Origin of the sequence: Rhizorhabdus dicambivorans, assembly GCF_002355275.1 — a bacterium.
Classification (GTDB): Bacteria; Pseudomonadota; Alphaproteobacteria; order Sphingomonadales; family Sphingomonadaceae; genus Rhizorhabdus; species Rhizorhabdus dicambivorans.
The window spans coordinates 2,384,124-2,493,345 of record NZ_CP023449.1; the positions used below are offsets into that span (position 1 = coordinate 2,384,124).

Genomic DNA, 109,222 nt, shown 5'->3' on the forward strand with positions numbered 1-109,222 from the left:
GACCTGGCTCAGTTCCTCGAGCGTCTTGGGCTCGTCGACCAGCCGCCGTTCGACCAGGATATGCTTCTCGCGGTCGTTGAGCGCGGCGAGCGCCTCGTTGAGCATGTTGTGACGGACCGACTTTTCCTCCGCATCCGCCAGGCGCTCATCCTGCAGCGGGCCGTTGTCGACCAGCATGTCCTGCCACTGGCCCTCGCCGTCCTCATGCATCGACACATTGAGCGAGGCGTCGCCGCCCATGCTCATGCGACGGTTCATGTTGGTCACTTCCTCCTCGGACACGCCGAGGTCGGTTGCGATCTTCTTCAGGTCCTCGGGCTTGAGGTCGCCATCCTCGAACGCTTCGAGCTGCGACTTCATCCGGCGCAGGTTGAAGAACAGCTTCTTCTGCGCGGCGGTCGTGCCCATCTTCACCAAGCTCCACGACCGCAGGATATATTCCTGGATCGAAGCCTTGATCCACCACATCGCATAGGTGGCGAGGCGGAAGCCGCGATCGGGCTCGAACTTCTTCACGCCCTGCATCAGGCCGATATTTCCTTCCGAGATCAGCTCGCTCGCTGGCAGACCATAACCGCGATAGCCCATCGCGATCTTGGCGACGAGGCGCAGGTGCGAGGTGACGAGCCGGGTGGCCGCCTCGGGATCGCCATGCTCCTGGAAGCGCTTAGCGAGCATATATTCCTCTTCCGGCTTCAGAAGAGGAAATTTCCGGATCTCGGCCAGATAGCGGTTGAGGCTTTGCTCCCCGCTCAGTGCGGGAATCGTGGCTGGCACGTTCTTTCCGCTTGCCATGATCAATCTTACTCCCATCGCGGCGCAGGAAGGCGCACCGCATACCCTTTACTTCCGGCTCGGGGAGAATCGCCCCGTACCGATTGGTAACATATATAGCAGCTAATTTTTCAGTTCGCTGAACAAATCCTGCATATCCTGTGGAATTTCGCTATCGAAACATAAAGCCGCGCTTGTCACCGGATGGATGAACCCCAATCGAGCGGCGTGAAGCGCCTGGCGCTTGAAATTCAAACGGTTGAGCATATCGCGATGTTCCGGCCGGGGCCGGCCATAGACCGGGTCGCCGAGCAGCGGATGGCCCAGCGACGCCATATGCACACGCACCTGATGGGTTCGCCCGGTTTCCAGCCGGCATTCGACCAGCGCTGCATTCCGGAAGCGCTGGAGAACGCTGTAATGGGTCACCGCGCGCTTGCCGCGCCCGTCCTTCACGATGGCGATCTTCTTGCGATCGCTGGCCGAACGGGCGAGCGGCGCGTCGACCGTGCCCTCGGCAAGCCGTGGGGAGCCCGCGACGAATGCCCGGTAGCGACGGTCGATGCTGTGCTTGGCGAACTGCGCGGCGAGGCCGACATGCGCGGGATCGGTCTTGGCGGCGACCATCAGCCCCGACGTGTCCTTGTCGATGCGATGGACGATGCCGGGGCGCTCGACCCCGCCGATCCCCGACAGGCTGCCCCGGCAATGATGGAGCAGGGCGTTGACCAGCGTTCCGTCAAGATTGCCGGCGGCGGGGTGGACGACCAGCCCGGCGGGCTTGTCGATCACGATCAGGTGCTCGTCTTCGAACACGACGTTCAGCGGGATGTCCTGGGCCTCGTTATGAGCCGGGGCAGGATCAGGCACGACCACCGCGAAATGGGCGCCCGGCGCCACCTTCATCGCCGGATCGCGGGCCAGCGCGCCTTCGGCATTGCTCACCTGGCCGGAGGAGATCAGCGACTTCAGCCGCTCGCGCGAGAGGGTGGGAAGCGCGGCGGCGAGGGCGCGATCGAGGCGCCATCCTTCGGCTTCCAGTGGCACGACGGCGTGCAAGGTCGATTTCCCCCCGGTCATCTTGTACCGATGTGGAGATGGTGCTGACGATATCAAGAGCGGCGATCGACGAAATATTGCGGGCGGCCGCCGCGAGCCCGGACGCGGAAATCTGCGGCTTGTTGCTGGGCGGGCCGGGCGAAGTCACCGAGGTGAGGCCCTGCGCCAATGTTGCCGCCGATCCGGCGGACAGTTTCGAGATCGACCCCATGGCGCTGATCGCCGCGCACAAGGCCGCGCGGAACGGTGGGCCGTCGCTTGTCGGCCATTATCATTCCCACCCGCGCGGGCCGGCCTCGCCCTCGGCGCGCGATGCCGCGATGGCCGAGCCCGGGAGCTACTGGATCATCATAGGCGACGGCGAGGCGCGGTGCTGGCGCGCGCGGGCCGACGGCCGTTTCGATCCCGTCAACCTCTCGGACCACCGCAATCCTTGATTGCGCTGGCGCGCGGCGCTTGCCAAAAGACGCGACCCACCTCGCCTTGAAGGAATTCCCATGGTCAATCGCTCGGCCGAGTTTGCGAGCCTGCTCTGTTCGCGGCTGTGCCATGATCTGCTCTCGCCGGTCGGCGCGCTCGGCAATGGGCTGGAACTGCTCGCGGACGAGACTGATCCCGAGATGCGCGAGCGCTGCATGGAATTGCTGGCGGACAGCGCGCGGGCGACCGCCAATCGGCTCAAATTCTTCCGTCTCGCGTTCGGGTCTGCGGGCGGATTCGCCGAAATGGTCGATACGCGAGAGGCGAAGGCCGCGATCGAAGGCTTGCATGGCGACGGCAAGATCCGGCTCGGCTGGATGGTCGAGGCCCCGGCGCTGCCCAAGGCCGCGATCAAGGTATTGCTGAACCTCGCGCTGATCGCGGGCGACGCGCTGGTGCGCGGCGGCCAGCTTGATATCGGCGCCGAAGGGGGCGAGGTCGTGATCCGTGCCGAGGGGCCGCGGCTGATCCTCGATCCCGAAATCCGGAACGCGCTGCTGGGCGAGGTTGACCCCGATTTCCTCAGCCCGCGCACCTCGGCTGCATGGCTTGTGCATATGCTGGTCAGCGAGGCGGGCGGCTCGGTGCAGGCGTCGCAGCCCGAGGATGGCGTGCTGATGATCGGGGCGACGCTGCCGTCATAAATCCTGCCGGCACGGGGCGATCCCATCCCAATTTCGTCATCGGGTTCGGGTCGAATTCCACGTCACCGTAAACCCGGCCTTAACCATGTTGCGTCATGACCCTTTCCGAATATTCGGTTCGGGAAGGTGCCATGGACGATCTGCTCGGCGATTTCGTCGCGGAAACCCGCGAGACGCTGGAAGCCCTGTCTGGAGAGATCGTCGCCTGGGAGCTTGCGCCCGACGACCGGTCACGCCTCGATGCGATCTTCCGCTTCGTCCATACGGTGAAGGGAAGCTGCGGCTTTCTCGATCTGCCGCGACTGGAGAAGCTCAGCCACGCGGCCGAGGATGTCCTCGCCGATTGCCGTGGTGACCGCCGCCGCCCCGATGCCGCGCTGGTCAGCGCCGTGCTGGGCGTGATCGACCGGATCGCCGAACTGACCGACGCGATCGAGAGCGGCGCCTTCATCTCCGAAGCCGACGATGTCGCCCTGATCGCGGCGCTTCAGCCCCAGGCCGATGCGCCGGCCGCAGCGCCTGAGCCCGAAGCCGCGCCCGAACCCGCACCCGCCCCGGTCGCGTCCGAGGCGGACATCCTTGCCGAGGCCCTGGCCGCGATTGCGGAGGTGGGGGAAATATCGATCGAGGAGATCGACGAAGCCGAACCCGCGATCGAACCCGAAACGGCTGTCGCAGCACCCGTCGCCGCGCCCGCCGCCAAGGCACCCGCGACGCCCTCGACCGGCGCCCAGACGCCGCGCGCTGTCGCCCGCACCATCCGCCTGCCCGTCGACCTGCTCGACCGGATGATGGCGGGCGTGTCGGATATGGTGCTGGCGCGCAACGAGCTTGCCCGCCGCCTGCGCGAGGGCGGTGCCGATTCGGCGACCGACGTTTCGTTCGAGCGGCTGTCGCAGTGCATCGCCGAGATGCGGGACGCGATCACCCGCACCCGCATGGCGCGGGTCGAGAATCTGTTCACCGCGTTGCCGCGCATGGTCCGGGACATCTCGGCCGAACTCGGCAAGCAGGTGATGCTGGAGGTCGACGGCGGCGACGTCGAGCTCGATCGCGAGATGATCGAAATGATCCGCGATCCGCTGACCCATATCGTCCGCAACGCTATCGACCATGGTATCGAGACGCCGGAGGCGCGCGCCGCCGCCGGCAAGCCCGTCGCCGGCCGTCTCCATGTCAGCGCCCGCCAGGTCGGCAACCAGATCCTGATCGAGGTGATCGACGACGGCCGCGGCATCGATGCGGACCGGCTTGTCGCCAAGGCGATCAGCGCCGGTATCCTCAGCCAGGAGCGCGCCGCCACCCTCAACTGGGATCGCAAGCTGGAGCTGATCTTCGAGCCCGGCCTGTCGACCGCACAGGCGGTCACCGCCATTTCGGGACGCGGCGTCGGCATGGACGTGGTCCGCGCCAACGTCGAACGGATCGGCGGTCTCGTCGATATCGAGAGCCGACCGGGGCAGGGGCTTCGCCTCACCCTGCGCGTACCGCTTACCCTCACCATCATCCCCGCGCTCACCATCAGCAGCGGCGGCCAGCATTTCGCCATCCCCCGCTCGGCGATCGACGAGATCGTGCGGATCGGCGGCGAGGCGGTGCGGATGGGCGAACTGGGCGGCGCGAGGATCGTGTTCATCCGTGGCAGCCGGCTTCCGGTGGTATCGCTCAACAATGTGATCGGCCTTGTCGATCAGGGCGAGCAGACCAATCTCGTCGTGCTCAAGCTGTCCGGCGGCGCCCGCTATGCGCTCGCGGTCGATGCGGTGCACGACCATGAGGAACTGGTGGTCAAGCCCGCTGCGCCCGTGGTGATGGCCTGCGGAATCTACGGCGGCACGACCTTACCCGACAACAGCCGTCCGATGCTGCTGCTCGACGTCGCCGGCGTCGCCGAGAAGGCCGGCGTGCGCCGCGAGGAGAAGGCCGAGGCGGCTGCCGAGGACCAGGAGGAGGAGCGGCAGGAAAGCGGCGCGGTGCCGGTGCTGCTGTTCCGCGATCTCGACGGGATCGAGCGCGGCATTCCCCTCGCGCTCGTGGAGCGGATCGAGGATTGCTACGCCGGATCGATCAGCAACAGCGCCGGCCGGGCCCGGCTCAACATCGAGGGGCGGCTGGTGCCGCTGGTCTCCTGTGGCGCGCCGATCATCGAGGCCAAGGTCCGTGTGCTGCGCATGCGCGACGGGCTCGAGGAGCTGGCCTATGCGATCGACAGCGTCATCGACATCGTTCCGGTCTCGATCCAGCTTCAACGCAGCATGATTCCGGGCCCCGTGGCCGGAGTGATGCTTGTGGAGGAACGCCCGGTCGAATTCCTCGACGCCTTCTGGCTGTTCGCTCAGGGCCTCGGTGCCGAGGCCAAGGCCGAGCAGCGCCCGGTCTGCCTGCTGTCGGATGAGGACCCCTGGACCCGCCAGGTGCTGGCGCCGCTGGTGGAGAGCGCCGGCTATGCCGTCATCTATTCCGAAGAGGAGGGAGCGGCTGCCGCCGATCTGGTGATCATGGCCGACAGCTCCGACCATCCGGCGGAGGTCGGCGCGGGGGCGGTGCTGCGGCTGCGGCAGGGCATGGAGGAGCGCGGCGGTTCGCCGGGCAGTCTGTGGCGTTATGACCGTATCGGCCTGGCGGAGGAACTGCGTCGCCACTGGAACAAGCGGAGCGCCTGAGCATGCACGATCTCTATCTTATCGTCGAAATCGCCGGCCAGCGCGCCGCGTTGCCGGCCGCCTTCGTCGAATCGGTCGTCGAGGTCGACGAGATCGCGCCGGTGCCGTGCGCGCCCGCCCATGTCTTCGGCCTGTTCGCGCTGCGCAGCCGGGTGCTCACCGTGATCGATACGATGGCGGCGCTGGGCGGCGACCGCAGCGAGCCCGGCGAGAAGCAGGCCGTGATCGTCCATGTCGATGGCCATCTTTACGGACTGCTCGTCGATGATGTCGACGACGTGATCGCGATGGACGGGGTGCCGAGCCAGCCTCGTGCGCTGCTTTCCAACGGTTGGGCGCGCTATTCCAAAGGCGTTCTCGAGCATGACGGGGAGCCGCTGCTGCTGATCGATGTCGCGGCGATGATTGCCGGCCCGCTGGAACTGGCGGCCTGAGCCATCTGGGCCATTAACGGCGCGCTTACACCTTTCGCGATAAGATCGCGGCGAAGCTGATCCAAGACGGAAGACAGTGATGAAGACCTGCCTGATAGTTGACGATTCCAAGGTGATCCGAAAGGTCGCCCGTCACATATTGGAAGCGCTCAACTTCAACGTCGAGGAAGCCGGGGACGGGCGCGAAGCGCTCGATCGCTGCGAGGCGGGCAACCTGCCCGACGTGATCCTGCTAGACTGGAACATGCCGGTGATGAGCGGGATGGAGTTCCTGCGCTCGCTGGGCGCATCGGGCTTCGACAATCGGCCCAAGGTCGTCTTCTGCACCACCGAGAACGATGTCGCCCATATCCGCGCCGCGATCGACGCGGGCGCCGACGAATATATGATGAAGCCGTTCGATCGCGAGACGCTGGAGAGCAAACTGCAACTGGTCGGCGTGGCCTGACGCTGTGTCTCGGGGGGACTCAGCGCCGGCATCCGGGTGGGCCTCGCCGATGGCGGGCGTTCCACGGTGCGCCCGATCCGCGTCCTGCTGGTCGACGATTCCCTCGTCGCGCGGACGGTATTGGCAAGGCTGCTCGACGGGCGGCCCGAATTCGAGATAGCCGGTGCGGCGCCCACCGCAGACCAGGCGATCCTGTTCCTCAGCACCCACGATATCGACATCGTCGTGCTGGACGTCGAGATGCCCGGCAAGGACGGGCTGACCGCCCTTCCCGAGATTCTCGAAGCCAGCCATGGCGCGCGCGTGCTGATCGTCTCCTCGGCCGCCGAGGCGGGCGCCTCCGCCACGGTGCGTGCGCTGACCCTTGGCGCGGCGGACACTCTGCTGAAGCCGACCGCCGGCAATTTCGCGGGGGAGTTCGCGCACAAGTTCATCGATGCGCTGCTGCGCATCGGCCATGCCAATCACGATCAGAAACGAGCTTTTCCCAGCAAGACGCCCGATGCGGCGCCCCGTCCCGTCACGCCCGCGCCGATCGTCGCGCTGCGGGCCGCGCGGTCTGGCAAGATATCCTGTCTGGCGATCGGTGCGTCGACGGGGGGGCTTCACGCGCTGTCGGCCTTTCTGAGACGGCTGACGCCTGAGTTCCGCGCGCCGATCCTGATCACCCAGCATCTGCCGCCGCCCTTCATGCCCTATTTCGCCGCGCAACTGCGCGATATCGCCGGGCGGCCGACATCGGTCGCCACGGACGGTGCCCCGCTAGTGCCCGGCCAGATGCTGGTCGCGCCGGGGGAGGGGCATATCCGGCTGGCGCGCAGCGGATCGCGGATCGTGGTGCGGATCGATCCGGCACCCGCGCCGAGCCGGTGCATGCCTTCGGTCGATCCGATGTTCGAGGCCGTAGCCGAGATTTTCGGCGGCGAGGGCGTCGGCGTGGTGCTGACCGGCATGGGCCGTGACGGCACGATCGGCGCCGAGGCGATGGTCAAGGCGGGCGCCGAGATACTCGCCCAGGATTCGGCGACCTCGGTCGTCTGGGGCATGCCGGGCTCGGTGGCGCAGGCGGGGCTCGCCTCGCTGGTCATGCCGCCCGAGGAACTGGCGCGCCACGTCTGCAACCGCAACATGGCGGGCGCGGCGTGGAAGTAAGCCCGCGCGCTGCCATGGTGATCGCGCGCCTGTTCGAGCAGGCCACGGGGCAGACGCTTTCGCAGGACCGATTCTGGCGGATCGGCACGACGCTGACCCCCTTCTGCAAGGCGCGCGGCATCGACAGTTTCGACCAGCTTGCGATGACCCTGGAGCGCGGCGCCAATCCCGAACTGTCGCTCGATACGATCGACGCGCTGCTCAACAACGAGACCAGCTTCTATCGCGATCCGGGCGTTTTCGGGCTGATCGGCGACGAACTGCTGCCGCGCATCGCGGCGAATCGCCAGCGCGAAAAGCGGATCCGCATCTGGTCCGCGGCCTGTTCGACGGGGCAGGAGGCCTATTCGCTGGCGATGATGTTCGCCGAGCAGGGCGAACGCTGGGCGGGCTGGAAGATCGAGATCATCGGCAGCGACATATCGCGATCGGCGGTCGCCCAGGCACGGGGCGGCCTCTACACCCAGTTCGAGGTGCAGCGAGGGCTACCGATCCGGCAACTGCTCGCCTGGTTCGATCATGTCGTGGATAGCGGCTGGCGCGCCAAGCCGCAGATCGCGGCGATGGTGAGCTTCACCCGCCACAATCTGCTCGGTCCTCCCCCGGCGGGCGGGCGTTTCGACCTTATCCTCTGCCGCAATGCCCTGCTGTACTTCAGCCCGGAGCGCAGGCACCAGATGCTCGAGGGGCTTGCGCTGGCGATCGCGCCCGATGGCGCGCTGCTGCTGGGGGCGGGGGAGACGGCCCGCGACTGCTCCAGCCGATTCGCCAGCGATCCCGATATGCCGATGGTCTATCGCCCTGCCGCCTATGGCAGCCTGACCAACGCCGCCTGATCCGTTGCGCGCCGGCCGCCGAGCCCGCTAAAGGGAGGATATGAGCGAGATCATCGACTGCCCGTCACCCAACCATGACGAGCGGACCCTGCCGGTCACGATGCTCGTGCTCCACTATACCGGCATGCAGGACGCAGCCTCTGCCATCGCGCGGCTGACCGATCCCGAGGCCAAGGTTTCCAGCCATTATCTCGTCGCCGAGGACGGGCAGGTGCTGCGGCTGGTGCCGGAGGAGCGCCGCGCCTGGCACGCCGGCCAGGCCTTTTGGCGCGGCATCACCGACGTCAATTCGGCGAGCGTCGGCATCGAGATCGTCAATCCGGGCCATGAGTTCGGCTATCGCCCCTTCCCGAAGCCGCAGATGGACGCGCTGATCCCGTTGATATCGGGCATCACCAATCGTCACGCGATCGAACCAGCCAATGTCGTGGGCCATTCGGATGTCGCGCCACGCCGCAAGCAGGACCCGGGCGAATTGTTCGACTGGGAACTGCTCGCCAAGCTGGGTCTCGCGCTACGCCGCCCCAGGCATGGGCTTGCCGATCCGCATTGGACGCCGGGCGGCTTCCTGCTCGCCCTCGAACGCTTCGGCTACGACGTCAGCGACGGCCCCGCCGCCGTCACCGCCTTCCAGCGCCGCTTCCGCCCCGAGACGATCGACGGGATCGCTGATGGGGAATGCCGCGCGATCCTCTTGCGGTTGCTGCTGCATCGGGAAGGCGACGAACTGCTTGAGCCGAAGAAGAACATCTGAGTGTTTTTCTGCGCCCTCAGGCGCCGGGCGCGAGGCATCCGCCTCGCTTGGCTTTCCTCGCAATAAGCTCGGGTGGCCTTTGGCCTTGCGGGGCGTTGGCACACCCCGACGCTGAGCTTGTCGCCGGAGCCTGACAAGGCTCCGCAAGCGCGAACGCGCGCCCGAGCTTATGCGAGGAAAGCCAAGGCCGGCGGATGCCGGCCGCCCGGCGCCTGAGGGCGCAAACAAAAGACTCCGTCTTGAGGCACCGCCCAAAACCTTCTACCAGCCCCCACACCAGAGGGCCGGGCGGTCGCCGCGCAGCGATGCGGGGAGGAAAGTCCGGGCTCCAAGGAGTGACGGTGCCGGGTAATGCCCGGCGGGGGCGACCCCAGGGACAGTGCCACAGAAAGCAGACCACCCGGCGGGCTTCGGCTCCGGGCCAGGTCGAAAGGGTGCGGTAAGAGCGCACCGCGGGCCCGGCAACGGGAACGGCATGGTAAACCCCACCGGGAGCAAGATCGAATAGGGACGGCATATGGGCCACTCCGCCCGGTCGTCCGGGTTGATTGCTGGAGGCCGGACGCGAGCCCGGCCCTAGAGGAATGACCGCCCATCCGTCGCGAGACGGTGGACAGAACCCGGCTTACAGGCCCTCTGGTGTTTTCCGGCTCAGCCGCCGGTCTGCGACAGGCTCAGCAGATTGTCCTCACTATCGTTGAACCAGGCGATCCGCGCCGCGCCGTCGGGGGCGGTCCAGATGCCGAGCGCATCTTGGCCCATGCCTTCATAGACCAGGAAAGCGACACCACGTTCGCGCAGCGCCGTCACCACCGCCTCGATGTCGGCGACGTCCCAGCCGAACGCTGGATGGGGCCCCGGCTTGTGGTCGGGCATCGTCGTCATCCGGATCAGCATGCCGTTCGCGACGAGGAAGTCGCCGAAGGGATCGGAACTGTGCAGTTCCAGGCCCAATGTTCGCTGGTAGAAATCGAGCGCCCGATCCCGGTCGCTCGCATAGAGGAAGGCCACCGGCGTGGCGGCGTGGCGAAGGTCGATTCCATCGGTCGGCATGGCGTCTCTCCCTGCGATGAGATCAGATTAAGAGCAAAAGCCGCCGCGCGCCATCGTCGCCTGCGTTGCATCTTGGCGGCGGACGCCTATCTTTCCGGAGCAGGAACGGAGGACGATATGGCTCGGGAAATCGCGACGCTCGCGGGCGGCTGCTTCTGGTGTGTCGAGGCCGTGTTCGACGATGTGATCGGAGTCGATACGGTTGAGAGCGGCTATATTGGCGGCCATGTCGTGAACCCGACCTACAAGCAGGTCTGCAACGGCGATACCGGCCATGCCGAGGCGATCCGCATCGCCTTCGATCCGGATGTGATCAGCTATGGCGAACTGCTCGACATCTTCTTCCACGTCCATGATCCGACCCAGCTCAACCGGCAGGGCAATGACGTCGGGACGCAATATCGGTCGGCGATCTTCCCGCACTCACCCGAGCAGGAAGCCGAAGCCAAGGCAGCGATCGAGCGCGCCCGGCCCGACTGGCCGGGCCGGATCGTCACCACGATCGAGCCCGACGCGCCCTGGTATGTCGCGGAGGATTATCACCAGGAATATTTCGCGCGGGAAGGCGCCGGCAACGGCTATTGCGTCATGGTGGTGGCGCCCAAGCTCGCCAAGTTCCGCAAGAGCTATGCCGCGCGGCTGAAGGATTCCGCGAAAGTGTAAGGATCCTCCCTGTCCGAAGGACGGGGAGGGGGACCACTCGAAGAGTGGTGGAGGGGTATCCCACCTCTGACGTCGCGCGCCGACCGGGTGTCGGGGGGGCTCCACCATTCGTGCTGCGAATGGTCCCCCGCCCCATCGCGTTGCGATAGCGAGGATCTTCAACGCGGCGCCGCGGCTCGCTTCAGCCGGTCATTGATCGCGAGGCCCAGCCCGTCATGCGGGATAGGAGCGACGGCGATCGCAATTGCGTCGGACTGATCGGCGGCATGGAGCAGGTCGAACAGCCGGGCCGCCGCCTCGATGAGATCGCCGCGCAGGGACAGGCTTGCGTCGCCCGTCACCTCGCCGAAGCCGACAAGATATTCGCCGGCCCGCGCCGTCGTCGCCTCAAGTCGCACCGGCTTGGACGGGGCATAATGGCTCGTCATCTGGCCCGGGGCCTCGATCGCCCCCGTATCGGTGGCTTCGACCGGAACGCCGGCCACGTCCGCCAGCATCGTGGCGGTGATGCTGCCGGGGCGCAGCAGGCGCAGCCGATCGGTTTCGACCGCGACGATCGTCGATTCGATCCCCACTTCGGTCGGCCCGGCGTCGAGCACCAGCGCGATCCGCCCGCCCAGTGACCGGGCGACATGCGTGGCGCGGGTGGCGCTGATCGATCCGCTGGCATTGGCCGAGGGAGCAGCGAGGGGGCGCCCGGCCGCTTCGATCAGCGCGCGCATCGTCGGATGGGCGGGCATCCGCACCGCGATGGTGGGAAGGCCGGCGGTGGTGAGGCTGGCGACGGGTGAACCGGCCGTGGCCGGAAGGACCATGGTGAGTGGACCCGGCCAGAAGCTGTCGGCCAATCGGCGGGCGAGGGGGCTGAACGATGCCACCCGCTCCGCCATGGTAAGGCTGGTGACATGGACGATCAGCGGGTTGAAGCTCGGCCGGCCCTTGGCGGCATAGATCGCCGCGACAGCTTCGCCCGAGGTCGCGTCCCCGGCCAGGCCATAGACCGTCTCGGTCGGCACCGCGACCGGCAGCCCGCGCAGGATCAGCGCGGCCGCCTCGGTCAGGCCGGCCTGGTCGGCGGGAAGGATACGGGTCTGGGTCACGCCGCGCCGCTATAGCGCGGCACACGAAAGGGCAAGTCGGGCCTCAGCCCTCGACGCGCTCGAGCAGATCGGCGGGATCGATCTGCAGGCGGCGCATGCTGCGAACCACGCGCGGCCATTCGTCACGCAGGAAGCTGTCGCGCGCCTCGCGGCGCAGCCGGTCGGTGGCGCCCTCCGCCACGAACATGCCGACGCCGCGCTTCACCGAGACGAAGCCCTCGTCCTGGAACCCCTGATAGGCTTTGGCGGCCGTCAACGGGTTGGCGCCATGCTGTGCGGCGAAGACCCGGACCGAGGGGAGCGCGTCCCCGTCGCCATAGGCGCCGTCAAGGATCGATTCCGCGATGATGTCGCGAAGGCGGAGGTAGACGGGGCGGTCCTGGCTGCTCATGGCGTTACACTGTGCTAACACAGCATGGCGCGTCAATGGCAATCAGCCTTTCCACGTCGAAACGACAGCTTCATAGGTCGGGCGAGGCCGCTCCTCCAGTTCGCGCGATGGCGAGCCCAGGAAGATGAAGCCCGCGATCCTGTCATTGGGCGCGCCGCCAAGCGATTCCAGCACCTGCGGGCTGTAGGCCGGCCAGCCGGTCAGCCACCCGCCGACGAAACCGGCGGCGTGGGTCGCGGCCAGCAGGTTCATGCAGGCCGCGCCCGCTGAAAGCTCCTGCTCCCAGAGCGGGATCTTGCTGTTCCGGGCGGGGGTCGAGAGGACCGCGACCATCACCGGTGCTTGATGGGCGAACTGCTCCATCGCCTCCAGTTCCAGCCGGCCGGCGTCAGGCTTGTCGCCGCGATAGGCCGATACCAGAAGGTCGGCGAAGGCTGCGCGCCGGTTCGCCTCGATGATCACGAACCGCCAGGGTGCGAGCTTGCCATGGTCGGGAACCCGCATCGCCGCCTCCAATATGGTGCGAAGCTGCGCCGCGTCCGGGCCGGGCGCGACCATGTCGCGCGGCTTGCCCGAGCGGCGGGTGGCGAGGAGGGCGGCAGGGGAGGAGCGGTCGTTGAACATGGCTCGCTGGTAATGCCTGATCGCTGCAGGGGAAAGCGGCTTGCGCAGATGCCGTCTTGAACGGTCCCATGGGCGGGAAATCCAGAAAATGGGAAATTCCGTTTCCCGGATCGGCGGTCGATCGGCAATCTCGTTACAAGCGCAACGATATCGTCTTCACAGCGCTCGAATCGTTGTTACTGTCCGGGCATGAAGGCCGCACCGCGCCCAGGGGGGAGCGCCGCGCGCCGCCAACGATATAGAAAGCACCTCATGGTCAATCCCGACGCTGACGCGACCACCGAGCCGGCATCGAGCCACCTTAGCCGATCGGACGGCGACACCTGGTTCGGCCATCCGCGCCAACTCGCCAGGCTCTTCTCCACCGAGGCGATGGAACGCTTCGGCTATTATGGGATGAGGGCGCTCCTCACCCTCTACCTGACCCAGCATTTCCTGTTCAGCGATCAGACCACCAACGGCCTCTATGGCGGCTTCACCGCGCTGGTCTACCTGACGCCGCTGCTCGGCGGCATCCTCGCCGATCGTTATCTCGGCTCCAAGAAATCGGTGAAATTCGGCGCGATCCTGATGTCGATCGCCTATTTCACCCTGTGCTTCGGCGGCCCTACCGCCAAGCCCTATGCGATGGTCGACGGCGCCCGCTACGAAGTGGTGATCGACGAGGCCAAGCAGCAATATGTCGTCGATGGCGGGCGGAAGCTGGCGATCAAGGGCCAGGAGGATGGCTCGGTCGATCTGGTCGCGCCCGACGGCAGTGTCGCGCGCAGCGTCGCCAAGGGCAATTTCAGCTCCGATGCCGATCGCAGCCCCTTCTACACCGGCTTGATGCTGGTGGCGCTGGCACTGCTGACGATCGGCAACGGCTTCTTCAAGCCCAATATCTCGACAATTGTGGGGTCGCTCTACGAACAGGGGGACAGGCGTCGCGACGCGGGTTTCACCATCTTCTACATGGGGATCAACCTCGGCTCGCTGTTCTCGCAGATCCTCTGCCCCTTTCTGGCGGTCGCGCTGGGCTGGTGGGCCGGTTTCGGCCTTGCCGCGGTCGGCATGATGATCAGCTGGGCGCTGATCCAGTTCGCCGGCGACAAGCTGGAAGGCTATGGCGATCCGCCTCCGGGCCAGACCAAGGACCGGTCGCTGCTGATCTATATCGGTGCCCTCGCGGCCGTGCCGCTGGGCTGGTTCCTGTTCACCAACCTGATGGCCACCGTGCCGCCCGCCGAGGGCAGCGGCTTCGCCGGCTATCTGATGGCGCTGCCGATCATGGGCAAGGTGCTGTTCTTCACCTTCCTGCTGTCGGTGACCGGTATACCGATCTGGGCCTGGAAGGCGGGCAACCAGGTCGAATTTCAGATGATGGTCGCGGCGATCGTGCTGATCGTCTTCAACGTCACCTTCTGGACCTTGTTCGAACAGGCCGGTTCCTCGCTGACGCTGTTCGCGGATCGCAACACCGATCTCACCATCGTCGGCGGCTGGTCGATGACGGCGGGGCAGACCCAGTTCTTCAACGCCTTCTTCATCGTCGTGCTGGCACCGCTGACCTCGATGATGTGGAATGCGCTCGGAAGGCGGGGGCTGGAGCCTTCGATCCCGATCAAGTTTGCGATCGCGCTGGCGGGCGTCGGCCTGGGCTTCCTCGCGCTGGTGTGGGGAACCGCCTATGCCGGGCCCGACTTCAAGGTCGCCTTGTGGTGGCTGGCGCTGCTCTACCTGATCCATTCGATGGCAGAGCTGTGCATCTCGCCGGTGGGCCTCTCGATGATCACCAAGCTGTCGATCGCGCGGGTGGTGGGCCTGATGATGGGGCTGTGGTTCCTGTCGATCAGCTGCGCCCAATATGTCGCCGGCATCGTCGCCCAGTTCGCGAGCGTCGAAACGGTCGGCGGGCAGGTGACCAACCTCAAGGTCAGCCTCGACACCTATGCCGGGGTCTTCCAGACGATCGGCATCGCCTCGATCGCCATCGGAGTGGTCCTCCTCATCGTCTCGCCGCTCATCAAGAAGTGGATGCATGGTGTTCAATAACAAGCTGAAATTCTGCATGGCGACGGCGCTGGCGCTGTCGGCCTGCACCGGCGGTGCCGCGCCCAAATCGGCCTCGTCGGACAGCCCCCCGCCCGGCAAGGGCAAGGGCTTCAACCATGATCCCTTCCCGTCCACCTACCGCGCCTATCCGGGCGTGCCGACCGCGATCGTCCATGCCACCGTCTATGATGGCGAGGGCGGGCGGATCGACGATGGCACGGTGCTGATCGCCGACGGCAAGGTGGTGGGGGTCGGCGGGGCCGATCTGGCGGTCCCTGCCGGGGCCACCGTCATCGACGGCAAGGGCAAGTGGGTCACCCCGGGCATCATCGACGTGCACAGCCATCTCGGCGACTATCCCTCGCCGCAGGTCAAGGCGCTGTCCGACGGCAATGAAGCCACCGCGCCCGTCACCGCGCAGGTGTGGGCCGAGCACAGCGTCTGGCCGCAGGATCCGGGCTTCAGCCGCGCGCTCGCCAATGGCGGCGTCACCACGCTGCAGATATTGCCGGGTTCGGCGAACCTGTTCGGCGGCCGCTCGGTCACGCTCAAGAATGTCTATGCGCGCACCGTGCAGGGGATGAAGTTCCCCGGCGCGCCCTACGGCCTGAAGATGGCGTGCGGCGAGAATCCCAAGCGCGTCTATGGCGCCAAGAACCGCGAGCCTTCGACCCGCATGGGCAATATCGCGGTCGACCGCCAGACCTGGATGAAGGCGATCGAATATAAGCGGAAATGGGACAAATATGAGGAGAAGGGAGGCGACATCCCCTCCCGCGACGTCGCGATGGACACGCTGATGGGCGTGCTCAACGGCGAGATTCTCGTCCACAACCATTGCTACCGCGCCGACGAGATGGGCATCGTCCTCGATATGGCCAAGGAGTTCGGCTACCACGTCACCGCCTTCCATCACGCGGTCGAGGCCTACAAGATTGCCGATCTGCTCAAGGCCAACGGCAGCTGCGCGGTGGTCTGGGCCGACTGGTACGGCTTCAAGATGGAAAGCTATGACGGCATTCCGGAGAATCTGGCGATCCTCCAGCGGGCCGGCGCCTGCGCGATGATCCATTCGGACGATCAGAACGGCATCCAGCGGCTGAACCAGGAGGTGGCCAAGGCGCTCGCTTCGGGGCGTCGGGCGGGGATCGATATCTCCGATGAACAGGCGTGGACCTGGCTGGCGATCAATCCGGCCCGCGCGCTGGGCGTGGCGGACCGCACCGGCAGCCTCAAGCCCGGCAAGATGGGCGATGTGGTGCTGTGGAACGGCAATCCGTTCAGCGTCTACACCCGGCCCGAGAAGGTCTGGGTCGATGGTGCGATGCTTTATGATGCGAATAATCCGCGTCTGCGTCCGGTGAGCGATTTCGAACTGGGCCAGCCGGGCGAGGGAGATGTGAAATGAAGCGCCTCCTCCTCACCGCGGCTTCCCTCATCGCCGCGCCGCTCTCGGCCGAAACCATCGCCATCACCGGCGGCACCGTCGCGATCGGCGACGGATCGCAGCCGATCGGCGGCGGCACCGTCGTCATCGCCAATGGCCGGATCGTCTCGGCCGGGGCCGGGGTCGCGGTGCCCGCCGGGGCACGGGTGATCGACGCCACCGGCAAATGGGTATCGCCGGGCATCGTCGCCGGCGTCAGCACGCTGGGCCTGATGGAAGGCTATGGCATGGACGAGGTCAACGATACGACCGCGAGCAAGTCTCCCTTCTCGGCGGCGATCGATGTCTCGACCGCGATCAATCCCACCGGCCAGCGTGTCGCCACCGAGCGCTCCTCGGGCATTACGCGTGCCTTCGTTATTCCGGCGGCAGGCAACACCATGTTCGGCGGGCAGGGGGCGGTGATCGATCTTGGTGCCGACGTCGATCCGGTGACCAAGGCGCGGGCCTTCCAATATGTCGAGCTGGGGGAGGATGGGGCCAGCGCGGGCGGCGGCAGCCGTCCGGCGGCCTATGTGCTGCTCAAAACGGCGCTTGCCGCTGCGGCCAATCCTGCTTCCGCCGATTTCGCGCACAAGGATGCGCTGATCACCCGTCAGGACGCCGAGGCGCTGGGGCCGGTGGTACGCGGTGCGATGCCGCTGCTGGTTCATGTCGAGCGGGCCGCCGATATCCGCGCGGTGCTGGCGCTCAAGGCGCAATATCCGGCGATCCGTCTGGTGCTGGTCGGCGCCACCGAAGGCTGGATGATCGCCGACCAGATCGCCGCGGCCAGGGTGCCGGTGATTGCGGCGGGCCTGCTGGACCTGCCCGAGAAGTTCGAGACGATGGCGGCGACCCAGTCCAATGTCGGCCGGCTGACCCGCGCCGGCGTCACCGTCGCGGTCTCGAACGCCGACATCTCGGAAGGGCCCTATGAGTCCTACCTCACCCAATATGCCGGCAACCTCGTCGCGCTGACGAAGCTGCCCGGCGCGCAGGGCCTCGACTGGGGGCAGGCGCTGGCGTCGATCACCTCGAAGCCGGCTGCCGCGATCGGGATGGATCGCGAGATAGGCTCGCTCCGCTCCGGCCGTCGCGCCGATGTGGTGATCTGGGACGGCGACCCGCTCGAACTCGCCTCGGCGCCGACCGCGATCTTCATCGATGGCATCGCCCAGCCGATGACGAGCCGCCAGACCCGGCTGCGCGACCGCTATCTCGATCCGGTCGAGAAGAACCTGCCCAAGGCCTATGAGCGGTAGGGGCTAAGCGGGTAGCCGTCATTCCTGCGAAGGCAGGAATCCATGTCTGTCTCCTTCTCAGGTGGCATCTGGCAGATGAGAGACATGGGCCCCTGCCTTCGCAGGGGTGACGGTGGTTGGGATCGACGTCAAGGCTTGAGCCGCTTAGAAATTCGGCGCATCTAGCGGGTCGAAAACCGGGTTGGGGAACCGCTTGCATGGCGCGTAAATATTTCGGCACCGACGGCATCAGGGGGCGTACCAACGAGAGCCCGATGACCGCCGAGATCGCGATGAAGGTGGGGCAGGCGGCGGGTGCGCATTTTCTGCGCGGAGACCATCGGCACCGCGTGGTGATTGGCAAGGATACCCGTCTGTCGGGCTATATGATGGAATCGGCGCTCGTCGCCGGCTTCACCAGCGTCGGCATGGATGTGGTGCTGTTCGGGCCGATGCCGACCCCGGCGGTGGCGATGCTCACCCGGGCGATGCGCGCCGATCTGGGCGTGATGATATCGGCCAGCCACAATCTCTTCGCGGACAATGGCATCAAGCTGTTCGGGCCGGACGGCTACAAGCTGTCCGACGATGACGAAGCGGCGATCGAGGCGCGGCTCGACAAGCCGGTGAAGCTTGCCCCCTCGGGCGATATCGGCCGGGCCCGCCGGGTGGAAGACGCGCGCGGCCGTTATGTCCACGCGGTCAAGTCCAGCTTTCCGGAGCATCTCCGCCTCGACGGCCTGCGTGTGGTGGTCGATTGCGCGAACGGCGCCGCCTATGAAGTGGCGCCTCTGGCATTGTGGGAACTGGGCGCCGACGTCATCTCGATCGGGGTCAACCCCAACGGCCTCAACATCAACGAGCGTTGCGGATCGACCGACACGACTGCGCTCGAAGCCAAGGTGCGTGAAACCCGCGCCGATATCGGCATCGCTCTCGATGGCGACGCCGACCGGCTGATCATCGTCGACAATGAAGGGCGGGTCGTCGACGGCGATCAGCTGATGGCGCTGATCGCGGCGGGGGCCCATGCGCGGGGCGAACTGCGCGGGGGCGGTGTCGTCGCGACCGTGATGTCGAACCTGGGGCTGGAGCGTTTCCTGGGCGGTAAGGGGCTCATGCTCCACCGCACCAAGGTCGGCGACCGCTATGTGGTCGAGGCGATGCGCGCCGAGGGCTTCAATATCGGCGGCGAGCAATCGGGCCATATCGTCATGTCCGACCACGCCACCACAGGTGACGGCCTGATCGCGGCGCTGCAGGTTCTGGCCCAGCTCGTCCAGAGCGGAAAGCCGGCGAGTGAATTGCTCCACCAGTTCGATCCGCTTCCCCAGCTGCTCAAGAATGTCCGCTTCGCGGGCGGCGAGCCGCTGAAGGACGACAAGGTGATCGCTGCGATCGCCGATGCCGAGGCGAAGCTGGACGGCACCGGCCGCCTCGTCATCCGCAAGTCGGGCACCGAACCGCTGATCCGGGTGATGGCTGAGGGCGAGGACAGGAAGCTGGTCGAAACGATGGTCGATCAGATCTGCGACGCCGTCCGCAAGGCCGCCTGACGCTTCCCACATGCCGATAGCCCGTGTCCTGATCATCGCCGGCTCGGATTCGGGCGGCGGCGCCGGCATCCAGGCGGATATAAAGACGGTCACGCTGCTGGGCGGGCACGCGATGACCGCCATCACCGCGCTGACCGCGCAGAACACGCTGGGCGTGACGGCAGTCCATGCCGTCCCGGCCGATATGGTGATCGCCCAGATCGACGCGGTGGCGGACGACATCGGTGTCGACGCGGTCAAGATCGGGATGATCGGGTCGGCCGCGATCGTCGATGCGGTGGCCGATCGGCTCGATGCGCCCGATCTGGCGGGCATCCCGCTGGTGTTCGATCCGGTGATGATCGCGACCAGCGGCAGCCGGCTGGCGGACGAGGCGACGATCGCGGCGTTCGGCCGGCTGATGCGGCGGGCCGCGGTGTCGACGCCCAATCTCGATGAACTGGGCGCTCTGGCCGGCACGAAGCTGTCGGGCGAGGAGGGTATAGCCGCAGCCGCGGCGAAGCTGATCGGGCAGGGTAGCGGCCCGATCCTCGCGACCGGCACGGGCGTGGTCGCGGGCCAGCTCACCGACTTGCTGTTCGCCGAGGGCGGGGAGCCCCGGCGCTGGCTGGCCGACCGGATCGACACCATCCACGATCACGGCACCGGCTGCACGCTGGCGAGCGGCATTGCCACCGGGCTGGCGCAGGGCTTGCCGCTTCCCGATGCGATCAGCCGTGCGCGGGATTTCGTGCGGGCCGCGTTGCTGGCGGCGCCGGGATTGGGGCAGGGCCACGGCCCCATGGGGCACCGGGCGATCGACTGAACCGGTTCCGCCGTGCAGGCTCAAGCCTGTGGGACAGGTTCCAGCCCGAGCAGCGCTGCCAGCCGTTCACGGTTGAAGCTGATGTCGGCGAGGCTGTAGCGGTCGAGCACCGCCAGGAAGGCGTCGAGCGCCTCGCGCAGCACACCGGTCAGGCCACAGGCCGGAGCGACGACGCACTCCCCGCAATCGGCGAGTTGCAGGTCGTTCTCCGACGCGCGCACCACCTGGCCGATGATGATCGCCGCCGGCGCCAGGGCAAGTCCGATCCCGCCGCCCCGCCCGCGCACCGTACGGACAAAGCCTTCACGGCCCAGCATGTTGACCACCTTCATCAGGTGATTTTCCGAAATCGAATAGGCGCGCGCAATCTCCGCGATCGAGGTCAGGCGATCCGGGCGGGCGGCGAGATGGATCAGCACGCGCAACGCATAATCGGTGTGGCGGGACAGGCGCATGCCGGCAAGCTACGCGATTTTAAAGATATATTCAATTTGCATCTTTTAATGACTCGATATAGATGCATCTCATATGCATCTTTAAGAGGGACATGCAGAACCATGACGCTTTCTCCTGATATCATCGCCATCGTGAAGTCGACCGCACCGGCGCTCCAGCAGCATGGCCTCGCCATCACCCAGCGCATGTATGAGCGGCTGTTCGTCGACCCCTCGATCAAGGCACTGTTCGACATGGCCGCGCAGGAATCGGGCGAGCAGCCGAAGCGGCTCGCGGCGGCGATCCTGGCCTATGCGAAGAACGTCGATAATCTCGGCGCGCTCACCCAGGCCGTCGAGCGGATGGCCCAGCGGCATGTCGAGACCGGGGTGAAGCCCGAACATTATCCGGCGGTTGCCGCGGCGCTGCTGCCGGCGATCAAGGACGTGCTGGGCGATGCGGTAGACCAGAAGACGCTCGACGCCTGGGGAGAGGCCTATTGGTTCCTCGCCGACATCCTGATTGGGCGTGAGGCCGAGAAATATGCCGGGGTCGCGGCATGATGCTCCGCGAGAGCTTCGATCTCGACCTGCTGGCGATCGAACTGGCGGCGGAGCAAGGCCAGGCCTGGCATGAGATGGGCGATTTTCCCGGTTACACGCGCAACATCTGGCGCGAGTCGGCGCGGATCGAGGTGATGTAGCGCATGCCGGGGGCGAAGATCGAGGCGCGGCCCCCGTGCTTCGACGGTCGCGAAGGCTGGCTGGTCCGCCTGCCCTGAAGGGGGCGATAGGATAGGATGGCGCCGGGCTTGATTTGACAGGCGAGCGCGGCCGCTTCATGCGGTCGGTTCGTTCAGGAGAGCTCGATCCCATGACGCCCGAAGAGCAGCAGCTTCGCATTCTCGCGCCCGTGAAGGGCAATTGGTTTCACAGTTTCGAGGCGATGCCCGGACTGTGGACGGCCGGCCATAAGAGCCGGGAGGTCATGGAGTTCGAGCTCGAGCATTGGCGCTTCCCCGCCGACCTGACGGGCAAGACCGTGCTCGATATCGGTTGCGCGGACGGTGGGTTCAGCGTTGCCGCCCTGCAGCGCGGCGCGCGTTCCGTGCTGGCGGTCGATGAGCAGGTGACCACGGGCATGCGGCATTTCAACGCCGTGCGTCCCTATCCGGAGATCGAATTTCGCCAGGTCGGCCTGTTCTCCGACGCATTCATGGCGCTGCCGAAGTTCGATTTCATCATCTTCGCGGGCGTGCTCTATCACGTCCACGACATGCTGGAAGCGCTCAAGCGGGTGCGTTCCAAGGCGGCCGGCACGGTGATGCTGGAGACGGTCTATAATCAGACGCTGGGCGCCTGGCCGCCGGCCGCGATATTCTATGAGAAGGACGAGTTCCATAACGACCCGACCAACTGGTGGGCACCGAACTTCGCCTGTCTCGAGGCGATGCTGCGCGTCGCTGGCTTCGATTTCGAGCGGACTCTGCCGGCGGGGCCGGAGACCGGGCTTACCGAAGGACGGGCGGCCTATCTGCTGACGCCCTCATCCGAGGGGTTGTTCGGATCGATCACCGAGAGCGCGACCGGCAGCCATTCGATGCTGGAGGAGGCGCACCAGCTTATCGACCGGCTGCGCGCCGAGAATGCCGAGTTGAAAGCGCGGTTGAAGTCGTAAGCGACAGGCCAGACAAAAAAGCCGCCCGGATCGCTCCGGGCGGCTTTTTGTCGTGCGCGGTCAAAGCGATCAGGCTTCGGCGTCGCCCTCGGCGTCCGCAGGCTGCTCGAGTAGTTCCGCGCTGATCTCGCCGGGTTCGGCGTTGGGATCATAGGCCTCGGTGAAGCCGGCCTCGTCGCGTTCGAACATCGACGCCATGACGTCGACGCCCTGCGACTGCAGTTCGGCCTCTTCGGGCGAGCGGGCGACATTGACCCGCAGGGTGCGGGCGACTTCCGCATGCAGCGAGATCTTCACCTCGTGCAGGCCGATCGTCTTGATCGGGCGGCCGAGCACGACCCCCGACTTGGCGACCTTGATGCCGTCCTCGGCGAGCGCCTCGACGATGTCGCGGGCCGAAACCGAGCCATAGAGCTGGCCGGTGTTCGAAGCCTGGCGGATCAGCGTCACCGACTTGTCGTCGAGCGCCTTCGCCTCGGTCTCGGCATGGCCGCGACGGTTGGCGTTGTCGGCCTCGATCTGGGCGCGGTTCGCCTCGAAGACCTTCTTGTTGGCCTCGTTGGCGCGCAGCGCCTTCTTGCGCGGCAGCAGATAGTTGCGGGCAAAGCCGGCCTTGACGGTGACGACGTCGCCGATCTGGCCAAGCTTCTCAACGCGTTCGAGCAGGATCACGTCCATGTGGTGGTCCTCCCTTCCTTACTTGACGATGTAGGGAAGCAGCCCGATGTGACGGGCGCGCTTGATCGCCTGGGCGAGTTCGCGCTGCTTCTTGGCGGACACCGCAGTGATGCGGCTCGGGACGATCTTGCCACGCTCGGACACGAAGCCCTGGAGCAGACGGACGTCCTTGAAATCGATCCGGGGAGCGTCCTTCGCGGAGAAGGGGCAGCTCTTGCGGCGACGGAAAAATGCGCGTGCCATCTTCTATGTCTCCCTTACGAGGCCGCGAATTCGCGGTCTTCGCGACGCGGACGATCGCCGCGGTCACCCCGATCGCCACGGTCGCCGCGATCACCACGGCCGCCACGACCATCACGGTCGCGGTCGCTGCGACGCATCATCGCGGACGGGCCCTGTTCGTGCTCGTCAACACGGATCGTCATGTAGCGGATCACGTCTTCGTTGATCGCGGTCTGGCGCTCCAGCTCGGCGACGACGCCCGCGGGGCCATCGATGTGAAGCATCACATAATGCGCCTTGCGATTCTTCGCGATGCGATAGGCGAGGCTGCGCAGGCCCCAGGTCTCGGTCTTAACGACCTTGCCCTGATTGTCCTCGACGATCTTGGTGGCGGCTTCCGCCAGCGCGTCGACCTGAGCCTGGGCCAGATCCTGACGCGCGAGAAACACATGCTCGTAAAGAGCCATGTTCGCGTCTTCCTTTTCTTGCCGATCGCTGACGCCGTGCCCATCACGACGCCCCTCCGGCTTTCTTCGGCTTTCGGCTATTGGTCCAAAAGCAAGCGGGGCGGAGAGACAGGCTCCCACCCCGGCTGGCGCGGCCTATGGCGGAAACCGGCGACGAAAGCAAGGGAACAGTGGCGCGGATGCCGGGTTGAGCGCAGGATGCCCGAAACATGTTCAGGATGAACCCGATCCGCGCGGCCCTGGGGCTGCCGATCGCCGTCGCGCTGGCTATGTCCGCACCGGCTACAGCGGCGTCGCCGCGTCAGATCATCGCGGAAGCGGCGTTTCGGACGCGGGACAAGCCGGTGGCGCTGGCCCAGCTGGCGGACGCGGAAAACATCGCCGCCGCCCAGCTTGTTCGCGATCCTGCCAACCGCGAGGCGCGGCTGCTGCGGGCGATGGCCATAGGCTATAGGGCCAAGCTGAAGCACAGCCGCCGCGATGCGCTGGCCGCCCGCGCCCAGTTCGAGGAGCTGGCCGCGGCCGATCCGCGCGATGCCGAAGCTGCTGGGGCGGTCGGCACCTGGCATCTGGATGCCGTGGTCGACCTGGGCGGCATGGTCGCCGGTATGGCGATCGGCGCGAAGAAGCCGATCGGCTTGGCGCAGATGGACCGGGCGGTGGCACTTGGCGGCAAGCGCGCCTTCTATGCCGGCCTCGCCGCGCTGCTGCGGCTGGCGATCGACCCCGACGATGCGCGCGGTCGCTCGCTGGCCCAGTTTGCCAGCACCGCGCCTGCACCTGAACTGCTCGATCGCCAGATGCAGAGCAGCGTGATCGCGGTGCTGGCGGCGCTGAAGTCGGGGGAGGCCAAGCGCGCCGGGAAGCTCGCCCGGCAATCGCTGCCCTTTGGTCGGCTGAACAGATAGGCTTGCCTAGCGGCTGATGCTTTCCTACTGGCGCACCCCAAGTTGGGAGAAGCTTCGATGCGCGCATTCATCTTTCCGGGGCAGGGCAGCCAGGCCGTCGGCATGGGCCAGGCACTCGCCGATGCCAGCACGGTAGCACGTGAAGTGTTCCAGGAGGTCGACGACGCGCTGGGCCAGCATCTCTTCCGCCTGATGGTCGAAGGGCCGGCCGACGAACTGACCCTGACCGAGAATGCCCAACCCGCGATCATGGCGAACGCTATCGCCACCTTCCGGGTGCTGCAGAAGGAAGGCGGGATCAGCCTGGCCGACAAGGCGGCCTTCGTCGCTGGCCATAGCCTGGGCGAATATAGCGCGCTGTGCGCCGCCGAGGCGATCGACCTCGCGACTACCGCAAGGCTGCTCAAACTGCGCGGCCAATCGATGCAGGCGGCGGTGCCGGTCGGCGTCGGTGCGATGGCGGTGTTCCTCGGCCTCGATTTCGAGGGCGCCAGAGCGGTCGCGGACGAGGCCGCCCAGGGTGAGGTCTGCCAGGCCGCCAATGACAACAGCAATCGTCAGGTCGTCGTCTCCGGCCATAAGGGCGCGGTCGAGCGGGCAATCGAGATCGCCAAGGGCAAGGGTGCGCGCCGCGCGATGCTGCTGCCCGTCTCGGCGCCGTTCCACTGTTCGCTGATGCAGCCCGCCGCCGACGCCATGGCCGAGGCGCTGGGCAAGACGGCGGTGCAGGCGCCGCTGGTGCCGGTCTATGCCAATGTGCTGGCGGCGCCGGTTTCCTCGCCCGACGAGATTGTGAAGTTGCTGGTCGAGCAGGTGACCGGCACGGTGCGCTGGCGCGAGAGCGTTGCGGCAATGGCAGGTGCCGGCGTCGAGCAGTTCGTGGAGTTCGGTGGCAAGGTGGTCGGCCCGATGGTCAAGGACATCACCGATCAGGCGTCGGCGACCAGCGTGGTGACCATGGCCGACATCGAGGCGCTGGCGGCTTCGCTGTAATTCGTCGCTCCATCCGTTCGTCATTCCCGCGAAAGCGGGAATCCATGGACGGCGGGGCGTTTGATCCAATAGGGAATCGTGACCGTGGATTCCCGCTTTCGCGGGAATGACGGGGAGGGAAGGGACGGCAAGCATGTTCGATCTTTCAGGCATGACCGCGCTGGTTACGGGCGCTTCGGGGGGCATCGGCTCGGCGATCGCCAGGGCGCTGGTCGCGCAGGGCGCGAAGGTCGCGCTCTCAGGCACGCGTGAGGATGCGCTGAAGGCGGTCGCGGCCGAGATCGGCGGCGATACGGTGATCGTGCCCTGCAATCTCGGTGACAGCGCGGCGGTCGAAGGGCTGATCCCGGCGGCGGTCGAGGCTCTGGGCGGCAAGCTCGACATCCTCGTCAACAATGCCGGCGTCACCCGCGACGGCCTGATCATGCGGATGAAGGACGAGGATTGGGATCAGGTGATCTCGGTCAACCTCGAAGCCGCCTTCCGGCTGATCCGCGCTGCGACCAAGCCAATGATGAAGGCGCGGTTCGGCCGGGTCATCACCATCACCTCGATCGTCGGCACCACCGGCAATCCGGGCCAGGCCAATTATGCGGCGTCCAAGGCCGGCCTGGTCGGCATGTCGAAGGCGCTGGCGCAGGAGCTGGCGAGCCGCAACATCACGGTGAACTGCGTCGCGCCCGGTTTCATCTCGTCGGCGATGACCGACGTGCTGCCCGACGCGCAGAAGGATGCGCTGCTGGGCAAGATTCCCGCCGGCAAGCTGGGCGAGGGCAGCGACATCGCCGCCGCCGTCGTCTATCTGGCCAGCCCCGAGGCATCCTATGTCACCGGCCAGACGTTGCACGTGAATGGTGGCATGGCGATGATCTGACGGAATGGCGATGTATTGCGTCGCCGTTCCTTCATCAAACCATGCTTGCAAGCAAACACAGCCCCCGTTAGGGCAGGCGAAAGAAGAGCTAAGGAAGGTTCAGAATATGAGCGAGACCGCTGAGCGCGTTAAGAAGATCGTTGTCGAGCATCTGGGCGTCGAGGCCGAGAAGGTCACCGAGGAAGCCAGCTTCATCGACGATCTGGGCGCGGACAGCCTCGACATCGTCGAGCTGGTGATGGCCTTCGAAGAGGAATTCGGCGTCGAGATTCCCGACGACGCGGCTGAGAAGATCGCGACCGTCAAGGACGCCATCAGCTATATCGAGAGCCACAAGGGCTGATCGTTCCACCCGCCGGCCGTTGATCGACCGGGGCAGGTGACCGAGCCGAGGCTTTTGAGCGGCTCCCCGACCCCGGACTTTCCGATGGGACGGGGAGCCGCTTTGCCGTTCGAGATAATATGGAGAATGCCATGCGTCGCGTGGTCGTAACCGGATTGGGTCTTGTCACGCCGCTGGGCGCCGACGTCGAGACGGCGTGGGCGAACCTCATCGCCGGCAAGTCGGGCGCAGGCCCGATCACACGCTTCGACACGACCGACCAGGTCTGCAAGATCGCCTGCGAGGTGAAGCCCGCCGATCATCCCTATGGCTTCGATCCGAACAAGCGGGTGGACCACAAGGTCCAGCGCCAGGTCGATCCCTTCATCATCTACGGCATCGATGCCGCCGGCCAGGCGCTTGAGGATGCCGGCCTGACCGAGATGAGCGAAGAGGAGAGCTATCGTGCCGGCCTGTCGATCGGTTCAGGCATCGGCGGCCTGCCCGGCATCGCCAGCGAATCGATCGTCTGCGAAACCAAGGGGCCGAAGCGCGTTTCGCCGCACTTCGTCCATGGCCGGCTGATCAACCTGATCTCGGGCCAGGTCTCGATCAAATATGGCCTGCGCGGGCCGAACCATGCGGTCGTCACAGCCTGCTCGACCGGCGCCCATGCGATTGGCGATGCCGCGCGGATGATCGCGATGGACGATGCCGATGTCATGCTGGCGGGCGGCGCCGAGGGCGCGATTTGCCCGCTCGGCATTGCCGGCTTCGCCCAGGCGCGTGCGCTGTCGACCGATTTCAACGACCAGCCCGAAAAGGCCTCGAGGCCTTATGACAAGGCTCGCGACGGCTTCGTCATGGGGGAGGGCGCGGGCATCGTCGTGCTCGAGGAATATGAGCATGCCAAGGCGCGCGGCGCCAAGATCTACGCCGAGGTGATCGGCTATGGCCTGTCGGGCGACGCCTATCATGTGACGGCGCCGCATCCGGAAGGCTCGGGCGCCTATCGCTCGATGGCGATGGCGCTGAAGAAGTCGGGGCTGCAGCCGTCCGACATCGACTATATCAACGCGCACGGCACCTCGACCCCGCTCGGTGACGAGCTGGAGGCAGGCGCAGTCCGCCGGCTGTTCGGCGATGCGCTCAAGACGGTGTCGATGAGCTCGACCAAGTCGGCGATCGGCCATCTGCTGGGTGGTGCGGGCGCGGTCGAATCGATCTTCTGCATCCTTGCGATGCGTGACCAGATCGTGCCGCCGACGCTCAACCTCGAAAATCCGAGCGACGGGCTGGAGGATTTCGACCTCGTGCCGCTCAAGGCGAAGAAGCGTCAGGTCAAGGCGGTGCTCAACAACAGCTTCGGCTTCGGCGGTACGAACGCCAGCCTGATCATGCGCAAGCTTGAGGATTGAGGCGGCGTAGGAGGCCTTCGATGATCCGCCGCATCATCGCGCTGCTGCTGCTGCTCGCGATGATCGGCGGCGGCGCGGCGGCCTGGATTTCGCGCGACTGGTGGGCGGAGGGGCCGCTCGACGAGCAGATCAGCGTCCAGATCAGGAAGGGGGACACCCTTGCGTCTGCGGCGCGCGCTCTGGAGAAGGCGGGGGCGATCCGATCGACCACCAACTTCCTGCGCTTCGCCCGGCGCTTCGGCCCCGACGAGCCGATCCGCGCGGGTGAGTTTGAGATACCGGCCCGCGCCAGCGGATCGGAAATCCTGGATATCCTTCAGCACGGCCAGGCGATCCAGCATCTGGTGACGATCCCGGAGGGGATGCCGTCGATCCTGGTCCACGAGCGGTTGATGGCCGAGCAGGGGCTGACCGGGTCGATTCCGGTTCCGGCCGAGGGCTCGGTGCTGCCGGACAGCTACAGCTTCGAGGCCGGCGAACCGCGCGCCGCCGTCCTCGCGCGCATGCAGGCGGCGATGCGAACCGCGCTCGACGAGGCCTGGGCGGCCCGCAAGCCGACGACCGTCGTCACCAGCAAGCGCGACGCGCTGATCCTGGCCTCGATCGTCGAGAAGGAAACCGCGAAGGCGAGCGAGCGGCCGATGGTCGCGGCCGTCTATTCCAACCGCGTCCGTCAGGGGATGAAGCTCCAGGCGGACCCGACCGTGATCTACCCGATTACCCAGGGTAAGCCGCTCGGCCGCCGCATCCGCCGGTCCGAACTCAACGCGGTCAACGGCTACAACACCTATGCTTCAGCGGGCCTACCCGATGGACCGATCGCCAATCCCAGCAAAGCGGCTATCGAGGCGGTGCTCGATCCAGCCAAGAGCCCGGCGCTCTACTTCGTCGCCGATGGCAAGGGCGGCCACGTCTTCGCCAACACGCTGGCCGAGCATAATGCCAACGTCCAGCGCTTCTACGCGATCCGCAGATCGCGCGGGGAAATGTAGTCGCCGGCGTTAGCGCAGCCAGCCCTTCCGCTTCGCCGACTGTGCCAGCCACAGCTCCAGCGCATCGATGATGATGATCACCGCCGGGAAGATGGCACCGCTCCAGCCGAGCAGGTCCTGAATCTGGAGCACAGCGAAGCTGTAGCCATATTGGATGACCACGGCGATCAGCGAGACCAGGTAGAGCGGCCGTGCCCAGTCGCGCCGCGCGAGCAGTGCCGCCGAACCCAGCGTCGCCGTCCACACCGCTATGCCGTAGGTCCACCATTGCCACGCCGGCATCATCCGGAAGCTTTCGGCCGCCGGCTTGCCCATCGCCGCGACCATCTCGTCGTAGCTCATGTGTATCTGGGTGTAGAAGAAGTAGATGCCGATCGCCCCCCACAGCAGCAGCAGGACACCGGCAACATAGAACCATTTCGGTACGCTCAGGCTGTCGTTCATGGTCACTTTCCCCCGGTTGTGAAATGGAGATTGGTGTGAAGACGCATGCGCGGGCGGCGATCCTGCATCGCCGCTCGACTCATCCCAGCAATCCTTGCGTCTTGGCCCAGCACGCGAAGCCGATCTGGGCAATCGCCACGAGCGCGACGAAGCCGGGAAAGGCCAGCGACGCGACGCCAAAGCGGCTGGCACCCTTGTAGACGACGAAGAACCAGCCGAACTGGACGATGACGCCGACCAGCGATGCGATGAACAGCGGCCCGGCCGCGGCACAGCGACAGAGCAGCGCGACCGCCCCGAGCAGGCCCGCGCCCACCGCCACGACATAGGCGGCCTTGGCGGTGACCGGCATCGCCAGCCAGGCGTCGCGCTGGCCCTCCGGCAGCCCGGCAAGCTTTTCGGGGCTCGCGGTCATCTGGCTGAAACAGGCGAAGCAGCCGATCGCGTTCCAGATCAAGAGGATGCCGGAAACGATCCAATACCACGTCGGAACCACAGCGATCCTCCCCCTATCGCCCAGCGCAGGGGAGAATGCGCCCAATGGGACAGGATTACAATGCTGCGGGGCCTATTCGGGTGGTCGAGGCCTTGATCGGGCCAAGCCGAATGGCCCGTCCCGATCAACGTCTACAGTTTCAGGCCGCTGGTTTCGGGCAGGCCGAGCGCGATGTTGAGGTTCTGGACAGCCGCGCCGGCGGCGCCCTTGCCGAGATTGTCGAGGGTTGCGATCAGCCGGGCCTGCCCGGCCTTCTCGTCCGCATAGACATAGAGGTCCAGCCGGTCGGTGCCGGCGGCAGCCTCGATCGTCAGCACCGGCGGGTTGTCGCGGTGGACCCGAACGACCCGGCTGCCCTCATAGGCCGCCGCGAGAACGCTGCGTATCGCCTCGCCGTCCGGCCGGCCGGGGAGCAGGTGGAGATGCAGCGGCACCTCGACCAGCATGCCGCGATAGGTGCGCGCGACCGAAGGACAGAAGATCGGCGGATGGCTAAGGCCCGCGCGCTTCTGCATCTCGGGAACATGTTTGTGGCCGAGGTCGAGCGCATAGGCGCGGAAGGCCGTGTCGGTCGCTTCCGGGGACGCGGGATCCTCGAACATCGCGATCATCGACTTGCCGCCGCCGGAATATCCCGAGACCGCGTTGACCGAGAGCGGCGTATCGGCGGGGAGCAGGCCATCGCGTACCAGCGGCCGGACCAGCGCCAGGAAGCCGCTAGGATAGCAGCCCGGGTTCGAGATGCGGGTCGCCGTGCCCAGTGCTTCGCGTTGCCCGGGCTCCAGTTCGGCAAAGCCGTAGAGCCAGTCGCCGGCGGTGCGGTGTGCGGTTGAGGCGTCGACGATCCGGACACGGGGATTCTCGATCAACGCCACGGCTTCGCGCGCGGCGTCGTCGGGCAGGCACAGGACCACCGCGTCGGCGGCGTTGAGGGCCTCCGCGCGCGCGGCGGGATCCTTCCGCCGACCCTCCGGAATGGCGATCAGCTCGATATCGTTCCGGCCCGCGAGCCGATCGTGGATTTCGAGGCCCGTGGTGCCCGCGGCACCGTCAATGAAGACCTTCGCGGTCATGCTTCCATTCTCCGCCGGCTCAGGATCGGCCGGTCATGACTATGTTCGAGGCGGGCGACCACATCGGCCAGGGGTTCGATCACAACACCCATCCAATGCGCGTTGGCATGGAGGAGGTTGTTCTCATCCACCATCAGCCCGACATGGCCGGGAAAATTGACGATGTCGCCACGTCGGAGCCGGGCCTCCTCGGGCAATGCCGTGCCCAGCATCTCCCGCTGCATGTCGGTATCGCGCGGGGCGGATATGCCACAGGCGCCGAGCGCCGCCTGGACGAGGCCCGAGCAATCGATCCCGTCCGCACCGCGCCCGCCCCATAGATAGGGCATGCCCAGGAAGCTTTCGGCGACGGTGACCGGATCTCCGGACAGCGCGTCGAGCGGTGCGACATGGCGGCGATGGATGAACCCCGCGCCGGTATCGAGAAAGGTGCCGCTCAATGTGCCAGCGACGCGCGCGCCGAAGGGCAGGGTGGCGATCGCCGGCGTCTTGATCGAGGGGCCGGCGAAGACCAGCGCCTCGCGGACGCTTACTTTGTGGCTGCGCTCTGAGGGGGCGCCAAGAAGGGCCGCCGGCACATAGCCGACATAATGATCGTGGAGCGAGAAGCCCCAGGCCCAGCCGCCGGCTACGTCAAGCGCCGCGAAGCCTTCCCCCGGCAGCAATTGGGACACCGCTTCGGCATCGGCGCCGGCAGCTTTGCGCATCATCGTCGCCGACGCCGCCATCAGCGCCATCGGGGTCGCATAATGGGGCGCGAACAATGCGCCGGCCAGGGCTACATCGGCAATGTCGGGGCGAAAGGCATTGACCCGTGGATCGAGCCTGCGGGTCGGTCCATCCAGATGAAAGGCGGTCGCAGGCCCCCGGCCGCCCGCGGTGCCGTCAGCCGCGAACCTTCTCGAGATCGATGGACTTTCCGAAGGCATCGAGGAAGGCGGCCCCTTTTTCGGTCTTGGCGACAAAGATGTTGCGACGGTCATTATCGTCGCGTTCGCGGCGCAGATAGCCGAGCGAGCCCAAGGTATTCAAGGCGCGCGTTATCACCGGCTTCGACACGCCGAGCTGTTGAGCCAAGCCGCGCACCGTATGAGGCCCTGGGGTGATGTAGCTGATCAGCAGCAGCGCCATCTGCCGGTTCGTCAAGTCCGGTTGGCCCGACCGAACATAGGAGACCAGCGCCCGCATCCAGGAGGAAAGCTGATTTTCGGCCATTGCACGCACCCTCACAAAAAAAGTCCGGGGTTGCTCATTCCCCACGCCTCAACGCCGAGGTGCTGCTTTTGTTTCGCCGGGCGATGTGATGTGCGGGATTTCGTCGCCAGAATCCGGCATCCGGCCTCAGGCCGTAACGAATCGGGCCTTCAGCATGGCGAAGGCGGCGCGCATGCCAAGGGCGTCGCCCCCTTTGGGTCGACCGGGCTTCGCGGCCGGGCGCCATGCGAAAGTGTCGATATGCGCCCAGGCCGTAGCGTCCGGGACGAAGCGCTGTAGGAACAGCGCGGCGGTCACCGCGCCGGCCATTCCGCCTTCGCCGGCATTGTTGATATCCGCTGCGGTCGATTTGAGCATGTCGGCATAGTCGCCCCACAGCGGCATCCGCCAGAGCGGGTCGGCCACCGCCTGCGCCGCCGCCAGCAATTCGGCGGCGAGCGAATCGTCATTGGCGAACAGCGCGGGCAGATCGGGGCCCAGTGCCACCCGCGCTGCGCCGGTCAGTGTGGCGAAGTCCAGCATCAGCACCGGCTTCTCCTCGCCCGCGCGGGTCAGTGCGTCGCCCAGGACCAGCCGCCCCTCGGCATCGGTATTGCCGATCTCCACCGACAGTCCCTTGCGGCTCTGGAGGATGTCGCCGGGGCGGAACGCGTCGCCCGCCACCGCATTCTCGACCGCCGGGATCAGCAGGTGAAGCCGGACCGGCAATCGGGCGCCCATGACGAGGCCGGCCAGCGCTAGGGCATGGGCCGCGCCGCCCATGTCCTTCTTCATCAGCAGCATGGCTGAGGACGGCTTGATGTCCAGCCCACCCGAATCGAAGCAGACCCCCTTGCCGACGATCGCGATCCGCGGATGCTTCGGATCGCCCCACTCCAGTTCGATCAGGCGAGGCGCGCGGTCGCGCACTGCGGCGCGGCCCACGGCGGCGATCATCGGATAGCCCTGATCGAGCGCGTCGCCCTTGGTCACGCGGAACGCCGCGCCATGGGCTTTGGCGACGGTCTCGACCGCGGCGGCGAGTTCGGCGGGGCCGAGATCGGCGGCCGGGGTGTCGACCAGATCGCGGACCAGCGCTACCGCCTCGGCCAGCGCCACAGCCCCGGCAATCCCCGCCACATCCTTGCTGAGCAGGACGCGCTGCGGGATCGGATCGGGCTTGGAAAGATAGCGATCGAAGCGATGGTGGGCGAGCAGCCAGCCCAGCGCGTTTTCGGTAGCGGCTTCGCCGTCGGCCTCGATCCGGTAGGTTCCGGCGGGAAGCTTCTGCGCCACCGCCGCGAGGTCCCATGGCCCGGCTGTCTTGGGGGCGCCGAACACGGCGGACCATTCGCCGTCCTTGCGGCCCGGCAACACCAGCAGTTCGCCCGGCTTGGCCTTGAACTGCGCGGCGGCCGCGAGGGTCCGTACCTGTGCCGGTTGTGCCTTCAGCCAGGAATCGAGGCCATCGGCGGCAATCGGCGCCAGCGCGTGGGCGGCTTCGCCGCGATCGGGGACAAGCAGGCTGGCGAAATCGGTCATCGGCGTTCCAGGCCCTATCGATCGAGCAAAATGTGCATGCGCGCGGTCGCGATCGGCCGGGAGCGGTCGTCCTGCCAGCACACCGCGCTGGCATTGGCGACCCGTTTGCCGATCCGCACGATATGGGCGACCGCGTGGGTGTCGGTCATCACTCCGCCGCGCAGATAGTCGATCGAGATGTTGATCGGCTTGAGGCGGGGTTTCTGCTCGTCGCGCCCGAACTCATGGTCCAGAGCTTCGTAACAGGCCATTTCCAGCAAGCCGCCAATCACCCCGCCATGGACGAAACCCGGTCGTCCCTCCACCTCGTGGCGCCAGCCGATGGTCAGAATGGGTTCGCCGGTGGCGTTGTTGCGGCGGGCGCCGATCACATCGGCGTAGGGGAAGTCGAAGGGCATGCGCTCAGTCCCCCGTGAAGAAGAAGGTCGCCAGCGCATGGGCGACCGGGTCATCGGGGTTACCGTCATGCGCGACGCAGCGGACGAACGCGACGTTGCGCGCGACCCGATAGCAGGTGGCCCGCGCGATGATCGCCTTGCCGGGCGGGGCCGCGCGCACATAATCGATCCGCAGGTCGAGTGTGGCCATGGGCCGCAATTTCTTGATCCTGGCGCCGATCGAGAAGCCGCAGGCGCTGTCGATCAGCGAGATGATCGGGCCGGATGCCAGCACGCCGGTTGCGGCGTTGATCGCCAGCTCGGGCTTATAGTCGAACCCCAGTTCGGCCCAGTCATCGCCATGGGCGATATAGCGCAGGCCGATCTCGCTGATATGGCCCGACATCAGCCGTGAGAAGTTCGCAGGGTTGGTTAGATCCGACACATCGAACGGCATAAGAAGTTGAGCGGCCGGCGCAAGTCCTCAGATCGTCATCTGCGAGCCCAGTTCCACCACGCGATTGGGCGGAATCCGGAAGAAGTCGGTCGGGTCCGACGCGTTGCGGTGGAGGAAGATGAACAACAGGTCCTGCCAGAAGGGCATGCCGCTATGCTTGGAGGGGCGGAGGGTCGACCGGCCGATGAAATAGCTGGTCTGCATCGGTTCCAGCTTGTTGTCGCCATGGCGCAGCGCGAAAGCCAGGTCGCGCGGGATGTCCGGGCTCTCCATGAAGCCGTAGTTGAGCACCGCGCGGGTGAAATTCTCGTCGATGTTCGTCATGTCGAGCCGCTGCGCGGCCGGGACGGCGGGCGTGTTCATCGTGTTGATGGTCAGCGCCAGGTTGCGTTCGTGAAGTATCTTGTTGTGCTTCAGATTGTGGAGCAGCGCGCTGGGCGCCGCCTCCAGGTCCGCCGACAGGAAGATCGCCATGCCGGGCACGCGCTCGGGCGGGCGGGCGCGGAGCATGCGGGCCAGTTCCTCCAGCTCGATCGCCTGGCTCTGGTCGATCGCGAGCAGCATGGTCCGGCCGCGCACCCAGGTTGCGATCAGCAGGCCGACGCCGACCGCGATGAGCAGCGGCACCCAGCCGCCCTCATAGACGCGCAATATGTTGGCGCCGAAGAAGAACAGGTCGAGCAGCAGCAGCGGTGCGATCACCGCCAGCGTCAGCGGCAGGCCCCAGCCCCAGGTGCGGCGAACGACGAGGAAGCCCAGCATCGTCGTCACCACCATCGTGCCCGATACCGAAACGCCGTAGGCGGCCGCCATCGCGGAGGAGGAGCCGAAGCCGAGCACCAGGATCATGACGCCGACGAACAGCAGCATGGTAATCGTCGGCAGATAGATCTGGCCGGCGGCATGTTCGGAGGTCTGGCGGATCTTGAGGCGGGGCAGCAGGCCGAGCTGGATCGCCTGGCGGGTCAGTGAATAGGCGCCGGTGATGACCGCCTGGCTGGCGATCACGGTGGCGCAGGTCGCCAGCAGCACCAGCGGGATGCGGGCGACTCCGGGCGCCATCAGGAAGAACCAGTCCTGGTTGGTGAATTCCAGCCCGCGGGCGGCGGCGATCTCCAGCCGGTGAAGCGCAAAGGCGCCCTGGCCGAGATAGTTGAGCGCCAGCGCGGGGAAGACGATCGCCAGCCAGCCTGTCCGGATCGGTTTCGCTCCGAAATGGCCCATGTCGGCGGTCAGCGCCTCGGCGCCCGTGACGGTCAGGAACACCGCGCCGATCACGAACATGCCGGCCAGGCCGTGGTTGGTCATGAACAGGACGCCATAATGGGGGAGCAGCGCGGCCAGGATCGCGGGCTCGTCGGCGATGTGGATCAATCCGATTCCGGCGATCGTCACGAACCAGAGCAGGCAGATCGGCCCGAACAGCTTGCCCACGATCGCGGTGCCCCGCGCCTGCATCAGGAACAGTCCGATCAGGATTCCGGAGGTGATCAGCAATATCGTGCCCTGCGACACCGAGTGCTCCAGACCGGGAATGGTCCGTAAGCCCTCGACCGCCGAAAGTACCGACAGGGCAGGGGTTATCACCCCGTCGCCGTAGAACAGTGCCGCGCCGGCCGCGCCGAGCAACAGCACCAGCCGGTGGCGTCGCCGGGTCGATCGCTGCGCCAGCGCCATCAGCGCCAGCACGCCGCCTTCGCCGCCATTGTCGGCGCGCATCAGGAACAGCACATATTTGCAGGTGACGACGAGGATCAGTGCCCAGAGCGCGAGGCTGAGCACGCCAAGTATCTCTCCGGCCACGATCCCGTCGGCGGCGGCTTGCCCGAGCGCTTCGCGAAAGGCGTAGATGGGGCTGGTGCCGATATCCCCGAAGACGACGCCCAGCGCTCCGAGCGTCAGCGCCGCCATCGTGTCCTTGCTACGCCGGCTCCGGGGTCTGGAAGCGTCGGCGTCAGCCAGCTCATTGCGCATTCGGGATGCTTTCGAAACGGCGAAACCGGCGCGCATTAGGCCTGTCGCGGGTGGAATGCACGCGGAATCTCGCAGTGGCACGGCATTGTGCGTGTGGGTGTTTGCGCACCGGGCGCAATCGGGGTAAAGGCGGGTCCGAACTGCCCCGGTGGCGCGTCCGAATCGACGTTGTCTCCGGGGCTTCTCTGTTTCCCGCGCCCCCGGAGGCCCGATCATGACCCGCCGCCGCCAGATCTACGAAGGCAAGGCCAAGATCCTGTACGAGGGCCCCGAGCCCGGCACCCTGATCCAGTATTTCAAGGATGACGCCACCGCGTTCAACGCCCAGAAGAAGGGCACGATCAACGGCAAGGGCGTGCTCAACAACCGTATTTCCGAGCATATCTTCACCCTGCTCGGGATGATCGGCGTGCCGACCCACTTCATCCGCCGGCTCAACATGCGTGAACAGCTGATCCGCCAGGTCGAGATCGTTCCGATCGAGGTGGTGGTGCGCAACGTCGCCGCCGGCTCGCTGACCAAGCGCCTCGGGATCGAGGAGGGGACCCAGCTGCCCCGCACGATCATCGAATATTATTACAAGGACGACGCGCTGGGCGATCCGCTGGTCGCCGACGAGCATATCGCCTGCTTCGGCTGGGCCAGCCAGGAGGAGATGCACGACATCGCCGACATGGCGATCCGCGTGAACGACTTCATGTGCGGTCTGTTCGCAGGCATCGGCATCCGGCTGGTCGACTTCAAACTGGAGTTCGGCCGTTTCTGGGACAATGACTATAGCCGGGTGATCCTGGCCGACGAGATCAGCCCGGACGGCTGCCGGCTGTGGGACATCGCCACGAACGAGAAGCTGGACAAGGACCGCTTCCGGCAGGATCTGGGCGGCGAGGTCGAGGCCTATCAGGAGATCGCCCGCCGTCTCGGCCTGATGCCCGATGGGGAGAATATGATCCTCGATCTGGAAAGCCACCGCAAGAATCGGGGCAAGTGATTCCAATGGCTTAGTGGAAGGCCCTTGAGTGCCTGTCTGAGCGCCTTCCGCTTCGCCGCAATCCTGCCGCATTTGGTCGCACCGGTTATTTACAACCGAACGGCTAGACATAATCTGTCCCCTCGATCTGCGGCTTGGCCGCGTGAGTCGAGGAGGACCGGAGCATGGCGACGTCCCGTTTCGAACATCCGTCGTTGGCGCCTGTTGCGTTGCTGCTTCCCGATCTCGATTGCGAAGGGGCGGGCTATTGGCTCGACCACTGGATCGCCAGCCGGATCGATTGCCGTTCGGTGGACGTCGGCCACGCCCGCTGTCCCGATCGCAACGATCTTGTCACCCGCCTCGCACAGGCAATGCGCGGGATCGATGCGCCGCTGATTCTGGTCGGGCATGGTCTCGGTGCGCTCACCATCGCCGCCTGGGCAGGGCTGATGAGCAGTGAAAGCGAGATCGCGGTCGCCGGTGCCCTGCTGGTGGGACCGAGCGATGCGGGAGTGCAGGGTGCCGACAGCCGGCTCCAGAGCTTCGCGCCGCTGCCGTCCGCCGTCTTCTCCTTCCCCGCACTGGTTGTGGCCAGCGAGGATGACCCCCAGCTTTCGCCGGACCGGGCCTTCAGCCTGGCCCGGCAATGGGGCGCCGGCTTCGCCCGCTTCGGAGCCTGCGGCCACTTCACCCCGGTCGATGGCCTTGGCTGGTGGCCGGAGGGAGAGGAGCTTCTCGATCGTTTCATCGATCTGGTCGAGCCGGGGCGCGGGCCCGAGAGGCGGAGCCTGGATCATTTCACGCCGGCCATGCCGTTCAGTCGACCCGGGCCTTCGTCGCTGTTCCGTCCCTAGGACGGTCGCGCCCCGTCCGTCCCATCTCCGGGGGGCGGACGGGGTTGCTTGCGGTCGCGTCCCTTCGGTCGCCGCATGAAGCTAAACTGTCGCCCCGCGAACATATTTCACATTGGCGCGCCGGTGCCCGTCGCTCTATGGGGGCGCCATCAAGGGCCGGTCGACGGTTTGGAAAAGGAATCGAATTCATGAGCAGCCGGACGGAAGCGGTGAAGATCGCGCCGAACGATGCCTTCAACATCCAGACGGTTCTCTGGGTGAAGCACTGGAACGAGCATCTGTTCAGCTTCGCGGTCGATCGTCCGGCGTCGCTGCGGTTCCGCTCGGGCGAGTTCGTGATGATCGGCCTGCCGACCGACGCGCGACCGCTGTTGCGCGCCTATTCGATCGCCAGCCCTTCCTATTCCGACGAGATCGAATTCCTCTCGATCGCTGTACAGGATGGCCCGCTGACCTCGCGGCTGCGCCACATCATCCCCGGCGACGAGATATATCTCGCCCGCAAGACCACCGGAACCCTGGTCGCCGACGCGCTGACCCCCGGAAAGCGGCTGTTCCTGCTGGCTACGGGCACGGGCCTCGCGCCTTTCCTGTCGGTGATGCGCGATCCGGACATCTATGAGCGCTACGAGCAGGTGGTCATCGTCCACAGCGTCCGTCATGTCAGTGATCTGGCCTTCCGCGACGTGCTGGAGAGCCGCCTTGCCGGTGATCCGCTGGTCGAGGACGAGGCCGCCGCCAAGTTCCGCTACATCCCGATCGTCACCCGCGAGCCCTTTCCGCGGCAGAAGCGCATCACCACGCTGATGGAGGATGGCGGCCTGTTCGATGGCGTCGACGGCGAGAAGGCGCTCGATCCCGCTACCGACCGGGTGATGATGTGCGGGAGCATGGACATGATCCGCGACTGCTCGGCCATCCTGGAGCGCCTCGGTTTCGAGGAGGGGTCCAACGCAAAGCCCGCCGACTTCGTGATCGAAAAGGCCTTCGTCGGCTGAATTTGCCTCTATCAAGGTCGGAGGTTCAGGCCCTGGGCCGGAGCAGCAGGTCGAGCCATCCCGGCCCGATTCCGGTCCGTTCGAGGCGCGGATAGCGGTTGCCGCCATAATAGGGGATCGACACGGTCCGATACTGGTCGCCCCGCCGGACGATCAGGTCGATCGGCCTGCGGGTCCTTGCCGCTTCGGCGATCCGTTCGGCGAGCCGGTCGCTGGCATAGCCTTCGCCGCCAACCGCTACCACGAACTCGTTGTTGGTCAGGCCGGCGGCAAAGGCCGGGCTGTCCCATATGACCTGATCGATGCTGCGGTCGCCATTGTCGATCGACAGTCCCAGTGAATAGCTGAAATCGGCGATCTTGCGGCGTCGTTCCTCGATCCTCCAGAAATTGGTGGGCTTGTCCGAATAGACCAGCCGGTAGCCGCCCTTGGTGATCCAGTCGCTGGGGGCGTTGGGGCGGGCTTCCTCGACGCGGGTGCGCAGATAGTCGGCCCAGTCATGGGGGGCGATCGCGTTCAGCGTGGCGACGACATCGTCAAGCGTATAGGTCAGAGTTCCCCAGTCGCCGTCGCGCATGCCGAAGAAGGCGCGCGCGAAATCGTCGAGCGAGCGCCGCCCGCCGGTGAGTTCGCGCAGTTGCATGTCGACGTCGAGCCAGACCAGCATGCCTTCGTTATAATAATCCTCGGAACGCTGGAGGCTGGTCCAGGGCTGCGGGCGTCGCGCGGCGATGATCGGGTCGGTGGTGGTGTCGATCAGCGGGCGCCACTGCCGACCCGGCCGGGTATCGAGCTGCGCCGCCGCCATGGCCAGGAAGGCGAGGGTGTCGTCGGCGGAGACGAGACCTGACCGCGCCTGCAGCACATAGCCCCAATATTGCGTCTGCCCCTCATAGACCCAGAGCAGCGAATTGCGCATCGGCACGCTGTAATCGGGGGTGTAGAGATCGGCGCCGCGCCGATATTTTCCGTTCCAGCTGTGGACATATTCGTGCGGCAGCAGGTTGTGCCGCTGGGTCTGTTCCTCCCAGCGGGTGAAATAGCCGGTGGCGACGCCATTCTCGCTCGATCGCTGATGCTCCAGCCCGATGCCGCCGAGCCGGTCGCTGATGAACAGCAGGAAATCATAATGGTCGTAATGTTCGGCCCCGAACAGCTTGAGCGCCTGTTCGACCATCCGGCGATGGGCTAGGAGCTGGGGTTCGGTCGCGGCCAGTTCGTCGGGGCTGTCGGCGGCGATATTGAGCCGCACCTTGGGGCTGAGCTGGTGCTGGCGGAAATGGCGGCCTGCCAGCATCGGGCTGTCGACCAGTGTCTCGAAGCTGACGGGACGGAAACGGATTCGTCCGGAAGGCGCCGCGGCTGCCGGTTCCAGCGCGGTGCCGTATCCCCAGCCGGTCGGCAGCACCGCGGTGGGCGCAACCATGATGCGCCGGGTGAACCAGCCCGCCGGATAGAAGGCGACGAGGTTCCATTGCAGGTTGAGCATCTCGCTCGTCATCACCACGCGTCCCTGCGCGGCATTGGTGGGTGATACATAGTCGAAGCTGAGCGTGATGCTGCCCGCACCCGCCGGAACGTCGACCGCGATCGCATAGACGTCGACCGGGTCGCGCTTCCATGCGAGCGATTTGCCATTGGCTGTGATCGCGATGTTGGCGACGTCGTCTATCGGGCCGCGCGGGGCATGGTTGCCAGGCAGCCACTGCGGATAGAGCAGGTATAGGCGGCCGGGGTTTGCCACCGGGATCGTCTCGGTCACCTTGAAGATGCCGCGCGCGACGTCGGTCGCGTCTACGGCCAGTTCGATCGTACCGGGAAAGGGAATGTCGCGGGCGACGGGCACCTGCCGTTCGATCGGCAGAGGATCGGGCATGCTGAAATCGATGGCCGGCGCGGGAATGGAAAGCGAGGCCGCGATTGCCGCGGACAGGTACAGGGGGACGGAACGCATAGGGGCCACGGCATCCATTCTGATTATGGCGGGAACATGCCGTTTTCCGGGGGCGCCGTCACCCCCCTGCGATTAGGGATGGATCAACCACAGGTCGACCGGTGGCGGTCGATGCGGATGTCGTCGGTGGCGGGCCAGGCCTGATGCTCAGCCCACCATTTCACCGCATCGACCAGGCCGTCGCGTAGCCGGCGGACATGCCGTCTTCCATCCTTGGAATTTATCTTGAACATGGTCGTCTCCTCGTTTCGACGACCTTTCAAATATGGATATTCCCTGCTTATCGCCAATCGTTTATGAGGCGTCACAGATAAGGTAGATTTATCTATATGGGGCGACAGATTCCTCCGCTCAGCGCGGTTCGGGTATTCGAGGCGGCCGCGCGTCATCTCAACTTCACCCGCGCCGCCGAGGAACTGGCCATGACCCAGGCGGCGGTCAGCTATCAGGTGCGGATGATCGAGGATCGGCTGGGCACGCCTTTGTTCGTGCGCACCGGGCGGCGGGTATCATTGAGCCCGGCAGGCCAGCGGCTGGCGCCACAGGTCTCGGCGGCGTTCGACCTGCTTGATGAGGCGTTCGCCAAGGCGCGCCAGACCGAGGGCGGGGTGTTGACGATAAGTGCCGCTCCGGGGGTGGCGGCGGGCTGGCTGGGACCGCGTCTCGCCCGTTTCCAGCTGGCAAAGCCCGATATCGCGGTGCGGCTGCTCGCCAGCCACGAGCTTGTCGACTTCGCGCGCGACGAGGTCGATGTCGGTATCCGGATCGGCCATGGCGACTGGCCGGGATTGCGCGCCGTGGAGCTGTTTCCGGCCGAGTTCACGCCGATGTGCAGCCCCGCCTATCTGGAGCGCATGGGGCCTTTCACCGATCCCGCCCAACTGCTCGATACCTTGCGGATGAATTCCGATGACATCTGGTGGCGTGCCTGGTTCAGCCAGGTTGGCACGGCCATCCCCGACGATTTCACCCGGCGTTCGATCCACGTCGATTCCCAGGTGATCGAGGGCATGGCGGCGATGGCGGGGGAGGGGCTGGCGATGCTCACCCCGCGCTTCTGGCCGTTCGAACTGGCGACCGGCCGGCTCGTCCAGCTATTCCCTCATGTCGGGCGTGGCGGCAGCTTCTGGCTGGTCTATCCCGAGCATCGCCACAACGCCGCGAAGGTAAAGGCGTTTCGCGAGTGGCTGATGGGCGAGGTGGCGGCGACGGCGTGATGGGAAGCCTCTTCCCCGTTCCCCCTTTTACCCGCTAGACGTTTCCCATGACCGATCTCGCCGAGCTGCCCGACGACAGCGTTCGCAACACCCCCTTCGATAGCGCGCTCTCCGATCGCTATCTCGTCTATGCGCTGTCGACGATCACTGCGCGTTCGCTGCCCGATGTGCGCGATGGGCTGAAACCGGTGCATCGCCGGCTGCTCTGGGCGATGCGGCTGCTGCGGCTCGATCCCGCCTCAGGTTACAAGAAATGCGCCCGCGTCGTCGGCGACGTAATCGGCAAATACCATCCGCATGGCGACCAGTCGGTCTATGATGCGATGGTCCGCCTCGCCCAGACCTTCTCGCTGCGTTACCCGCTGGTCGACGGCCAGGGCAATTTCGGCAATGTCGATGGCGATAACGCGGCGGCGATGCGCTATACGGAAGCACGGCTGACCGCCGCCGCCAACGAACTGATGGCCGGACTCGATGAGGGCACGGTCGATTTCCGTCCCACCTATAATGGCGAGGAGGAAGAGCCGGAGATATTCCCCGGCCTGTTCCCGAACCTGCTTGCCAATGGCGCCAGCGGCATTGCCGTCGGCATGGCCACCTCGATCCCGCCGCACAATGTCGCCGAGCTGGTCGATGCCGCCGTCCACCTGATCGACCAGCCCGAGGCGACCAGCGCCGAGTTGATGCACTATGTTCAGGGTCCGGACTTTCCGACCGGCGGCGTGCTGGTAGACAGCGCCCAGTCGATCGCGGACGCCTATGCGAGCGGCCGCGGCGCCTTCCGCGTCCGCGCGCTCATCGAAAAGGTCGAGGAAAAGGGCGGCGGCTGGCACCTCGTCGTCAGCCAGATTCCCTATCAGGTCCAGAAGTCGAAGCTGATCGAGGAGATTGCCGAGCTCATCAACGAGAAGAAGCTGCCGATCCTCGCCGACGTCCGCGACGAGAGCGACGAGGATATCCGCATCGTCCTCGAACCGCGCAGCCGCACCGTCGACGCCGACATGCTGATGGAAAGCCTGTTCCGGCTGACCGACCTAGAGGTGCGCGTCTCGCTCAACCTCAACGTGCTCGACGACACCCGCACGCCGATGGTGATGAGCCTCGCCCAGGCGCTGTCGGCCTGGCTCAAGCATCAGTTCGAGGTGCTGATCCGCCGATCGCAGCATCGCCTCGCCAAGATCGCCGACCGGATCGAACTGCTCGACGGCTATCTGATCGTATATCTCAACCTCGACCGGATCATCCAGATCATCCGCGAGGAGGACGAGCCCAAGGCGGTGATGATGGCCGAGTTCGGCCTCACCGACCGTCAGGCCGAGGCGATCCTCAACATGCGGCTGCGCAGCTTGCGCAAGCTGGAGGAGATGGAACTCCGCAAGGAACGCGACACGCTCGACGCCGAGGGCAAGGGGCTGGAAGAACTGATCGCCAGCCCGGCCCGCCAGCGCACCCGGATGAAGCGCGACCTCGCGGCGCTGCGCAACCGCTATGGCCCGGAGACGGCGCTGGGCGCGCGCCGCACCAGCCTGTCGGAAGCCGCGCCCGCGCGCGAGATTCCGCTGGAGGCGATGGTCGAGCGCGAGCCGGTGACGGTGATCCTCTCGCAGCGCGGCTGGATCCGCGCGATGAAGGGCCATCTCGACGATGCGGCGACTGCGGTGGTCAAGTTCAAGGAGGGCGACGGCCCGGCCTATGCCATCAAGGCGCAGACCACCGACCGCATCCTGCTCGCGACCGACCAGGGCCGCTTCTATACGCTGCCGGCCGACAAGCTGCCTGGCGGGCGCGGTTTCGGCGAGCCCGTGCGCCTGTTCGCCGATATCGACGCTGATGCCCGGGTGGCGGCGCTGCTCGTCGCGAAGGCGGGGGCGGAACTGCTGCTGGCTTCTGCCGATGGCAAGGGCTTCGTCGTCGATATGGGCGAGGTCACCGCCGAGACCCGCAAGGGTAAGCAGGTGATGAACCTGCGCGAGAAGGGGCGGCTCAGCGTCGTCCATCGGGTTGCGCCGGGTGACGATTATGTCGCGGCGATCGGCGACAACCGCAAGATGGTGGTCTTCCCCCTCAATGAGTTGCCGCGCATGGCGCGCGGTCAGGGCGTGACCATCCAGCGCTACAAGGATGGTGGGCTCTCCGATGCGATCAGCTTCAAGCTGGAAGAGGGGCTCAGCTGGATGATGGGCGGCGAGACCGGCCGCACCCGTACTGAAAGCGACCTGACCCCGTGGCGAGCGGCGCGCGGCGCGGCGGGCCGCATGCCGCCGGTGGGTTTCCCGCGCGACAACCGCTTCAAGCCTTGATGCCGCCCCGGCGAAGGCCGGGGGTCGTTGGCGTTTTTTGAGATGCGGTCGACGCAGGAGCCGCTTGTGGCCCGGCCCCCCGCCGGAATGGCGAAGCGGCGCCAATAGACCTTCGGCGAGCTAAGTCCATGCGTAGCCAAAGGATTAAGCCCGAGGAAACAGAGCATTAACCCTGCGCTGCTAATGCCGTTGGACCATGCGGGCGGCGAAAACCCAATTTGCGACTTCATCCGATCGGATCGGAAACGACGCCGCTGTGCCCGCGCTCCAGCTTCCCGCCGCCCTTCAGGAACTCCTCGATACCCCGCGCACCGCCGCGCAGCAGGAGTTCATCGATACGCTCCCGATCGCGATCGCCTTGGTCTGCATGGTCGATCGCAAGCCAACGATATTGGCTAGAAACAGCGCGTTTTTGCAGATCGCATCGCGTCACGGCCTGCCGCGCCAGGCCGATCCCGCGCGTGATCTCTGCGCCGGCATTGCCCTGCCGCTGATGCCGGTGATCGCGAACTTCCTTGACGGGGACGAGATAGAACGCAGCTTCGACATGCAGGAAGGTGACGGCATCTCGGGCCGACATTTCGCGGTCCGGCTGTCGCGTCTCGCAAGCGGCGAATCACCCGTGCCCCGCTGCATCGTTTCGCTGATCGACCGCACCCAGCAGGTGGAGGGCGAGCGCTCCCTGCGCACCCAGATGCTGCGCGACAGCCTCACGGGCCTGCCCAACCGAGCTGCTTTCGCGGAGCAGATCGAGCAGGCGATGGTCAATTTCGAGACCGAGGGCCGCCAGTTCGCGGTGCTGCTGATCGATCTGACCCGCTTCAGCCGCGTCAATGAAGGCGTCGGATCGCTGGCAGGCGACGAGCTGATCATCACTGTCGCGCGTCGCCTGATCTCGGCGCTGCGCGCGGGCGACGTGCTCGCCCGCCTGGTTGGCGACGAATTCGCGGTGCTGCTCAGCGTCGCCGATGACCCGTCGGAGGCGATGCGCGCCGCGCGCCGCATGCAGGCCTGCCTCGCCACGCCGATCCGGCTGGGTGATCTGGAGATCAAGATCGACTGCGCGGTCGGTGCGGCGATGATGACATCGACCGTCGATGCCGCCGAGGATCTGATCCGCAACGCCCAGTTCGCGATGAAGCGCGCCAAGCATTCGGGCCATGCCGAGCTGTATCAGGCGTGCGACAGCACCGCCGCCCGCCAGCGCTTCAGCCTGGAAACCGAACTGCGCCGGGCGATCGAGCGCGATCAGTTGCATCTCGCCTTTCAGCCGCTGGTCGATCTGAAGAGTGGCGCGGTGCTCGGCTTCGAGGCGCTCGCCCGCTGGGACCACCCGGAAAAGGGCGCGATCTCGCCGGTCGAGTTCATCCCTGTCGCCGAGGAATCGGGCCTGATCGTGCCGCTTGGCCGCTGGGCGCTGCGTGCCGCTACCCGCACCCTCGCCGAATGGGACCGCAAGGCAGGCTCGCCACTGCCGGTGCATATGGCGGTCAATGTCTCGGCGGTTCAGTTTCACCGCGACGATGTCGTCTCGGCGGTGGAGGCCGCCCTGGCCGAGAGCGGCCTGGCCGGCAACCGGCTCAAGATCGAGTTGACCGAAAGCTGCATCGTCAGCGATCCGGACGGCATCGCCCAGGTGCTGCGCGCGATCCACGATCTGGATGTCATGATCGCGATGGATGATTTCGGCACCGGCTATTCCAGCCTCGCCTATCTTCAGCAGCTGCCGATCAACGTGCTGAAGATCGACCGCAGCTTCGTGGCGCCGATGCTGCAGGACAAGGATTCGGTCGCGATCGTGCGCGCCATTCTTGGCCTCGCCTCGGCGCTGGGTATGGCCACCACCGCCGAGGGTGTGGAATCACCCGAGCTGGTCGAGACCCTGATCAGCCTAGGCTGCGATGTTGCGCAGGGTTATCACTTTGCCCGCCCGCTGCCTTCGGACGAGGCCTATGCCTATTTCCGGTCGCGCAACGCCTGAAGCAGTTCGCCGCCGACGATCTCCTCGGTTCTCTCAGGGCCGGGGAAATCCTCCGAAACCCATCGCCTTTCGATCGCCTGCAGCGTAGCCGCCACCATCGGCCCGGCGGGCAAGCCGCGCGCGATCAGGTCGCCGCCGCCGAGCGGCAGCTTGGGGCGCTGCCAGTCGCGCAGATGGTTCAGCTCCAGCGCGTCGACGGGTCGCGGCCCGCGCAACAACAGATCGGCCGCAACATCCGGGCCGAAGCGATAGGCGAGGGCGCGTGCGGGCCCGTCGTCCGCCAAGGCGGCGGCCTGGAGCCTTTTGGTCGCCGCTTTCGACAATTTGAGCCGCTGCGCGATCGCCACCTGTCCGGCCGGGTCGGCGGGCAGCAATGCGCCGAGTCTGCGCAGGGGATCGGCCGGCACTCCGGCCGCGCGCTCGCGTTCGATCAGGCGCTCGAGCCGCGCGACGCCGTCGCCATCGATTTCGGGAATGATCGGCCGGAACAGGCCGTGCTCGGTCATCAGCCGTATCGTCGGCCCCGGGTCGCGGCCGCCGAGCAGCTTCAGCAGTTCATCGGCGATCCGCTCGCGCGACAGCGCCATCAGGTCGTTGGCGCGGGCGACGCAGGCGGCCAGGGCGGCGGGGTCGGGGTCGCCCCGCCCGAAGCGCTCATGGAAACGGAACAGCCGCAATATGCGCAGATGGTCCTCGGCGATGCGCTGGAATGGGTCGCCGATGAAGCGGACGAGGCCGGCCTTCAGATCGGCCAGCCCGCCGAAATAGTCATGCACCTCTCCGCTGAACGGATCGGCTGACATCGCGTTGATGGTGAAGTCGCGCCGGGCGGCATCCTCTGCCCATATGTCGGTGAAGGCGACGACGGCGCGGCGGCCGTCGGTGGCAACATCGCGGCGCAGGGTCGTCACCTCCACCGGCCCCGATGGCAGCAGCGCCGTCACCGTGCCGTGGGCGATTCCGGTGGGGATAGCCTTGAAACCCGCCGCGACGATGCGGCGGCTGCTCTCCTCGGGCAGCAGCCGGGTCGCGCAGTCGATATCCTTGACCGGCAGGCCGAGCAGCGTATCGCGGACCGCGCCGCCGACGAAGCGCGTGTCGGCGGCGCCGCCCAGCGCCTCGATCAATCGATCGAGGCCGGATGCCCGGCGCCAGGGCGCGTCCGGCAGCCGGGTTATGGGGGGCGTCATTCGGCGGCCTCGAGCGCGGCGCGCAGGCGCGGGGCGAGATGGACGATCAGCCCGGCCGTCACGCCCCATATCCGCTGATGGGGCCAGTCTATCTCGAAATAATGGCGCGTCGTTCCCTCGAACATGGCTGATCGGCGCAGATGATTGGCCTCTGCCAGCAGATGGCCGAGCGGGACCTCGAAGATTCCCGCAACCTCGGCCTCGTGCGGATGGAGGGGGAGACCATTGGGGATCACGCCGACTACCGGCGTTATCAGATAGCCGGATCCGGTTGCGTGGCTGCGCGTGGGGCCGACGATCTCCACCTTCTCGGGCGGCAGCCCGATCTCCTCCCAGGCCTCGCGCAGCGCGCCCGCGACCGGGCCGTCATCCTCGGGATCGAGCCGCCCGCCGGGGAAGGCGACCTGGCCGGCATGCGCGCGCAGCGCCTCATGGCGAACGGTGAGCAGCACGCGGGGCTCGGGTGCGTCGATGATCGGCACCAGCACGGCTGCCGGCGTAAGCCGCGATATGTCCGGATTGAGGGTGGGATGCTGGACGAGGGGTTTCGCTTCGTCCGGGTTGGCTTCGAGGCTGCGGCGAAGCCGCTCGGCTAGCGGGCTCATTGCGAATCGAGCGCGAAGAATTGGCCTTCGCTCCAGATACCGACCGGCTCTTCTCCGGAATCCAGCGCCAGATTGACCAGCTCATAATAGACCGGCCGCGAGATCAGCGCGTCGAGCCCCCCGCGCACCTTTATATAAGGATGCGGCCCGTCCGCCTTCTCGGCCACGGTCAGCGGGTGATCGGCATCCGCGACGACGAGGTCGCCGGTGTTGAGCCGGAAGGCCAGCCGGCGGTCGCGCCCCTCGCCCTCGCTCTTGAGTTCGACTGCCACGAAGGGCGCGTCGTCGACCGTGATGCTGAGCTTTTCGGCCGGGGTCACCAGCACATAGGAGCCATCGGCCTCGCGCCGCAGGATCGTCGAAAACAGGCGCACCATGGCGGGGCGGCCGATGGGGCTGCCCTGATGATACCAGGTCCCGTCGCTGGCGATCCGCATCGTGCTGTCGCCGCAATGCTCCGGATTCCATTTGTCGACTGGAGGCAGGCGATTCTCTGCCGCGTACGCCGCAATGTCGTTCAGCGACAGGCCGGCAAAATCGGGGGAGGGGCGGCTTTCGGGCATGCGGGCGATGTGCCGTCAAACCCCCGCCGGTACAAGAGGGCGATCAGCGCCGTATCGCGGGGGCGAGCGCCGGAACACGGGACGGGCCGAGCGAAGCCTGCTCCGGAATGGCCTGCCCGGGACGCAGCCGGGCCAGCAGCCGATCGCGATCGACCGGCCCCGGCAGGGTCCAGCCGCTTGTGTGGCGTGCCGAGAAGCCGAAGAAGCGATCATAATAGATCGCATCGCCGATCAGCATCATCGGCGCCGCATCAGCGGCATCGGCCGCGGCCAGCGCCTTGTGCATCAGCAGGCGGCCGATGCCGTCGCGCTGACGATCGGGCCGTACCGCGACGGGGCCGACGAGGATCAGCGGGGTGCGGGTGCCGTCGGCTTCGGTCAATTCGACGGGCCAGCACTGGATCGACCCGACCAGCGTGCCATCCTCAACCGCCGCGAAGCTCAGTTCCGGAACCGGATCGGTGCCCTCGCGCAGCTTATAGGCCGTGCGCCCATGTCGGTCGGTACCGAAAGCCAGATCGAGCAGATGGTCGATGGCGGCGGCCGGAACCGAAGCGATGGGAACGAGCTGGATCAATGCGGTTGGGCATCCTTGTCGAAATGGAGGGGGCGCTTTAGCGTCCTGAAGATGAATGTGAAGCAAATTCGGATGGCAGATCGATGAAGCTCTACGACGGCGCCTGGGCGCCCAGCCCCCGGCGTGTGCGCATCTTCCTCGCCGAGAAGGGCATCGAGATCGAGCGCGTGGTTCTCGACCTCAGGCATGGCGAACATCTCGAGCCTGATTATGCCGGCATCAATCCGCAGCGGCAGTTGCCCTCACTGCTGCTCGACGATGGCACGCTGATCGACGATTCGATCGCCATCTGCCGTTATTTCGAGGCTCTTCAGCCCGATCCGCCTCTGTTCGGGGGGACACCGCGCGAAATCGGCCTTGTCGAAGCATGGCTGCGTCGAATCGAGCATGACTGCTTCCAGGCCGTGGCGATCGCGCTGCGCAACAGGTCGCCCGCTTTCGCCGGGCGCGCGGTCAGCGGACAATGGCCGCCGATCGAACAGATTCCCGCGCTGGTCGACCGCGGACGCTGCATGTGGGACGCTTTTGCCACGGTGCTCGACGGGCATCTCGCCGACCAGGCTTATATTGCCGGGGATGATTTCACGATGGCCGACATCGCCGGGCTGGCCGCGATCGACTTCGGCATCGACACCCGGATGCCGGACCCCCGCGAAGGCCGGCCGGCCCTTGCCCGCTGGCATGCGGCGGTTGCGGCCCGGCCCTCGGCTTCGGCGTGATTTTTCCCCACCATCTGTGGAAAGCCTGTGGATAAGCTGGGGACAATGGCCTTCCGCTTCCCTGCGCATGGTGCCCACCCCCGGCTTGCCCGATTTTCGGGCAGCGACTTTTCCGATTGCCGCGATTTCCGAGTCAGCAGATGTTTCCATCTGCTTTGAAATCGCTTTATCGCAGGCGGCCATGACCCCGGAGTTCGGAAACAGCAGGACGGCGATCGTCACCGGCGCCGCCAAGCGGATCGGCGCCGAGATCGCGTCCGCGCTCGCCGCGGACGGCTGGGATGTGCTGGTCCATTATCGCCACTCGGCGGCCGAGGCGAAGGCGCTGGCCGCGCGGCTGCCCCGCGCCCGCGCGGTGGCGGCCGACCTAGCCACGGCCGACGGCGCGGATCGGGTGATCGCGGCGCTCGCCGGCATGCCGCCGCCCGCGCTGCTGGTGAACAGCGCTTCCTCCTTCGTCTATGATTCGCTCGACGATTTCTCGGTCGAGGCGTGGGACATGCACATGGCCGCCAATGCGCGGGGCCCCGCGTTGCTGTCCCGCGCCTTCGCGGCTGCCGTGCCCGAAGGGCAGGGCGGGCTGATCGTCAACATGCTCGATGCCAAGCTGTCCGGGCTCAACCCCGATTTCTTCACCTACACCATCTCGAAGATCGCCTTTGCCGGGGTGCATGAGCTGCTCGCGCGCTCGCTTGCCTCCTCGCATATCCGGGTCAATGCGATCGCCCCCTCGGTAACGCTGGTTTCGGGGCCGCAAAGCCGGGAGAATTTCGAGAAGGTCCACGCGCTCAATCCGCTCGGCCGCGGGGTCGAAGTGTCGGAGATCGTCGCCGCGCTGCGCTTCTTGATCGCGGTGCCGACGATCACGGGCCAGACGATCACGCTCGATGGCGGGCAGCGCTTCCTCGGCCTTGCCCGCGATGTCCAATATCTCGATCAGGAGCCCTGATGGATCCCGCCTCGCTCGACGGGCTCGTGCCCGCCCATCTGCATCCCCGCACCCGCCGGATCGTGCTGCGCGATTTCGCGGTGCCGGTGGATATCGGCTTCCATGATTTCGAGGTCGGCAATCCGCAGCGTGTCTCGGTCACCGTCGAGGTGTGGCTCGACGAGGCCGCCTTCGCCTCGGAGGACAAGGTGGCGGTCGCCTGGGACTATGATTTCCTGCGCACCGAGATACTCGCGCTGGTCGCGGGGCGCCGCTTCAATCTCCAGGAGGTGCTGGCGCGCGAAATCTACACCCTCGTCGCCGCGCGCGCTGGCGTCATGGGGCTCCGTATCGCGATCAGCAAGCCCGACGTTTATCCCGATTGCGCGGCGGTGGGCGTGGAACTGAGCTCGTTCTGAGCCCTGCTCGCCACACCCCGGCTTCCGGCCGGGGCGCGGCGGACATCATCGCACGATCAGCCGCCCGCAGGGGCCGAGCTGGCCCAGCACGAACTGATAATCCCTGCGCACCGCCTCCCCATCGGTCGCCGAGAGGGCGGCGATGCTCGTGCCGGGCAGGCGCTGCGGCAGGAAGCACGCCAGCCGGTACCACAACAGGCTGTTGCGAGGCGGCGCCTTGGCGCTGTCGTCAACCATCTCGCCGAGCGCTACCGCAAATTGCGGTTGCTCCCCGGGCCGGCGCAATACCGACAGGGAGATCGGCCGGTTGTCGGGGGTGGTCAGGAATATCTGGGATTCGCTCTCGCCGGGAATCGCGCCGGGTACGTGGAAGGCATTGCCCACCCCGGTGATGAAGGGCGGCGCGGACGCGGCGCTCGCCTCCGTCAGCAGGCTCCGGAGCGTCGATTCGGTGGTTTGCGTCCAGTCGAGCTGAGAATAAGGTGAAGTGAGACGCACCTCCAAGGAGCGCCCCTGAACCCGGTTCGCAAAGAGGATGAATCGCGCTTTTTTCAGCTTTGGGGCCTTGCCCTTTCCGTCCAGCGGAACGTCGACAATATAGCTGATGACGCCGGGAAGGCCGTCGGCTCCCCGTAACAGCATTCCTGTCTGAGCCTGGATCAGAAAACGGGCATTCCCTGCCGCAAGCCCGGGCGCGAGCTCGCCCTTAAGTCGCTCCGCCTTGATCACCGTGACGCCGGTAACGACCTGCGCCGACAAGGCCAGATCGGCCAGGTCCGCATAGGAAAACTGCCGAATTCCGGGCTTTGACGACATCGGGGAGGGCGTGGCCGCCGTCGTCTGGGCAAGCAGCATTCCATCCGGAATCAGAATGGAGCCAATCGTAAAAGCAAATAACGTGCCAAAATGGCGAAAGGGGTGGCGCTTACCCGTTGGGGGCATGGGCATTTTCCTCATTTCCGCTGTCCGGCCCGATTGCATAGCCGTGATCGTTGCGGGGGGCCATGCCGGAAAAGCTCAAACTACTGGCCCTTCGGTTATTGCGTCCATCGAACTGTCGCGATAAGGACACTCCTCCGCTAAATATTATAAATATGACTGGCGGGGTTGGGCCGGGCGCTGGTGGCACTCCCATTGGTGCGTTCCGGGTTTTTTTGCTGGCTTTTCGATTGGAGGGAGTGTCATTCCTTAATGGCTTACGGTGATCAAACCATGAGCACCCGCAAGGCGGTGTCGATAGCCATGGTGATCGTTCTCCATGCGGTCATCGGCTACGCCTTCGTCACTGGGCTTGCTTATAACGTCGTCAAGAAGGTCGCCCGCGATCTGAAGACGTTCGACGTCGAAGAGGAGGCTCCTCCGCCCCCGGACAAGCCGCCGCCCCCGCCGCCTGAAACCAAGATCGAGCCGCCGCCCGTGATCGCGCCGCCGCCGATCGTTCAGGTCGCGCCGACCGTGGCTCCGCCGATCGTATCGGTGCCGACGCCGCCGCCGCCGGTGATTCACGAAACTGCGCCGCCGGCTCCTCCGCCGCCTGCCGTTTCGCGCCCCGGCAAGCCGCGCGGCAATCCGAGCGAGTGGGTGACGACCGAAGATTATCCGTCCGCGGATCTTCGCGCCGAGAACCAGGGCGTCAGCGCTGCCGAACTCACTGTGGGCGCCGATGGCAAGGCTTCGAACTGCAAGATCACTTCGTCGAGCGGTTTCCCGGGCCTGGATGCGAAGACCTGTCAGATGCTGCTGCGTCGTTCGCGGTTCACGCCGCAGCTCGATGGCAACGGCCAGCCCATGCCTTTCACTTATCGTCAGCGTGTCCGCTGGCAGATCCCGAAAGACTGAGCTTATGGGCCGGGCCGGCGCCTGATGCCGGCCCGGCCTTTCACTTGATCGCGATATTCAGACAGATTTAGAGAAGGACAATAAGTTTATGGCTAGTCCCGCAGCCGGTGGTTCCAACCCCTATGGCCTGATGGCCGCCCTGGAGCAGGGTGGCACGATTGCCTGGGCAACCTTCATCATCCTCGTCGTCATGTCGGCGGCTTCCTGGTACATCATGTTCACCAAGCTGCTCGAGCAGCAGAAGATCCTCAACCAGGGCAAGCGCGCCCGCGCCCAGTTCTGGTCGGCGCCGAGCCTGCGCGACGGCCAGGCGAAGCTCGAGAAGAACTCGGCCTATCGCCAGATCGTCGACGACGGCCTGCTCGCCCAGGATCAGCACACCAAGCTGACCGACCCGGTCGACCAGCATGAGTGGCTGACCGGCTCGCTGCTCCGCAGCCAGGCGCTGATCAACTCGAAGCTCGGCAACGGCCTCGCGGTTCTCGCGACCGTCGGTTCGACCTCGCCGTTCATCGGCCTGTTCGGCACCGTGATCGGCATCTACCGCGCCCTCATCAAGATCGGCGCTGCCGGTCAGGCCTCGATCGACGCCGTCGCCGGCCCGGTCGGTGAAGCTCTGATCATGACCGCGCTGGGTCTGGCCGTGGCCGTTCCGGCCGTGCTTGGCTACAACTGGCTGATCCGCCGCAACAAGGTCGTCGCCGAGGAGCTGTCGGCTTTCTCGACCGACCTGCACGGCTACATGGTCTCGGCCGGCGCGGTGAAGCCCGCTGTCGCGGTCAAGGCTGCTGCTCCGGCGCCTGCCGTCAAGAAGTAAGCGCTTGGCGATAGGGGCGGGCGCTGCGGCGCCCGCCCTCGTCGCGAAGGAATGACTGGTCCGGTCCCAACACCCCGCGTGGGGAGTGCTGCCGGGCTTAGCAAGTAGATAGGATTTGCGCCGATGGCCATGAGTGCCGGCCCAGCCGAAGACGGCAGCCCGATGTCGGACATCAACACGACGCCGCTCGTCGACGTCATGCTGGTGCTTCTGATCATCTTCCTTATCACGGTTCCGGTCGTGATCCAGACCGTGCCCGTCAAGCTTCCGAGCGTGGTTTTCGAGGCGACCACCACCAAGCCGGAGAACGTGGCTCTCACCGTCCGGGCCGCGCCTAACGGTGCCTGCGAGGTCTATTGGGGCCTCACCAAGGTGAGTTCGCCGGAACTGATCGACCGCGCGGTCGTCAAGCTTCGCAAGGAGATCGATCGTCAGGGTGGCCCCAATGCCCCCGGCCTCGAGCTTCCCGAAGTCCATATCCGCGGCGACGTGAACACGCCCTACCGCTGCATCGGCGGCACCGTGTACACCATGCAGCGCGCAGGCTTCGTCCGCGTCGGCTTCATTTCCGAGCCGCCCGCGGGCTACACCAACGCGCGTCTCTGATCTCGCTTTCCAGGAGTAGTTAAGATGGCAATGTCAGCCGGAGCCGCGGAAGGCGAACCGATGATGGACATCAACACCACGCCGTTGATCGACGTGATGCTGGTGCTTCTGATCATGTTCATCATCACCATTCCGATCCAGACGCATGCGGTGAAGCTCGACCTTCCGGTCGATACGGGCGATCACACGCCGCCGCCGATCGATCCGGTCAAGAACAAGGTCGTTATCACCGCCAACAACCAGGTGATGTGGAACGGCTCCGAGATCGATCTGGTCCGCCTGCGCCAGTATCTGGACATCACCCAGACGATGAACCCGATCCCCGAGCTGCACCTGCAGCCCGAGGCCCAGGCCCGCTACGATCTGGTCGACCGCGTCCTTGCGGTTACCAAGCGCGCGCAGGTCGAGAAGATGGGCTTCGTCGGCAATGAGGCTTATGCCAACGCTTTCTGAGCGTTCTAGGCGGATGTCTTCATCCGCTGGCTCGGGAAATCGCGCACTGAAAAGTGCACGGTTCGAAACGGAAAGGGCGACCCTCGGGCCGCCCTTTTTGTTTGTGTTCCATGTCGATAAATCGTCGCCCTGGCGGAGGCCGGGGCCGTGAAAGATTCTTACGGCACAGCTACGGCAAGAGCCGCTGACGGCCCCGGCCTCCGCCGGGGCGGTGCTATCGATCAATCCAGCTTCGCGAACTCGCGCAGTGGCACCTCCGGGCGTGCGCCGAAGTGCGAGATCACCTCGGCCGCCGCAAGGCCCGCGATGCGGGCGCATTCGGACAGCGGCAGATCGCGGGTGAGGCCGTAGAGGAAGCCGGCGGCGTAGAGATCGCCCGCGCCGGTGGTGTCGACGACCCTTTCGATATGCGCCGCCGGGCTGCGCGCCCGCTCGGCACCGCGTACGACCACCGAACCCTTGGCGCCCAGCGTCACCGCCGCCAGTTCGACCTTGCCGGCGATCAGGTCGAGCGCGGCTTCCAGATCGTCGGTTTCGAACAATGCCAGCAGTTCGCCGTCATTGGCGAAGAGAATGTCGACGCGGTTCTCGATCAGGTCGAGAAAATCGGCGCGGTGGCGGTTGACGCAGAAGCTGTCGGAGAGCGACAAGGCCACCTTGCGGCCGGCGCCATGCGCGATGTCGGCAGCGCGATGGAATGCGGCCTTGGCGTGCGGCTCGTCGTAGAGATAGCCTTCCATATAGGTGATCTTCGCTGCACCGACGAGTTCCGCATCGATATCGTCGGCGGTCAGGTTCACGCAGGCGCCGAGATAGGTGTTCATCGTCCGCTCGGCATCTGAGGTGACGAAGATGATGCAGCGCGCGGTCGATGGGCCATCCGACGCCATCGGCGTGGTGAAGCGCACTCCCGAGGCGAGCAGGTCGTGCCGATAGGCCGCACCCAGTTCGTCGTCGCGCAGCTTGCCGATATAGCCGCAGGCCGCGCCCAGCGAGCCGAGGCCGGCGATGGTGTTTCCGGCCGAACCGCCCGATGCGCGGATCGTCGACCCCATCGCGGCATAGAGGCGTTCGGCGGTCGCTTCGTCGATCAAGGTCATCGCGCCCTTGTTGAGCTGATGCTCGACCAGGAACTGGTCCTCGGCATGGGCCAGCAGGTCGATGATCGCATTGCCGATGCCGACGACATCGAGGGTGGCTTCGCTCATGGATTATCCTTGCGCTGGGCGGGTGCGCCCGTTGGGAAATTGTGGCATTCCCCATGCCGCGCACGGTCCGCGCGATCAAGGTCCCACAGTCTGAACGGATATATGCTCGACGAACTCGACGAATTGCTGGGCAAGGCACGCGCCTGGAAGGCGGCGGGCCGCGGAGTGGCCATCGCGACAGTGATCGAAACCTGGGGATCGGCCCCGCGGCCGCGCGGAAGCCATGCGATCATCCGCGACGACGGGCTGTTCGAAGGATCGGTGAGCGGGGGTTGCGTCGAGGGCGACGTGCTGGTTTCCGCCCAGGCTCTGATCGCCGCCGGCGGCGGCTTCGACCAGCGTGAATATGGTGTGCAGGACGAGAATGCGTGGACCTTCGGCCTGGCCTGCGGCGGCAGCATCGTGGTGCTGATCCAGACCGTCGACGATGCTCATTATCCGCCCGCACTCATCGATCGGGTCATCGAGGCGCGCCGGGCCGGCCATCCGCTGGCAGTCCGCACCGATCTATCGACCGGCGCGAGCGGCATCGCCGCGTCCGGCGCACCGGAGGAGGGGGCCTACACCAATCTCTATCCCCCGCCTTTGCGGATGATGATCGTCGGCGCGGTGCATGTCAGCCAGCATCTCGTGCCGCTGGCCCGTCAGCTGGGCTTCCGCGTCCTGATCGTGGACCCGCGCGACAGCTTCGCCGCGGCGAGCCGCTTCGCCGATATCGAGGTCGACACGCGCTGGCCCGATGAGGCCTTCGCCCAGTGGAAGCCAGATGCGGGCACGGCGGCGGTGACGCTCACCCATGATCCCAAGATCGACGATCCGGCGCTGGTCGCGGCGCTGGGCAGCGACGCCTTCTACGTCGCCGCGCTGGGATCGCGCCGTACCCATGCCAAGCGGCTCGACCGGCTGACCGCGCAGGGTTTCGGTTCGGATCAGCTTGCCCGCATCGACGGTCCGGCCGGTCTCGCCATCGGCGCCAAGACCCCGTCCGAGATCGCCCTGTCGATTCTCGCCGGGGCGATCGCCGCGCTGCGCGGGGCGTGACGGTCGGTGCTATCCTGCTCGCCGCCGGCAGTGCGCGGCGGATGGGGGAGGACAAGCTGCTCGCCGATCTTGGCGGCCGTCCGCTGGTGGAGCATGCGCTGGAGGCGATCCTCGCCGCGGGGCTGGCAGGGCCGCTCGTCGCGGTGGCACCGGGCAGCATGCTGGTCGAGCGATGGGGCACGAAGGCCCGGTGCGTTGAGGTCGCCGATCATGCGCTTGGCATGGGACATTCGCTCGCGGCGGCGATCGAGGCTGCGCCGTTGGAGTGGAGCGCGGCGATCGTCTTCCTGGGGGATATGCCCTTCGTCCGGCCGGACACCCTGGCGATGCTGGCGGGCAGGGCGATGCCGAACGCCATTGTCCGGCCGGCCTTCGGAGGGGAGCCGGGCAATCCCGTTCTTTGGGGGCGGGAGCATTTTCCCGCTCTCGCGCGGCTGACGGGCGATCAGGGCGGTCGCGCCCTGCTCCGCGCACTGCCGGTCCAGCTGCTCGAATGTGGCGATCCCGGCGTGCTCATCGATGTGGACACGCCGGAGGCGCTGGCGGAGGCCAGGCGCCGCCCGGTTTAGCGGTCGGGGAGCGCTACAGCGATCGTAGCGCTGCCGCCGGCCGCGCCGCCAGCACCGGCAGCGATCCGATGATCCCGATCCCGAGCGTCCCGGCCATGCCGATCGCCAGGGTCGCCAACACCGTGGCCCAGTCGGGCGCCCAGTGCAGTTCAAAGATCTGCGTCGCGACATACCAGCCGGCGGTCGTTCCGGCCGCCAGCGCCAGCACGGCGACAACGGCGGCGAGCAGGGCATATTCGATCGCCTGTGCCAGCAATATCTGTCGCCGGCTCGCCCCAAGCAGCTTGAGCAGGACCGCGTCGTACAGCCGCGCCCGGCGCGACGCGGCGATCGCGCCCACCAGCACGGCGATGCCGGCGGCCAGCGTCACCGAGGCGGCGGCACGGATCGCGGTGGCGAGCTGGCCGAAGATCGTCGCGACCTGCCCGACCACATCCTTGACCCGGATCAGCGAGACGGAGGGGAAGCCGGCGATCACCGCCTTGTTGACATCGCCTTCGCGCGGATCGGGCAGCGCGATCGTGGCCATATAGCTGTGCGGGGCTCCCTCCAGCGCGCCGGGGGCGAAGATGATGCCGAAGTTGAAGCCCATCGTCTCCCAGTTCACCCGGCGGATCGAGGCGACCTTCGCCTCCATTTCGACGCCCAGCACCGAGAAGATCATCGCATCGCCCGGCTTCAGTTCCAGCGCCTTGGCCGCCTGTTCCTCGATCGAGACCAGCGGTGGCCCCGCATAGTCGGCCGGCCACCATTGCCCGGCGATGACCTCATTCCCCTCGGGCAAGGCGGCGGCATAGGTGATGCTGCGGTCGCCGTTGAGAATCCAGGCGCCCTTGGGCACCGGCTTCATGTCGGTCACGCGCACCCCGCGTACCGCTACCACCGAGCCGCGCAGCGAAGGCACGCTGTCGATCTTTGCTTCGGGCGCGCGGTTGATGATCGTGTCGCGGAAGCGCCCGATATCCTCGGTCGGCACGTCGAGTGCGAAGAAATTGGGCGCGCGGGCGGGAACGGTCCGCTCGATCTGGTTGGCCAGGTTGGTCTGCAGCACCGCGAGCATGACGAACAGGGTGAGGCCCAGGCCGAGCGCGATGATCAGCCGGTCGGTCTGCGCCGCCGGCCGGTGAAGATTGGCGATGGCTAGGCGCAGCAGCGGCCGGCGGGAGCGGGGCAGCGCGCGGGCGACGCGCTTGACCAGCCGGCCTATTGCGCCGAGCGCGAGGAAGGTCGCCACGGTGCCGGCGAGGAAGCCGGCGCTGAGCAGGGGCTGGCGTGCGGTGCCGATCGCCAGCGCCGCGATGCCGAGCCCGGCCAGCACCATCGGCAACAGCACCCGCCAGCGCGGCCAGCCGAACGGCTCCACCCGGGCGCGGAAGATCGCAGCGGGGCTGACCTGCCCGGCGCGCGTCAAAGGCGCCAGGCTGAACAACAGGGCAGCAAGAAATCCATAGATGGCGCTGATCAGCAGCGGCAACGGAAAGATCGCGAATTTCGGCGCCACGGGCAGCGCGTCGCCGGCCAGCCATCCAACGATCGCGGGTATCGCCGCGCCCATCGCAAGTCCGGCCAGGATCGCACCGGTCGCGACGATGGTGACCTGGATCAGATAGATGCGGAAGATCATCGCCGAGGACGCACCCAAGATCTTGAGTGTGGCGATGCCGGGCCGACGCTGGTCGAGCCAGGAGGCGACCCCGTTGCCGACTCCGATCCCTGCGACGATCAGCGCGGTCAGGCCGACCAGGGTGAGGAACTGGCCGAGCTGGTCGACGAAGCGGCGCAGCCCGCGCGCGGCGTTGGTGCGGTCGCTCACCTCCCAATTGGCGTCGTGGTAGCGTTCCTCGAGCCGTTCGGCGAGCGCATGGGCATCTTGGCCCGCGGGGATGCGCAGCCGATAGCGGGTGGTGAAGAGGCTGCCGGGCTGGACCAGCCGGGTCGCGTCGAGCGCTTCGCGCGAAACGAGGATGCTGGGGCCCAGCGTGAAGCCCTCGCCGACGCGATCGGGTTCCTCGGCGATCAGGCCGATGATGCGAAGTTCAGCCTCGCCCACCTTCACCCGGTCGCCCAGCTTGAGCGACAGCCGTTCGACCAGCGCCGGGGCGACCACCGCGTCCAGCCGCTGCGGCCTTGTCCCAAGGGCGCCGGGGGCGAGGCGCAGCGTTCCGTAGAGCGGCCACCGGGCATCGATGCCCTTCAGTTCGGCCAGCACCGAAGCGCTGGCGTCGGGGCGCGAGGCCATCGCGCGAAGCCTTATGCTTTCCGATACCGTTCCGTATCGGGCGAAGGCGGTGCGCTCGGCAGCGGTGGCCTCACGCTGGCTTACGCGCAATTCGATGTCGCCGCCCAGAATCTCCCGGCCGCGGGCATCCAGTTCGGCGGTGATCGCCTGGCCCAGGCTGCCGACCCCGGCAAGGCCCGCCACGCCCAGGAACAGGCAGATGATCAGCAGGCGCAGACCCTTGAGGCCGCCGCGCATGTCCCGCAACGCGAGCGCCCAGGCGGTGGTCATGCGGCGCGCCGGTCCGAGACGATCGCCCCGTCGCGCATCTCGACGATGCGGCCGCAGCGGGCGGCCAGCGCGGGATCATGGGTTATCACCAGCAGGGTTGCCCCGGTTTCGCGCTGGCGATCGAACAGCAGGTCCATGATCGCCTCGCCGGTCGCGGCATCGAGATTGCCGGTGGGCTCGTCGGCGAAGATCAGCGCAGGGCGCGGCGCGGTCGCACGCGCGATGGCCACCCTCTGCTGCTCGCCGCCCGAAAGCTGGGCCGGATAATGATCGAGCCGATGGCCGAGCCCGACGGCTTCCAACTCGGCGCGGGCGCGGGCAAAGGCGTCGGTCTGGCTGGACAGTTCCAGCGGCACCGCGACATTCTCCAGCGCGGTCATGGTCGGCAGGAGGTGGAAAGCCTGGAGGATGATGCCGATGCGTCCGCGCCGGGCGGCGGCGAGCGCATCCTCGTCAAGCGCGCCAAAATCCAGATCGGCGATGGTGATGCGCCCTTCGTCGGCGCGTTCGAGGCCGGAGAGGACCGCCATCAGGGAGGATTTGCCGGATCCCGATGGGCCCAGCAGCGCGACGGTATCGCCTTCGCCGATGTTCAGATCGATGCCCTTGAGGATATCGACGCGTGCCGATCCCTTGCCCAGCGCGAGACGGACGGCGCTGGCGTCGATGACAGGCTTGCTCATGCGGGTGATGCGATCCTCGGACGTTGCTGTACCGCAACATGAGGATTGCTCCGCCCGCGATCAATGGGCGGAAGTGAAAAGATCCTCCCTATCCGAAGGATGGGGAGGGGGACCGTCCGCGCAGCGGATGGTGGAGGGGTAGGGTAAGAGCTGGAAGCGTGCGATGGTTGAGAGGTCGGAAAACCCCTCCACCACCTTGCGGGTGGTCCCCCTCCCCACGCTTCGCGTAGGGAGGATCTTGGACGTTACGCCGCTGCCGCCTTCGGCCCCTCGCTCGCGATGCGTTGCAGTTCCGGCAGGGCGCGATCCAGGGCGCTCTGATAATGGTCGTCGCAGCGCGGCATCCGGTTCCAGGCGTCGAGTGCGGCGATCTTGTAGGCTTCGGCCAGGGTCGGATAGTTGAACGTGTTCTCGACGAAATAGTCGATCGTCCCGCCCAGGTTAAGCACCGCCTGGCCGATGTGGATCAGTTCGGTGGCGCATTCGCCGATGATGTGGACGCCGAGCAGGCGCCGGTCTTCCAGCGCGAAGATCAGCTTCATCATGCCCGATTGCATGCCCATGATGTGCCCGCGAGATGTTTCCCGGAAGCGGGCGATGCCGCATTCATAGGGAATGCCCTTCTCGCGCACCTCCTGTTCGGAAAGGCCCACGGTCGAGATTTCCGGCACCGCATAGATGCCGTATGGGAAATAGGCCGGAGCCGGCGGCATCGGCGCGTCGAAGGCGTGGCAGGCGGCGATGCGGCCCTGCTCCATCGAGGTGGAGGCGAGGCTCGGGAAGCCGATTACGTCCCCGGCCGCGTAGATGTGCGGGACCGAGGTCTGCAGCGTGGCGGGATCGACCGTCAGCCGGCCGCGGCTGTCGGCCTCCAGTCCGCAGTTCTCCAGGCCCAGTGCGGCGGTCGCGCCGATGCGGCCGGCGGCATAGAGCAGCATTTCCGAACGGATGCGGCGGCCATCCTCCAGCACCGAGATTGCCCAGCCCTGGCCGTCGACCTCGACCCGGTCGACCTTGGCGCCGAGCCGGATCGACATGCCACGATCGCGCAGCTGGTGGACGAAATCCTCGATGATCTCGCGATCGACGAAATCCAGGAAACTGTCGCGTGGTTCGATCAAGGTCACGGAGACGTCGAGCGCCGAGAAGATCGTCGCATATTCGATGCCGATCACCCCCGCGCCTATCACCGCCAGGCTGCGCGGCACGCGCGGCTCGGAGATCATGTCGTCGCTGTCGATGATGGTGGTACCGTTGAACGGGATTGTTGAGGGGCGGTAGGGGATCGTCCCCACCGCGATCAGCACCCGCTCGGCTTCGAAAAGCTGGATGTCGCCCTTGGGGCAGGTGACCTGGACCTCATGCGGGCTGCGGAATTGCGCGGTGCCCTCGATGGTGCGCACGCCGTTGCGGGTGAACTGATGCTCGAGCACGTCAATTTCATGCTCCAGCGTCATCTTCAGCCGCGCGTTGAGATCCTCGCCGCCGATATCCTTCTTGACCCGATAGGCGCGACCGTAAAAGCCGCGCTCGCGCCAGCCGGACAGGTTCAGCACGGTCTCGCGCAGCGTCTTGGACGGGATGGTGCCGGTGTGCACCGACACGCCGCCGACCCGGTAGCGGTTCTCGACGACCAGCACCGACTTGCCCAGCTTGGCGGCCTGAATGGCGGCGCGGCGTCCGGCCGGTCCACTGCCGATCACGATCAGTTCGTAGCGCATCACATCCCCCGGTTGCCGCGTTGACGCGGGTCCGATGGTCCGTTCTGCATCCGAAGTTCGGAAGATATGGTTAACGCCACTCCCGTCACCCCAGCGAAGGCGGGACCTTTGCGTAAAGAGGGGACAAGGAAAAAGGCCCGCCTCCTGCGAGACGGGCCTTCCTCAATTCCGGGTCGGAAAGCTCAGGCTTCCTTGACCTTGCTCTTCGCCCCGCCGCCTTTCTTTGGCCGCTTGGGCGCCGCGGGGACGATCTCGAACTGGAGCGTTTCGTCCTTGAGTTTCACCTTCACCTCGCCACCGTGGACGAGCTTGCCGAACAGCAGCTCCTCGGCCAGCGGCTGCTTGATCTTCTCCTGGATCAGGCGGCCCATCGGGCGGGCGCCATAGAGCTTGTCATAGCCTTTGGCGGTGAGCCAGTTGCGGGCTTCCTCGTCCAGGCTGATGTGCACCTCGCGATCGGCCAGCTGCAGTTCCAGCTGGAGGATGAACTTCTCAACCACGCGGCTGACGACCTCGGGCGGCAGATAGCCGAACGGCACGATCGCATCGAGGCGGTTGCGGAATTCCGGCGTGAACATCTTCTTGACCGCTTCCTCATCCTCGCCCTCGCGGGTGAGGTTGCCGAAGCCCAGCGACTCCCGCGCCATGTCGGCAGCGCCGGCATTGGTGGTCATGATCAGGATGGTATTGCGGAAATCGACCGTCTTGCCGTGGTGATCGGTCAGCTTGCCGTTGTCCATCACCTGCAGCAGGATGTTGAACAGGTCCGGATGCGCCTTCTCGATCTCGTCGAGCAGCAGCACGCTGTGCGGATGCTGGTCGACAGCGTCGGTCAGCAGACCGCCCTGATCATAGCCGACATAGCCCGGAGGGGCGCCGATCAGCCGGCTGACCGAGTGGCGTTCCATATATTCGGACATGTCGAAGCGCTGGAGCGGGATGCCCAGGATCGAGGCGAGCTGGCGCGCGACCTCGGTCTTGCCGACGCCGGTCGGGCCGGAGAACAGATAGTTGCCGATCGGCTTGTCGGGATCGCGCAGGCCCGCGCGGCTCAGCTTGATCGCCGAGCTCAGCACCTCGATCGCCTTGTCCTGTCCGAACACGACGCGCTTCAGATCCGTCTCGAGCGTGCCGAGCGTCTTCTTGTCGTCGGTCGAGACCGACTTCGGGGGGATGCGCGCCATGGTGGCGATCACCGCCTCGATCTCCTTGGGCGTGATGACCTTCTTGCGCTTGGCCGGCGGCACCAGCATCTGCGACGCGCCGACCTCATCGATCACGTCGATCGCCTTGTCGGGCTGCTTGCGGTCGCTGATGTAGCGCGACGAGAGCTCGACCGCCGCCTTGATCGCGTCGGGCGTGTATTTGACGTTGTGATGCTCCTCGAATGCCGAGCGCAGACCGGAGATGATCTTGATCGTGTCCTCGATCGTCGGCTCGTTGACGTCGATCTTCTGGAAGCGGCGCAGCAGTGCGCGATCCTTCTCGAAATGGTTGCGGAATTCCTTGTAGGTGGTCGATCCGATGCAGCGGATCGCGCCAGAGGACAGTGCCGGCTTGAGCAGGTTCGATGCGTCCATCGCGCCGCCGGAAGTGGCGCCCGCGCCGATCACGGTGTGGATCTCGTCGATGAACAGCACCGCGTGGGGCAGCTTCTCCAGCTCTGTGACGACCTGCTTCAGCCGCTCCTCGAAATCGCCGCGATAGCGCGTGCCCGCCAGCAGCGCGCCCATGTCGAGCGAGTATATGACGGCAGGCAGCAGCACCTCGGGCACGTCGCCCTCGACGATCTTGCGCGCCAGGCCCTCGGCGATCGCGGTCTTGCCGACGCCGGGATCGCCCACATAGAGCGGGTTGTTCTTGGAACGGCGGCACAGGATCTGCACGGTACGGTCCACCTCTGGCCCGCGGCCTATCAGCGGATCGACCTTGCCGATCTTGGCCTTCTCGTTGAGGTTGACGCAGAACTGCTTGAGCGCGCTCTCGCCCTTCTTGCCGTCGGACTTGGCCTGGGCCTTCTCTTCCTCGGCTCCCTTCACCTCGCGCTGCTCCGTTGGCTGGCCGGCCTTGCCGACACCGTGGCTGATGAAGCTGACCGCATCGAGGCGGCTCATGTCCTGCTGCTGCAGGAAGAAGACGGCGTAGCTTTCGCGTTCGCTGAACAGCGCGACAAGGACGTTGGCGCCCGTCACCTCCTCGCGTCCCGAGGACTGGACGTGGAGGATCGCGCGCTGGACGACGCGCTGGAAACCGCTGGTGGGGGAGGGGTCGGTCTCGCCCTCGACCTTCAGGGCGTCGAGCTCGGTATCGAGATAGTTGGTGACCGCGTTGCGCAGCTCGCTGAGATCGACGCCACAGGCGGTCATCACCTTCGACGCATGCTCGTCCGCGATCAGCGCCAGGAGGAGATGCTCCAGGGTCGCATATTCGTGGCGACGGCTGCTCGCGGCGCTGAGCGCGTTGTGCAGGGTCTGTTCGAGTTCGCGGGCGAAAGAAGGCATTGGCTGTTTACTCCGTTCGGCATGGGCCAAGCCATGCCGCTACCCCATATGTCGGGTGCCTGAGATGGTTCATCAAGAACCCCCCTCCTGCCGGAATGTTGCGGACCCCGCTCCGGCAGGTGCGCCCTTCATCGCTTGAATAGACTTTCCGCCGTTGCGCGATGGTTAACGGCTTTCTGTATTTTGGTGCGGCAACGCTCGATTTCGCCGGTCAGCGCAGAGATCCGCGCCTCCAGTTCGTCGATGGACAGATGATCGATATCCTGCCGGATGAGCTGGTTCACCGGATCGTCGGGGCGCTTCGCGAAAAGATCGTCGGGCTCCATGGCAACAACGTTGACCCTGACGCGGGGCATGTCAATAAAACCTTCGTCTATGGGGCGCGTAACGGCGGAAAAAGGGGGACTGAATGGCCGAAATTCCCGACTGGATGACGGCAATCGATCCTTCCGCTAAGGGCGGGCCGGAAATCCTGGTCCCCGAAAAGAGACCGGTGCCGAAACCAGGCCGGGAACAGCTGCTGATTCGGGTCGCGGCGGCCGGCGTCAACCGGCCCGACGTGTCGCAGCGCATCGGCGCCTATCCGCCGCCGCCGGGCGCGCCGTCCATCCTCGGGCTGGAAGTGGCCGGCGAGGTGGTGGCGCTGGGCGAGGGCGTGATGCCCGAACTGCTCGGCCAGCCGGTCTGCGCGCTGGTCGCGGGCGGGGGATATGCCGAATATGTGGTCGCGGAGGCGGGGCTTTGCCTGCCGGTACCGAATACGCTGTCGATGGTGGAAGCCGCAGCGATCCCCGAAACGCTGTTCACGGTGTGGAGCAATGTGTTCGAGCGGGCCTATGCGGCCGATGGCGACCGGTTGCTCGTCCATGGCGGCACCAGCGGCATCGGGACGATGGCGATCCTGCTCGGTCGCATCTTCCAGATCGAGACGATCGTGACGGTGGGATCGGACGACAAGGCCGCCGCCGCCCTGAAGCTAGGGGCCGCCCATGCGATCAACTACCGTAGCCAGGACTATGTCGAGGAGGTGCGGCGAATCACGGGCGGAAAGGGGGTGGACGTCGTGCTCGACATGGTCGGCGGCGACTATGTGCCCCGCAATATCGAGTGCATGGCCGACGACGGGCGTCATGTTTCGATCGCGGTGCTGGGCGGTCCCAAGGCTGAAATTCCGCTCTGGAAGATCATGCAGAAGCGGCTGACCCTTACCGGGTCCACGCTTCGCCCCCGCAACGTCGCCTTCAAGGCGGCGGTCGCCCAGGAGATCGCCTCGGTGGTCTGGCCGCATGTCGAGGAAGGGCGGCTCAAGCCCGTAATCGACGCGACCTTCCCGCTGGAGCGCGCCGCCGACGCCCATCGCAGGCTGGACGAGGACCATATCGGCAAGGTCGTCCTGCTGGTAGGCAGCTCATAAGGGCAGCAGGAATCGAAAAGGCCGGGCACCCTGCGGCGCTCGGCCTTCCCGTCATCAGCCGGATATCACTTATCCAGCGATTTCGCGTGGTCGAGATGCTTCTGGACGACGGCCGCGATCTCGCCCGCCGCAGCCTTCAGCGAGGGCGTGTCGCCATGCTCGGCAAAGTCGCGCATCAGCGCCAGCGCGTCCTCATGCGCATCGACCTGATCGTCGATATAGTCCCCATCGAACTCCGCGCCCTTCTTCTTCGCCAGTTCGGCCAGGTCGTCATTCTGGTCGGGGGTCAGGGTCGGATCGGGGGTGATGGCGGGGCTGGCCTTGCTGGCGGCCGCCTTGATCTTGGCGGTGGACTCGGTGTGCGCCTTGATCATCTCGGCGGCGAAATCCTTCACCGCCTGCGAGGTCGCGTTGGTCTGGGCCAGCTTGGCCGCCGCGATCTCATAGGCGTCTGACCTGGCGGCCCGGTTGGCGAACTCCTGGCCGGTCGGTGTCGCCGACAGGGCCTGCTTGATATCGGCCTGGGCGTTGGCCGCCATCGCACCCGCGGCGTCGGCCGTATCCGCCGCACTGTTCGCCACGCTGTCGGCGGCCTGTTCGGCCTTCGGCCCGCAGCCGGCAAGGCCCAGCGCCAGGGCAGCCGACGATGCGATCAGGAACTGTCTGTACATTAGGATCTTCCCTCCATTGCGGCGGCTAAACGGCTGGAAGTGCGGGCTGTTCCACGGCTTGATCCAGATCAGTCGCGGGGCGGTTCAGTCAGCCTCGCGGCGGGTGAAGGCGAAATGATCGCGTATCCGACGGTTGAAAAAGCTGCCTTTGGATGTCGCGGCGCGCAGGGCGGTGGCGATCCGCGCGGGCACCTGATGATAGCTGTAGCGGTTGCCGGACACGAACTCGATGTCGAGCCGCTGGTCGCGTTCGTCATAGTCAAAGCGGCGGATGACGCTGGACGGCATGGTGCCGGAACGCCCGACTGCCTCCGACGCTCCCGTCAGGGAAAAAGGTGGACCAGATCGGCCATGGGGAACACTGCTTCGGCCAGCAGCAGACGGTGGCAGCAGCCAGGCTCCCGTTCGAAACAGAGCAGCGCGGTCGGGCGCTCGCCGGCGGTGTCCGCCAGCTGCGCCGCCTGGGCCATTGCCTCGGGCAGTTCGAGCTGGCCGGCATAGATGCGGCGGAGCGCGGTGAGATCGTGGCGGCGCGCGGCCGCGCGGCCCTCGGCCGGCGTGCCGAGCGCCTTGAGTCCGACATAGGCGATGCCCGCTTCCGCGAGGCTCGCGGCGAGAATATTCTTGGAAAATCCCGGTCGCCGCGAGTTTGGCACCGCGCGGACGTCCGCCAGAACCTCGACGCCCGCTTCGCGGAGCCGGTCGATCAGCTCCTGCTGGGTCGCGCCCTCATAGCCGATCGTGAAGACCCGCATGAGGGCGCTCCGCCGTCAGCTCTTGTTGGTGTTGCGGTTGGCATAGAGCAGTGCCGCGACGATCGCCGCGGAGCCGATGCCGACGGCGGCGCCGATCACTGCCGTCTTCTTGGTGATCTTCGGGGGCTGGATGCCCTTCTTATCGGGCTTCGTCTGCGGCTTGCTGCTCTCGTCGTCCAACGTCATTCTCTCCTGCGTGGGGGGACGTCCTCCCTGTGCCGCAACGTCTCGGGAAGGCAAGCGGGTCCTCGTCGAGTCGTTCCGGCGCCGTGGCGGACAGCCATGCGGCTCCCCCTATAGGCCATCATCGGCGGCCGGGGAATCCCCGATCGGGAAAACGGTCAGCTCAGCGCCTGCCAGAGCAGCTTGGCGGTGAGCGCCAGCGATACCGTCACCAGCACCGGCCGGATCACCCGGGCGCCGAAGCGGATGGCGGTGTGCGAACCGGTCCATGCGCCCGACGCGGACCCGATCGCCATGCAGAGCCCCAGCAGGATCATTGCATGTCCGGTGGCAAGGAAGACAATCAAGCTACCGATATTGCTCGCGAAATTGAATGCTTTTGTATGTGCTGTGGCACGGATCAGGCCGAGCCCGCGCAGCGACACCAGCGAGGTGGCGAAGAAGCTGCCGGTCCCGGGGCCGAAGAAGCCATCATAGAAGCCGATCGCGCCGCCGACCGGCAGATAGCCCTTGGCGCTCAACCTGTGATGCGCGTCCTCGTCCGACATGCGCGGGCTCAGCAGCACATAGGCGGCCACCGCGACGAGCAGCACCGGCACGATCAGTTCCAGTGCACGCGGCCTGATCGTCTGGACAATCCATGCGCCGACGCCGGATAACAGCAGGATCACCAGGATCTGCGGCCAGTAGGTGCGCCAGTCGATCATCGCCTTGCGGTGGAAGCTGAAGGTCGCGGTGCCCGAACTGAAGCTCGACTGGAGCTTGTTGGTGGCGAGCGTGGCGACCGGTGGTATGCCTGCCGCTAGCATCGCGGGAACGGTCAGCAGTCCGCCGCCGCCCGCGATCGCATCGATGAAGCCGGCGATGAAGGCGACGGAGGTGAGGAGCGGATAGGTTTCGGGGCCGAAGTCCATGACCCGACCTGCCCGACAGGCCCCTGTGGCGCAAGCCTTGGCAGCGCGAGGTCTCGCAACTATGGCCCGCGCTATGACCACGCCCCGCTTCGACTTCTCGATCCATGCCACCGACGGCAAGGCCCGCACCGGCACGATCCGGATGAAGCGCGGCGAGATACGCACGCCTGCCTTCATGCCGGTGGGCACCGCCGCGACGGTGAAGGCGATGAAGCCGGCCGACGTCCGCGCGACGGGGGCCGACATCATCCTGGGCAACACCTATCATCTGATGCTGCGGCCCGGCGCCGAGCGCGTGGCGCGGCTAGGTGGGCTTCACCATTTCATGCGCTGGGATCGGCCGATCCTCACCGACAGCGGCGGTTATCAGGTGATGAGCCTTTCGGCACTCACCAAGCGGAGCGAGGAAGGGGTGGCGTTCAAGAGCCATCTCGACGGCTCCGCGCACATGCTGAGCCCCGAGCGTTCGATGGAGATTCAGCGGCTGCTGGGTTCCGACATCGTCATGGCCTTCGACGAACTGGTGCCGACCACATCGACGCCGCAACAGCAGCTGGAGGCGATGGAGCGGTCGATGCGCTGGGCGAAGCGTTCGCGCGCCGGGTTCGACGCCGGCGGCGAGCATGCCGAGCGCGCGGCGCTGTTCGGCATTCAGCAGGGTGCGCTGGACGAAGGATTGCGCAGGCGTTCGGCCGATGCGCTGCTGGACATCGGTTTCGACGGCTATGCGGTCGGCGGCCTCGCGGTGGGCGAGGGCCAGGAGGCGATGTTCGCGACGCTCGATTTCGCCCCGGGCCAGCTCGATGCCGCCAAGCCGCGCTACCTGATGGGCGTCGGCAAGCCCGACGACATCGTTGGGGCCGTGGAGCGCGGCATTGACATGTTCGATTGCGTGCTGCCGACCCGTTCGGGCCGCAACGGCCAGGCCTTTACCCGGTCGGGGCCGATCAATCTGCGCAACGCGAAGTTCGGCGAGGACCAGAAGCCGCTGGACGAGAGCTGCGGCTGCCCGGTCTGCGCGCAGTTCAGCCGAGCCTATATCCATCACCTGATCCGCGCGGGCGAGATCCTCGGCGCGATGCTGATGACCGAGCATAATCTCAGCTTCTACCAGGCGCTGATGGCCGATCTGCGGGCGGCGATCGGAGAGGGGCGGCTGACGGCCTTCGCGGCCGAATTCCGCGCGAAATATTATCGCGGGGGAGCGGGCTGAGCCTTCAGCTTGGTTGCCTGCACAGGCAGGTTCAGCGCGCCGGGCCCCGCTTCTTCAAACCGGCTTTGTGCTGAGCGAGCAGCTTTTCGGTTTCCTCGGAAAGTTGCTTGGTCCGCTGGATGCTTTTGCGGAGCTCCTGCTGGTTTTCCTCGATCTTCTCGATTTCATGGTCGGTTTTGTCGGACATCGGCCTCCCCTATGCAGCCGATAAACAAATGTTAGTCCACCAAAGTTCCCTAGTGAACATTTCGGCGGCGGTGCCATCCTGGTGATGGAGGGGCGCCGCGTCGGGCGTGGACCAGAGAAGCCCGGGCCTGCTGGAGGCCCGGGTTTCTGGTGATTTCCAAGGAGGAAATGGTGGGCGTGGCAAGGATTGAACTTGCGACCCCTGCGATGTCAACACAGTGCTCTACCACTGAGCTACACGCCCAACGCCGCGCTCCCTAGCCGAGGCTCAGGGGGTACGCAACCCTATCATTATCTTTTTATTTCAGAGCTCCGTGGCGCTGCCGACCTGGAACATGCGGTCCACTTCGAGGACCAGATCGCGCAGGTGGAACGGCTTGGACAGGACCTTCGCGTCGGGTGGGGTGGAACCCGGCTTCAGGGTTACCGCGGCGAAGCCGGTGATGAACATGACCCGCATGTTCGGAGCGATCACGTTGGCGCGCTGCGCCAGCTCGATACCGTCCATTTCGGGCATGACGATATCCGTCAGCAGCAGGTCGAAGCTCTCATGCTCCAGCAGGGGCAGGGCGGCGGTGCCGCGATCGACGCTTTTCACCGAATATCCCGAGCGTTCGAGAGCGCGCGCGAGATATTCGCGCATCGAATCGTCATCTTCGGCCAGAAGTATCCGGATCATCGATCAGCACCTTGCACCCGGCAACGGGCCGGTCGTGCGATGCCTCTTATGCTGCAACCGCTTAACAAATTCCAGCTAAGAGCAAAAAACCATCTTCCCGTCCGACCAACGTATTAACCCAGAGCAACCCAAGGTTGCGCGCTGCGGGCGGCCCGCCTAGCACTAGGAATATGGCGTACGAGCCCGCCTTCACCCTGTTGGGCCCCGAAATACCGCAGTCGCCGGTGCTGCTGGCGGTGCCGCATGCCGGGCGCAATTATCCCGACGATGTGGTGGCGCGGGCGCGGGTTCCGATGGCGCGGCTTCGGGCGCTGGAAGATCGCCATGCCGATCGTCTCGTCGCTCAGGCCGTTGCGGAAGGCGGCACCGCGATCGTCGCCACGATCGCGCGCGCGGCGATCGACCTCAACCGCGACCCGCGTGAGATTGATCCGGCGATGATCGACGGCGAACTGCGTGGCGATGCCTTGCTGCCCACCGGGAAGGTCCGGGCCGGACTGGGGCTGTTCCCGCGCCGGCTGCCCGCCTGCGGAGAGCTGTGGCGCGGGCGGATGAGCCAGGCCGAGGCCGCGCACTGGATCCTCCATGCGCACGAACCCTATCATCGCGCCATCGCCGAGCGGATCGAGGCGACTCGCGCGATTTTCGGTGGGGCGGTGCTGATCGATTGCCATTCGATGCCCCCGCTTCCGGTTCATCAGGCGGGCGGACCGGTGCGGGTCGTGGTCGGCGACCGCTTCGGTGCGGGCGCGTCGTCGGCCGTGGTCGATCTGACGATGGCCCTGATCGAGGGCGTGGGGCTGCGGGCCGCCCGCAACCATCCCTATGCGGGCGGCTACACCATCGATCGCCATGGGCGCCCGCGCCGCAATGTCCACGCCATCCAGATCGAATATGATCGGTCGCTTTATCTGGATGCGGCGCTGGATGCGCCAGCCGGCCATCTGGAAGAATGCAGCCGCCTGCTCGCGACGATCGCGGGGCAACTTGGCGAACTGGTCAGGCCCGATCTCCCGATGGCGGCCGAATAGGCCCGTTATTCTCCCGTCTCATGCCGGGCGCGAATCTGTCGTCAGGCTGGAAGCCGGCTGTAGCGTCCTGTCGCCAGCTGGCGACGTGCCCGCCTGTGGACCGCCGGCCCGAAGGGCTATCGACGCAGGTTTGGCGGGGTGGCGGGGGAGGGGCGTTCCCTGGCACATAAAAGAACCACCTCGTGCTTTCGCACGAGGTGGCCAAGGTTCAGGGAGGAACGCATCCCGAGGGATGCGTCGTACGGGGCCGCGAAAGGGGGGCACGACCACCGCACAGCAACAAGATAGGGCGCTTGCCCCAGGGTTTCAAGAACAGTTCGTCGATATCGGGAAAATTCCTTATATTGCCGGAACTTTCCCCGAGATGGTTCAGGCCGGAACCGCCGGTGCCGGCTGCTCGGGCGCCTTGCCCTGTTGCATCTGCATAGCGAACACATCGCGAATGAGGGACAGCGAGAACAGATGCGCGTAGATCAGCGGCAGCAGGCCGCTCTGCGTCATCTTGCGCAGCACGTCTCCGCGCAGTTCCTTGAGCCGGTCCTCGGCGACGATCTGGAAGCCGCGATAGACGAAGGGCTGGCCGCCGCCGTCGGGCTCGATCGTCACTTCGCCGTCGGTCAGCAGCTTGTTCTGGATAAGCTCCTGCACGAACATGTTGGTGCGGATGCCCGACTGCTCGAACTGCTCGCAGAAGGCGAGGGTGTTCTTGGTTGCCTCCGAGGGCTCGGCACCGTCGAACAGTTCCACGCCTTCGTCGAACTCACCGAGGATGCCCGAGGTGCCGTCGAAGCAGAGCGACAGGTCTTCGCTCTCCGGGCGCAGGCGCGCCAGCATGAAGGGGTAGCGGCGGACATAGGCAGGAACGTAGAAGTCGCGGGTCGGCGTGCCCAGCGCGTCGGTGAAGACGTTGACGCCCTCATTGAGGCCGAACAGGCCGAGCGGAACCGGGTCCGGGCCGGCCGAGAAGACGATCGGATAGCTGCGCTGCGCCGGGATGAATTCCTCGATCGTCAGCGGGACGGCGTGAGCCTTGCCGAAGAATTCGGCGCTCTCCATCGTGCGTGCGCGCCATTTGGCGTGGACCTGGCTCGAAAGCGGCTGCAACTCATTGTAGAAAAGGGGCAGGGCGTTGGCCGGGGCGCTCGCCATTGGGAAAATCTCCTGAAACTCTTGCTGTCTTTGATCGGGCGATGCGCCCAGATACTGCCGCTGCCGTCTATTGACCCTTGCCGTCCGAGGCAAGCGGAACAAGCTTTCCGGGGTTCATGATGCCCTGCGGGTCGAGCGCGCGCTTGATCGCCCCCAGCGCCGCCAGCCGGACCGGATCGGTCAGTCGCACGAATTCGGCGAGTTTGGCCTGGCCGATGCCGTGCTCGGCCGAAAGCGATCCGCCCGCCTGGGCCACCAGGTCATGGACCAGCGCGCTCGCCGCCTCGCCATGCGCGTCGATCCAGGCGCTGCGTTCGGCGGCTTCGGGCGGCAGCAGGTTGAAATGGATGTTGCCGTCGCCGAGATGGCCGAAGGCGATGATGCGGGAACCTGGAAAAGCGGCCTCGATCCGCGTCCCCTCGCGTTCCAGAAAGGCGGGCATCTCGGAAACCGGAACCGATATGTCGTGCTTGAGCGAGGGGCCGTCGATCTTCTCGGCTTCCGAAATCGATTCCCGCAGCCTCCACAGCGCCTCGGCCTGCGCCTCGCTGGCGGCGATCATGGCGTCGAGCACCAGCCCTTCCCCGATCGCGCTGGCCAGACAGGCCGCGAGACCCTCCGCCGGATCGGGGCCGCCTTCGCTGCCGACCGCCTCGATCAGCACGTTCCATGGGCAGGCCGGGGTCAGCGGGGGCCGCGCGCCGGGGATATTGGCCAGCACCAGCGCGAGCGCGCTGGCGGGCACCAGCTCGAAGCTTTCCACCGCATCGCCGGTCCGCTCCTCGAGGCGCCTGAGCAGCGTGAGCGCGTCCTGTGGCGACGGCAGCCCAGCCCAGGCGACGGCGCGCGAGCCGATCGCCGGCACAAGCCGCACCGCGGCGGCGGTGACGATGCCGAGCGTTCCCTCGGCCCCGGTCAACAGCTGACGCAGATCATATCCGCGATTGTCCTTGCGCAGGGTGGCGAGGCCATCGAAGCGCGATCCGTCGGCCAGCACCGCCTCGATCCCCAGCACCAGCGCGCGCATCGGGCCGAAACGCAGCACCTGGGTTCCACCGGCATTGGTGGAGACGAGGCCGCCGATCGTGGCCGATCCCTTGGCCGCCAGCGACAGCGGGAAGCGCCGGCCGATCGCCGCGGCGGCGTAATGGAGGTCGGACAGCACCACGCCGGCCTCGGCTATCGCAGCATTGTCCTGCGCGGAAATGGAACGGATCCGGTTCATCCGCCGCAACGACAGCAGCAGCGCCGATCCGTCGGCGGGCGGCGTTGCCCCCGCGACCGTGCCGGTATTGCCGCCCTGCGGCACGATGGCGACCCGCGCGGCGGCGGCCAGGCGGACGATCGCTTCGACCTGCTCGACCGAATTGGGGGCGAGCAGGGCGACGGTCTCGCCATGATAGCGCTCGCGCCAGTCGGTCAGCCAGGGGGCGATCAGGGCGCGTTCGGTCACGAACCCCTGCGGTCCCAGCACCGCCGCGAGCTGGTCGAGCAGGGCAGGATCGGGAGGGCGCAGGCCGGTCATGGGCGGAACCTTATGCAGGGCTCGGGCGATTTGCCAGTCGTTCCGGTGGTTGCGCAGTTCATCGGCTGTTCAAGCAATTGCGCGGAAACAGGAACGGGTTAAGGATGTCGCCGAACAGGCAGGGCGCCAGCGCCTTAAACGTCTAGCCAAAGGGTGGAATTTTCGAACGTGACCTGGGCCGGCCCGCCGCGATTGCTGAGCGTTGCAGCGTCCTGTGCGGCGGCGGCCGCCCTGCTCTGGCCGCTGCCGGCGGGCGCCGATCCGGACGCCGGGCAATATGCCCAGCTTACCGTCGAACAGTCGCTGATCGTGCGGGTGCCGCGACGGGTGCCGGCAAAGCCGCTGAAGTGGAAGACGAAGAAAGGCCCGAAGTGCGTGGCGATGGGTGCGATCGCCGGGGCCGCGGTGGTGGCCGACGACGCGATCGATCTCGTCCTCAAGGGTGGCCAGCGGCTACGCGCCCAATTCTCGTCCAACTGCCCCGCGCTCGATTATTATTCGGGATTCTACATTCTCCCGACCGAGGATGGACGGATTTGCGCCGATCGCGACGTCATTCGCACGCGGGCCGGTGGGCAATGCGAAATTCAGCGATTCCGCAAGCTGGTGCTCGTCGACCGATCCTGACTTAGCCCGCTATTTTCTTGACAAAACCCGGGCACACCGCCAAGCGCGCGCACAGGATATGGCGCCGGTTGCCATATCTTTTTTCCGGATATTTGCATGTCATTTGCCGATCTCGGCCTTTCCGATGAACTTCTCCGCGCGGTTTCGGAGTCGGGCTATAGCGAGCCCACCCCGATCCAGGCGCAGGCGATCCCGCCCGTCCTCATGATGAAGGATCTCATCGGCATAGCGCAGACGGGAACCGGCAAGACGGCAAGCTTCGTGCTGCCGATGATCGACATCCTCGCCCATGGCCGCAGCCGCGCGCGCATGCCGCGCTCGCTGATCCTGGAGCCCACCCGCGAACTTGCCGCGCAGGTGGCTGAGAACTTCGAGAAATATGGTAAATACCATAAACTTACCATGGCTCTCCTGATCGGCGGCGTGAACATGGGCGATCAGATCGCGGCGCTCGAAAAGGGCGTCGACGTGCTGATCGCGACACCGGGCCGCCTGATGGACCTGTTCGGCCGCGGCAAGATATTGCTGACCGGCTGCAGCCTGCTCGTGATCGACGAGGCCGACCGGATGCTCGACATGGGGTTCATTCCCGATATCGAGGAGATCTGCACCAAGCTGCCGGCGCAGCGCCAGACCCTGCTCTTCTCGGCGACGATGCCGGCGCCGATCAAGAAACTGGCCGACAAGTTCCTTTCGAACCCGAAGCAGATCGAGGTATCGCGTCCGGCGAGCGCCAATCTGGCGATCGAGCAGGCGCTGGTCGAAACCTCGAGCCGGAACAAGCGCGATGCGCTGCGGGATTTGCTCAAGGTGGAGGACGTGACCACCGCGATCGTCTTCTCCAACCGCAAGACGACGGTGCGCGATCTCGCCCAAAGCCTGGCACGCCACGGCTTCAAGGCTGGACAGATCCACGGTGACATGGAGCAGCCCGAGCGGCTGCGCGAGTTGGATCGGTTCAAGAGCGGCGAGATCAATATCCTCGTCGCGTCTGACGTCGCGGCGCGAGGCCTTGATATCAAGGGCGTCAGCCACGTCTTCAACTTCGATGTTCCCTGGCACCCCGACGATTATGTCCACCGCATCGGCCGCACCGGCCGCGGCGGCGCGACGGGCAAGGCAATAACCCTCGTCACGCCGGAGGATGCCGAGGCGATCGAGGCGATCGAGAAGCTGACGGGTCACAAGATCGCCCGCAGCGGCGGTCGCGGAACCGAGGCGCCGGCTGCCGATGCCGCCGACGCACCAGCCGAGGCGCCACGCCCGCGCGGGCGTGGCGGTCGCGGATCGGAAAAGCCCGCCGCCGAGGCACGGGCCCCGCGAGAGGCCGCTCCGCGCCGCGAGGAGCGCGCGCCCCGTGAAGCCGAGCCGCGCCGCGGGGGCGCCCCAACGCGGGAAGCCCGTCCGCCGCGCGATGACCGCCGGCCGCGCCGCGACGATCGCCATGATCGCGATGATGGGCCCGATGACGGCTGGAACGGGCCGGTGCCGAGTTTCCTCGAGGTAAGGCTGGGCTGAACCGGCCGGCGGGGAACTATTCCTCGCCGCCCTTCGCCACTTCCCATATCTGCCGGAATTTGCGCCGCCAGCGTCCGCGATTGCGTTCGCGCCTCCTCCGGCGGCGTTCGCGTACCCTGTGGAACAGCTCGCGCGTGCCGCGCCGCAGGAAGCCGCGGAACAGGCCGCGGGTCGATAGCGGCTCGAACCGTTCGTCGACCGATTCCGGATCCAGCATCTCGGTGGTGCCGATCGCGAGGGTGGCGTCGCTCCAGTCGCCAGGGTCGAACGGCACGAGCGTCTTTCCCTCGCCTCTGAGGCATTCGATCGTCCCGATCAGCGATCCCGTGCTGTCGAAGGCGTCGCGCACCGCTTCGGGCGTGGTGCCGAGATGCTCGGCCATCAACCGTTCGCGCAGGGACCGGATCGCCGCATCGGGCGCTTCGCCGTCCTCGCTCTCGATCGCGATGTCGCATTCGCTGTCGAGACCCATCGAGCGGTTGTTCATGTTCGACGAACCTACCCGCAATATCCGGTCGTCGACGATCATGAGCTTGCTGTGGACATAGATGTCCTTCTGGGCGGTGGTGACGGGCGTGTAGATGTCGAACCGGTCATGTCGGTCGAGATCGCCCAACGCGGCGAACAGCGCCGCGCGGGCGCTTCCCATCACCGCCTCCTGGAGCCAGCCGTCGGCGCTCGTGGGATTGACGATGACGATTTCGGGGCCATTGCGTTCGCGCAGCCGCTCGGCGATGGCCTCGGCAACCCGGCGCGAGGCGAAATACTGGTTGTCGGCATAGATGAAGCGCTTCGCCGCCGCGATCATGTCGACATAGAGCTGCTCGATCTCGCGCACGTCGTCTTCGCCTTCGCTGCGCGGCAGGGTCCGTGCGATCGCCACGGCCCGGTCGCGGACCAGTGGCTCGATGCCGTCGGGCCAGGACGCCTCATGGCGCGCGGGGGTGGGCAGGACCCGCCCGGTCGCGCGGCGCCAGCGGTCACGCGCCAGATCGCCGAGAGCCGCCGCCGCCGGCCCCTCGACCATGCCGGCGGTGTCGTGCCAGGGCATGTAGGGACGCCCGCCCGGCAGCCGCCGCCGCGGATCCCGGTCGCGATGCTCCGGCGTGTCCCAGCGGTCCGAGGTCATGTCGATCCCCCCGCACATCGCGATGCTGTCGTCGATCACCAGCAGCTTTTGATGATGGGTGGCACCGATCGGATGGCTGCTGTCGAAGCGGATCGTGACGTGGCGGCTCAGGCGCCAGCGGGCGAGGGTGAAGATCGAGAAGCCGCGGGCGAGCATCTTGATGAAGCCCATGTTCCAGATCAGCAGGTTGATCCGCAGTTCGGGTCGGCGCTTGGCGAGCCATGGGATGAAATCGGCGAGGCAGTTGGGGGGATCTCCTTCGCCACACTCCGCATCGGGGTCCAGCAGGATGCGCGGATCGACGTCCCAGCCGACCAGCACGATCTGCTCGCGCGCCTGTAGCATGGCATCGCGCGCCACGCGGAAATAATCGGCCGCATCGACGACCACCGCGAAGCGCGATGCCCGTTCGATCCGCCAGCAATTTGATCCAGTCCGGAAGGTTCCGCTCGACATTCCCCGCTCGATGCTCAATTCGGGTGCTGATTTTGGCCCCGTAACATTTTTTGCACGGACCCTAACGCGCCGTTGCTCGTTTCGTGCCATCGGATCCCGTGATGGGTCCATAGTCATATTCGGGGGCTCTGCGGATTGAGCGAAGGTCGACCATCATCATCGCTGCGTGACCGGCTGCGAACGGAGACGGCGGCAGCTCACCAGCGCGTCGATAATCTGTTTGGGTCCGGCGATTTCGGTAGCGAAAGTGACTATGGCCGGTTCCTCAGCGCCCAGGCGCAGGCCTGGGAAAGCCTGCGGCCTTTGCTCGATCCAGGGTCGCTGGCGCGGGCCGATGCGCTGAGAGCCGATCTGGATGAACTGGGCCTGGCGCTGCCGAAACCGCTCGACGAGCCGCTGCCGGCCACGCTGTCGATCGGCCATCGCTATGTGCTCGAAGGGTCTCGCCTCGGTTCGACGGTGCTGATGCGGATGCTCGGCGATGTATCGCCATCCCTCGCCGGGCGGGCCTGCGCCTACCTTAGGGAATCGGCGAAGATCGATGGATGGAGGCAATTGTCGACAAGGCTACAGATGGATCGTGACGGCTGTGATAGCGATGCGATCATTGACGACGCCCTGTTCGTGTTCGGCCTCTTTGAAAGGGCCTGGCAGGCCACTGACAGCGCCCACGCGAAGGTAAGCTGAGCTTTTGACCGAATTTGTCGACCAACCCGACCTGACGGCGTGCGACCGCGAACCCATACATCTGCTTGGTGCGATCCAGAGTTTCGGCTTTCTGCTGGCGGTCTCGGCCGATTGGCTGGTCAGCCGTGCCTCGGAGAATCTGGTAGATCATATCGGCGTCGCCTGTGACGCGGCGCTTGGCCAGCCGCTCGACAAGGTGCTGTCGGAGGACGCGGTCCACGATATCCGCAACCGCATCGCCTACCTCCAGGGCGAGGATTCGGTCGAGCGGCTGCTGCGGGTGCGGCTCAAGCCCGATCTGCCCGAATATGATGTGGCTATCCACTTCAGCCATAGCATGATCATCATCGAGGGCGAGCCGAGCGGCCCCGCCGGGCATGAAGATATCGGCATCACCGTACGCTCGATGCTGATGCGTCAGAGCCAGGCCACCTCGATGCAGAATTTCCGGCTCAACGCGGTGCGCCAGATACGCGCGATCACCGGCTTCGACCGGGTGATGCTCTATCGTTTCGACCAGGACGGCGCGGGCGAGGTGGTGGCCGAATCGGTGGTGTCGAAGCGCGAATCCTTCCTCGGCCTGCGCTATCCGGCAACCGATATCCCCAAGCAGGCCCGAGCGCTCTATGTGCGCAACGTCCTGCGGCTGATCGCCGATCTCGATGATCCCGGATCACCGGTGCTGCCCGAGATGGACGTCAACGGCCAGCCGCTCGATCTGTCGATGTCGGTGCTGCGCTCGGTCTCGCGGGTCCATATCGAATATCTGTCGAACATGGGGGTGCGCGCTTCGCTGTCGATCTCGGTGGTCTGCGAGGGCCGGCTATGGGGGCTGATCGCCTGCCATCATTACAGCCCGCTCCGCCCGACCCTGGAGCAGCGGACCGCCGCCGAGCTGTTCGGCCGGATGTTCTCGATGATGCTGGAATCGCGCGAGCGGGAGGAAACGGCGGCCTATGAGCAGCGCTCACGGGCCATCACCGATCGGCTGATGGCGGTGGTCGCCCAGGATGCCGATCTGCTCCACAATCCGGAATGGATCGGTGAGACGATCAGTGCCGCCGTGCCCAATGACGGCGTTGGCGTCTATCTCGACGGCAAGGTCTCGCTGTCCGGTATGGCGCCGGACGAGGCGCAGTTTCGCGCGCTGGTGCGCGACCTGAGTTCGGGAGCTGCGTCGCAGATCGTCATCACCGACTGCATCGCCCGCATCCATGCGCCCGCCGCAGCCTATGCCGAGCGCGCGGCCGGGATGCTGGCCGTGCCGATTTCGCGCAAGCCGCGCGACTATGTGGTCCTGTTCCGTGGCGAGAAGATCCGGTCGGTGCGCTGGGCGGGCGATCCGCAGAAGGCGATGGAGGAGGATGCCAACGGCGTCCGACTGTCCCCGCGCAAGAGCTTCGACGCGTGGCGCCAGCTTGTCCAAGGGGTGTCGGAACCCTTCACCTCCGCCGAGCAGCGGGTCGCCGAGGCGGTGCGCACCTCGCTGCTGGAGGTGGTGCTGCTGCTCGCGGAAAGTCGTGAGAGCGATCAGGCGAGGGCGCATGAGCGGCAGGATCTGCTGATCGCCGAGCTCAATCATCGCGTCCGCAACGTGCTCAGCCTCGTGCGCAGCCTGATCGCGCGGACGCGGGGCAGCGCGCAGAGCTATGAAGAGTTCGCCCAGACGTTGGAAGGCAGGGTCCAGTCGCTCGCCCGTGCGCACGACCAGCTCACCGTCAAGCGCTGGGGGCCAGCCGAGATCGAGCCGCTCGTCCGCGCCGAGGCCAACGCCTATCTGGGCGACAATGGCGATCGCATCCGTCTATCGGGGCCGAAGGTCGCTCTCGATCCGGTGGCGTTCAACACTGTTTCGCTGGTGTTGCACGAACTCATCACGAACTGCGCCAAATATGGTGCGCTCAGCGACAGCGGCCATGTCGATCTGCGCTGGGGTGTCGATGTCGACGGGTCGCTGCTGATCACCTGGCGCGAGACCGGTGGCCCGCCGGTTCGCGCGCCCGAGCGCAAGGGCTTCGGCACGACGATCATCGAACGGTCCATCCCCTACGACCTCGGCGGTCGCGCGCACACCTCCTATCGGCTGACCGGTTTCGAGGCCGACTTCACAATCCCCGCCCGCTTCGTCACGGTTGGGGAGGGAACGGTGAGCGGTTCGGGCGACGCCGAAGGCGGCACCGCTTCGCAGGTGCTCGAGGATTTTCCGCGCAATGTCCTGCTGGTCGAGGACAGCATGCTGATCGCGCTCGATGTCGAGGATGCGCTCAAGGCGCTGGGCGCCACGCGGGTGGTCACCGCCTCCTCGGTTCGGCAGGCGCGCGACGCGCTCGGCGAGGGGCCCTTCGACTTCGCGATCCTCGATATCAATCTGGGCGGGGATTCGAGCCTGTCGGTGGCGGAGGACCTGCGCAACCGCGGCGTCCCCTTCCTGTTTGCCAGCGGCTATGGCGAGCAGGCCCAGCTCTCGCCGGAATTCCAGGGCCAGGAGGTGATCAGCAAGCCCTATGGCCGCAGCGAGATCATCGAGGCGATGATCCGGATTCGGACGAAAGGGTGAATTATTTCAATTCGTTGATCGATCTCTCTGAGATCGCGTCCTAGGGTTCATGCCGCCGCCGCGAAGATGCGCTTGCGTGGACGGCGCCAGACCAGGCTCGTCGCGGCCGAGAAGTTGAACACCGCACCCATGATCGCACCGGCCAAGCCCGCGAACGACCAGTTGTTGACCTGCTTGATGGCAATTTCCGCAACGCCGACGTTGGCCAGCGCGCCGAAGCTGCACACGATGCAGAACAGGATCAAGCCGGCAATGAAGGACAGGCCGGTCAGGCGCCGGTCGCGATAGGTGAACTCATTGTTCATAATGAAGTTCGACACCATAGACACGCCGATCGCAGTGATCTGCGCCGCCATGAAGTCGAAGTGGAACAACTTGAGCGAGTTCAGAACCGTCAGGTGAACGAGCAGGCCGAAGCCACCGACGATGCTGAACAGCGCGAAGCGGGGCGGGATCAGCCCGTGGGTCAGCTTCTCGATGATCAGGAACAGAAATTGCGCCAGCACCATGATGCTGATCTTGCTCTCCCCTTCCTGGCGGGTGCGGAAGGTGTAGGGCACCTCCTCGATCTTGAGCGGCACATGGCTGGAACTGATGATGTCTAGCAGGATCTTGTAGCCCTGCTGGCTGAGATCGTAGATCACCCCGGCGAAGACCTCGCGGCGGACCATGAAGAAGCCGCTCATCGGATCGCTGGTCTGGTTGCCGACCAGCATTCCCGCCATGCGCGTCGCGAAATCGCTCATCCTCGCCCGATTGGCGTCCCATTCGCCGATCCCCCCGCCCTCGGCATAGCGCGTGGCGACGACGATGTCGGCATGATTGCCGACCAGCTTTTCATACATCGCGCCCAGGATGCGCTCGTCATGCTGGAAATCGGCATCCATCACCGCGATCGCACCGCCATTGGCGACCATCACCCCCTCGATTACGGCCGAGGAGAGGCCGCGCCGGCCGACCCGGCGCAGGCAGCGCAGCCGTGGTTCGTCGCGGGCGAGCCTCGCTACCTCATTGAAGGTCTGATCGGGGCTGTCATCGTCGACGATGATCATCTCCCAAGGGATCGCGCCCAGTGCCTTGCGCACGGCATCGACCAGCGCCGCGATGTTGCCGCGCTCGTTATAGGTCGGGATGATGATCGACAGTTCCGGCGCCGTCAGCTTGCCCTTGCGCCCGTTCTTGCCCTCGATCATGCTCATCGCGCCACCCCCCAACACATAAGCTACTGCGCGCGCGCTTTAGCAGCGGCGGCGGGTTTCTGTCGAACGATCGCATAGAGCACGCTGCGCTCGTCGAACCATATCGGCCTGAGCCATTTCTCCTTCGGCCGGTTGGCGGGATCGACGCCAAGCAGCCAGAGATGATCGAACGCGCCCTGTGGTATCCGTGCGATCCGCTCCGCCAGCAGCGGCTCCGGCCGGTCGCAGCCGGGCAGGCGGACCTGTTCGCTGCTGTGATAGGCGAAGTCGCGCGGGATCGAGGGGCCGACCTCGACAAGTTGCGCGCCCGGCATCTCGAACTGGTCGTTGGCGAAGGCGCCGCGCCGCACGATCGCCATGCTCGGCAGGTGGACGATACGGGGCACGTTCCAGCCGCGCGGGCAGGGCGGGGCGATAAGGGCGACCACACGAGCACCGCTGGGAATATGCGGCAGTGCCTTTAGCCAGCGGTCATGGTCCTGCGCATATCGGGCATAGCTGACGGTCGTGGTCGCAGTGCGCGCCGCGACGAAGCCGAAGGCGAGCAGGCCGATGAAGGCGGTGGCGGTACGGCCCCAGCCGCGCCGGGGGGCAAGCGCGACGATGCCGATCGCCAGCATCAGCGGCGCGATCCGCATGTCGGCGTAGATCAGGCCGAAAAAGGCGTAGGGGATGAAGATGTAGAAGGCCACCATCACCAGGAAGATGACGAGCAGCCGCCGGTTCATCCGGGCGATGCCGACAATTCCAAGCGCGATCAGCCCGACGCACAACAGCGCCGACATCCCGTCCCACTGCACCCAGCGGTCGCGCATCGCGCTTTCGACCCAGCCCCATTTGTGCAGGATGTCGAAATAGGCGCTGGTCTCACCGCCATTGTCGCCGCTGCGCCAAGCCATGATCGGGATCAGCGGCAGGCCGAGCAGCAGTCCTTCCAGCAACACCGCCCGGATCATCCCAAGGCTGATCCTCCAGCCGGTGACATGGCGATAGAGCGCGTTGCCGCCGACCAGCAGCCCGAACACCACCCAGCCGAAGATGTGGGCGAAATAGATGACGACGCTGCCCAGCAGGATCAGCATCCGCCAGACCAGCGGCCGCTTCAGCCGCTGGTAACGCAGCACGAGGCCGAACAGCAGGAAGGCAAGGCCCGCCGCCAGCGAGAAGTTGATGAAACCATAATGGAAGGCATAGCCGTAGATCAGCGGCAGCGCGAAGGCAGCCGACGCGGGCAATTCGCCATGCGCCTCCTTCGCGATCAGCAGCAGCCCGCCGGCCGATATCACCGGAATGAGGATGACGACGATCTTCGTCGCGAGCTCGATGCCGAACCAGGGCTGGATCAGCCAGACGAGCATATCGGCCCCGAGGTTGCCGACCGGTATCCAGTGGATCGAGAAGATCGCGGCCAGGGTGGGCGCGTCCGCCATCCCCGCCTGGATGCGGAAACGACCCATATGGGTCGGCACATCGTCGAGTGGCGGGAAGGCGGGCCATAGCAGGGGGACTGCCATCAGCAGTAGCAGCAGCGCCACATAGATGGGGGAGGACCACCAGCCCGGCGTGCCGCCCGATCGATTGCGCGCCTTCATCCGCCCACCGCCCCGAGAAAGAGTTTCGCCGTGTGATCCCAGCCCAGACGGCGCGCATGCGCAAGCCCGCCCCGCGCCAGCCTGTCGCGCAGGGCGTCGTCGGACAGCAGCCGACGGAGCGCCTGCGCGACCGAGCTGCCGTCGGCACCGTCGACGAGCAGGCCGGTCTCGCCATCGATGATCGCGTCCACCGCCCCCCCGCGCGGCCGCCGACCACCGCCTTGCCGCAGGCATTGGCTTCCAGAAAGATCAAGCCGAAGCCCTCGGTGTCGCCATCGGCGAGCGTGCGGTTCGGCATCGCGAAGAAGGTACAGCGGCGATAGAGGTCGAGCAGATCGGCATCGCTGACGCCGCCGAGCAGATCTACCCGATCGGCCACCCCCAGCCGCACGGCGATGGCGCGGAGACTGTCCTCCTGCGCCCCAGTGCCGGCGATGCGCAGGCGGACATCGGGGAAGTCGGCTGCGATCGCGGCGAAGGCCTCGATCAGCCGGTCGAAGCCCTTGCGCTCGATCAGGCGGCCCACGCCGAGGATGAAAGGCTCGCCCGGACTCTGGTCGCCAGGGGTAAAGCGGTCGAGGTCGACGCCGTTGGGCACCAGCCGGATGCGCTCGGGCGCCACGCCGAAGTCGGATATCATCCGGTCGCGGGTGAAGCCGGACACGGTGAGGATGAGGTCGCTCGCGCGCAGCGCCGGCCCGCGCAGGCGGGCGAGGCGGTTATAGGCGGTCTGCACCACCTCCTCGCCATGGGTGTAGATCACGATACGCCAGGGCGTGAGCAGCGACAGCAATATACCGAGCCAGCCGAGCCCCTGAAGTTCGCCCAGGACGATCGTCCGCGCGCCGGTCCGGATCGCCTTGAGGGCTACGGCGCAGAAAACGAACAGCATCACCGGGATGTCGACCAGCAGCAGGTCGAGCAGCCCGATCCGGCGGCGAAGCGGTTCGGCTATGGGTGGGCGCAGCCAGGCTATGCGGCTGATCGGATAGGGCTTGCCGCTGTCGCTCTCCCGCCAACCGGGGATCGGGCGGGCCTCGTCTGGATCCCGCCAGGCGCTCAGCACATGGAGGCAAGGCGCAGCGTGACGAGCGAGCCGGTCATAGACCATCGGCGTGCCGCCGATCAGGGGCGGCATCATGTTGGTGACGAGCAGGATCGGGCCGGTTCGCGCCGTTGCACTGCCGTTGCTGTTCAACTGCGCGAATCCTTCCCCGGGGCCCGGCGCGACGCTAACGCGCGTGCCGTTCTTTCGCAAAGTGAAGCGAAACGTCTCCGGCCTTGCCACACAAGCCATTGATTAGTGGTCGATTGTCCGGAAGGGGGCGTCCAGGCCCGGAATCGAGCCATTTAGGACCAGATAATCGTAAAGAATCTCTTACCGTAACGGCTCTGTCATGGTACATGACGGTCAGGATACGGGGGTTTCCTGAATAGACGCCATCGTATCGCGGGGGAGCGGATCTGGCTGATTGTGCCCGGCTGCTCCTGTTTAAGTAGTTTTGTAGCATCGTTTTTTCGGGGGCAGTATGAACGCGTTTTCCAAGATTGTGACGGCCGCGATTCTCGTTGCGGGCGCCAGCACTGCGGCTTTTGCACAGGCAACCGATTCGGAACTGACCACAGGCTCGGTCCGCATCATCCAGCCGATCAACCTGACCAAGGTCAATAACCTTGCCTTTGGTACGATCGTCCGCCCGTCCTCGGGCAGCAGCGTCATCACCATGTCAACCTCGTCCGACACGCCGACGGTGGACAGCGGTACGGCCGTGATCCTCAGCACCGGCACCAAGACCCGCGCTTCCTACACCGTCACCGGTGAAGGCGGCCAGGCCGTCGCGATCTCGGTTCCGCCAAGCTTCCCCATGACGGCGGGCGCCAACACCCTGACCGTCACGCTGACGCCCGAGGCGACCAGTGACACGCTGAGCGGTTCGCTCGGCAGCACCGGCGGTTTCTCGGGTGACGGCACGCTTTATGTCGGCGGCAGCTTCACTGTCACCAACGCGACCGTAAGCGCCGATTATAGCGGTACCTTCTCGACCACGGTCAACTATAACTGAGCTTTGCCCACGGTTCTGGCCTGATATCGATCGGGCCGGCATCGCCGGGTAGCAGTTGACGTGTTTCATGCGGCGGAGGGTTTTGCCCTTCCGGCGCGGCGGAGTGGGGAATGGGCCGTTCGCCTTTCCTGATCGTGCGTTGCGCGCTTGCGGTGGTCCTCGCCGCAGGTGCTGCGCAGCTGTGCGCGCAGTCGACGGCGTCGACCGAGGGGCGCGTCTCGATAGTCGAGCCTAGCAGTGCCACAACTGAGCAGGGCATGGTCATCGGCGCGGTGACCTTGCCGCTGATGAACAATATTGGCACCAGCGCCGGCGCGGTGAGCCTGCCGCTGCCGACGGCACTGGCAGGCTCCGCCAGCGCGGTGCGAATCGGCACCGAATCGATTCAGCGCGACATCGCCCAGGTGATCAGCCGCGTTGAGCAGAGCCGGGCGAGCTTCACCATCATCGGGGACCGCGACCAGGTCATCTCGATTGCGGTGCCGCAGACGGTCTCGCTGTTGCGGCTGAGCGGCGATGGCGAGGTCGAGTTCAACACCGTGACCAGCCTTTCCACCGGCCCTTTGGGCGCGAGCCGGCTGATCGCGACGCCCGATGGCACCGGGGCGCTCGCATTCAACGTCGGGGGCCAGGTGCAGCCAAATCCATCCACAACTTCCGGCGACTATGCTGGCGTGTTGATCGTAGCCGTCCAATATAATTAAAGATAAGCTGTCGGCGAGCGGGCTTCGCCTGTCAGCAGGGGTGATGCAAAAAAGATGGCATTGATCGGCACCGAAGCGATGCGGCGCACGCGCCGTCAATGGATAGGCAATGTGGCGTTGGTCGGGGTGGCGGCAGCGGCATTTCCCGCCGCCCTTCTTGCCCAGGGTCAACCCGCCGTGCTCGCGGCACCGGGGGGAGCCGCCAGCGTCAACCTCAACCCGAAACGCGTGATCTTCGATCGCCCCGGCAAATCTGCGACGATCTCGGTCGCGAGCGGAGGTGGCAGCAGCGGATCGTTCGACGTCGAGCTGATCGACCGGGTGATGCTGCCCGACGGGCAGATCGTCCCCGTCACCGAGGCACAGGACAAGCCGGAAGCCGCCCGTTTCAAATCGGCCAAGGCCTATCTCGTCGCGACGCCGCGCCGGATTCGCATCGCGGCGGGGGGCGGCCAGGCCATCCGGGTCCGCGCCACGCCAAGCGCGGAACTCGCCCCTGGCGAATATCGCAGCCACCTGACGGTGACCGGCATCCCGCCGGCCGACACTGGCCTGACCGCGGAGCAGGCGGCGGGCCGCAAGGAAGGCGAATTGTCGTTCCGGATCAACTCGGTACTGGCTATCTCGATTCCCGTGATCCTTCGGGTGGGGCCGGTCGACGTCCGCGCGGGCATCGAAAATGCGGCGATCGGCTTCGAAACGATATCGCCCGATGGCAAGGCGCCGCCGGTCAGGACGGCGATGCTCAACTTCGATCTGGTCCGGATGGGCGTCAATTCGCTGTACGGCGATCTCGAGGTGAGGGGGAGCAGGAAGGGGGAAGAGCCGATCGGCGTGGTACGCGGGATCGGCGTTTATCCGGAGATCGATCGACGGCAGGTCAAGATCGCGCTGACGCGGATACCCGCGGCCGGCGAGGCGATCGAAATCCAGTTCCGCGACGATGATACGTCACCGGGTAAGATCCTCAGCAAAACCTCCCTCTCCGCGCCGTGAGGGTGCCGCCCAAAGCGGCGGCCCTTCTCTCGGTATTGTTTGCATTTGCGTCGAGTTCCACCAGGGGGCAGGCCGCCGGCCTGTCCGTCGAACCGTCGAGCGAGCTGTTCGAGGCGACGGATGATCCGATAAACGACAATGATCTCCTGCTGGTCGAAGTCATCCTCGACCGGCTGAGCATCACCGATTCGCTGGGCGTCTATGCGAGCGGGCAGGGGCTCTACATCCCGGTGGGTGAGCTGTCCCGCCTGCTCGACGCCGATCTCAACCCCCAACTCGGCGAACGCCGGATCATCGGCACGATCGGCGAGGCACGCCGTTCGATCCTCGCCGACATGGCTCACGGAATCGTCCGCGTCGATGGCACCACCCTGTTGCTGCTGCCCGGCGACATGGTGATCGGTGCGAACGACATCTATGTGCGGCCGGCGCTGCTGGAAAAGCTGCTGCCCGTCCGCCTCCGCTTTGACGAACAGTCGCTGCGGATGGAGCTGACCGCGCTCGAACCCTTGCCGATCCAGTCGCGGCTCGATCGGCTCAAGCGGTTGCGCGGGCTCCAGTCCGACGGCAGTGCCAGCCGCGAGGATGTCTACAAGGTCCGGTCGCCGCCCGCACTCTTATCGCTGCCGAGCTTCGACGTATCGCTGGAGGCGGGCGCGCAGGAACGCACGCCCCGATATCCCTATCGCTACGATGTGCGCGCGGGCGGGGATCTGCTGTTCAGCAATTTCCAGGGCTATGTGGGCTCGGACAACAAGGGCAAGCCGGCGACCGCGCGCGTCCTGCTCGAGCGCCGCGATGCGAATGGCAAGGCGCTGGGGCCGCTGGGGCTCACCCGCTTCTCGGCGGGCGACATCTTTACGCCGCCGCTGGCGCTGGGCGCGCGCAGCCTGGCGGGACGGGGTGTCGCCTTCAGCACGGCGCCGCTGACCCAGACCACCAGCTTCGGCCGGATCGATCTGCGCGGTGAACTGCCGCTCGGTTATGATGTCGAGCTTTACGTCAACGACGTGCTGCGCAGCGGCCAATCCACCCCGGTCCAGGGGCGCTACGAGTTCCGCGACGTGCCGCTGACCCGCGGGATCAACATCATCCGCATTATCGCCTATGGCCCGCGCGGCGAACGGACCGAGGACGTGCGGGTCGTCAATGTCGGTGGCGGCCAGCTGGAAAAGGGCCAGTTCGTCGTCGATTTCGGCGCGGCGCAGCAGGAAAAGACGGTGATAGACCTGTCCGCCAAGGAGTCGGGCATGATCACCAGCCCGGGCGTCGGCGATCTGCGCGTGGCCGCGAACATCGCCTATGGACTGAGCGAGGGCGTCACCCTGTCCGGCGGCATCGCCACCTATTCGCCGACCGGGCTGGACAAGCGGATCGTCGCCACGACGGGCGTGCGCACCTCGATCCGTGGCATGGCCACCCAGGTGGACGTCGCGCATGACGACCAGGGCGGCACCGCGGCGGCGGTCGCGCTCGCCGGGCAGCTGGGGGGCTTCTCCACGGTCGTTCGCCATTCGGAATATCGCAAGGCCTTCGTCGACGAGACCGTTCCGCGCGGCGGCGACGGCCGTGCCTTGACCCGGTCGAGCGAGATCGATCTCGACTGGGCGCTCCGCCCCACCGAAAGGATATCGATCCCGATGTCGATGCGGGTTTCGCGCGATCAATATGCCAGTGGCGATGTCAGCCTGAACGGGCTGTTCCGCGCTTCGTCGGCACTGGGCGGCGTCTATGTCTCGGCGGGTTTCGATTTCGAGCGCTTCGATCCGGCCACCGGCGGGCCCAGAAACCGGATTGCTGGCGTGTTCAGCGCCTCGTCCTTCGCGGCCTTCCAGTGGCAGTTGCGCGCATCGCTGGACTATGGGCTGGTGCCCAAGGCGGAATTGCGCTCTTTCGCGCTCACCGCCGACCGGGATCTCTCCGAGACGACCGCGCTGCGTGTCGGTCTCGGCCAGAGTTTCCAGGACGAGAAGGACACAACCCTGCAGCTGTCGGCGATCAAGCGCCTGCCCTTTGCGGACCTGTCGCTGGATGGCCAGTATAGCCGGCCGAACCATGATTGGCGGATCGGCATCCAGCTTGCCTTCAGCCTCGTCAACAACCCGCTGGGTGGCGGCTATAGCGCGCGCCGGCCGGGAGCGGCCTCGGGTGGCAATGCGGCGATACGAGCCTGGCTGGACGACAACGGCAATGGCCGCTTCGACACGGGTGAAGAGCCCGTTGCCGGCGTCGTCGCGAAAGGCCCGCAGGGTGAGGAGATCGTTACCGATGCCAAGGGCCGCGCGCTCGTCACCGGGCTCGGGTACAATACGGTCGCCCAGGTTCAGACCAATCTGGATAATGTTCAGCTCGATAATGTGGCCGGGCCGCCCTCCATCGTCGAATTCAATCCTCGCGCTGGGAGCGTAGCCGTAATAAACTACCCCATCCAGGCGAAGGGTGAGGTGATGGTCACCATCTCCATCCGACGCGGGGAGCGTAAAACGGGGCTTTCTGCTGTGATGTTGCGTGCGGTGGGCGATAATGGCGAAACGCATGACGGGCTGACCGAATATGACGGCAGCTTCCTGTTCGACGCCTTGCGTCCGGGCCGCTACCGGCTCGAACTGGACCAGAGCCAGGCGAAGCGGCTGAATATGCGCTTTGAGGCGCCTGCCGAGTTCATAATCCCGGCGCAGGGCGGCCCGGCGCCCGATGTTCAGGCCATGGTGCGGTTCGACTGATGCGGTCGGCCGCTATCCCTTGTGTATCGGTAGCCATCATTGCCGCCATTCCCACGGCCGGTCTCGCGCAGACCTATGCCGTGACGAATATCAGTCCCATTACCGCGTTCGGCGAAGTGGCGTCGGCTGAAATCGGCGATACCATCTTTTTCCAGAACATGTCCTCAGTCACCGCTGTGTCTGGCAGCGGCGCCCGCATCAAGGGGACGGTAAGCAGGGCGACGGTGACGATCCGTTGCACCGCGTCGGGCACCCCAAACCCTTGCGCGCAGGTGGCCAACAAGGCGCGGGTCAAGGTCGGCAATCTTGTGAACAGTGGCGGTCGCGCGAAGGAGTTCACGGAGTTCATTGCCACGGGCAACACCGGGGTGCTCGCCGGCACCACCACCGGCCAGACCCTCGATTTCACGGTCTCGGGTTTCACCGGAAACAACAATACCCGGACTTTCTACCTGGACACCAAACTGCGCGTCGAGGGCGACAATCTCGAAGGAGGTACGGGCGCCCTGACCAGCACCTATTATGTCTACGCGGACAAGGATCCGACCGACCCCACCACGGGAAGGACGGCCGCGGCGACGATTACCGTGCGCCGCTCGCTGCGCACCACGATCGATTCCAACCTTAACTTCGGTACGCTGGTGCGGCGGACCTCCGGCGCTTCCGGCACGGTGATCATCAACAACGCGACCGGCGCGCGGACGACGGGCGGCACCAACCCGCCGATTCCCGTGGTCGGCCCCCCTTCTGGGCGCACCCAGGTCACGATCAACGGGGAGCCCAGCAAGACCTTCAACATCTCCTATGTGCCGACCGGCAATCTCATCATGTCGAGTGGCGCCAACACGCTGTCGGTGACGCTGAGCAAGACCAACAGCGGCAACGTCACCATGCCGGCGTCGGGGACGCTGGTGCTCGGCATCGGTGGGACCATCACCGTATCGCCGTCCACGCCCTATGGGCAATATTCGGGTACCCTCATCATCAACGTCACCTATAACTGAGCGGTTCGGCTGCGCTCGTGCGGCCTTGCGGCTTCGGTGGGTCAAGGGCACGCCGATCCGGCGCCGATATGCGGGAGGCATCCATGGGCAGCGGGAATGACCGATCTCCTTCCGAGCAGATCGATATCAGGATCGCCGAACTGGGCGACTGGCGTGGGCAGGTGCTGGCCAAGGTCCGCGCGCTGATCCATGAGGCGCTTCCCCAGGTCGAGGAAAGCTGGAAATGGCGCGACGTTCCGGTGTGGGAACAGGACGGCATCCTGTGCACCGGAGAGACCTATAAGGCCGTGGTCAAGCTCACCTTCGCGCGGGGTGCATCGCTGCCTGATCCCGCCGGGCTGTTCAATTCCAGCCTGGAAGGCAATGCCCGCCGGGCGATCGATATCCGCGAGGGTGAGGCGATCGATGGTGCGGCGCTGATCGCCCTCATCCGGGCAGCGGCGGCGATGAATGCTTCCCGCAAACGGAAATAGCCGCCGGGCTGACTTATCCCTGTAGATCGGCCATTTCATAGACCGGACGAATCTCGATCTCGCTCGGCCCCGGCATGGGGTTGGGACAGCGCTTCACCCAGGCCACTGCCTCGTCCATGTCCTTGACCTCCCACAGCCAGAAGCCGGCGACCAGTTCGCGCGGGTGCGCGAAAGGCCCGTCGATCACCGAGCGGCCGGCGCCGTCGAACGCTACGCGCTTGCCGGCCGACGAAGGCTTGAGGCCGTCGGCCGTCACCAGGATGCCGGCCTTTGCGAGCTCATCATTATAACGGCCCATCGCCTCCATCATCTCCTGGGCCTCGGGTGTCGGCACGAAGCCCTTCTCGCTGTCTTCGGTCGCTTTCACCAGCACAAGCACGCGCATCGTATGTCTCCTTCGGTTGGAGCCGGCCCGCCGGCCGAACACCGGAACGACGCGCGGCGTCGCCGGAAACCGACATCGTCGGTCAATTTCCTGCGGGAGTCGAGTTAGCGCGAACCGGCGGCCCAGGGCCAGCTGACGGGTTCGATGGAAGGTCTTGTGGAAATCTTGGCGCACCCGAAGGGATTCGAACCCCTGGCCTCTGCCTTCGGAGGGCAGCGCTCTATCCAGCTGAGCTACGGGTGCGTCGAGGGGCGCTTAGCAAAGCGTGCCGGGCACCGCTAGCCACTTTCGGGAAATCGTCCCCACCTATTTCGGGGCGCCGGTGATCGGCTGGAACTCGCCAAGGCCGCAGCTGGGGCCGCCGATACCGGGCGGGGTGCGCAGCACGGTGATGATGTCGACCGAGCAGAGTTGCGACAGCGAGGTGGCGAAGCTGAACCGCTCCTCGAAGCCGAGGCCGGGGCAGCTGTGCGGCAGCTTGTTGCGATAGACCTTGCGGCCCGCCATGTAGAAATCGATCGTGCTGTCGTCGCGTACCCGGCTGCTGGTGATCGACCGGATCTGAATGCATTTCTCGGGCTTGCCGACGGGTCTGATCTTCGCTTCCTGCTCGGGCTTGAGCGGCCGTGCATCGGCGGACAGGCCCGTTGCCGCCGCCGCGGCCAGCACCAGTGCGCCTGCGATCATCCTGCGCATCGCTTGTCTCCTCTCGGATGGCGGTCGCGGGTCTGGAGCCGGCGATCCGATATTTCCATATACGCTGAAAAACAGGCTTTGGTTGCTGGAAAATTCGTCGCCATGGCCTCAGCCGGGCGACGATCCTTCAGACGGGTATCGTCACGGCATGGGCGCCGGCGTCTTCGGCCTGTAGGCGCACAGATCGGCAACCGGGCAGCGCCAGCATTCGGGCTTGCGCGCCTTGCAGATATAGCGGCCGTGCAGGATCAGCCAGTGGTGAGCCCCCTGGAGAAAGGGCTTCGGCGTCACCTTCTCCAGCTTCAACTCGACCTGGAGGACATTCTTGCCCGGCGCCAGGCCGGTGCGGTTCGAAACCCGGAAGATATGGGTGTCGACCGCGATCGTCTCCGCGCCGAAGGCGGTGTTCATCACGACATTTGCGGTCTTGCGCCCGACGCCGGGCAGTTCCTCCAGCGCCGCGCGATCCCGCGGCACCTCGCCGCCATATTTGTCGACCAGGATCTGCGCGGCGGCGATCACGTTTTTCGCCTTGGTGTTGAACAGCCCGATCGTCTTGATGTGCTGCTTCAGCCCGTCCTCGCCCAGTTCCAGCATCGCCTGCGGTGTCGTCACCTTGGCGAAGAGCGGGCCGGTCGCCTTGTTCACCCCCACGTCGGTCGCCTGCGCGGACAGTGCCACGGCCACCAGCAGGGTATAGGGGTTCACATAGTTGAGTTCGGTCTGCGGCGAGGGATCGGCCTCGGCCAGCCGCCGGTAGAACTCGAAGACGTCGGCCTTCTTCACAGGCCCAGCACGTCGCTCATCGCGTGGCGGCCGGCGGGCTTGCCGATCATCCACAGGCAGGCCTTGACCGCGCCGCGAGCGAAGATGGCGCGGCTTTCGGCGCGGTGGCCCAGCTCGATCCGCTCATTTTCGGTCGCTAGCATTACCATATGGTCGCCCGCCACCGATCCGCCGCGCAGGGAGGCATAGCCGATCGTCCCCGTCTCACGGGCCTTGTCATTGCCATGGCCGATCCGGTCGAAGCGGTTGAGCAGCTCGGGGCTCGATCCGCGGCCTTCGGCGGCCGCCGTCCCCAGCAGCAACGCGGTCCCGGAGGGGGCGTCCACCTTGTGGCGATGATGCATCTCCAGAATTTCGATGTCCCAGTCGTCGCCCAGCCGGGCGGCCGCCTCGCGCACCAGATGGGCGAGCAGATTGATGCCGAGCGAGGTGTTGCCGGTCTGGAGGACGGCCGCGCCCCTGGCCACGGCATCATCGATCTGGGCATGATGCGCGGGCTTCAGGCCGGTCGTGCCGACCACGATCGGCACGCCTGCGGCCAGCGCGGCGTCAAGATGGCCGGCAAGGGCGTCGGGGGCCGAGAAGTCGACCAGCACGTCGCTGGCGGCGGCCAGCGCGGCCGCATCGCCATGCGGGCCGAACACGGCGCCGCCCAGATCGATCCCGCCCGAAATCTCGGCGCCCAGTTCCCCGGCGATCGCCGCGATGGCCTGGCCCATCCGGCCGTTCGCGCCCAAAATGCCGATCTTCGCCATGCCTAGCCCCCTTGCCGAAACTGCGCCGCTTCATGGCTGTGACATGCGAAGGACGCAAGCATGCTGATCCTCGCTGGCCTTGTCTGGTTCAACATGCTGAAAGCGTGGCCATGGCAGGAGTGTGATCATGACCGACTGGATGTTCTCGTTCGAATCGGCGCTCGCGGCCTTGCCCGAGGGGACGGAGGCCCGCTTCACCTATCCACTTCGGCACGGGTCGATGCGGATCGGCATCTATGCGCCGCATGGGCACGATCCCCAGGCACCGCACGAGCAGGATGAACTCTACATCATTGCTTCCGGCACGGGCTTCTTCGTCAAGAAGGACGAGCGGCGGCCCTTCAAGCCCGGCGACGCGATCTTCGTGGAGGCACATGCCCGCCACCGCTTCGAGGATTTCAGCGACGACTTCGCGACCTGGGTGATCTTCTGGGGGCCGAAGGGCGGCGAATGATATCGCGCGTCCGGGCCGCCCTTGCCGTCCTGCTGGTCGCTCCCGCGCCGCTGCTCGCGGCGGACGACCCGTTCGCGGGCATCCCCAACGTCAAATTCCGATATTATGACATAGAGGGCGCCACGCCCGCGCAGATCTATGCCTCGATGCGCGCGCGTGCGCCGCAGAAAGGCGACGGGGTGGCGCACACCGCCTGGCACATGCGCGTCGGCTGGCAGGAGACGCGGCGCGGATCCGCGTGCCGGGTCAGCGATCCGATGGCGAGCCTGTCGATCCTCGTCGTCCTGCCGCGCCTGGTCACGCGGGAGGTCACCCGGGAAGGGCTTGCCTTCTGGCGCCGCACGCTGCGCGGCCTGGAGATTCACGAGGCGGGCCATGCCAGCATCGCCTATGAGCATCGCAATGATTTCGCCCGCGCCGGGGAAGATGCCTCCTGCCGCGACATCCGGGCGATTGCCGCGAAGGTGCAGGCGCGGATTGAGAAGATCCAGGCCGATTACGATCGCGACACCAATCATGGCATCCGGCAGATATCGCAGACGGGGGAAGAATGAGCGAGATCCGGAATATCGTGATCCTCACCGGCGCCGGCATATCGGCCGAAAGCGGGCTGAACACCTTTCGTGGCCCCGGTGGATTGTGGGAAGGGCACCGGGTCGAGGATATCTGCACGCCCGAGGCGCTGGCGCGGAACCGCGAGCTGGTGCTCGATTTCTACGATCAGCGCCGCGCAGCGCTCGGCACCGTCCATCCCAATCCGGCGCATGAGGCGCTCGCCCGGCTCGACCGCGAATGGCGCGGCGATCTGCTGATCGTCACCCAGAATGTCGACGATCTCCATGAGCGTGCGGGGGCGAAGCGACTGCTGCACATGCATGGCGAACTGATGTCGGCGCTGTGCGAGCAATGCGGTCATCGGGCCGGCTATGGCGGATCGATGCTGGATGGCACCCTGTGCGGCGCTTGCGGCACGGCCGACGCACTGCGGCCCGACATCGTCTTCTTCGGCGAAATGCCCTATGAGATGGACCGTATCGACACGGCGCTGGCGCAGGCCGATCTGTTCGTCTCGATCGGCACTTCGGGCGCGGTCTATCCCGCCGCCGGCTTCGTCCGAAGCGCCCGTTACCACGGCGCGCGGACGCTGGAACTCAACCTCGAGCCTTCGGCCGGCAGCTATGATTTCGACGAACGCCGGATGGGCCCCGCGAGCGTGCTGGTGCCCGCCTGGGTGGACGAAATACTGCTGGCGCAGGCGGGGGGCTGAGGGACAGCGGACCCTAAATCCAGCGTCATGCTGAACTTGAGCGTTTCATCAGTTGATCCATTGTCGTCATTTTCCGCGAAAGCGGGAATCCATGGACGGCGGTCCGCAGGAGCCTCCTGTCCATCGTGACCGTGGATTCGCGCTTTCGCGGGAATGACGTGCCTAGTTCAGGGCGCGCTCGCCTTTCTATTCCCTTGCGATTGATGACACGCCCAAGTTCAGGGTGACGGGTAAGCCGTGTGGCGGGTCGTCAGCCCTTCGGCTTTACGAATTTCAGCGTCAGCCGGTCGCTTTCGCCGATCGCCTGATATTTCGCCCGGTCGGTATCCCCCAGCCTGTAGGTCGGCGGCAGCGTCCAGACGCCCTCGGGCCAGTCATGAGTGTCCTTGGGGTTGGCGTTGACCTCGGACTCGCCGGCCAGCTTGAAGCCGGCGGCGGTGGCGAGACGGATGATCGTCGAGCGCTTGATATAGCCGCTCTTCTTCTCCTTCGCGCTGTCCATATCCTCAGGCAGCCGGTGGTCGACCACGCCGAGGATGCCGCCCGGCTTCAGTGCCGCGTAGAAGTCGGCGAAGGCCTTCGCCGCCACCGCGTCACCGGCCATGATCAGGTTATGGACGTTGCGGAAGGTCAGCACCCGATCGGCGGTGCCGGCGGGGAAGGTGGAGGGCGCGGCGGGATCGAAGGCGCTGATCGCGGTGGCGCCGAACCACGCCTTGTTCTTGTCGAGCATCGCCTGGGTATTGGCAACGCCGCGCACGCCGGTCATCGCCACATAGCGGCCCTTGCCGTTCAGGGCGGGCGCCAGGATCTCGGTGTACCATCCGCCGCCGGGAGAATATTCGATCACCGTCTGGCCGGGTTTCACTTCGAAGAAGGCGAGCGTCTCGGAAGGATGGCGATATTGGTCGCGGGCCCGGTTCGCCTCGCTGCGGCGCGGATCGGCGATCGCCTTCTCGATCGCCGGGTCGGCCTTGGCGGCGGTTGCGGCGGCGACGGGGGCAAAAGCGACCATCATGGTCGTCGCGGCAATAAACAAGTGGCGCACCTGGACTCTCCCGATAAGGATCAGGCGTCAATCATGACGGAGCGGGAATAAGGTGCAATCCGACTTTGCCTGGCCGACCCTGTCATTCGTCGCGCTGGCGGTGCTGTCCGTCGCGGCGGACCGCTGGCGGCACCATCGCCGCGATGTCGACCGGCAGGCGGGAAGGGCGGGCCTGATCCCCTGGCCGCTGGTGACGATCCTCGCGCTGATCCTCGCCGCGGTGTGCGCGGCGATGTGGATCCACGATTAGAGGCAGGCTTCGAGCAAGGGCTGATCGAAGCCGAACATACGGGCCTTCTCGATCGTATAGGGGCGCAGGCCGGAGGAAACATATTCGCCGATGATCTTACCTTCGGTGTCCTCGGCCTGATATTCGAACTTGAACAGTTCCTGGGTGATGATCACCGGGCCTTCCATGCCGAGCACCTCGGTCACGCTCGTCACGCGGCGCGAGCCGTCACGCAGGCGCTTCACCTGGACGATCAGGTCCACCGAATCGGCTATCTGCTTGGAGATCGCCTCCTTCGGCACCTTGATATCCGACATCATCACCATGTTCTCCATGCGCGCCAGCGCCTCGCGCGGGCTGTTGGAGTGGAGAGTGCACATCGAGCCGTCATGGCCGGTGTTCATCGCGGCCAGCATGTCGAAACATTCCGGCCCGCGGATTTCGCCCAGGATGATGCGGTCGGGCCGCATGCGCAGCGCGTTGACGACGAGGTCGCGGATCGAGATCGCTCCCTGGCCTTCCAGATTGGCGGGGCGGGTCTCCAGCGGCAGCCAGTGCGGCTGTTGCAGCCGAAGCTCGGCCGCGTCCTCGATCGTGATGACGCGTTCGCCCGGATCGATCATCTTCGAGAGCGCGTTGAGCATCGTCGTCTTGCCCGATCCGGTGCCGCCCGAAATGACGACATTGAAGCGGCTCGCTCCGGCGATCTTCAGCATCGTCGCCATCTGCTCGCTCATCGATCCGCTGCGCGCCATCATGTCCAGCGTGATCGGCTTGGACGAGAATTTGCGGATCGATATGGCGGTGCCGCGCAAGGACAGCGGCGGCACGATGACGTTGACGCGGCTGCCGTCCAGCAGGCGGGCGTCGGCCAGCGGCGTGGTCTGGTCGACGCGGCGGCCGACCTTGGAGACGATGCGCTGGGCGATCTGGAACAGATGCTCCTCGTCGCGGAAATTGATCTTGGCGAGCTCCAGCTTGCCCTTGCGCTCGACATAGGTCTGGTCGGGGCCGTTGACCATGATATCGGTGATCAGCGGATCGCCGAGCAGTTCCTCCAGCGGCCCAAGGCCGAGCAGCTCGTCGACCAGCACCTTTTCCAGCGCGAACTGTTCGCGCCGGTTCAGGGTGATGCGCAGTTCCGCCAGCACCTCGCCGATGATCGGGCGGAATTCCTCGGCCAGTTCGTCCTTGCTCAGCGAGGCGGCGGCTTCGGGGTCGACGCGCTCCAGCAGGCGGGGAAGCACCTGCTCCTTGATCTTGTGGATCGACGCTTCGAAGCCTTCCACCCGCGAGCGGCCGGCATCGCCCGACGACGCCTCGCGGATCGCGAGGCGCGCCATCGCATCGGCATGTTTCGGGAGTTCGACCTGATCTTCATCTACGGCGATCGGATCGTCGAAGCTCGGCATGCCGGCAAAGGGGTCGCTGCCGGCCCCGGGAAGCGCGCCACTGTCGATAGGCGGGAATTGCAGGCCGCCGGTGAGCGGGCCGCCCGGGGAAAGCGGCGCGCTGTCGCCATGCATCGGCCGGGCCACGCCAAAGGCGGGCTTGGCCCCATGCGTCATCGCCCCGCGCTTGCCGAATGCACTCATCGCTACCCAGTCTCCACGGCCTCGTCCGGGCCGAACGATCAACCGGTAGCGGCAAAGCCCTCAGAAACGGTTAACCGTGCCGGCGGAGCCGGTCAGGCGAAGTCGGCCGTGCCGATCAGCGCGGGGTTGGAAAAGCCCGCCAGCTTGATCGCTTCCAGGGGGGCGGAAGGGCCGGTATCGTAGAACAGGAAGCTGTCATTGCCGACGCGCAGGGCCGCGACGTTCGACGAGCCCTGGCTGCCCAGCATCTGCTGCGCGGCGGACGCCGCTGACGTGAAGTCGCCGAAAGCCTGGCCCTGCAGCACACTGGCGGGCACGCCCTGGCTTAGCCGGATGCGGTCGATACCATCGGTGAAGTCGGCGATCATGTCGGTCATGTTGGCCAGGCCGCCACTGGTCGCATAGGCGGCATCGCCGGCATTGAAGATGAAGATATCGGCGTCGCTGCCGCCGGTCAGCATGTCGATGCCGCTGCCGCCGGCCAGATTGTCGGTGCCCAGATCGCCTTGCAACACATCGTTTTCGCTGCCGCCCGCCAGGCTGTCATTGCCTTGGCCGCCGCGCAGCGAATCATTGTTGGCGCCGCCGTCGATCGTGTCGTTGCCGAGATTGCCGTTGGCGGTATCGTTGCCCGCGCCGCCGGCGACGCTGTCATTGCCCTGTCCGCCCTGGATACGATCCGAACCGGATTCCCCGTGAAGCTGGTCGTCCCCGGCATTGCCCTGGATATAGTCGTTGCCCGATCCGCCGCTGATGTTGTCGGCACCGTCGCCAGCCACGGCGACGATGCCGCCGCCGTAAAGATGATCGTTGCCCTGGCCACCGGTGATCGAGTCCGATCCGGCGCCGCCCAGGATGAAATTGCCGTTGTTGTTGCCGGCCACCGCATCGTTGCCGCTGCCGGTGATCGCGGTATCGATCCGCGTACCGAACGCGATCGCCAGATTGTTGCTGAGTCCCGCGACGCTGCTGAAACTGCCGTCGTTGAGATTGACGTTCGACGCCGTGCCGAAGCCCGACAGGTCGAGCGTATTGTTCGCACCCTTGTTCCAGATGGTGACGATCGGCCGGCTGTTCTGGGTGAAATCGAAATATTTGCCGATCTCGCCGCCGATATTGCTGTTGAAGCCATAGGTCTGGCCGCCCGACAGCGGCGTGTTCACGGCGACGCCGTACATCCGTTGGATCGCGACGATATCGAGCATCATCGGCGTCGTCGGGTCGTTCCGATAGTTCAGGCCGTTGCTCGCCCGCGACGTCCCCCAGGAGAAATCGCGCGGCGGATCGAGATAGGACATGATCGAATAGGCGCGATTGTCGAACGCGGTGTAGGCGACCGCATTGTCAGTCACGCCCTCGTCATAGGGGCCGCCATGGCCGAGCCCGAGCACATGGCCCCATTCATGGACAAGCGTGGTGTAGGGATAGCCGCCATATTCGCTGAAGGCCCCACCGAGCGGGCCGAAACCCTCGACGCTGGTGTCGATCTCGATCGAGCCGCGCGATGCCGTGCCCATATTGGTGGTGCCCGTCTGCCCGGGGACGAAGCGGTTCTGGCCCCCCGATGCCGTGTCGTCATTGCCACGGCTGAGCATGATCTGTGCGCCGCTCGGGCCGGTTTCGACGAAACTGATATTGGCGACGGAAGACCACAGGGCCGCCGTGCTGGCGAAAGCCGCCTTCTCGGTCACGCTCCATGCCGATGCCGTGTCGAAGGCATAGCTGATGGTCGCGCCGGTTCCGGCGGTGCCAGGTCCGAATTTGGCAGTGTAGTTGGTGCCGCCATAGGTAGCGGGACTGTCCGAATTCCACGTCCAGAAGCTCTGGCTGACGAGAACGCCGCCTGCATTGATTCCGGTTATGTAGGTAACCTCGGAATCCTGGATCGCATTGATGGACGCCATCGTCCTCACCCCGCTCGGTACGCAACTATCCTTACGGTATTTAGCAGAGCAATGTTGCGTACAGCTTTCCGAAGATGACGCATCCGGACATGTTTGAAAAGATAGGCCCGGCGGCAACACGATTCATCGCATTTGAGGCGTAATGACTGGAACTGACTGAGGGGTGGCTCACGGCCTTGGTGGAAACTGGAAAACAGGGGTTGTCCTGCTTCCGGAAAAAAGGCCCGGTCCGCATGGCGGCCGGGCCTCTTTTCGTACCGCAGGGGCAGGGGTCAGGCTTCCTCGGCCTTCTCCGCCAGCACCGTCAGGCCCCTCTCGTTGACCTCGGCGAAACCGCCCTCGACATGGATGCGCGCCGCCACCGTGGTCGGGCCCGAATAGATGGCGAGCTCGCCGGTGCGAACCGTCGACATGAAGGGCGCATGGCCCGCCAGCACGCCGAAGTCGCCCTCGGTGCCGGGCACCACCACCATGTAGACCTCCTCCGAGCGGAGCAGCTTTTCAGGGGTGACGAGTTCGAAATGCAGATCTGCCATGTTCAGTCCTGTTTCCCTTGCAGGGCGCTGTCGAAGGCCGTGGTGGCCTTTTCGAACTTGTCCCGGCAACCGGGGTTGCAGAAGCCGACGACCGCGCCCTTGTAGACGGTCAGCGAGTCCGCCGAGATCGGTTTACCCGACCAGGGGCAGGTCTCGTTGACCGCGTCCGCGAGGCGCAGCCCGTCCGCCATCAGGCCGCTTCGGCGGCCAGCTTCTTGGCCTTCTCGACCACCTCGTCGATGCCGCCGACCATGTAGAAGGCCGCCTCGGGCAGGTGATCATATTCGCCGTCGACGACGGCCTTGAACGACTTCACCGTGTCCTCGATCGAGACGAACTTGCCGCTGATGCCGGTGAAGACTTCGGCGACGTGGAAGGGCTGCGACAGGAAGCGCTGGATCTTGCGGGCGCGCTGCACCGTCAGCTTGTCCTCTTCCGACAGCTCGTCCATGCCCAGGATGGCGATGATGTCCTGCAGCGACTTGTACTTCTGCAGCGTCTCCTGGACGGCGCGGGCGGTCTCGTAATGCTCCTGACCGACGACGCGGGGTTCCAGCACGCGCGAGGTCGAGTCGAGCGGGTCGACCGCCGGGTAGATGCCCAGCTCCGAAATGGCGCGCGACAGCACGGTGGTGGCGTCGAGGTGGGCGAAGGAGGTGGCCGGCGCCGGATCGGTAAGGTCGTCGGCGGGCACGTAGATCGCCTGCACCGAGGTGATCGAACCCTTGTTGGTCGAGGTGATGCGCTCCTGCAGCGCGCCCATGTCGGTCGACAGGGTCGGCTGATAGCCCACCGCCGAGGGGATGCGGCCGAGCAGCGCCGACACTTCCGAGCCCGCCTGGGTGAAGCGGAAGATGTTGTCGACGAAGAACAGCACGTCCTGGCCTTCGACGTCGCGGAAATATTCGGCGATCGTCAGGCCCGAGAGGGCGACGCGGGCGCGGGCGCCCGGCGGCTCGTTCATCTGGCCGAACACCAGCGCGACCTTCGAGCCCTCCGGGGTCGGGTTGCCGTCGGCATCCTTGGCGATAACGCCCGCGTCGAGGAACTCGTGATAGAGATCGTTGCCCTCACGGGTCCGCTCGCCGACGCCGGCGAACACCGAGGTGCCGCCATGGCCTTTGGCGATGTTGTTGATCAGCTCCTGGATGAGCACGGTCTTGCCCACGCCGGCGCCGCCGAACAGGCCGATCTTGCCGCCCTTCGCATAAGGCGCGAGCAGGTCGATCACCTTGATGCCGGTGACGAGGATCGAGGTCTCCGTCGACTGGTCGATGAACAGGGGGGCATCGGCGTGGATCGGGGCGGTGGTCTCGGCACCGACCGGGCCGCGCTCGTCGATCGGCTCGCCGACGACGTTGAGGATGCGGCCGAGCGTCTTCGGGCCGACGGGCACGCGAATCTGCGAACCGGTGTCGGTTACTTCCTGGCCACGGGTCAGGCCCTCGGTCGCGTCCATCGCGATGGTACGGACGGTCTTCTCGCCAAGGTGCTGGGCGACTTCGAGGACCAGGCGGTTGTCGCCATTCTTGGTCTCGAGCGCGCTCAGGATCGCTGGCAGGTCGCTTTCGAAGGTCACGTCGACGACGGCGCCGATGACCTGGCTGATGCGCCCGACATTGTTGGTGGTGGTAGCCATGATGCGGTTCCTTGCTGGCCTGGTTCGTTAGAGCGCTTCGGCGCCCGAGATGATTTCGACGAGTTCGGTGGTGATCGCGGCCTGGCGGGTCCGGTTGTACTGGATGGTCAGGCGGTTGATCATGTCACCGGCGTTGCGGGTGGCGTTGTCCATCGCGGTCATGCGGCTGCCCTGCTCGGACGCGGCATTCTCCAGCATCGCCCGGAACAGCTGGATCGCCACGTTGCGCGGCAGCAGCTCGGTGAGGATCGCCTCCTCGTCGGGCTCATATTCCACCGCGGCCGACGCCCCCTGGGCGGCGGCGCCCTCGTTGGGAGTCAGCGGAACCGGGATGATCTGCAATTCGGTCGGCTCCTGCACCAGCGCCGACTGGAAGCGGGCGAAGAACAGGTGGGCGACGTCGAACTCGCCTGCCGCATAGCGGGCGATCAGGTCCTCGGACACCTCATGCGCATCGCTGAAGGCGACGTTCTTGATATGGCTCTGATCGACCTGGTGGACGATCTTGCCGGGATAGAGACGGGCGATGACCGCGCGGCCCTTCTTGCCGATCAGGTAGAACTTCACGGTCTTGCCCTCGGCGATGAGGGCGTCGGCGGTCTTGCGCGCCAGGCGGACGATATTGGTGTTGAACGCACCCGCCAGGCCGCGCTCGGAGGTCGCGACCACGAGCAGGTGGACCTGGTCGCTGCCCGTGCCGGCGAGCAGCTTCGGGCTCTGCGGGCCGATCGTCACCTTCGAGGCGAGGCTGGCCATCACCGCGTTCAGGCGCTCCGCATAGGGGCGCCCGGCCTCGGCCGCCTGCTGCGCGCGGCGCAGCTTGGCGGCGGCGACCATCTTCATCGCCTTTGTGATCTTCTGGGTCGACTTCACCGAGGTGATGCGGACCTTCAGGCTCTTCAGACTGGGCATCTACTGTCCGTCTTTCTTCGATGTGCGGCGCCGGATTTATCCGGCGCCGCAAAGAGTTAGGCGAAGGTCTTCACGAAGGCTTCGATGGCGGCCTTGAGCTTGCCCTTGGTGTCGTCCGACAGGTCCTTGGTGTCGCGGATGTCGGCGAGGATCGCGGCGTGCTTGGAACGGAGTTCGCCCAGCAGCGCGGCCTCGAAGCGGACCACCGAGGTAACCGGGAAGGCGTCGAGATAACCGTTCACGCCGGCGAAGATCGACGCCACCTGCTCCTCGAAGGGCAGCGGGTTGAACTGCGGCTGCTTGAGCAGCTCGGTCAGGCGCGCACCGCGGTTGAGCAGCTTCTGGGTCGAGGCGTCGAGGTCCGAACCGAACTGGGCGAAGGCGGCCATTTCGCGATACTGGGCCAGCTCCAGCTTGATCGAGCCGGCGACCTTCTTCATCGCCTTGGTCTGCGCGGCCGAACCGACGCGCGACACCGAGAGGCCGACGTTGATGGCCGGGCGGATGCCCTGGTAGAACAGGTCGGTCTCGAGGAAGATCTGGCCGTCGGTGATCGAGATCACGTTGGTCGGGATGTAGGCCGATACGTCGCCCGCCTGGGTCTCAATGATGGGCAGTGCGGTCAGCGAGCCGTTGCCGTTGGCGTCGTTCATCTTCGCGGCGCGCTCGAGCAGGCGGCTGTGAAGATAGAAGACGTCGCCGGGATAGGCTTCGCGGCCCGGCGGACGGCGCAGCAGCAGCGACATCTGACGATAGGCGACGGCCTGCTTGGAAAGGTCGTCATAGACGATCACGGCGTGCATGCCGTTGTCACGGAAATATTCGCCCATTGCGCAACCGGTATAGGGCGCGAGGAACTGGAGCGGGGCGGGATCCGACGCGGTCGCGGCGACCACGATCGAATATTCCATCGCGCCATTCTCTTCCAGGGTGCGGACCAGCTGGGCGACGGTCGAACGCTTCTGGCCGACCGCGACATAGACGCAGTAGAGCTTCTTCGACTCGTCGGTGCCGGCGTTCGCGCTCTTCTGGTTGATGAAGGTGTCGATCGCGACGGCCGACTTGCCGGTCTGGCGGTCGCCGATGATCAGCTCGCGCTGGCCACGGCCGACCGGCACGAGCGCGTCGAGCGCCTTGAGGCCGGTCTGCACCGGCTCATGCACCGACTTGCGCGGGATGATGCCGGGCGCCTTCACCTCGACGCGGCTGCGCTGGGTGGCGTCGATCGGGCCCTTGCCGTCGATCGGGTTGCCCAGGCCGTCGACCACGCGGCCGAGCAGCCCCTTGCCGACCGGCACGTCCACGATGGTGCCGGTGCGCTTGACGGTGTCGCCTTCCTTGATCTGGGCGTCCGAGCCGAAGATCACGGCGCCGACATTGTCGGCTTCGAGGTTGAGGGCCATGCCCTTGATGCCGTTGGCGAACTCGATCATCTCGCCGGCCTGGACATTGTCGAGGCCGTGGATGCGGGCGATGCCGTCGCCGACCGACAGCACCTGGCCGACTTCGGAGACCTGCGCTTCGCTGCCGAAGCTGGCGATCTGGTCACGGATGACCTTGGAGATTTCTGCGGCGCGGATATCCATGTTCAGCCTTTCATCGCAATCGCGAGGGAGTTCAGTTTGGAGCGGATCGAGCCGTCGATCTGGCGCGAGCCGATCTTGACGATCAGGCCGCCGAGGATGGACGGGTCTACAGTGACGTCGACCGCGACGTCGCGGGCGAGCTGGGTCTTGAGCTTGGCCTTGAGCGCCTTGAGCTGGGTCGCGCTCAGCGGATGCGCCGAGGTTACCTCGGCGGTGGTCTCGCCACGATGGTGGGCGGCGAGCTGGCCGAAGGCGCGGATCACCGCGCCGAGCTGGCCGAGCCGGCGGTTCTGCGCGAGCACGCCGAGGAACTTGGTGGTAAGCGGGTCGACGCCCAGCGCGGCCGCTGCGGCGGCCACCGCCTTCAGCGCGGTCTCGCGCGACACCAGCGGGCTGGTCGTGAGCCGGCGGAAATCCTCCGACTCGGTCAGCGCGCCCTTGAGCGTCTGAAGGCTCGCGGAGACGGCGTCGATCGCCTTCTCGTCACGGGCGAGATCGAACAGGGCGGTCGCATAACGTCCGCTGAGGCTAGCCTGAATACCGCCGGAATTCTCCACGCGCGTCCATTCCCCCAGAGTAGGTTGGGCCATGCGAAAAAGGGGGCGCCGCTAGGCGTCCCCGCATGGTTTCGCGGGCCGGTTAGCAGGGGTGTCCCGATGATGCAAGGCGGTGCGGCCAAAAGATACCGTGTCGTTATAAAGTGGGGCTTTCGACACCGATGACGGAGGATTGGCAGGGTGCTTGGAATCGAAAAGCCGGACCGTCGCCGGCCCGGCTTTCCTCTTCCTCAAATCGGATGCGGCGTCGTTACGCGGCGGCCTTGCTGGGCTCCGCGTCGATCACCGCGCTGGGCTCGACGCCGTCGATCGCGATGCGGCGCGGCTTCTTGTGCTCGGGGATCTCGCGAACTAGCTCGACATTGAGCAGGCCGTTCTCATAGCCCGCGCTCGTCACCTTGATGGTGTCGGCGAGCTGGAAGCGGCGCTCGAACGCCCGCTTGGCGATGCCACGGTGCAGGAATTCGCGCTTGCCATCCTCGGCGGGCTCGCCGGCGCGGCCGATGATGATCAGCATATTGTCCTGGACGGTGACGTCGATCTCGTCGCGGGTGAAGCCGGCGAGGGCCATCTGGATGCGATAGGCGCCGTCACCCGTCTTCTCGATATTGTAGGGCGGGTAGGCGTCGCTGTCGCCGCGCGCGAAGTCGACGAGGCGGTTGAGATTCTCGAAACCGATCGAGGAACGGAGGAGGGGGGCGAAATCGAGAGTGCTACGCATAGTCTGTTTCCTTCAACAAGCGATGTTGACCATGAAGCCCGCGGGTCATCCGCCGGGCCATGCCAGCCGCCCCGAATGGCGACGGCCGACGGATTTCGAGATAGTAAGGCGGTGCGCGGCTTCAAGGGCTTCGTTGACGGATGCGGTTCGCCCGCCTAACCGGGGCCGATGGTCGCCTATCTCGAATTCGAAAAGCCCATCGCGGAGCTCCAGGCCAAGGTCGCCGAGCTTCGCTCCACCGCCGACGCCGGATCGCTCGATATCGAGAGCGAGGTCTCGAAGCTCGAGGCCAAGTCGGAGAAGCTGCTCCGCGACACTTACGGGAAGCTGACGCCCTGGCAGAAGACCCAGGTCGCGCGCCATCCCGAACGGCCGCACTTCAAGGATTATGTCGCGGGTTTCATCAGCGATTTCGTGCCGCTGGCCGGCGACCGCGCCTTTGCCGACGATCAGGCGATCATGGGCGGCCTCGGCCGGCTCGGGGATCGCCGGGTGGTGGTGATCGGCCACGAAAAGGGCAACGATACCGCCTCGCGCATCCGCCACAATTTCGGCATGGCCAAGCCGGAGGGCTATCGCAAGGCGATCCGCCTGATGGAACTGGCCGATCGCTTCGGTCTTCCGGTGGTCAGCCTGGTCGATACGTCGGGCGCCTTTCCCGGCATCCAGGCCGAGGAACGCGGCCAGGCCGAGGCGATCGCCCGCTCGACGGAAGCCTGCCTTGCGCTCGGCGTGCCGATGGTCGCGGCGATCGTCGGCGAGGGCGGTTCGGGCGGCGCCATCGCCGTCGCGGCGG

115 protein-coding genes, 2 tRNA genes, 1 other RNA gene and 1 pseudogene (2 of these 119 only partly in view) are annotated in these 109,222 nt (G+C 66.0%); 57 read left to right on the forward strand and 62 right to left on the reverse strand.

Annotation, left to right across the window (positions count from 1 at the left end):
* Positions 1-795: the 5' portion of an RNA polymerase sigma factor RpoH gene (rpoH, locus tag CMV14_RS11295; RefSeq protein ID WP_066958993.1), read on the reverse strand. The gene continues 111 nt to the left of window position 1, outside the view; only the first 795 of its 906 coding nucleotides appear in the window; the start codon lies at positions 793-795; the stop codon falls past the left edge of the window.
* A gap of 102 nt (positions 796-897) precedes the next feature.
* Entirely contained in the window at positions 898-1,854 is a 957-nt protein-coding gene (locus CMV14_RS11300; RefSeq protein WP_066958994.1) for an RluA family pseudouridine synthase, read from the reverse strand.
* Positions 1,855-1,871: 17 nt separating this feature from the next.
* Here CMV14_RS11300 and CMV14_RS11305 point away from each other — a divergent pair, with 17 nt between their 5' ends.
* From CMV14_RS11305 to rnpB, 9 genes are all read left to right on the forward strand, one after another.
* Entirely contained in the window at positions 1,872-2,270 is a 399-nt protein-coding gene (locus tag CMV14_RS11305) for a M67 family metallopeptidase (protein ID WP_066958995.1), read from the forward strand.
* Positions 2,271-2,330: 60 nt separating this feature from the next.
* Positions 2,331-2,957: a histidine phosphotransferase family protein gene (locus CMV14_RS11310; protein WP_066958996.1), complete on the forward strand. Its 627-nt coding sequence runs from the start codon at positions 2,331-2,333 to the stop codon at positions 2,955-2,957.
* Between the two features lie 131 nt (positions 2,958-3,088).
* Complete coding sequence (locus tag CMV14_RS11315) at positions 3,089-5,620, forward strand: chemotaxis protein CheA (protein WP_066959312.1); 2,532 nt, start codon at positions 3,089-3,091, stop codon at positions 5,618-5,620.
* A 2-nt stretch (positions 5,621-5,622) separates the two neighbouring features.
* Positions 5,623-6,054 carry a chemotaxis protein CheW gene (locus CMV14_RS11320; RefSeq protein WP_066958997.1) on the forward strand — a complete coding sequence of 144 codons (432 nt, stop codon included), beginning with the start codon at positions 5,623-5,625 and terminating at the stop codon, positions 6,052-6,054.
* Positions 6,055-6,133: 79 nt separating this feature from the next.
* Entirely contained in the window at positions 6,134-6,502 is a 369-nt protein-coding gene (locus CMV14_RS11325; RefSeq protein WP_066958998.1) for a response regulator, read from the forward strand.
* A 66-nt stretch (positions 6,503-6,568) separates the two neighbouring features.
* A complete protein-coding gene (gene cheB, locus CMV14_RS11330; protein WP_066959314.1) occupies positions 6,569-7,654 on the forward strand; it encodes a chemotaxis-specific protein-glutamate methyltransferase CheB in 1,086 nt (361 codons plus the stop codon).
* Positions 7,645-8,490, forward strand: a complete 846-nt coding sequence (locus tag CMV14_RS11335; protein WP_066958999.1) for a CheR family methyltransferase — start codon at positions 7,645-7,647, stop codon at positions 8,488-8,490. Before cheB ends, CMV14_RS11335 begins: the two co-directional genes overlap by 10 nt.
* Before the next feature lie 40 nt (positions 8,491-8,530).
* Positions 8,531-9,244, forward strand: coding sequence for an N-acetylmuramoyl-L-alanine amidase (locus CMV14_RS11340; protein WP_066959000.1), 714 nt, complete (start codon positions 8,531-8,533; stop codon positions 9,242-9,244).
* A gap of 276 nt (positions 9,245-9,520) precedes the next feature.
* An RNA gene (gene rnpB, locus CMV14_RS11345) (RNase P RNA component class A) lies at positions 9,521-9,888 on the forward strand.
* A 7-nt stretch (positions 9,889-9,895) separates the two neighbouring features.
* On the opposite strand, the gene CMV14_RS11350 is transcribed toward rnpB, so the two are convergent.
* Complete coding sequence (locus tag CMV14_RS11350) at positions 9,896-10,297, reverse strand: VOC family protein (protein ID WP_066959001.1); 402 nt, start codon at positions 10,295-10,297, stop codon at positions 9,896-9,898.
* 117 nt (positions 10,298-10,414) lie between these two features.
* Between CMV14_RS11350 and msrA the strand changes: the two genes are divergently transcribed.
* The gene (gene msrA, locus CMV14_RS11355) at positions 10,415-10,960 is read left to right on the forward strand and encodes a peptide-methionine (S)-S-oxide reductase MsrA (protein ID WP_066959002.1); all 546 of its coding nucleotides are present in this window, start codon (positions 10,415-10,417) and stop codon (positions 10,958-10,960) included.
* Between the two features lie 158 nt (positions 10,961-11,118).
* Here the strand turns inward: msrA and CMV14_RS11360 are convergent, their stop codons facing one another.
* From CMV14_RS11360 to CMV14_RS11370, 3 genes are read right to left on the reverse strand one after another with little or no spacing between them, the layout of a single operon-like run.
* Positions 11,119-12,060, reverse strand: coding sequence for an L-threonylcarbamoyladenylate synthase (locus CMV14_RS11360; protein ID WP_066959003.1), 942 nt, complete (start codon positions 12,058-12,060; stop codon positions 11,119-11,121).
* 43 nt (positions 12,061-12,103) lie between these two features.
* Positions 12,104-12,451, reverse strand: a complete 348-nt coding sequence (locus CMV14_RS11365) for a GntR family transcriptional regulator (protein WP_066959004.1) — start codon at positions 12,449-12,451, stop codon at positions 12,104-12,106.
* Between the two features lie 42 nt (positions 12,452-12,493).
* Positions 12,494-13,075: a nitroreductase family protein gene (locus CMV14_RS11370; protein WP_066959005.1), complete on the reverse strand. Its 582-nt coding sequence runs from the start codon at positions 13,073-13,075 to the stop codon at positions 12,494-12,496.
* 252 nt (positions 13,076-13,327) lie between these two features.
* On the opposite strand from CMV14_RS11370, the gene CMV14_RS11375 reads away from it, so the two are divergent.
* The 5 genes from CMV14_RS11375 to thiD all read left to right on the forward strand — a co-directional run bounded on the left by CMV14_RS11375 (position 13,328) and on the right by thiD (position 20,140).
* Positions 13,328-15,109: a peptide MFS transporter gene (locus tag CMV14_RS11375; protein WP_066959006.1), complete on the forward strand. Its 1,782-nt coding sequence runs from the start codon at positions 13,328-13,330 to the stop codon at positions 15,107-15,109.
* On the forward strand, positions 15,096-16,517 hold the full coding sequence (locus CMV14_RS11380; RefSeq protein WP_066959007.1) for an amidohydrolase: 1,422 nt from the start codon (positions 15,096-15,098) through the stop codon (positions 16,515-16,517). Before CMV14_RS11375 ends, CMV14_RS11380 begins: the two co-directional genes overlap by 14 nt.
* Entirely contained in the window at positions 16,514-17,800 is a 1,287-nt protein-coding gene (locus CMV14_RS11385) for an amidohydrolase family protein (RefSeq protein ID WP_066959008.1), read from the forward strand. Before CMV14_RS11380 ends, CMV14_RS11385 begins: the two co-directional genes overlap by 4 nt.
* 197 nt (positions 17,801-17,997) lie before the next feature.
* Entirely contained in the window at positions 17,998-19,335 is a 1,338-nt protein-coding gene (gene glmM / locus CMV14_RS11390) for a phosphoglucosamine mutase (RefSeq protein WP_066959009.1), read from the forward strand.
* A gap of 10 nt (positions 19,336-19,345) precedes the next feature.
* A complete protein-coding gene (gene thiD / locus CMV14_RS11395) occupies positions 19,346-20,140 on the forward strand; it encodes a bifunctional hydroxymethylpyrimidine kinase/phosphomethylpyrimidine kinase (RefSeq protein ID WP_066959010.1) in 795 nt (264 codons plus the stop codon).
* A 20-nt stretch (positions 20,141-20,160) separates the two neighbouring features.
* Here the strand turns inward: thiD and CMV14_RS11400 are convergent, their stop codons facing one another.
* The gene (locus tag CMV14_RS11400) at positions 20,161-20,595 is read right to left on the reverse strand and encodes an Rrf2 family transcriptional regulator (protein WP_066959011.1); all 435 of its coding nucleotides are present in this window, start codon (positions 20,593-20,595) and stop codon (positions 20,161-20,163) included.
* Positions 20,596-20,697: 102 nt separating this feature from the next.
* Here CMV14_RS11400 and CMV14_RS11405 point away from each other — a divergent pair, with 102 nt between their 5' ends.
* From CMV14_RS11405 to CMV14_RS11415, 3 genes are all read left to right on the forward strand, one after another.
* Complete coding sequence (locus CMV14_RS11405; RefSeq protein WP_066959012.1) at positions 20,698-21,138, forward strand: globin domain-containing protein; 441 nt, start codon at positions 20,698-20,700, stop codon at positions 21,136-21,138.
* Entirely contained in the window at positions 21,135-21,278 is a 144-nt protein-coding gene (locus tag CMV14_RS27140) for a hypothetical protein (RefSeq protein WP_238147266.1), read from the forward strand. Before CMV14_RS11405 ends, CMV14_RS27140 begins: the two co-directional genes overlap by 4 nt.
* Positions 21,279-21,448: 170 nt before the next feature.
* The gene (locus CMV14_RS11415) at positions 21,449-22,252 is read left to right on the forward strand and encodes a class I SAM-dependent methyltransferase (RefSeq protein ID WP_066959013.1); all 804 of its coding nucleotides are present in this window, start codon (positions 21,449-21,451) and stop codon (positions 22,250-22,252) included.
* 69 nt (positions 22,253-22,321) lie between these two features.
* Here CMV14_RS11415 and rplI read toward each other — a convergent pair whose 3' ends face one another.
* Genes rplI through rpsF form a run of 3 tightly spaced genes read right to left on the reverse strand, consistent with a single transcriptional unit; the run spans position 22,322 to position 23,619 of the window.
* Entirely contained in the window at positions 22,322-22,930 is a 609-nt protein-coding gene (gene rplI / locus CMV14_RS11420) for a 50S ribosomal protein L9 (protein ID WP_066959014.1), read from the reverse strand.
* Positions 22,931-22,948: 18 nt separating this feature from the next.
* Positions 22,949-23,173 (reverse strand): 30S ribosomal protein S18, encoded by a 225-nt coding sequence (gene rpsR / locus CMV14_RS11425; RefSeq protein WP_066959015.1) that lies wholly within the window; start codon positions 23,171-23,173, stop codon positions 22,949-22,951.
* A 14-nt stretch (positions 23,174-23,187) separates the two neighbouring features.
* Positions 23,188-23,619 (reverse strand): 30S ribosomal protein S6, encoded by a 432-nt coding sequence (gene rpsF / locus CMV14_RS11430; RefSeq protein WP_066959016.1) that lies wholly within the window; start codon positions 23,617-23,619, stop codon positions 23,188-23,190.
* Positions 23,620-23,828: 209 nt separating this feature from the next.
* On the opposite strand from rpsF, the gene CMV14_RS11435 reads away from it, so the two are divergent.
* From CMV14_RS11435 to mltG, 6 genes are all read left to right on the forward strand, one after another.
* On the forward strand, positions 23,829-24,527 hold the full coding sequence (locus CMV14_RS11435; RefSeq protein ID WP_238147267.1) for a hypothetical protein: 699 nt from the start codon (positions 23,829-23,831) through the stop codon (positions 24,525-24,527).
* A gap of 57 nt (positions 24,528-24,584) precedes the next feature.
* The gene (gene fabD / locus CMV14_RS11440) at positions 24,585-25,520 is read left to right on the forward strand and encodes an ACP S-malonyltransferase (protein WP_066959017.1); all 936 of its coding nucleotides are present in this window, start codon (positions 24,585-24,587) and stop codon (positions 25,518-25,520) included.
* A 133-nt stretch (positions 25,521-25,653) separates the two neighbouring features.
* Positions 25,654-26,394: a 3-oxoacyl-[acyl-carrier-protein] reductase gene (gene fabG / locus CMV14_RS11445; protein WP_066959018.1), complete on the forward strand. Its 741-nt coding sequence runs from the start codon at positions 25,654-25,656 to the stop codon at positions 26,392-26,394.
* A gap of 106 nt (positions 26,395-26,500) precedes the next feature.
* Positions 26,501-26,737: an acyl carrier protein gene (locus tag CMV14_RS11450; RefSeq protein ID WP_011950940.1), complete on the forward strand. Its 237-nt coding sequence runs from the start codon at positions 26,501-26,503 to the stop codon at positions 26,735-26,737.
* Between the two features lie 131 nt (positions 26,738-26,868).
* Positions 26,869-28,134 (forward strand): beta-ketoacyl-ACP synthase II, encoded by a 1,266-nt coding sequence (gene fabF / locus CMV14_RS11455; RefSeq protein WP_066959318.1) that lies wholly within the window; start codon positions 26,869-26,871, stop codon positions 28,132-28,134.
* 20 nt (positions 28,135-28,154) lie between these two features.
* Entirely contained in the window at positions 28,155-29,126 is a 972-nt protein-coding gene (gene mltG, locus CMV14_RS11460; RefSeq protein ID WP_066959019.1) for an endolytic transglycosylase MltG, read from the forward strand.
* 9 nt (positions 29,127-29,135) lie between these two features.
* Here the strand turns inward: mltG and CMV14_RS11465 are convergent, their stop codons facing one another.
* The 9 genes from CMV14_RS11465 to CMV14_RS11505 all read right to left on the reverse strand — a co-directional run bounded on the left by CMV14_RS11465 (position 29,136) and on the right by CMV14_RS11505 (position 36,683).
* The gene (locus CMV14_RS11465; RefSeq protein ID WP_066959020.1) at positions 29,136-29,570 is read right to left on the reverse strand and encodes a hypothetical protein; all 435 of its coding nucleotides are present in this window, start codon (positions 29,568-29,570) and stop codon (positions 29,136-29,138) included.
* Positions 29,571-29,649: 79 nt separating this feature from the next.
* A complete protein-coding gene (locus tag CMV14_RS11470) occupies positions 29,650-30,066 on the reverse strand; it encodes a hypothetical protein (protein WP_066959021.1) in 417 nt (138 codons plus the stop codon).
* Positions 30,067-30,197: 131 nt separating this feature from the next.
* Positions 30,198-31,139: an N-acetyl-gamma-glutamyl-phosphate reductase gene (argC, locus tag CMV14_RS11475; protein ID WP_066959022.1), complete on the reverse strand. Its 942-nt coding sequence runs from the start codon at positions 31,137-31,139 to the stop codon at positions 30,198-30,200.
* Positions 31,136-32,068: a C40 family peptidase gene (locus CMV14_RS11480; protein WP_066959023.1), complete on the reverse strand. Its 933-nt coding sequence runs from the start codon at positions 32,066-32,068 to the stop codon at positions 31,136-31,138. Before CMV14_RS11480 ends, argC begins: the two co-directional genes overlap by 4 nt.
* Positions 32,025-32,354 carry a MarR family transcriptional regulator gene (locus CMV14_RS11485; protein WP_083215646.1) on the reverse strand — a complete coding sequence of 110 codons (330 nt, stop codon included), beginning with the start codon at positions 32,352-32,354 and terminating at the stop codon, positions 32,025-32,027. Before CMV14_RS11485 ends, CMV14_RS11480 begins: the two co-directional genes overlap by 44 nt.
* 126 nt (positions 32,355-32,480) lie before the next feature.
* Entirely contained in the window at positions 32,481-33,875 is a 1,395-nt protein-coding gene (locus CMV14_RS11490) for a leucyl aminopeptidase family protein (protein WP_066959024.1), read from the reverse strand.
* A gap of 14 nt (positions 33,876-33,889) precedes the next feature.
* Positions 33,890-34,273, reverse strand: a complete 384-nt coding sequence (locus CMV14_RS11495; RefSeq protein ID WP_066959025.1) for a PaaI family thioesterase — start codon at positions 34,271-34,273, stop codon at positions 33,890-33,892.
* Positions 34,274-34,277: 4 nt separating this feature from the next.
* Positions 34,278-34,697 (reverse strand): PaaI family thioesterase, encoded by a 420-nt coding sequence (locus CMV14_RS11500; protein WP_238147268.1) that lies wholly within the window; start codon positions 34,695-34,697, stop codon positions 34,278-34,280.
* Positions 34,698-34,736: 39 nt separating this feature from the next.
* Positions 34,737-36,683 carry a potassium transporter Kup gene (locus tag CMV14_RS11505; RefSeq protein ID WP_066959320.1) on the reverse strand — a complete coding sequence of 649 codons (1,947 nt, stop codon included), beginning with the start codon at positions 36,681-36,683 and terminating at the stop codon, positions 34,737-34,739.
* Positions 36,684-36,897: 214 nt separating this feature from the next.
* On the opposite strand from CMV14_RS11505, the gene purC reads away from it, so the two are divergent.
* From purC to CMV14_RS11520, 3 genes are all read left to right on the forward strand, one after another.
* Positions 36,898-37,674 (forward strand): phosphoribosylaminoimidazolesuccinocarboxamide synthase, encoded by a 777-nt coding sequence (gene purC / locus CMV14_RS11510; protein WP_066959027.1) that lies wholly within the window; start codon positions 36,898-36,900, stop codon positions 37,672-37,674.
* 164 nt (positions 37,675-37,838) lie between these two features.
* On the forward strand, positions 37,839-38,510 hold the full coding sequence (locus CMV14_RS11515; RefSeq protein WP_066959028.1) for an RBBP9/YdeN family alpha/beta hydrolase: 672 nt from the start codon (positions 37,839-37,841) through the stop codon (positions 38,508-38,510).
* A 188-nt stretch (positions 38,511-38,698) separates the two neighbouring features.
* Entirely contained in the window at positions 38,699-39,508 is an 810-nt protein-coding gene (locus CMV14_RS11520; protein WP_066959029.1) for a ferredoxin--NADP reductase, read from the forward strand.
* 25 nt (positions 39,509-39,533) lie between these two features.
* Here CMV14_RS11520 and CMV14_RS11525 read toward each other — a convergent pair whose 3' ends face one another.
* Both CMV14_RS11525 and CMV14_RS26745 read right to left on the reverse strand, forming a co-directional pair.
* Entirely contained in the window at positions 39,534-41,462 is a 1,929-nt protein-coding gene (locus CMV14_RS11525; RefSeq protein WP_066959030.1) for a M61 family metallopeptidase, read from the reverse strand.
* 83 nt (positions 41,463-41,545) lie between these two features.
* Positions 41,546-41,695: a hypothetical protein gene (locus CMV14_RS26745; RefSeq protein ID WP_176488934.1), complete on the reverse strand. Its 150-nt coding sequence runs from the start codon at positions 41,693-41,695 to the stop codon at positions 41,546-41,548.
* Between the two features lie 96 nt (positions 41,696-41,791).
* On the opposite strand from CMV14_RS26745, the gene CMV14_RS11530 reads away from it, so the two are divergent.
* From CMV14_RS11530 to CMV14_RS11540, 3 genes are all read left to right on the forward strand, one after another.
* Positions 41,792-42,679, forward strand: a complete 888-nt coding sequence (locus CMV14_RS11530; protein WP_066959031.1) for a LysR substrate-binding domain-containing protein — start codon at positions 41,792-41,794, stop codon at positions 42,677-42,679.
* Positions 42,680-42,726: 47 nt separating this feature from the next.
* The gene (parC, locus tag CMV14_RS11535) at positions 42,727-44,979 is read left to right on the forward strand and encodes a DNA topoisomerase IV subunit A (RefSeq protein WP_066959032.1); all 2,253 of its coding nucleotides are present in this window, start codon (positions 42,727-42,729) and stop codon (positions 44,977-44,979) included.
* Positions 44,980-45,235: 256 nt separating this feature from the next.
* Positions 45,236-46,960: a putative bifunctional diguanylate cyclase/phosphodiesterase gene (locus CMV14_RS11540; RefSeq protein ID WP_238147269.1), complete on the forward strand. Its 1,725-nt coding sequence runs from the start codon at positions 45,236-45,238 to the stop codon at positions 46,958-46,960.
* Here the strand turns inward: CMV14_RS11540 and CMV14_RS11545 are convergent.
* From CMV14_RS11545 to CMV14_RS11560, 4 genes are read right to left on the reverse strand one after another with little or no spacing between them, the layout of a single operon-like run.
* Entirely contained in the window at positions 46,936-48,138 is a 1,203-nt protein-coding gene (locus CMV14_RS11545; protein WP_066959321.1) for a CCA tRNA nucleotidyltransferase, read from the reverse strand. The genes CMV14_RS11540 and CMV14_RS11545 overlap by 25 nt on opposite strands.
* Positions 48,139-48,146: 8 nt before the next feature.
* Complete coding sequence (locus CMV14_RS11550; RefSeq protein ID WP_066959034.1) at positions 48,147-48,755, reverse strand: CoA pyrophosphatase; 609 nt, start codon at positions 48,753-48,755, stop codon at positions 48,147-48,149.
* Complete coding sequence (locus tag CMV14_RS11555) at positions 48,752-49,318, reverse strand: DUF1285 domain-containing protein (RefSeq protein WP_066959035.1); 567 nt, start codon at positions 49,316-49,318, stop codon at positions 48,752-48,754. The genes CMV14_RS11550 and CMV14_RS11555 overlap by 4 nt, the downstream gene beginning before the upstream one ends.
* 43 nt (positions 49,319-49,361) lie before the next feature.
* Complete coding sequence (locus tag CMV14_RS11560; RefSeq protein WP_066959036.1) at positions 49,362-49,895, reverse strand: GNAT family N-acetyltransferase; 534 nt, start codon at positions 49,893-49,895, stop codon at positions 49,362-49,364.
* An 83-nt stretch (positions 49,896-49,978) separates the two neighbouring features.
* Here CMV14_RS11560 and CMV14_RS11565 point away from each other — a divergent pair, with 83 nt between their 5' ends.
* The 3 genes from CMV14_RS11565 (at position 49,979) to CMV14_RS11575 (ending at position 51,961) form a co-directional block, all read left to right on the forward strand.
* On the forward strand, positions 49,979-50,614 hold the full coding sequence (locus CMV14_RS11565) for a glutathione S-transferase family protein (protein WP_066959037.1): 636 nt from the start codon (positions 49,979-49,981) through the stop codon (positions 50,612-50,614).
* Between the two features lie 181 nt (positions 50,615-50,795).
* Positions 50,796-51,563 carry an SDR family oxidoreductase gene (locus CMV14_RS11570; RefSeq protein WP_066959038.1) on the forward strand — a complete coding sequence of 256 codons (768 nt, stop codon included), beginning with the start codon at positions 50,796-50,798 and terminating at the stop codon, positions 51,561-51,563.
* Positions 51,563-51,961, forward strand: a complete 399-nt coding sequence (locus tag CMV14_RS11575; protein WP_066959039.1) for a dihydroneopterin aldolase — start codon at positions 51,563-51,565, stop codon at positions 51,959-51,961. Before CMV14_RS11570 ends, CMV14_RS11575 begins: the two co-directional genes overlap by 1 nt.
* A gap of 45 nt (positions 51,962-52,006) precedes the next feature.
* Here CMV14_RS11575 and CMV14_RS11580 read toward each other — a convergent pair whose 3' ends face one another.
* Positions 52,007-52,903: a hypothetical protein gene (locus CMV14_RS11580; RefSeq protein WP_238147270.1), complete on the reverse strand. Its 897-nt coding sequence runs from the start codon at positions 52,901-52,903 to the stop codon at positions 52,007-52,009.
* A 249-nt stretch (positions 52,904-53,152) separates the two neighbouring features.
* Here CMV14_RS11580 and CMV14_RS11585 point away from each other — a divergent pair, with 249 nt between their 5' ends.
* From CMV14_RS11585 to CMV14_RS11600, 4 genes are all read left to right on the forward strand, one after another.
* The gene (locus tag CMV14_RS11585; RefSeq protein ID WP_066959041.1) at positions 53,153-53,800 is read left to right on the forward strand and encodes an energy transducer TonB; all 648 of its coding nucleotides are present in this window, start codon (positions 53,153-53,155) and stop codon (positions 53,798-53,800) included.
* An 88-nt stretch (positions 53,801-53,888) separates the two neighbouring features.
* The gene (locus CMV14_RS11590) at positions 53,889-54,617 is read left to right on the forward strand and encodes a MotA/TolQ/ExbB proton channel family protein (protein ID WP_066959042.1); all 729 of its coding nucleotides are present in this window, start codon (positions 53,889-53,891) and stop codon (positions 54,615-54,617) included.
* Between the two features lie 123 nt (positions 54,618-54,740).
* Positions 54,741-55,223: an ExbD/TolR family protein gene (locus CMV14_RS11595; RefSeq protein ID WP_066959043.1), complete on the forward strand. Its 483-nt coding sequence runs from the start codon at positions 54,741-54,743 to the stop codon at positions 55,221-55,223.
* A gap of 24 nt (positions 55,224-55,247) precedes the next feature.
* Positions 55,248-55,676 (forward strand): ExbD/TolR family protein, encoded by a 429-nt coding sequence (locus CMV14_RS11600; RefSeq protein ID WP_066959044.1) that lies wholly within the window; start codon positions 55,248-55,250, stop codon positions 55,674-55,676.
* 221 nt (positions 55,677-55,897) lie between these two features.
* Here the strand turns inward: CMV14_RS11600 and CMV14_RS11605 are convergent, their stop codons facing one another.
* Positions 55,898-56,884, reverse strand: a complete 987-nt coding sequence (locus CMV14_RS11605; RefSeq protein ID WP_066959045.1) for an adenosine kinase — start codon at positions 56,882-56,884, stop codon at positions 55,898-55,900.
* 102 nt (positions 56,885-56,986) lie between these two features.
* Here CMV14_RS11605 and CMV14_RS11610 point away from each other — a divergent pair, with 102 nt between their 5' ends.
* Together CMV14_RS11610 and CMV14_RS11615 are read left to right on the forward strand one after the other, a co-directional pair.
* Positions 56,987-57,925, forward strand: coding sequence for an XdhC family protein (locus tag CMV14_RS11610; RefSeq protein ID WP_066959046.1), 939 nt, complete (start codon positions 56,987-56,989; stop codon positions 57,923-57,925).
* A complete protein-coding gene (locus tag CMV14_RS11615) occupies positions 57,922-58,494 on the forward strand; it encodes a nucleotidyltransferase family protein (RefSeq protein ID WP_066959047.1) in 573 nt (190 codons plus the stop codon). The genes CMV14_RS11610 and CMV14_RS11615 overlap by 4 nt, the downstream gene beginning before the upstream one ends.
* 13 nt (positions 58,495-58,507) lie before the next feature.
* Here the strand turns inward: CMV14_RS11615 and CMV14_RS11620 are convergent, their stop codons facing one another.
* From CMV14_RS11620 to CMV14_RS11640, 5 genes are all read right to left on the reverse strand, one after another.
* Positions 58,508-61,003 (reverse strand): ABC transporter permease, encoded by a 2,496-nt coding sequence (locus CMV14_RS11620; protein WP_066959048.1) that lies wholly within the window; start codon positions 61,001-61,003, stop codon positions 58,508-58,510.
* A complete protein-coding gene (locus tag CMV14_RS11625) occupies positions 61,000-61,686 on the reverse strand; it encodes an ABC transporter ATP-binding protein (RefSeq protein WP_066959049.1) in 687 nt (228 codons plus the stop codon). Before CMV14_RS11625 ends, CMV14_RS11620 begins: the two co-directional genes overlap by 4 nt.
* A gap of 245 nt (positions 61,687-61,931) precedes the next feature.
* Entirely contained in the window at positions 61,932-63,407 is a 1,476-nt protein-coding gene (gene sthA, locus CMV14_RS11630; RefSeq protein WP_083215647.1) for a Si-specific NAD(P)(+) transhydrogenase, read from the reverse strand.
* Between the two features lie 182 nt (positions 63,408-63,589).
* Entirely contained in the window at positions 63,590-65,908 is a 2,319-nt protein-coding gene (gene clpA, locus CMV14_RS11635) for an ATP-dependent Clp protease ATP-binding subunit ClpA (protein ID WP_066959050.1), read from the reverse strand.
* A gap of 128 nt (positions 65,909-66,036) precedes the next feature.
* Positions 66,037-66,264, reverse strand: a complete 228-nt coding sequence (locus CMV14_RS11640) for a DUF1192 domain-containing protein (RefSeq protein ID WP_083215648.1) — start codon at positions 66,262-66,264, stop codon at positions 66,037-66,039.
* A 53-nt stretch (positions 66,265-66,317) separates the two neighbouring features.
* On the opposite strand from CMV14_RS11640, the gene CMV14_RS11645 reads away from it, so the two are divergent.
* On the forward strand, positions 66,318-67,322 hold the full coding sequence (locus CMV14_RS11645) for an NAD(P)H-quinone oxidoreductase (RefSeq protein WP_066959052.1): 1,005 nt from the start codon (positions 66,318-66,320) through the stop codon (positions 67,320-67,322).
* A gap of 65 nt (positions 67,323-67,387) precedes the next feature.
* Here the strand turns inward: CMV14_RS11645 and CMV14_RS11650 are convergent, their stop codons facing one another.
* The 5 genes from CMV14_RS11650 to CMV14_RS11665 all read right to left on the reverse strand — a co-directional run bounded on the left by CMV14_RS11650 (position 67,388) and on the right by CMV14_RS11665 (position 69,845).
* On the reverse strand, positions 67,388-67,993 hold the full coding sequence (locus CMV14_RS11650; protein WP_066959053.1) for a DUF4142 domain-containing protein: 606 nt from the start codon (positions 67,991-67,993) through the stop codon (positions 67,388-67,390).
* A gap of 84 nt (positions 67,994-68,077) precedes the next feature.
* Complete coding sequence (locus CMV14_RS11655; RefSeq protein WP_066959054.1) at positions 68,078-68,281, reverse strand: KTSC domain-containing protein; 204 nt, start codon at positions 68,279-68,281, stop codon at positions 68,078-68,080.
* A 35-nt stretch (positions 68,282-68,316) separates the two neighbouring features.
* Positions 68,317-68,748, reverse strand: a complete 432-nt coding sequence (locus CMV14_RS11660; RefSeq protein WP_066959055.1) for a DUF488 domain-containing protein — start codon at positions 68,746-68,748, stop codon at positions 68,317-68,319.
* Positions 68,749-68,763: 15 nt separating this feature from the next.
* Complete coding sequence (locus tag CMV14_RS26750) at positions 68,764-68,934, reverse strand: hypothetical protein (protein ID WP_176488926.1); 171 nt, start codon at positions 68,932-68,934, stop codon at positions 68,764-68,766.
* 155 nt (positions 68,935-69,089) lie between these two features.
* Positions 69,090-69,845 (reverse strand): TSUP family transporter, encoded by a 756-nt coding sequence (locus CMV14_RS11665; protein WP_066959056.1) that lies wholly within the window; start codon positions 69,843-69,845, stop codon positions 69,090-69,092.
* A 73-nt stretch (positions 69,846-69,918) separates the two neighbouring features.
* On the opposite strand from CMV14_RS11665, the gene tgt reads away from it, so the two are divergent.
* Complete coding sequence (gene tgt, locus CMV14_RS11670; RefSeq protein WP_066959057.1) at positions 69,919-71,058, forward strand: tRNA guanosine(34) transglycosylase Tgt; 1,140 nt, start codon at positions 69,919-69,921, stop codon at positions 71,056-71,058.
* A 31-nt stretch (positions 71,059-71,089) separates the two neighbouring features.
* Here the strand turns inward: tgt and CMV14_RS26755 are convergent, their stop codons facing one another.
* The 3 genes from CMV14_RS26755 to cpdR form a co-directional block, all read right to left on the reverse strand.
* A complete protein-coding gene (locus CMV14_RS26755; RefSeq protein ID WP_176488935.1) occupies positions 71,090-71,245 on the reverse strand; it encodes a hypothetical protein in 156 nt (51 codons plus the stop codon).
* A gap of 168 nt (positions 71,246-71,413) precedes the next feature.
* Positions 71,414-71,488: transfer RNA gene (locus CMV14_RS11675), tRNA-Val, on the reverse strand.
* Between the two features lie 60 nt (positions 71,489-71,548).
* A complete protein-coding gene (cpdR, locus tag CMV14_RS11680) occupies positions 71,549-71,923 on the reverse strand; it encodes a cell cycle two-component system response regulator CpdR (protein WP_066959058.1) in 375 nt (124 codons plus the stop codon).
* A gap of 170 nt (positions 71,924-72,093) precedes the next feature.
* Between cpdR and CMV14_RS11685 the strand changes: the two genes are divergently transcribed.
* A complete protein-coding gene (locus CMV14_RS11685; RefSeq protein WP_066959059.1) occupies positions 72,094-72,954 on the forward strand; it encodes an N-formylglutamate amidohydrolase in 861 nt (286 codons plus the stop codon).
* Between the two features lie 369 nt (positions 72,955-73,323).
* On the opposite strand, the gene CMV14_RS11690 is transcribed toward CMV14_RS11685, so the two are convergent.
* Together CMV14_RS11690 and CMV14_RS11695 are read right to left on the reverse strand one after the other, a co-directional pair.
* A complete protein-coding gene (locus CMV14_RS11690; RefSeq protein ID WP_066959060.1) occupies positions 73,324-74,103 on the reverse strand; it encodes a SapC family protein in 780 nt (259 codons plus the stop codon).
* 67 nt (positions 74,104-74,170) lie between these two features.
* Entirely contained in the window at positions 74,171-75,628 is a 1,458-nt protein-coding gene (locus tag CMV14_RS11695) for an FAD-binding oxidoreductase (protein WP_066959061.1), read from the reverse strand.
* Positions 75,629-75,796: 168 nt separating this feature from the next.
* Between CMV14_RS11695 and CMV14_RS11700 the strand changes: the two genes are divergently transcribed.
* Together CMV14_RS11700 and CMV14_RS11705 are read left to right on the forward strand one after the other, a co-directional pair.
* Positions 75,797-76,255 (forward strand): hypothetical protein, encoded by a 459-nt coding sequence (locus tag CMV14_RS11700; RefSeq protein WP_238147271.1) that lies wholly within the window; start codon positions 75,797-75,799, stop codon positions 76,253-76,255.
* Positions 76,256-76,351: 96 nt separating this feature from the next.
* The gene (locus CMV14_RS11705) at positions 76,352-77,773 is read left to right on the forward strand and encodes a DEAD/DEAH box helicase (protein ID WP_066959063.1); all 1,422 of its coding nucleotides are present in this window, start codon (positions 76,352-76,354) and stop codon (positions 77,771-77,773) included.
* A 16-nt stretch (positions 77,774-77,789) separates the two neighbouring features.
* Here CMV14_RS11705 and CMV14_RS11710 read toward each other — a convergent pair whose 3' ends face one another.
* Positions 77,790-79,358, reverse strand: a complete 1,569-nt coding sequence (locus CMV14_RS11710; RefSeq protein WP_066959064.1) for a phospholipase D-like domain-containing protein — start codon at positions 79,356-79,358, stop codon at positions 77,790-77,792.
* A gap of 135 nt (positions 79,359-79,493) precedes the next feature.
* Between CMV14_RS11710 and CMV14_RS11715 the strand changes: the two genes are divergently transcribed.
* Positions 79,494-80,045: a biliverdin-producing heme oxygenase gene (locus tag CMV14_RS11715; RefSeq protein ID WP_066959065.1), complete on the forward strand. Its 552-nt coding sequence runs from the start codon at positions 79,494-79,496 to the stop codon at positions 80,043-80,045.
* Between the two features lie 4 nt (positions 80,046-80,049).
* Positions 80,050-82,602, forward strand: coding sequence for an HWE histidine kinase domain-containing protein (locus CMV14_RS11720; RefSeq protein WP_066959066.1), 2,553 nt, complete (start codon positions 80,050-80,052; stop codon positions 82,600-82,602).
* Positions 82,603-82,649: 47 nt separating this feature from the next.
* On the opposite strand, the gene CMV14_RS11725 is transcribed toward CMV14_RS11720, so the two are convergent.
* From CMV14_RS11725 to CMV14_RS27500, 4 genes and pseudogenes are all read right to left on the reverse strand, one after another.
* Positions 82,650-83,801: a glycosyltransferase gene (locus tag CMV14_RS11725; RefSeq protein ID WP_066959067.1), complete on the reverse strand. Its 1,152-nt coding sequence runs from the start codon at positions 83,799-83,801 to the stop codon at positions 82,650-82,652.
* 23 nt (positions 83,802-83,824) lie between these two features.
* Positions 83,825-85,393, reverse strand: a complete 1,569-nt coding sequence (locus tag CMV14_RS11730; protein WP_066959068.1) for a hypothetical protein — start codon at positions 85,391-85,393, stop codon at positions 83,825-83,827.
* Complete coding sequence (locus CMV14_RS27145) at positions 85,390-85,584, reverse strand: glycosyltransferase (RefSeq protein WP_238147326.1); 195 nt, start codon at positions 85,582-85,584, stop codon at positions 85,390-85,392. Before CMV14_RS27145 ends, CMV14_RS11730 begins: the two co-directional genes overlap by 4 nt.
* A gap of 62 nt (positions 85,585-85,646) precedes the next feature.
* Positions 85,647-86,690: pseudogene (locus CMV14_RS27500) on the reverse strand (glycosyltransferase family 4 protein); the annotation flags it as partial.
* 232 nt (positions 86,691-86,922) lie between these two features.
* Between CMV14_RS27500 and CMV14_RS11740 the strand changes: the two are divergent.
* The 6 genes from CMV14_RS11740 to CMV14_RS11765 all read left to right on the forward strand — a co-directional run bounded on the left by CMV14_RS11740 (position 86,923) and on the right by CMV14_RS11765 (position 93,356).
* On the forward strand, positions 86,923-87,456 hold the full coding sequence (locus CMV14_RS11740) for a DUF4402 domain-containing protein (protein ID WP_066959069.1): 534 nt from the start codon (positions 86,923-86,925) through the stop codon (positions 87,454-87,456).
* Between the two features lie 110 nt (positions 87,457-87,566).
* Complete coding sequence (locus CMV14_RS11745) at positions 87,567-88,160, forward strand: DUF4402 domain-containing protein (RefSeq protein ID WP_066959070.1); 594 nt, start codon at positions 87,567-87,569, stop codon at positions 88,158-88,160.
* A gap of 54 nt (positions 88,161-88,214) precedes the next feature.
* On the forward strand, positions 88,215-89,156 hold the full coding sequence (locus tag CMV14_RS11750) for a fimbrial biogenesis chaperone (RefSeq protein WP_083215651.1): 942 nt from the start codon (positions 88,215-88,217) through the stop codon (positions 89,154-89,156).
* A 2-nt stretch (positions 89,157-89,158) separates the two neighbouring features.
* The gene (locus CMV14_RS11755; RefSeq protein WP_066959071.1) at positions 89,159-91,879 is read left to right on the forward strand and encodes a hypothetical protein; all 2,721 of its coding nucleotides are present in this window, start codon (positions 89,159-89,161) and stop codon (positions 91,877-91,879) included.
* Entirely contained in the window at positions 91,879-92,883 is a 1,005-nt protein-coding gene (locus CMV14_RS11760; RefSeq protein ID WP_066959072.1) for a DUF4402 domain-containing protein, read from the forward strand. The genes CMV14_RS11755 and CMV14_RS11760 overlap by 1 nt, the downstream gene beginning before the upstream one ends.
* Positions 92,884-92,966: 83 nt before the next feature.
* Positions 92,967-93,356, forward strand: coding sequence for a DUF1801 domain-containing protein (locus tag CMV14_RS11765; RefSeq protein WP_083215652.1), 390 nt, complete (start codon positions 92,967-92,969; stop codon positions 93,354-93,356).
* 13 nt (positions 93,357-93,369) lie between these two features.
* Here CMV14_RS11765 and CMV14_RS11770 read toward each other — a convergent pair whose 3' ends face one another.
* From CMV14_RS11770 to dapB, 5 genes are all read right to left on the reverse strand, one after another.
* Positions 93,370-93,741: a YciI family protein gene (locus CMV14_RS11770; protein ID WP_066959074.1), complete on the reverse strand. Its 372-nt coding sequence runs from the start codon at positions 93,739-93,741 to the stop codon at positions 93,370-93,372.
* Positions 93,742-93,907: 166 nt separating this feature from the next.
* Positions 93,908-93,984, reverse strand: a tRNA-Arg gene (locus tag CMV14_RS11775).
* A 63-nt stretch (positions 93,985-94,047) separates the two neighbouring features.
* A complete protein-coding gene (locus CMV14_RS11780) occupies positions 94,048-94,437 on the reverse strand; it encodes a hypothetical protein (RefSeq protein ID WP_066959075.1) in 390 nt (129 codons plus the stop codon).
* Positions 94,438-94,578: 141 nt separating this feature from the next.
* Positions 94,579-95,223, reverse strand: a complete 645-nt coding sequence (nth, locus tag CMV14_RS11785) for an endonuclease III (protein ID WP_066959076.1) — start codon at positions 95,221-95,223, stop codon at positions 94,579-94,581.
* Complete coding sequence (gene dapB / locus CMV14_RS11790) at positions 95,220-95,978, reverse strand: 4-hydroxy-tetrahydrodipicolinate reductase (RefSeq protein WP_066959077.1); 759 nt, start codon at positions 95,976-95,978, stop codon at positions 95,220-95,222. The genes nth and dapB overlap by 4 nt, the downstream gene beginning before the upstream one ends.
* 127 nt (positions 95,979-96,105) lie before the next feature.
* Here dapB and CMV14_RS11795 point away from each other — a divergent pair, with 127 nt between their 5' ends.
* Genes CMV14_RS11795 through CMV14_RS11805 form a run of 3 tightly spaced genes read left to right on the forward strand, consistent with a single transcriptional unit; the run spans position 96,106 to position 97,699 of the window.
* The gene (locus tag CMV14_RS11795; RefSeq protein WP_238147272.1) at positions 96,106-96,432 is read left to right on the forward strand and encodes a cupin domain-containing protein; all 327 of its coding nucleotides are present in this window, start codon (positions 96,106-96,108) and stop codon (positions 96,430-96,432) included.
* Complete coding sequence (locus CMV14_RS11800) at positions 96,429-96,986, forward strand: DUF922 domain-containing protein (RefSeq protein WP_066959079.1); 558 nt, start codon at positions 96,429-96,431, stop codon at positions 96,984-96,986. Before CMV14_RS11795 ends, CMV14_RS11800 begins: the two co-directional genes overlap by 4 nt.
* The gene (locus tag CMV14_RS11805) at positions 96,983-97,699 is read left to right on the forward strand and encodes an NAD-dependent deacylase (protein ID WP_066959080.1); all 717 of its coding nucleotides are present in this window, start codon (positions 96,983-96,985) and stop codon (positions 97,697-97,699) included. Before CMV14_RS11800 ends, CMV14_RS11805 begins: the two co-directional genes overlap by 4 nt.
* 250 nt (positions 97,700-97,949) lie before the next feature.
* Here the strand turns inward: CMV14_RS11805 and CMV14_RS11810 are convergent, their stop codons facing one another.
* Positions 97,950-98,717, reverse strand: coding sequence for a class I SAM-dependent methyltransferase (locus CMV14_RS11810; protein ID WP_096367718.1), 768 nt, complete (start codon positions 98,715-98,717; stop codon positions 97,950-97,952).
* Positions 98,718-98,799: 82 nt separating this feature from the next.
* Between CMV14_RS11810 and CMV14_RS11815 the strand changes: the two genes are divergently transcribed.
* Positions 98,800-98,997 (forward strand): hypothetical protein, encoded by a 198-nt coding sequence (locus tag CMV14_RS11815; protein WP_066959082.1) that lies wholly within the window; start codon positions 98,800-98,802, stop codon positions 98,995-98,997.
* Here the strand turns inward: CMV14_RS11815 and CMV14_RS11820 are convergent.
* The 9 genes from CMV14_RS11820 to CMV14_RS11860 form a co-directional block, all read right to left on the reverse strand.
* Positions 98,994-100,571 (reverse strand): TadA family conjugal transfer-associated ATPase, encoded by a 1,578-nt coding sequence (locus tag CMV14_RS11820; RefSeq protein ID WP_066959083.1) that lies wholly within the window; start codon positions 100,569-100,571, stop codon positions 98,994-98,996. The two genes, CMV14_RS11815 and CMV14_RS11820, sit on opposite strands and share 4 nt — an antisense overlap.
* A 92-nt stretch (positions 100,572-100,663) precedes the next feature.
* Complete coding sequence (locus CMV14_RS11825; RefSeq protein ID WP_066959084.1) at positions 100,664-102,475, reverse strand: M10 family metallopeptidase C-terminal domain-containing protein; 1,812 nt, start codon at positions 102,473-102,475, stop codon at positions 100,664-100,666.
* A 272-nt stretch (positions 102,476-102,747) separates the two neighbouring features.
* Entirely contained in the window at positions 102,748-103,011 is a 264-nt protein-coding gene (locus tag CMV14_RS11830) for an ATP synthase F1 subunit epsilon (RefSeq protein WP_066959085.1), read from the reverse strand.
* A gap of 2 nt (positions 103,012-103,013) precedes the next feature.
* Positions 103,014-103,202: an eL24 family ribosomal protein gene (locus CMV14_RS11835; protein ID WP_066959086.1), complete on the reverse strand. Its 189-nt coding sequence runs from the start codon at positions 103,200-103,202 to the stop codon at positions 103,014-103,016.
* Positions 103,202-104,650, reverse strand: coding sequence for a F0F1 ATP synthase subunit beta (atpD, locus tag CMV14_RS11840; protein ID WP_066959087.1), 1,449 nt, complete (start codon positions 104,648-104,650; stop codon positions 103,202-103,204). The genes CMV14_RS11835 and atpD overlap by 1 nt, the downstream gene beginning before the upstream one ends.
* A 27-nt stretch (positions 104,651-104,677) precedes the next feature.
* Positions 104,678-105,562 carry a F0F1 ATP synthase subunit gamma gene (locus tag CMV14_RS11845; protein WP_066959088.1) on the reverse strand — a complete coding sequence of 295 codons (885 nt, stop codon included), beginning with the start codon at positions 105,560-105,562 and terminating at the stop codon, positions 104,678-104,680.
* 56 nt (positions 105,563-105,618) lie between these two features.
* On the reverse strand, positions 105,619-107,148 hold the full coding sequence (atpA, locus tag CMV14_RS11850; RefSeq protein ID WP_066959089.1) for a F0F1 ATP synthase subunit alpha: 1,530 nt from the start codon (positions 107,146-107,148) through the stop codon (positions 105,619-105,621).
* A 2-nt stretch (positions 107,149-107,150) separates the two neighbouring features.
* Positions 107,151-107,705 (reverse strand): F0F1 ATP synthase subunit delta, encoded by a 555-nt coding sequence (locus CMV14_RS11855; protein ID WP_066959090.1) that lies wholly within the window; start codon positions 107,703-107,705, stop codon positions 107,151-107,153.
* Between the two features lie 250 nt (positions 107,706-107,955).
* Complete coding sequence (locus CMV14_RS11860) at positions 107,956-108,426, reverse strand: Hsp20 family protein (protein WP_066959091.1); 471 nt, start codon at positions 108,424-108,426, stop codon at positions 107,956-107,958.
* 168 nt (positions 108,427-108,594) lie between these two features.
* Between CMV14_RS11860 and CMV14_RS11865 the strand changes: the two genes are divergently transcribed.
* On the forward strand, positions 108,595-109,222 hold the 5' portion of the coding sequence (locus tag CMV14_RS11865; protein WP_066959092.1) for an acetyl-CoA carboxylase carboxyltransferase subunit alpha. Its footprint extends 314 nt past the window's final position; 628 of the gene's 942 nt are visible here — the first part of the coding sequence; its start codon is at positions 108,595-108,597; the stop codon falls past the right edge of the window.

Coding starts and splice junctions, on each gene's coding strand:
- CMV14_RS11300 (WP_066958994.1), bottom strand. CDS start 1,854: ATGACCGGGGGGAAATCGACCTTGCACGCCGTCGTGCCACTGGAAGCC.
- CMV14_RS11305 (WP_066958995.1), top strand. CDS start 1,872: ATGGTGCTGACGATATCAAGAGCGGCGATCGACGAAATATTGCGGGCG.
- CMV14_RS11310 (WP_066958996.1), top strand. CDS start 2,331: ATGGTCAATCGCTCGGCCGAGTTTGCGAGCCTGCTCTGTTCGCGGCTG.
- CMV14_RS11315 (WP_066959312.1), top strand. CDS start 3,089: ATGGACGATCTGCTCGGCGATTTCGTCGCGGAAACCCGCGAGACGCTG.
- CMV14_RS11320 (WP_066958997.1), top strand. CDS start 5,623: ATGCACGATCTCTATCTTATCGTCGAAATCGCCGGCCAGCGCGCCGCG.
- CMV14_RS11325 (WP_066958998.1), top strand. CDS start 6,134: ATGAAGACCTGCCTGATAGTTGACGATTCCAAGGTGATCCGAAAGGTC.
- CMV14_RS11340 (WP_066959000.1), top strand. CDS start 8,531: ATGAGCGAGATCATCGACTGCCCGTCACCCAACCATGACGAGCGGACC.
- CMV14_RS11350 (WP_066959001.1), bottom strand. CDS start 10,297: ATGCCGACCGATGGAATCGACCTTCGCCACGCCGCCACGCCGGTGGCC.
- msrA (WP_066959002.1), top strand. CDS start 10,415: ATGGCTCGGGAAATCGCGACGCTCGCGGGCGGCTGCTTCTGGTGTGTC.
- CMV14_RS11365 (WP_066959004.1), bottom strand. CDS start 12,451: ATGAGCAGCCAGGACCGCCCCGTCTACCTCCGCCTTCGCGACATCATC.
- CMV14_RS11370 (WP_066959005.1), bottom strand. CDS start 13,075: ATGTTCAACGACCGCTCCTCCCCTGCCGCCCTCCTCGCCACCCGCCGC.
- CMV14_RS11375 (WP_066959006.1), top strand. CDS start 13,328: ATGGTCAATCCCGACGCTGACGCGACCACCGAGCCGGCATCGAGCCAC.
- CMV14_RS11380 (WP_066959007.1), top strand. CDS start 15,096: ATGGTGTTCAATAACAAGCTGAAATTCTGCATGGCGACGGCGCTGGCG.
- CMV14_RS11385 (WP_066959008.1), top strand. CDS start 16,514: ATGAAGCGCCTCCTCCTCACCGCGGCTTCCCTCATCGCCGCGCCGCTC.
- glmM (WP_066959009.1), top strand. CDS start 17,998: ATGGCGCGTAAATATTTCGGCACCGACGGCATCAGGGGGCGTACCAAC.
- thiD (WP_066959010.1), top strand. CDS start 19,346: ATGCCGATAGCCCGTGTCCTGATCATCGCCGGCTCGGATTCGGGCGGC.
- CMV14_RS11400 (WP_066959011.1), bottom strand. CDS start 20,595: ATGCGCCTGTCCCGCCACACCGATTATGCGTTGCGCGTGCTGATCCAT.
- CMV14_RS11405 (WP_066959012.1), top strand. CDS start 20,698: ATGACGCTTTCTCCTGATATCATCGCCATCGTGAAGTCGACCGCACCG.
- CMV14_RS27140 (WP_238147266.1), top strand. CDS start 21,135: ATGATGCTCCGCGAGAGCTTCGATCTCGACCTGCTGGCGATCGAACTG.
- CMV14_RS11415 (WP_066959013.1), top strand. CDS start 21,449: ATGACGCCCGAAGAGCAGCAGCTTCGCATTCTCGCGCCCGTGAAGGGC.
- rplI (WP_066959014.1), bottom strand. CDS start 22,930: ATGGACGTGATCCTGCTCGAACGCGTTGAGAAGCTTGGCCAGATCGGC.
- rpsR (WP_066959015.1), bottom strand. CDS start 23,173: ATGGCACGCGCATTTTTCCGTCGCCGCAAGAGCTGCCCCTTCTCCGCG.
- rpsF (WP_066959016.1), bottom strand. CDS start 23,619: ATGGCTCTTTACGAGCATGTGTTTCTCGCGCGTCAGGATCTGGCCCAG.
- CMV14_RS11435 (WP_238147267.1), top strand. CDS start 23,829: ATGTTCAGGATGAACCCGATCCGCGCGGCCCTGGGGCTGCCGATCGCC.
- fabD (WP_066959017.1), top strand. CDS start 24,585: ATGCGCGCATTCATCTTTCCGGGGCAGGGCAGCCAGGCCGTCGGCATG.
- fabG (WP_066959018.1), top strand. CDS start 25,654: ATGTTCGATCTTTCAGGCATGACCGCGCTGGTTACGGGCGCTTCGGGG.
- CMV14_RS11450 (WP_011950940.1), top strand. CDS start 26,501: ATGAGCGAGACCGCTGAGCGCGTTAAGAAGATCGTTGTCGAGCATCTG.
- fabF (WP_066959318.1), top strand. CDS start 26,869: ATGCGTCGCGTGGTCGTAACCGGATTGGGTCTTGTCACGCCGCTGGGC.
- mltG (WP_066959019.1), top strand. CDS start 28,155: ATGATCCGCCGCATCATCGCGCTGCTGCTGCTGCTCGCGATGATCGGC.
- CMV14_RS11465 (WP_066959020.1), bottom strand. CDS start 29,570: ATGAACGACAGCCTGAGCGTACCGAAATGGTTCTATGTTGCCGGTGTC.
- argC (WP_066959022.1), bottom strand. CDS start 31,139: ATGACCGCGAAGGTCTTCATTGACGGTGCCGCGGGCACCACGGGCCTC.
- CMV14_RS11480 (WP_066959023.1), bottom strand. CDS start 32,068: ATGCCTTCGGAAAGTCCATCGATCTCGAGAAGGTTCGCGGCTGACGGC.
- CMV14_RS11485 (WP_083215646.1), bottom strand. CDS start 32,354: ATGGCCGAAAATCAGCTTTCCTCCTGGATGCGGGCGCTGGTCTCCTAT.
- CMV14_RS11490 (WP_066959024.1), bottom strand. CDS start 33,875: ATGACCGATTTCGCCAGCCTGCTTGTCCCCGATCGCGGCGAAGCCGCC.
- CMV14_RS11495 (WP_066959025.1), bottom strand. CDS start 34,273: ATGCCCTTCGACTTCCCCTACGCCGATGTGATCGGCGCCCGCCGCAAC.
- CMV14_RS11505 (WP_066959320.1), bottom strand. CDS start 36,683: ATGCGCAATGAGCTGGCTGACGCCGACGCTTCCAGACCCCGGAGCCGG.
- purC (WP_066959027.1), top strand. CDS start 36,898: ATGACCCGCCGCCGCCAGATCTACGAAGGCAAGGCCAAGATCCTGTAC.
- CMV14_RS11515 (WP_066959028.1), top strand. CDS start 37,839: ATGGCGACGTCCCGTTTCGAACATCCGTCGTTGGCGCCTGTTGCGTTG.
- CMV14_RS11520 (WP_066959029.1), top strand. CDS start 38,699: ATGAGCAGCCGGACGGAAGCGGTGAAGATCGCGCCGAACGATGCCTTC.
- CMV14_RS11525 (WP_066959030.1), bottom strand. CDS start 41,462: ATGCGTTCCGTCCCCCTGTACCTGTCCGCGGCAATCGCGGCCTCGCTT.
- CMV14_RS26745 (WP_176488934.1), bottom strand. CDS start 41,695: ATGTTCAAGATAAATTCCAAGGATGGAAGACGGCATGTCCGCCGGCTA.
- CMV14_RS11530 (WP_066959031.1), top strand. CDS start 41,792: ATGGGGCGACAGATTCCTCCGCTCAGCGCGGTTCGGGTATTCGAGGCG.
- parC (WP_066959032.1), top strand. CDS start 42,727: ATGACCGATCTCGCCGAGCTGCCCGACGACAGCGTTCGCAACACCCCC.
- CMV14_RS11550 (WP_066959034.1), bottom strand. CDS start 48,755: ATGAGCCCGCTAGCCGAGCGGCTTCGCCGCAGCCTCGAAGCCAACCCG.
- CMV14_RS11555 (WP_066959035.1), bottom strand. CDS start 49,318: ATGCCCGAAAGCCGCCCCTCCCCCGATTTTGCCGGCCTGTCGCTGAAC.
- CMV14_RS11565 (WP_066959037.1), top strand. CDS start 49,979: ATGAAGCTCTACGACGGCGCCTGGGCGCCCAGCCCCCGGCGTGTGCGC.
- CMV14_RS11570 (WP_066959038.1), top strand. CDS start 50,796: ATGACCCCGGAGTTCGGAAACAGCAGGACGGCGATCGTCACCGGCGCC.
- CMV14_RS11575 (WP_066959039.1), top strand. CDS start 51,563: ATGGATCCCGCCTCGCTCGACGGGCTCGTGCCCGCCCATCTGCATCCC.
- CMV14_RS11580 (WP_238147270.1), bottom strand. CDS start 52,903: ATGCCCCCAACGGGTAAGCGCCACCCCTTTCGCCATTTTGGCACGTTA.
- CMV14_RS11585 (WP_066959041.1), top strand. CDS start 53,153: ATGGCTTACGGTGATCAAACCATGAGCACCCGCAAGGCGGTGTCGATA.
- CMV14_RS11590 (WP_066959042.1), top strand. CDS start 53,889: ATGGCTAGTCCCGCAGCCGGTGGTTCCAACCCCTATGGCCTGATGGCC.
- CMV14_RS11595 (WP_066959043.1), top strand. CDS start 54,741: ATGGCCATGAGTGCCGGCCCAGCCGAAGACGGCAGCCCGATGTCGGAC.
- CMV14_RS11600 (WP_066959044.1), top strand. CDS start 55,248: ATGGCAATGTCAGCCGGAGCCGCGGAAGGCGAACCGATGATGGACATC.
- CMV14_RS11605 (WP_066959045.1), bottom strand. CDS start 56,884: ATGAGCGAAGCCACCCTCGATGTCGTCGGCATCGGCAATGCGATCATC.
- CMV14_RS11610 (WP_066959046.1), top strand. CDS start 56,987: ATGCTCGACGAACTCGACGAATTGCTGGGCAAGGCACGCGCCTGGAAG.
- CMV14_RS11620 (WP_066959048.1), bottom strand. CDS start 61,003: ATGACCACCGCCTGGGCGCTCGCGTTGCGGGACATGCGCGGCGGCCTC.
- CMV14_RS11625 (WP_066959049.1), bottom strand. CDS start 61,686: ATGAGCAAGCCTGTCATCGACGCCAGCGCCGTCCGTCTCGCGCTGGGC.
- sthA (WP_083215647.1), bottom strand. CDS start 63,407: ATGCGCTACGAACTGATCGTGATCGGCAGTGGACCGGCCGGACGCCGC.
- clpA (WP_066959050.1), bottom strand. CDS start 65,908: ATGCCTTCTTTCGCCCGCGAACTCGAACAGACCCTGCACAACGCGCTC.
- CMV14_RS11640 (WP_083215648.1), bottom strand. CDS start 66,264: ATGCCCCGCGTCAGGGTCAACGTTGTTGCCATGGAGCCCGACGATCTT.
- CMV14_RS11645 (WP_066959052.1), top strand. CDS start 66,318: ATGGCCGAAATTCCCGACTGGATGACGGCAATCGATCCTTCCGCTAAG.
- CMV14_RS11650 (WP_066959053.1), bottom strand. CDS start 67,993: ATGTACAGACAGTTCCTGATCGCATCGTCGGCTGCCCTGGCGCTGGGC.
- CMV14_RS11655 (WP_066959054.1), bottom strand. CDS start 68,281: ATGCCGTCCAGCGTCATCCGCCGCTTTGACTATGACGAACGCGACCAG.
- CMV14_RS11660 (WP_066959055.1), bottom strand. CDS start 68,748: ATGCGGGTCTTCACGATCGGCTATGAGGGCGCGACCCAGCAGGAGCTG.
- CMV14_RS26750 (WP_176488926.1), bottom strand. CDS start 68,934: ATGACGTTGGACGACGAGAGCAGCAAGCCGCAGACGAAGCCCGATAAG.
- CMV14_RS11665 (WP_066959056.1), bottom strand. CDS start 69,845: ATGGACTTCGGCCCCGAAACCTATCCGCTCCTCACCTCCGTCGCCTTC.
- tgt (WP_066959057.1), top strand. CDS start 69,919: ATGACCACGCCCCGCTTCGACTTCTCGATCCATGCCACCGACGGCAAG.
- CMV14_RS26755 (WP_176488935.1), bottom strand. CDS start 71,245: ATGTCCGACAAAACCGACCATGAAATCGAGAAGATCGAGGAAAACCAG.
- cpdR (WP_066959058.1), bottom strand. CDS start 71,923: ATGATCCGGATACTTCTGGCCGAAGATGACGATTCGATGCGCGAATAT.
- CMV14_RS11685 (WP_066959059.1), top strand. CDS start 72,094: ATGGCGTACGAGCCCGCCTTCACCCTGTTGGGCCCCGAAATACCGCAG.
- CMV14_RS11690 (WP_066959060.1), bottom strand. CDS start 74,103: ATGGCGAGCGCCCCGGCCAACGCCCTGCCCCTTTTCTACAATGAGTTG.
- CMV14_RS11695 (WP_066959061.1), bottom strand. CDS start 75,628: ATGACCGGCCTGCGCCCTCCCGATCCTGCCCTGCTCGACCAGCTCGCG.
- CMV14_RS11705 (WP_066959063.1), top strand. CDS start 76,352: ATGTCATTTGCCGATCTCGGCCTTTCCGATGAACTTCTCCGCGCGGTT.
- CMV14_RS11710 (WP_066959064.1), bottom strand. CDS start 79,358: ATGTCGAGCGGAACCTTCCGGACTGGATCAAATTGCTGGCGGATCGAA.
- CMV14_RS11725 (WP_066959067.1), bottom strand. CDS start 83,801: ATGAGCATGATCGAGGGCAAGAACGGGCGCAAGGGCAAGCTGACGGCG.
- CMV14_RS11730 (WP_066959068.1), bottom strand. CDS start 85,393: ATGAAGGCGCGCAATCGATCGGGCGGCACGCCGGGCTGGTGGTCCTCC.
- CMV14_RS11740 (WP_066959069.1), top strand. CDS start 86,923: ATGAACGCGTTTTCCAAGATTGTGACGGCCGCGATTCTCGTTGCGGGC.
- CMV14_RS11745 (WP_066959070.1), top strand. CDS start 87,567: ATGGGCCGTTCGCCTTTCCTGATCGTGCGTTGCGCGCTTGCGGTGGTC.
- CMV14_RS11750 (WP_083215651.1), top strand. CDS start 88,215: ATGGCATTGATCGGCACCGAAGCGATGCGGCGCACGCGCCGTCAATGG.
- CMV14_RS11760 (WP_066959072.1), top strand. CDS start 91,879: ATGCGGTCGGCCGCTATCCCTTGTGTATCGGTAGCCATCATTGCCGCC.
- CMV14_RS11765 (WP_083215652.1), top strand. CDS start 92,967: ATGGGCAGCGGGAATGACCGATCTCCTTCCGAGCAGATCGATATCAGG.
- CMV14_RS11770 (WP_066959074.1), bottom strand. CDS start 93,741: ATGCGCGTGCTTGTGCTGGTGAAAGCGACCGAAGACAGCGAGAAGGGC.
- CMV14_RS11780 (WP_066959075.1), bottom strand. CDS start 94,437: ATGCGCAGGATGATCGCAGGCGCACTGGTGCTGGCCGCGGCGGCGGCA.
- dapB (WP_066959077.1), bottom strand. CDS start 95,978: ATGGCGAAGATCGGCATTTTGGGCGCGAACGGCCGGATGGGCCAGGCC.
- CMV14_RS11795 (WP_238147272.1), top strand. CDS start 96,106: ATGACCGACTGGATGTTCTCGTTCGAATCGGCGCTCGCGGCCTTGCCC.
- CMV14_RS11800 (WP_066959079.1), top strand. CDS start 96,429: ATGATATCGCGCGTCCGGGCCGCCCTTGCCGTCCTGCTGGTCGCTCCC.
- CMV14_RS11805 (WP_066959080.1), top strand. CDS start 96,983: ATGAGCGAGATCCGGAATATCGTGATCCTCACCGGCGCCGGCATATCG.
- CMV14_RS11810 (WP_096367718.1), bottom strand. CDS start 98,717: ATGATGGTCGCTTTTGCCCCCGTCGCCGCCGCAACCGCCGCCAAGGCC.
- CMV14_RS11820 (WP_066959083.1), bottom strand. CDS start 100,571: ATGAGTGCATTCGGCAAGCGCGGGGCGATGACGCATGGGGCCAAGCCC.
- CMV14_RS11825 (WP_066959084.1), bottom strand. CDS start 102,475: ATGGCGTCCATCAATGCGATCCAGGATTCCGAGGTTACCTACATAACC.
- CMV14_RS11830 (WP_066959085.1), bottom strand. CDS start 103,011: ATGGCAGATCTGCATTTCGAACTCGTCACCCCTGAAAAGCTGCTCCGC.
- CMV14_RS11835 (WP_066959086.1), bottom strand. CDS start 103,202: ATGGCGGACGGGCTGCGCCTCGCGGACGCGGTCAACGAGACCTGCCCC.
- atpD (WP_066959087.1), bottom strand. CDS start 104,650: ATGGCTACCACCACCAACAATGTCGGGCGCATCAGCCAGGTCATCGGC.
- CMV14_RS11845 (WP_066959088.1), bottom strand. CDS start 105,562: ATGCCCAGTCTGAAGAGCCTGAAGGTCCGCATCACCTCGGTGAAGTCG.
- atpA (WP_066959089.1), bottom strand. CDS start 107,148: ATGGATATCCGCGCCGCAGAAATCTCCAAGGTCATCCGTGACCAGATC.
- CMV14_RS11860 (WP_066959091.1), bottom strand. CDS start 108,426: ATGCGTAGCACTCTCGATTTCGCCCCCCTCCTCCGTTCCTCGATCGGT.